Below are 111,885 nucleotides of genomic sequence, written 5' to 3' on the forward strand. Positions count from 1 at the left end.
AGGGCGTGGACGACAGTCCCACCTTGTCGGCAATCTGCTGCACCGTCTGCCGCGCGTCGCGCTGCAGTTCCAGCAGGATCTGCAGCGAGTAGTTATCCAGAAGAATGGAATCGTCATTCATGGGCATTTGCGAGAACAATATTCTCTGATCTAGGGTCTATTCGACCCAATTGCAGAGAATATTCCTCCTGCAAGCGAAGAACAATCCCCGGATGAATTCATTCGCGACCCCTTCTCCCGTCCAGCGCCCCACGTACCAGCTTTCCGACAGCCTTTGGGCGCGATCCGGCGCCGTTTTCCTGACCGGAACGCAAGCCCTGGTGCGCGTGCTTCTGATGCAGCGCCAGCGCGATGCGGACCGTGGGTTGGGCACCCAGGGCTTCGTCAGCGGCTACCGCGGCTCGCCGCTCGGGATGGTCGACCAGGCGATCTGGAAGGCCGGTGCGGGCTTCAAGGATGCGGGCATCCGCTTCGTGCCTGCGATCAACGAGGAGCTTGCGGCGACGCAGGTGCTGGGCACGCAACGCGTGGAGTCGGACCCCGAACGCAGCGTCGAGGGCGTGTTCGCGATGTGGTACGGCAAGGGCCCGGGCGTGGACCGCGCCGGCGATGCGCTCAAGCATGGCAATGCCTATGGCTCGTCGCCGCACGGCGGTGTGCTCGTGGTGGCGGGCGACGATCACGGCTGCGTCTCTTCGTCGATGCCGCATCAAAGCGACCATGCTTTCGTCGCCTGGAGCATGCCGGTCATGCAACCGGCTTGCGTGGCCGAGTACCTGGAATTCGGCCTGTACGGCTACGAACTCTCGCGCTTCTCGGGCGCGTGGGTCGGCATGGCGGCGCTGTCCGAAGTGGTCGAGAGCGCGGGCACGGTGGACCTCGACCTGATCGAATCGCACGTCGCCGCCTGGGCCGATGCCGACACGGTGCGCGCCGCCACCGGTCATCGCGCGCCCATCGACGGGTTGCACTACCGCTGGCCCGACCTGCCTTCGCTGCGCATCGAATCGCGCCTGGCCGACAAGCTGGAGGCCGTGGCTGCCTTCGCGCGCGTCAACAGCATCGACCGCCACGTGATCGAGAGCCCGCATGCGAAGGTGGGCATCGTGACCTGCGGCAAGGCGCACTACGACCTGATGGAAGTGCTGCGCCGTCTCGAAGTGACGCCGGAGAGTCTCGCGCGCGTCGGGGTCAGGCTCTACAAGGTGGGGCTGAGCTTTCCGATCGAGCAGACGCGCGTCAAGGCCTTCGCGCAGGGCCTCGACGAGATCCTGATCGTCGAGGAGAAGGGCGCGATCGTCGAGAGCCAGTTGCGCGACCTTTTCTACAACGCGCCTCCTGGTACGCGACCCGCGTTGGTCGGCAAGCACGACCGCGAAGGCCGGCCGCTGGTATCGGCGCTCGGCGAGTTGCGGCCATCGCGGCTGATCGAACTGGTAGCCCACTGGCTGTCGGTGCACTTTCCCGACAACGCCGACCTTGGCGACCACTTCCAGCACGTCCGCGATTTCACGCCGCCGGAACTGCTGAGCAATGACGGCGATTCGGTCAAGCGCCTGCCGTACTTCTGCGCCGGCTGCCCGCACAACACCAGCACCAAGGTGCCCGAGGGCTCGACCGCGCGCGCCGGCATCGGCTGCCACTTCATGGCCAACTGGATGGACCGCAGCACCGCAGGGCTGATCCAGATGGGCGGCGAGGGCGTCGACTGGGTCTCGCACTCGATGTTCACGCGCACCCCGCACGTCTTCCAGAACCTCGGCGACGGCACGTACTACCACTCGGGCTATCTCGCGATCCGCCAGGCGGTCGCGGCCAAGGCGACGCTGACCTACAAGATCCTGTTCAACGACGCTGTCGCGATGACCGGCGGACAGCCGGTCGACGGCATCATCAGCGTCGACGCCATCGCGCGACAGGTCGAATCGGAAGGCGTGAAGCAGGTGGTCGTCGTCAGTGACGCGATCGAGAAGTACGCGCAGATCAAGGGCAAGTTCCCGGCCGGCACCGAGTTCCATGACCGAAGCGAACTCGATGCGGTACAGCGCCGCCTGCGCGAGATCCCCGGCGTGACGGTGCTGATCTACGAGCAGACCTGCGCGGCCGAGAAGCGCCGGCGCCGCAAGAAGGGCGAGTTGGTCGATCCGCCCAAGCGCCTCTTCATCAACGAGGCGGTGTGCGAAGGCTGCGGCGATTGCAGCGTGCAGAGCAACTGCGTGGCGGTGCTGCCGCATGAAACCGATCTGGGTCGCAAGCGCAAGATCGACCAGACGAGTTGCAACAAGGACTACTCCTGCGCGAAGGGCTTCTGCCCCAGCTTCGTCGGCGTCACCGGCGGCGCGCTGCGCAAGAAGAGCGGCGCGCTGGCCGCGGGCCGCGATGCCTTCCTGCAGCATGTGGCGGCATTGCCGCTGCCGGCGCCACGCACATGGGACGCGCCCTATGACCTGCTCGTCACCGGCGTCGGCGGCACCGGCGTGGTGACTGTCGGGGCGGTGATCGCGATGGCCGCGCACCTCGAAGGCAAGTCGGCGAGCGTGCTGGACTTCATGGGCTTCGCGCAGAAGGGTGGGGCGGTGCTGAGCTTCGTGCGCCTGGCCGATACGCCGGAGCGACTGAACCAGGTGCGCATCGACACCCAGCAGGCCGATGCGATCCTGGCGTGCGACATCGTCGTGGGCGCTTCGCCCGATGCGCTGCAGACCGTGCGGCACGGACGCACCCGCATCCTCGCGAACACGCACGAGATCCCCGTGGCCGAGTCGCTGCGCAATCCGGACGCCGATCTCAAGGCCGAACTGCTGCTGGAGAAGATGCGCTTCGTCGCGGGCAGGAGCCAGGTCGAGACCTTCGATGCGCAGACGCTGGCGGAGGAATTCCTCGGCGACACGCTGGCGTCGAACATCCTCGCCACCGGCTATGCGTGGCAGCGCGGGCTGGTCCCGCTGAGCCTGGAGGCGGTGACGCGCGCGATCGAACTCAACGGCGTCGCAGTCGCTGCGAACCTCATGGCCTTCTCGCTCGGCCGGCTCGCTGCGGGCGCGCCGCAGGCCGTCGAGGGCTTGCGCAACGCCACGGCAAGCAGCGTGCAGGACGAATCGCTGGAAGCCCTGATCGCTCGCGGGCGCAAGCACCTTGCCGGCTACCAGAACGCAGCCTGGGCGCAGCGCTTCGAGGCGCGCGTACGCGTCTTGCAGCAGCGCGAAGCGGCACTCGGCGGCGGCGATCCGAGCTTTCCGGTCACGCGCAACGCGACGCTCAGCCTGCTCAAGCTCATGAGCTACAAGGACGAGTACGAGGTCGCGCGCCTCTACAGCGACGGCAGCTTCCGCGAGAGGCTCGCGGATCAGTTCGAAGGCGACATCAAGCTTGAATTCCACATGGCTCCGCCTTTCCTGTCGCGGCCGAAGAACGGACAGCCGCCCGTCAAGATCCGACTCGGCGCCTGGATGATGCCGGCCATGAAGTGGCTCGCCCATGGCAAGCGCTTGCGCGGCACGGCCTTCGACGTGTTCGGCCACACGGCGGAACGTCGGCTGGAGCGCTCGCTGATCGGGCAGTTCGATGCACGGCTGGACGAGTTGATGGCCGAACTGTCGCCCGACAACCAGAAGCTCGCGGCGCAGATCGCTGCAGTGCCGCTGACGATTCGCGGCTACGGCCATGTGAAGCTGGCCAATCTCGCACTGGCGCGTGGCCGCGAAGCGGAGTTGATGCATCGCTTCTCGCCCGGTCGCTACCCGAGGCCGGCGACGGAAGCGAAGGCCGGGCAGATTCGCGGGATCTCGGTTGTCGCGACGCACTGAGGACGGCGCCTCGGAAGTAGGATGGCTCCCGACCACCCGTTCTGAGGAGTCCCTTCAATGACCGACCGCCTCCGCTCGATCGCCGCAACCGTGGAAAGGATCACGGGGGCGTTTCTGCTGTGCCTCTTGGCCGGGTGCTCAACCACCGACACCCGTCCTCCTCGTCAATTCGGACCCTGCCAGACGGACCCGGGTTCGTTCGCGTGCCAAGTGGACCGATATTCGCGGGCCGGGATGTGACGCCTGCATCAAGAGGGCCTGCTTTATGGCCTCGGGTCGAGCGCAGAGAAGATGGCGATGGCCAGCAGGATGACGATTGCCGTGATGGCGATGATCTTGAGCTTGCTCACGGTGGCGTCTCCTCCTTTTTGGGATTCTTCGCCTTGTCCTTGTAGTCCATGACGGCCGCTGTGACATGCGGATTCTCCCTCTCCTCAAATTTGATGAGGGCTCCGTTTGGCGTCGACAGAGCGCAGCCCAGCGGAATTTCCGGGCGCATACAACGGCCAGCCCAGAGTGCGCGACAGTCTTCCACGCGCGCGAGAATTCTGTCGTGAGCCCGAGGCGGAGGACGCGTCTGCAGTAGTCTTCGAGAGCGCAGTGTTTTCATCGAAAGGAACTGCCATGGAAGAACGTCCCCCGCTCCCGCCGTTCACCCTCGAATCCGCCACGCAGAAAGTTCGGCTGGCGGAGGACGGATGGAACACGCGTGACCCCTCTCGCGTCGCCCTTGCTTACAGCCTGGACACCCGCTGGCGCAACCGCGCCGAGATCTTCCAGGGGCGCGCAGCGGCGCAGGCCATGCTGGAACGCAAGTGGGCGCGCGAACTCGAGTACCGCCTCATCAAGGAACTGTGGGCCTTTGGCGGAAACCGAATCGCCGTCCGATTCGCATACGAATGGCACGACGACTCGATGAACTGGTTTCGAAGCTACGGCAACGAGAACTGGGAGTTCAACGCGGACGGCCTGATGGCGTGGCGACATGCCAGCATCAACGACCTGCCCATCAAGGGGTCCGAACGGAAATTCCACTGGCCGCTCGGCCGACGCCCGGATGAACACCCTGGCTTGAGCGATCTGGGGCTTTGATGAATGGCCTGCCCGGAGGGGATCGAACCCCCGACAACCTGCTTAGAAGGCAGGTGCTCTATCCAACTGAGCTACGGGCAGCGAGTGTGCTGCGGGGATTTTACGGTGCTGTTCGGGTCCCGCTGAATCTCACACCACCATCGGCACGGCGGCCCCGTCCATCGACAGGATCGCGCCCGAGATATAGCTCGCGCTCGGCGATGCGAGAAAAACCACCGCGTTGGCAATGTCCTCCGGCTTGGCCAGCCGGCCGAGCGGCATGCGCGCCTCGGCGTCGCGAAGCACTTCGGCTTCGGTCAGCTTGCGCAGGCGCGCATCGGCTGCAATGCCTTCGGCCATGCGATCAGTCAGCGTCAGCGCGGGATTGACTGCGTTCACGCGAACGCCGCGCGGCCCGTAGGCGGCGGCGAGGCCGGCGGTGGCCAGCATCAGCGCGGCATTGGCAGCGCCGCCCGCAAGATGGGTGGGCGTGGCCACCTTGCCGCCCATGCCGATGACGTTGACGATCGCGCCGGAGCCGCGCTCGCCCATTCGCTTGATGACGGGGTCCATCACGTTCACATAGGTGAAGAACTTCGCCTGCATCGCGTCGTGCCAGGTCTGCGGCTGAAGTTCGTCGAAAGGTGTCCGGCGTGCGGCACCGGCGGAGTTCACCAGGATGTCGATCGGGCCCGATTCGGCCTGCACCGCGTCGATCATGTTCAAGGCCGCACGCGCGTCGCCGAGGTCCGCGCAATAGCCGCCGACCGCGTGCCCCGCCGAACGCATCTGCGCGGCTGCGGCGTCGAGGTGCGCCGGCGTTCGTCCTGCAAGACTGACGCGCGCACCTTCCTGCAGGAAGGCTCGCGCACACGCCAGGCCGATGCCGCGGCTGCCGCCGGTGATGAGCACATGCTTGCCGGTCAATTGAAGATCCATGTCGCCTCCGATGGTCAAGAAGGCGGAATTGTGAATGCGTCAGCGACGGCGTGCGCGAGGGCGGGAGTTTGGCCGATACTCCTTTCCGTTCCGTGGGCTAGTCTGGAAGCGGGTCTCCGGCTGCCGCGAGCGTTGATGTTTTGGAGTTTCGAATGAAGTTTGCCTTGGTTCTTGCCGCCGTCTTGTTGGCCGGATGCTCTCAATTCGGAAAGGTGTCGGGCACCGCGATGAACGATCCGCAGGTGGGCAGCTACTGCGAAGCACCCGTTGCCGGCGCCTGCCTCGGGTGCAACATTTCGTGCCCTGCCAATGCGCGGGCGAGCTGCAGGGCCGGCGCCACGACCGCCAGCGCCGGCAATGCGCTCGGCGCGTGCACGCGCGGTGCGGTCTGCGAGTGCCGCTAGCAGCGTACATGGGCCCTGATCATGGCGATCCTTGTCGGCACCGCTTCATGGACTGACAAGACGCTGATCGATTGCGGGCGCTTCTACCCGAAGGAAGCAAAGACGCCCGAGGCGCGGCTGCGCTTCTATTCGTCCATCTTTCCGCTCGTCGAGGTGGACAGCAGCTACTACGGCATCCCGGCGCCCACCACCGTGTTCAATTGGGCCGAGCGCACGCCGGAGAACTTCGTTTTCAACGTCAAGGCGTTCCGACTCTTCACGGGTCACCAGACAGATCCGAAGGTGCTGCACAAGGACATCAAGGAGGCACTCGGTTCGACCAAGACGCTGCACTACCGCAGCACGCCGCCGGAGATACGCACCGAGCTATGGAGACGGTTCATCGACGCGATCCTGCCGCTCAAGCACGCCGGCAAGCTCGGCCTGGTTCACTTCCAGTTCCCGCCCTGGCTGATGTGCAACCAGGAGGGGTTTGCGCACGTCGAGCATTGCGTCGAACAGATGGCGGGGCACACGGTCAGCGTCGAGTTCCGCCACGCGTCGTGGTTCGATGAGTCGCATCGCGTCGGCACCATCGACTTCCTGCGGGAACTGCGCGCCGTGCACACCGTGGTCGACGGACCTCAGGGCTTCGCGAACAGCGTTCCCTTGCTGGCCGAGACCACGAACCCGGACTACGCATTGGTGCGGCTGCACGGCCGCAACGTCGACACCTACAACGCCAAGGGCGCAAGCTCGGCGGCGGAGCGCTTCGACTACGACTACCCGGACCAGGAATTGCGCGAAATCATGGTGGAGGTCATCCGGCTGGCCTACAAGGTGCGCAACACGCACCTGATCTTCAACAATTGCGATGAAGACAAAGGCCAGCGCAATGGCATCACGTTCATGAAGATGCTGCTGGCGCATGGGTGAAGGCGCTTCGCCTCGGCGGACGTTGTGCGAGCTTGCCAATCGGTTCGCGCGGGCCTATAAGAATCAGCGGCGAACCGCAGCCAGGAGGCCACATGTCGGACGATCTGAGCAATTTCAAACCGCTGGACCCGGGTCGCATCAATACCCACGATCCGGTCGAACTCAAGTATTGGTGTGAACAGCTCCACTGCACTGAGTCAGAGCTCCAAGGCGCCTTGTCCAAGGTCGGAGATCACGTCACCGTGGTGCGTGAGCATCTGGGATCGCATGGGTGACTGAGGATGTCTGGGGCCGACCAGGACAAACCGGCCTCTGTAAACGAAAAGAAGACGACGGCTGAGTCGCTCATGCGCCTATAGACGCGCCTGGAGTGGCGCCTTGTGCTCGCGCACTTTTGCTATGAAGTACTCAGCTTTCAGGCCGTTGTCGCTGATGGTCTGAATGCGGCGAAGGTCCACGATCAACACGTCGCCCTTGCCGAACCGCTGCTCTCCTGATTCGATTTTCGCTAGAAAGTCGACATCGATGATTTCCGCGAAGAACGAGGTGCTTCCATCATTGAATCGCCACTTGTTGCCGTCCTTGAATACGGCCGACTCGATCTGAAGAACGGCGTGTTCCGAGAGGCTATCGGAAACGACATCGGTGTTGCTCGCAGCAATCTCGAAGTACGGAACTTCGACGTTAGTGATGACGGTCTCTGTTTGACCATCGCGGCCGCACGCAAAGAGGTCAACCCCTTCGCGCTCCAGCGGCTTCAAAACCTTTGCGAGCGATTGTCGGACGATTCTGCTTTGGTACAACCTGCCGGCGACAAGGTCGACTTCGAATGATTCCTTCACTTCGAATCCGACCACCTCGAAGATCGTTTTGTCACCATCAAACCGGATGGACGAAGGTTTGCGACCCCGAAGCCATTTGATCAGGCCGATCAGGCCACCTCCGCCCGCCGTGACAAGGCCGAGGCCTCCCAGGATTGCCAATAGATTCGCGGCCGCAGTCGCCGCTGGCCCGGACAGCATCGACACAAGTTGCTGGGCGATTGTCTGAACCGCGATCAGGTCTACCCCAAAGGATCCGCCCTTGAAATTGCCCTGGACATTGACACGTACCTCCGAGGCATCCGGAAAGGCCGCCTTGTTTGCCTCTTCCAGCAGATTCGAGAAAGCGATCAGAGCCGGCGCCAACTCGCGGACGTCCATCTGGTAGTTCTGCAGGGCCGGGCCGTCATACTTGATCGAGAAGTGCACTGATGCGGTCATATCGGTCATGAAGGTATCACCTTTTGTGGCGTGCAGACGTCTGCGCGGACGCTGCGACAAGAGAAGAGCCGGCTCAGGGCGGGCGCTTGGCTCCGACTGGCGCGGAGTAGATATCAGGTGGTCCGATATGGAAATGAGACGTGTCGGAAAGTCTCTGAAGCAACATGCGACCGAAGGCGCGCCCTATCGGCCGTCAGCGGGGTTTGGTCTCACGCTGGGTTCGAGCGATCGCCGCAACCACGGCGGGCTCCATGACAGGCGTTTGCAAATCTCGTTGATCCTCGGCGGTCACGAGCGCGGCCAGCATGGTGGCTGCTGTGGGACAACTGCGAACTTGCCCAGGGGTGCGCATGCAAACCAGGAGGGGGCGCATCAGGGCAGATCGGATTCGCTCGTTGCCCTTAAGAATCTCTCATCTGTTTGAAACAGTGCCTCGAAACGAGAAATGCCGGCAATGGGCTAACCCATTGCCGGCATTCACATTTCAATGGTCGGGGCGAAAGGATTCGAACCTTCGACCCTCTGGTCCCAAACCAGATGCGCTACCAGGCTGCGCTACACCCCGACGAGCCTGCGATTCTAACCCGGCGGAAGGCGCTCTTTGGTTTTTTGCGTTCAGCGACGTTGATATTGCGATTTGCCAAACAGGATTTCCCGTTCCTTGTCGCCCGTGATGGGTGTGCGCAGATCGGCGAGAACCTTGACGCCGCGCTGCACCGCGGGGCGGGCCGCGATGCCGTCGAACCATTGCTTGAGATGCGGATAGTCGGTGAGCACGATGCCCTGGTTCTCCCAGCTCCGAAGCCACGGAAAGATCGCGATGTCGGCAATCGAATAGGTGTCGCCCGCGATGAACTTGTTCGACGAGAGCTGCTTGTCGATGACGCCGTAGATGCGCTTGGCTTCGTTCGAATAGCGGTCGATCGCATAGGCGATCTTCTCGGGGGCGTAGTTGCGAAAGTGATGCGCCTGGCCGAGCATCGGACCGACGCTGCCCATCTGGAACATCAACCACTGGAGCACCGCATAGCGGCTACGGTCGTCAGTGGGAAGGAACTTGCCGGTCTTGCCCGCGAGGTAGACCAGGATCGCGCCGGATTCGAACAGCGAGATCGGCTTGCCGTCCGGCCCTTCAGGGTCGGTGATGGCGGGGATCTTGTTGTTGGGGCTGATCTTCAGGAAGGCCGGTTCGAACTGGTCGCCCTTGCCGATGTTGACCGGGTGTGCGCGATAGGGGAGGCCGCATTCCTCCAGCATGATGTGAACCTTGTGGCCGTTGGGCGTGGCCCAGGAATAGGCGTCGATGGGTGCTTGGGGCATGTCTCTGGATTCCGTGTGTGGTGACAAGGCCGGCCAGCATAGCCCTCGGCGGCACTTCGTGCAGGGCAGGGCTCTATCCGACCTGCTCGTCGTGCGCGTAGCACCACATCCAGTCTTCGCCGCGCTCGAGCGACGCCACGACCGGGTGTCCGGTTGCCCTGTAGTGCCGGGTTGCGTGCCGGTTCTTGGACGAGTCGCAGCAGCCTACATGGCCGCAATGCACGCACAGGCGCAGGTGGACCCACTCGTCGCCCATCGCGAGGCATTCCTCGCATCCCGCCGATTTGGGCGGAACGATGACGTTGGGAACGTGGGAGCAGGGGTAGATGCTCGACATCGGCGTTTCCTCGCGGTTCAGAGCTTCGAGTATTGGATGTGCGTCAGGCCACGGCCGCCGACGACGCCAGGTGTTGATGGATGAGTGCAACGACCGCCGCGCCTTCGCCGATGGCGCCGCCCACGCGCTTGACGGAGCCCGAACGCACATCGCCGATCGCGAAGACGCCCGGCACGCTGGATTCGAGCGGGGCCGCCACCTTCGCCGGAAAGCCGCCGCGCGCCGCAGAGCCGGTCAGCACGAAGCCGTGCTTGTCGAGCGCGACGCCGCAGCCTTCGAGCCAGTCCGTCTCCGGCACCGCGCCGATGAAAAGAAAGATGTTCCGCGCCGGGCAATCCTGCTGCTGGCCGCTGCGGCGGTCGCGCCACGTCGCACCGTTCAGGCCGGTCGATGGTTCACCGTGCAATTGCATCAGTTCTGTATGCGGACGCAGCGCGATGTTGGGCGTGGCCTCGATGCGGTCGATCAGGTAGCGCGACATGGTGGCCGCCAGCGAGGGGCCGCGCACCAGCACATTGACCTTGGCAGCGTGCTGCGAAAGAAAAACGGCGGCCTGGCCCGCCGAGTTGCCGCCGCCGACCAGGGCGACCTCTTGTTGACTGCAGAGCTTGGCCTCCAGCGCCGAGGCCCAGTACCAGATGCCTCGTCCCTCGAACTCGGACAGGCGCGGCACATCAGGACGGCGATAGCGCGCGCCGCTGGCGATCACCAGCGTCTTCGATCGGAGCTTTCGGCCGTCGACGAGTTGGACTGAGATTTCGCCATGTGACTCCGCGCGGGTGCAATCGAGGGAAGCAACCTCGGCCGGGATCAGCATCTCGACGCCGAATTTCTGCGCCTGCACGTAGGCGCGGCCGGCGAGGGCGCCGCCGGAGATGCCGGTCGGGAATCCGAGGTAATTCTCGATGCGCGCACTGGCGCCCGCCTGTCCGCCAAAGAAGCGACAGTCGACGACGATGACGCGCAAACCTTCCGATGCGGCGTAGACCGCGGTTGCCAGCCCTGCGGGCCCGGCACCGACCACCAGCACATCGAACAGATCCTCATGCTCGATGGTGTCGACCATGCCGAGGCAGCGAGCCAATGCGTTCTCCGTTGGATTGGCCATGACGGAGCCGTTGGGGCAGACAACCAGCAGGTCGACCTCGCCATATTGTTCGAGCAGCGCGGCCGCGTCGGCGTCTTGCGTGGCGTCGACCACATGGTAGGGATGGCCGTTGCGGCCGAGGAAGTTCTGGATCCGCAACACTTCGGCGGATTGCGGTGGTCCGATCAATACCGGGCCACTCGCGCCCGATTCGATCAGCGCGACGCGCCGCAGGATCATGGCCCGGACCAGCCGTTCGCCAAGGTCGGCCTCCGCAATGATCAGGGCGCGCAACTGGTCGGGCGGCACCAGCAGTGTCTCGACGTCGACTTCGGCATGTCCGTCGACCAGCGCCGGGCGGCCCGAAAGCTGCGCGACTTCGGCAAGAAACTGGCCCGGCCCCTGTCGTTCGATCGGCACGATACGGCCGAGACCGTCGCGCTGGCTGATCGCCACCACGCCGTCGAGCACGACGAACATGCCCGGGCCGGGCTCCCCGGCCTTGAACAGGCAGGTGCCGGCCGCATACCGCCTGACGCTGCCAAAGCGCCTGATGCGCCCGATCTCCTGGGCAGTCAGCACAGGAAACATCTGATGGCGTCGGGTTTCGACCTCGACCCTGGTTTCGTTGGCCATGAAATCTCCGTTGGGCGAATCTTCGGCATTAAACGATGAAGCGGCGGGATTCGCGCAAGTCATGCAATTGCCACCGGAATGACACGCTTGTTTCACCGCATGTCCCGAGACTTCGTCGGCAGAAAGGGACCCGCATGAAAGAACTGCCCACACCGACATTTCCGTTCTCTCAACTAGGCTTGCGTGCGGCCCTCTGGCCGACGCCCGGCGCGGCTCAGCGTCCTGCAGCAATCCCCGTGCCGAGTGCAGCGCCGAAGGCGAGCGAACCCTCGGCGGGCGGCATCAGCGTCAGTTGGGCCCGTCATCAGGATGACGTTCGCGCGGCACAGCGCCTGCGCCATGAGGTTTTTGCCGGCGAGATGGGCGCGCGCCTCGCGACGCCGCTGGAAGGTCACGATATCGATCTTTTTGACGACTTTTGCGAGCATCTTCTCGTGCGCGACGATGCCACGCGCCGGGTGATCGGCACTTATCGTGTGCTCACGCCCGCCCAGGCGCGGCGCGTCGGCAGCACTTACAGCGACACTGAATTCGACCTGACCCGCCTGCGCGATCTGCGCGAGCGCATGGTCGAACTCGGCCGCAGTTGCGTCCACGCGGATCATCGGCAGGGCGGCGTGATCCTGGCGCTCTGGGGTGCGCTGGCTGCTTTCATGAACCGCAACAAACTGGACACCATGATCGGCTGCGCCAGTATTCCGATGTGGCATAACGGCGTGACCAGCGGCGACGCGGCCGCCAGCATCTGGCGCCAGCTTTCGGCGACCCACATGGCGCCCATTCAGTATCACGTCCAGCCGCGCCTGCCGCTGCCGGTGCACCGGCTGGACGACGCCCTGGACATCGAGCCTCCAGCGCTCATCAAAGGCTACCTTCGGCTGGGCGCCAAGGTCCTGGGGCCGCCGGCCTGGGATCCTGACTTCAATACGGCCGATTTGCCGATGCTGATGCGCATCGACGACCTGCCGCCGCGCTATCGCAAGCACTTCCTGGGCAATTAAGACGGGCAAACGAGGCCGTCACGCCGTTGTCATGCAACTGTCACAAGCAGCGCGGAAACTGTCATGTTTTGGCTTATGGTTGATTCCGTGCCGGTTGTTCCAGAATTCCTCTCCATGCCGCCAGAAATCAGCGACAGCCTGACTGTTGCCGCCAAACCCGCGCTGACACTGCTCGACCGAGACCACAGCATCCTGGCGTTCAACGAGCGCGTGCTCGACTGGGCGTATCGACCCGAAGTGCCGCTGATCGAACGGCTTCGGTACTTGTGCATCGTCTCCTCCAACCTGGATGAGTTTTTCGAGGTCCGTGCCGCGCCGCACCTGGGCGCCAGCGTGGCGGGCGAGCACAAGGGCAACTACAGCGTCGAATCCTTCGAGCGCTTGGCCGAGGCGGCGCACGCGCTCGTAGGTCGGCAGTATTCGCTCTACAACGATGAGCTCATCCCGGCCTTCGCGAGCCTGGGCATGCAGATCATTTCGCATGGGGAGCGCAATCCGGCACAGCGCAAATGGGTGCATGACTACTTCGAGCGCGAGGTCCGGCCGCTGCTGATCCCCGTCGGGCTGGACCCGGCGCATCCGTTTCCGCAAGTTGCCAACAAGTCGCTCAACTTCATCGTGCGGCTCAGCGGCAAGGACGCCTTCGGCCGCGAGAACCCGATCGCCATCGTAAAGGTGCCGCGGGTGCTGCCGCGCGTGATCCGCATGCCGGCCAAGGTGTCGGGCGGCAAGACCTTGTTCATCGCGCTGTCGAGCATCGTGCGGGCGCATCTGTCGAGCATGTTCCCGGGGCGGGAAGTCGGCGAGTTTTCCCAGTTCCGGGTGACGCGCCATTCCGATCTCGCCGTGGACGAGGAAGACGTCAAGAACCTGCGTACCGCGTTGCGCCAGGGCTTGCAGCATCGTCACTACGGCCAGGCCGTGCGCCTGGAGGTGTCGTCGAGCTGCGCCGAGTCGCTCGCTAGCTTCTTGTTGGCGCAGTTCAACCTGCCGGCGCAGGCCCTGTACCGCGTGCACGGGCCGGTCAACCTGGCCCGGCTGACGCAGCTGATCGATCTGCTCGACGAGCCGCAACTGAAGTTTCCGCCCTATCAGGCGTCCTACCCGGTCACGCTGTCGCCGGGGCAGTCCTTCTTCGACAGGCTGCAGCGCGGCGATGCGCTCATCCACCAGCCCTTCGAGAGCTTCGAGGGCGTGCTGGCCTTCTTGCGCGAGGCGGTGCAGGACCCGCAGGTCCTGGCGATCAAGCAGACCATCTACCGCACCGGCACCGACTCCAAGCTGATGGACCTGCTGCGCGAAGCCGTGCGCCGCGGCAAGGAAGTGACCGTGATCGTGGAACTCAAGGCGCGTTTCGACGAAGAGGCCAACATCAACTGGGCGGAGATGCTCGAATCGATCGGCGCGCAGGTCGTGTACGGCGTCGTCGGCCTGAAGACGCACGCCAAGATGCTGCTGGTCACGCGCCGCGAAGGCAAGCAGATGCGCCGCTACGGGCATCTGTCGACCGGCAACTACAACCCGCGCACCGCGGCGCTCTACACCGACATCAGCCATCTGACGGCCGACCCGCTGCTGACGGCGGACATGGAAGCCGTCTTCGTCCACATGGCCAGCCAGAGCCGCCTGCCGAAGCTCCACCGCATGTGGGTGGCGCCGTTCGACATGCATCGCAACCTGATCGCACGCATCGACGCGCTGGGTGCGGCGTCGGCGGCCGGCGAACCCACGCGCATCGTCGCGAAGATGAACGCGCTGACCGACGAGGACCTGATCGCTGCGTTGGTCAGGGCGGGGCAGAAGGGCGTGAAGATCGATCTCATCGTTCGCGGCGCCTGCACGCTGCCGGCGCGGGTGCCGGGCCTGACCGACAACATCCGCGTGCGCTCGGTGATCGGCCGCTTCCTGGAGCATTCGCGCGTTTTCTATTTCCGGCAGTCGCACGACGAATCGCTCTATTTGTCGAGTGCCGACTGGATGAACCGCAACATGATGCGGCGCCTCGAGGTGGTCTGGCCGGTGACGGATCCGGTGCTGCGGCAGCGACTCATCGACGAATGCCTGGTGGCCTACCTGCACGATGGGCGCGATGCCTGGGACCTCGGTCCGGACGGCATCTACCGTCGCGTGGACAAGGACACCCACGGGGGCGAGGAGGGCGCGTCGCGCGCCATCGAAGCGCACGGTGCGCAAACGGCCTTGATGAACCGTTACGCGTCGCGCGGACTTCGGCGCGCCGCATCACGAGACTGATCCATGGACTTGATTTTCTGGCGCCACGCCGAGGCGGACGATTGGACAGAGGGCTGCGACGACATGCAGCGCTCCCTGACCCCGCGCGGTGAAAAGCAGGCGAAGCGGATGGCCGCCTGGCTCGACCGTCAGTTGCCGGAAGGCACACGCATTGTCTGCAGCCCCGCGCGCCGCTGCGAGCAGACCGCGCTCGCGCTCGGCCGCAAGTACAAATTGCGTGGCGAACTCGCGCCCGACACCACGCCCGACGCACTGCTCTCCGTGGCCGGATGGCCAAACGGCAAGTCCGTGGTGCTCATGATCGGCCACCAGCCTTCGCTCGGTCAGGCCATTTCGTTGCTGCTCGGACTGCAGCAGGACAGCTGTCCGGTGCGCAAGGGCGCCGTCTGGTGGATTCGCACCCGTGAGCGCGACGGCGACGTGCAGACCGTGGTCGTCACGGTGCAGGCGCCGGAACTGCTCTGAAGGCCCTTCAGACCTTGGCGAGTTCGACCCGCCAGTTGGTCTTCTGCCAGGCCAGAACCTCTTCGCGCAGCAGATGCGCGGATTGCGGGTAGAGGTCGGACCACTCCGAGCGACAGGTGATCGCGAAGAGCCTGCCGTCGGGCCGCGAGATTCGCAGTCCCGCCAGATCCGGATCCCGTCGCGCGTGACAGAGGATCACGGCCAGCCGAAGTGCCAGCAGCTGCGGGACGAAGGTCGCGTCGTCCAGCACCGATTCCAGCTTGCGCAGCTTGCCCCGGTGGCCGAGCACAAGTTGGCTGAGCCAATGCATCTCGTTGACGGCGAAGCCTGGCGCATCGGCGTTGTCGAGGATGTATGCGCCGTGCTTGTGATACTCGCTGTGGGAAATATGGGTGCCGATCTCGTGCAGTTGAGCCGCCCAACTCAGTTTGCGCAGCGAGCGGCCGGCGCGGCTGGTGGTGCTGCCGCCGCGCGCGCTCGGGTCGAGTTGCAGATACAGCGCCGCCGCCGTATCGCTGACCCGCTTGACCTGCGCCGCGTCGACGGCAAAACGGTTGGCAAGCCGGGCCACCGTGCTGGCGCGCAGGTCGGCCACCGTGTCATCGCGCTCCAGCAGCTCGTAAAGCACGCCGTGGCGCAGCGCGCCTTGGGCGACCCTCATTTCCTCGATCTCGAGGAGGTCGAACACGGCCCGCAGCACGCTCACGCCGCCGCCGATCACCGCCTTGCGATCCTCGCGCATGCCCTCGATGCGCAGGCGGTCTGCGCTGCCGGCCTTGAGCAGCCGGTCGACCAGCCAGTCCAGGCCCTCGCGGGTGATCAGGCCCGGCTCGACGCCGGCGAGCGCCAGCACGTCGCCCACCGCGCCGATCGTGCCGGATGCCCCATAGGCCACGTCCCAGCGATCGGGGACATAGGTGGAGAGCGCGTCGTCGAGCACGGCCTTGGCGGCGACTTCGGCAGCCTTGAAGGCCGAAGTCGTGAACAGACCCTGCGAAAAATGCTTCATCGACCACGCGACGCTGCCGACGCGGTACGACTCCATCACATCGGCTTCGAGCCCATGGCCGATGATCATTTCGGTGGAACGCCCGCCGATGTCGATCACCAGCCGGCGTTCGCGGTCCGTCGCATCGGTGTGGGGCAGCATGTGGGCGACCCCCTGGTAGATCAGGCGCGCTTCTTCGCGGCCCGTGATGACGTCGATGCCGAAGCCCAGAATGGTGCGCGCGCGCAACAGGAAATCGTCGCGGTTTCGGGCTTCGCGAAGGGTCTGGGTGGCGACCGCGCGGACTTCCGAGCGCTTGAACCCCGCCAGCCGCTCGCCGAAGCGGGCCAGCGCGTCCCAACCGCGTTGCATCGCCTCGGGCGTGAGGTTTCGGGAGGAATCGAGGCCGTTGCCCTGGCGAACGGTCTCCTTGATGTATTCGGCGCGGTGAATCTGGCCGTGATCGACGCGACCGATCTCGAGCCGATAGCTGTTCGAGCCCAGATCGACCGCTGCGAGGCGGGTTCCGTTTTGCATGTTGAGGTGGAAATGTCGGGGCCTGATCGTAGCGTGCAGATCGCGGGCGACTTGCGTCAACCGGTATCTGGTGGGTGCAGACAGGCTAGGCGCGGCCCATGACAGTTGTGTGACAGCGTCATGCGGCGCCGCGGGGCCCCGAGGGGCCTTTCCCTCTGTGAAGGCATGTCATATCACTGTCACACAAGCTTTCTAGAGTCCGTGCCAAGCCCCCTGAGGGGGTTCTTGTGCAGCTCAAAGGAAGCATCATGAAAACGACGTTCAAATTTGCAGCCGTCGGCCTCTTGGCCGCGGCTTTCTTCCATGTTTCCGCATTTGCGGACGAGGCCACCGGTGCCGGCGCCAGCTTCCCGGCGCCGCTGTATTCGAAGTGGGCTTCCGATTTCAACAAGGCCACCGGCGCCAAGATCAACTACCAATCCGTCGGTTCGGGCGCGGGCATCAAGCAGATCGATGCGAAGACGGTCGATTTCGGTGCATCCGACATGCCCCTGTCCGACGAGGAACTCAAGGCGAAGGGCCTGATGCAGTTTCCGACGGTCATCGGCGGCGTGGTCCCCGTGATCAACATCCAGGGCATCAAGCCCGGTGAACTGAAGCTCAGCGGCCAGGTTCTCGGCGACATCTATCTCGGCAAGATCACCAAGTGGAACGATCCGGCCATCAAGGCGCTCAACCCCAGCCTGGCACTGCCTGACGCCGCCATCGCCACGGTGCGCCGCGCCGACGGTTCGGGCACCACCTTCCTGTTCACGAACTATCTGAGCAAGGCCAATCCCGACTGGAAGGCCAAGGTCGGCGACGGCACGGCCGTCAACTGGCCCAACGGTGCGGGCGGCAAGGGCAACGAAGGTGTCGCGGCTTTCGTGAATCGCCTGCCCAACTCGATCGGCTATGTCGAGTACGCTTACGTCAAGCAGAACAAGATGAACTACGCGTTGATGCAGAACAAGGACGGCGCCTTCGTGTCGCCGGACGACTCGGCCTTCAAGGCTGCCGCTGCCGGCGCCGACTGGTCGAAGAGCTTCTACCAGGTGCTGACCGACCAGCCGGGCAAGGACTCTTGGCCCATCACCGGTGCGACTTTCATCCTGATGCACAAGACGCAGGAGAAGCCCGCGCAAGCCGCGACCACGCTCAAGTTCTTCGAGTGGGCCTACAAGACCGGCGACAAGACCGCCGCCGACCTCGACTACGTGCCGATGCCTGACAAGGTCAAGGGCGTGATCTCGACCGCCTGGGGCGACATCAAGGATGCGTCGGGCAAGCCCGTCGCTTTCAAGTAAGCAGGACATGACGGCGCGCGTATGAGCACTCCGCTTGATCGCGCGCCGCATTCGGAGCGACCCGTGTCATCCACTTTCCCCGCAAGCGCCACGCCGCTCGACCTTTCGGCCGAGCGCGCCCGCGTCACGGCGAGTCCGCCGCCGGCCAAGCGGCCGCGCAGCGGCGCAACCACCGATCGACTGTTCGGCCTTGCCGCCAAGGGCGCCGCGCTGTTGACGCTCGCGATGCTGATCGGCATTCTGCTTTCGCTGCTGGTCGGCGCCTGGCCCGCCATCTCGAAGTTCGGCCTCGGCTTCCTCACCAGCAGCGTGTGGGATCCGGTGCAGGACCAGTACGGCGGCCTGGTGATGATCTACGGGACGCTGGCGACCTCCGCCATCGCGTTGATCATCGCCGTGCCGGTGAGCTTCGGCATCGCGCTGTTCCTCACCGAGATGTCGCCGTCCTGGTTGAAGCGCCCGCTGGGCACGGCGATCGAGTTGCTGGCGGCGGTGCCTTCCATCGTCTACGGCATGTGGGGTCTGCTGGTCTTCGGGCCGATCCTTTCCACCTTCGTGCAGCAACCGCTGCAGAAACTCTTCGCGGGCGTTCCCTACCTGGGTGCCCTGGTGTCGGGGCCTCCGGTGGGCATCGGCATCCTGTCGGCGGGCATCATCCTCGCGATCATGATCATTCCGTTCATCGCTTCGGTGATGCGGGACGTGTTCGAGGTGACGCCGCCGCTGCTCAAGGAATCGGCCTACGGGCTCGGTTCGACCACCTGGGAAGTGGTGTCGAAAGTCGTGCTGCCTTACACCAAGGCCGGCGTCGTCGGCGGCATCATGCTCGGCCTCGGCCGGGCCCTGGGCGAGACCATGGCGGTCACTTTCGTCATCGGCAACACCAACCAGCTCAATTCGCTTTCGGTCTTCGAGGCGGCCAACAGCATCACCTCGGTGCTGGCCAACGAGTTTGCCGAGGCGGGGGCGGGCTTGCACCAGGCTTCGCTGATGTACCTCGGCCTTGTGCTGTTCTTCATCACCTTCGTCGTGCTGTCGCTGTCCAAGCTGCTTCTGATGCAGATGCGCAAGAGCGAAGGAACCAAGTCATGAGCACGGCTGAACGTCTGCTGAGCGCCAAGACGCTCCAGGAAACACGCGCGGCCAAGTTCGCCGTGCGCAAGCGCGTCAACTTCATTGCGCTGACCCTGTCATTGGCGGCGATGGCCTTCGGGGTCTTCTGGCTGATCTGGATCCTGTGGGAAACGCTGCGCCTCGGCATCGGCGGCCTGACGCTGAGCACCCTGACCGAAATGACGCCGCCGCCCAACGAGGACGGCGGCATCGCCAATGCGATCTTCGGCTCGCTCACCATGGTGCTGCTTGCCACCTTCATCGGCACGCCGATCGGGATCATGGCCGGCATCTACCTCGCCGAGTACAACCCCAAGGGATGGCTCTCCAGCATCGTGCGTTTCGTCAACGACATCCTGCTGTCGGCACCGTCGATCATCATCGGCCTGTTCGTCTATGCGATCGTGGTGGCGTACTTCAAGTCGTTCTCTGGCCTCGCCGGCTCGCTGGCGCTGGCGCTGATCGTGATTCCGGTCGTGATCCGCACGACCGAGAACATGCTGCAACTGGTGCCCCCAGGCCTGCGCGAAGCGGCTTACGCGCTCGGCACGCCGAAGTGGAAGGTCATCCTGAGCATTACCCTGCGCGCCGCCCGGGCCGGCGTCGTCACGGGCGTGCTGCTGGCGGTGGCCCGCATTGCCGGTGAAACTGCGCCGCTGCTCTTCACTGCGCTCAGCAACCAGTTCTGGACGGCGGACATGCGTCAACCGATGGCCAGCCTGCCAGTGACGATCTTCAAGTTCGCGATGAGCCCGTACGAAAACTGGCAGCATCTTGCCTGGGCCGGCGTGTTCCTGATCACCGTTGCCGTCCTGGCCCTCAACATCCTCGCGCGCGTTCTCACGCGAAACAAGCTCTGAACACCATGCCAACCACAATCGCTCAACCGACACGCGCGAAGATCTCGGTCAAGGATCTGAACTTCTACTACGGCAAGTTCCATGCGCTGAAGGGCATCAATCTCGAGATCCCCGAGAACAAGGTCACGGCCTTCATCGGCCCGTCGGGCTGCGGCAAGTCGACCTTGTTGCGCACCTTCAACCGCATGTTCGAGTTGTACCCGGAGCAGCGCGCCGAGGGCACCATTTCGCTGGACGGCGAAAACCTTCTGACGTCGAAGCAGGACGTGGCCCTGATCCGTGCCAAGGTCGGCATGGTGTTCCAGAAGCCGACGCCTTTCCCGATGTCGATCTACGACAACATCGCGTTCGGCGTGAAGCTGTTCGAGAACCTCAGTGCTTCCGAGATGGACGACCGCGTCGAGTGGGCGCTCAAGAAGGCCGCCCTGTGGACCGAGGTGCGCGACAAGCTTCAACAGAGCGGCTCGGGCCTCTCCGGTGGTCAGCAGCAGCGCCTGTGCATCGCGCGCGGTATCGCGATCAAGCCTGAAGTGCTTTTGCTCGACGAGCCGTGCTCGGCGCTGGACCCGATTTCCACGGCCAAGATTGAAGAGTTGATCGCCGAGCTGAAAAGCGAGTACACCGTGGTCATCGTGACCCACAACATGCAGCAGGCGGCGCGTTGCAGCGACTACACCGCCTACATGTACCTCGGCGACCTGATCGAATTCGGCGCGACCGAAGAACTGTTCTTCAAGCCGAAGCGCAAAGAGACCGAAGACTACATCACGGGCCGTTTCGGCTAAGGAGGCCGCATGACAGAAAAGCATCTTTCCAGTCAGTTCGACAGCGAACTCAACACGGTCTCCTCGCGGGTGATGGAGCTCGGCGGCATGGTCGAGGCCCAGATCAACCAGGCGGTGTACGCACTCCAGCAGTTCGACCCCGAGACGGCCGACCGCGTGATGGAGACCGAGCACCGCGTCAATGCGATGGAGATCGAGATCGACCGCGAGCTCTCGTCGATCATCGCCCGCCGCCAGCCGACCGCACGTGACCTGCGGCTGCTGATCGCCATCTCGAAGACCACCGCCAACCTGGAGCGTGTGGGCGACGAGGCCAACAAGATCGCGCGCATGGTCAAGTCGATCATCGAAAGCGGATCGGCGCGCGCGCTGCCTTCCACGGAACTGCGCATTGCCGCGGACCTGGCGTCGGGCCTGCTGCGCAAGGCGCTCGATGCCTTCGCCCGGCTGGACACCGCCGCCGCGCTGTCGATCCTGAAGGACGACGACCTGATCGACAAGGAATTCGACGGCTTCGTGCGCAAGCTGGTCACCTACATGATGGAAGACCCGCGCACCATCTCCGCGAGCCTCGACCTGCTGTTCCTGGCGAAGGCCATCGAGCGCATTGGCGATCACGCGAAGAACATCGCAGAGTTCATCATCTACATCGTCAAGGGAGCGGACGTGCGGCACACTTCGATGCAGGAAATCGAATCGGCGTTGCAGTGATCGCTCTCGAACGGAGAATTTGAGGATTCATGAAGAAACCCCGCATCCTGATCGTTGAAGACGAGTCTTCGATTGCCGAACTGATCGCCGTCAATTTGCGGCACAACGGCTTCGATCCGATCTGGGCCGAGGACGGCGCCGCGGCGCAGCGCGAGATCGATGCGTTCATGCCCGACCTGGTCCTGCTGGACTGGATGCTGCCGGGCCAGAGCGGCCTGCAGCTTGCCCGCCAGTGGCGCAGGGATTCGCGCACCAAGGCGATGCCGATTCTCATGCTGACCGCGCGTGGCGACGAGCCCGACAAGGTGGCGGGCCTCGATGCCGGCGCCGACGACTACATCACCAAGCCTTTTTCAACCCAGGAGATGCTGGCGCGCATCCGTGCGGTGCTGCGCCGCCGTGCGCCCGAGGTCGTGACCGAGCGTGTCGAAATCGGCGAACTCGCTCTCGACACGGCGACGCATCGCGTCACCTGGCAAGGCTCGCCTCTGAAAGTCGGGCCGACCGAATTCAAGCTGCTCGGCTTTCTCATGCAGCATGCCGAACGCGTGCACAGCCGCGCGCAATTGCTCGACAAGGTCTGGGGCGACCACGTCTACATCGAAGAGCGCACGGTCGACGTGCACGTCAAGCGCCTGCGCGAATCGCTCGGCCCGGCCGCGCCGATGGTCGAGACGGTGCGTGGCGCGGGTTACCGGCTCACGGCCCAGGCCACGGTGTGAGAAGGCTCGCCGGGCAAGACCGGGCGAGATAATGGACCTTCATGCCGTTTCGTATCGCGACTTTCCTGATCGCTTCGCTTGTCGGCGGCTGCGTTGCAGCGGCGTTCGGCTGGCGTTTCGTCTGGCTGGGTGCCTGGCTGGGCGTCGTCCTGTGGCTGCTGCTCGACGCCTGGCGCGCGCAGCGGCTTCTCGACGTTCTCCGGAAGGATGTTTCCGGGCTGCCGTCGCGCGGTCCCGGCGTCTGGGGCGAACTCGCTGAGCGCATCCGCAAGCTGCTGCGCGATCGCGAGAAGGAGACACAGCTAGCCGAGGAGCGCCTGCAGGAATTTCTGGCGGCCATCCAGGCCTCTCCCAACGGTGTGGTGCTGCTCGACCAGCAAGGACGCATCGAATGGTGCAACCAGACCGCGGCGGATCAGTTCGGCATCGATGCCGAGCGCGACCTGCTGCAGCATCTCGCCAACCTGGTCCGCGACCCGGCATTCGTCGCCTATCTGGCCTCGTGGAACTACAGCCGTGACGTCGTGATCGACGCGCCGTCGAAACTGCCGCACCGCAGCCATCCGGCGCGGCTTTCGGTGCAGGTCCATCCGTACGCCGGCAATCGCCGGATGCTGCTCACGCGCGACATCACTTCGCTCGAGCAGGCCGATGCCATGCGGCGCGATTTCGTCGCCAATGTCTCGCACGAGATCCGCACGCCGCTCACGGTGCTCGCCGGCTTCGTCGAGACCTTGCAGAACCTGCCCCTGGATGCCGAGGAGAGATCGCGCTATCTCGCACTCATGGGCCAGCAGTCCCATCGCATGGAAACGCTGGTCAACGACCTGCTGACCTTGTCGCGCCTCGAAGGAAGTGCGGCACCGCCGGCCAGCCGCTGGACCCGCATGCGGGCTCTCATGGCGCAATGCGAGGACGAGGGACGCGGGCTCTCGAGCCGTCTTTGCACGCAGGGCCATCAGTTGTCGTTCTCGATGGAGGCGGACACCGAGATCGCAGGCGCGCCGACCGAACTGCAGAGTGCGATGTCGAATCTGGTGACCAACGCAATCCGCTACACACCCGCCGGCGGCCAGGTGGCCGTCACCTGGCGCTTGCTTCCCGACGGGCGCGGCGAATACGCAGTGCGCGACAGCGGACCCGGCATCGCTGCCGAGCACATCCCGCGGCTGACCGAGCGCTTCTATCGCATCGATCGCAGCCGCTCGCGCGAGACCGGCGGCACCGGGCTCGGCCTTGCGATCGTGAAGCACATCGCGCAACGGCACGGGGCCGAATTGCGCATCGAGAGCACGGTCGGCAACGGTTCGCGCTTCGCGCTGGTGTTTCCGGTCACGCGGCTGCGACCGGCCGCGGCGGTCAGCGCGGTGGCCTGACGGTGCGAGCCAGCAGGATCAGAAAAAGCCCCGCGGTCAGGGACAGTGCCACGGCGCTCATGAGCCAGAAGGCCAGCGGCGAATGCATGGCCGTCCAGGGGCCGATGCCGCGATAGGCCAGCAGGTAGCTCCCGCCGAGTCCCATGCCCCAAAGCAGGGTGCAGTAGAGGATCAGCGGCATCACCGTGACGCGATAGCAACGCAGCACGAACACACACAGCGTCTGCACTGCATCGGCGAAGTGGTAGCCCGCGGTGACCAGCAGCAGCATTGCGCCGAGCGCGATCACGGCAGGGTTGCCAGAGTAGATGCCGGCGAGCTGCCATCGAAACAGGGCCATCGACGTTGCGAACAGCAGCGCGAGGCACACCGTCAATTCGAAGCCTTTGCGGCCCGCACGCCGCGCGAGCGCGTCATCGCCGGCGCCGAGCCAGAAACTGACGCGCGCACTCGTGGCGATGGAAAGCGACAGGGGCACCATGTACGCGACGGCCGTGAGGTTCGACGCGATCTGGTGTGCGGCCGAGGCCGTCGTGCCCAGGCGTGCGATGAAGAGCGCCATCAGCGTGAACGAAGTCACCTCGACCAGCACGGCCAGTCCGGCGGGGACGCCCAGCCGCGCGAACTGGCGCAACTGCGTCCAGTCCGGCGCCTCGATGTGCTGCCAGAAGCGGTATTCGCGATAGAACGGCTCGTTGTGAAGCAACCAGATCGCCGCGCCGAGCATCGTGTAGTTGACCACCAGCGTTGCCCATCCGCACCCGACCAGCCCCATGGCGGGCAGTCCGGCGCCGCCGAAGGTGAACCAGATCGACAAGGGGAGCTTGATGCCCAGTGACCCCAGTTGCAGCCACGTCACGAGCTGCGGTTTCCCAAGACCCTGGTTGAGCGTGCTGAACAGCCTGAACAGCAATGCGGGCGCCAATGCAAAGGCCAGCACACCCAGATAGGCCTCGACATCGCCTCGCATGCTCGCGGGCACTTCGGTCCAGCGAAGCATCGGCGCGGGAAAGAGCAGCACCGTCATCCCGAGGATGATCGCGGCGCCGCACAGGTAAAGCGACTGCCGGACCGACCGACCGACTTCCGACGTACGTTTCGCGCCGTGAAGCTCGGCCCATATGGGCAAGAGTGCCTGCAGCGCACCCATCAGGGAGACGAAAACGCTGATGAAGATCGCCGAGCCCACCGACAGGGCTGCAAGAGCGCCTTCGGCGTAGCGTCCGGCCACGATCGTGTCCGTGACACCGAAGGCCATGACGGCCAGTTGGCCGACCAGGACCGTCGCTGCATGGCGCGCGATCACACGCCGTTCGCTAGCCACCTGCGGGGGCAATCCGTTGATAGAGCAGCAAGTCGTCGGCCGGGCTGGTCGGGCGACGCAATGTGCCGATGAGGCGCCAGCCGTCGAGATTCACGACCTCGTGAAGGCGCGCGATCGCCACGGGGCCGACGAGCAGCCAGGGGCATGCCTGGCCGCCCAACAACGGTTGTACGTTGAAGTTGCCGTGATGGCGAAGTGCCGCGATATGGGGCCGGTCGAGTGCGAGCTCGGAGATGCAGTAGGGCTGTCCGACGCGCTCCGAGATCGCGCGGACCTGGGGCGCGTAGCTTCGGGCGTAGTCGAGCACTGGCAGCCACAGTGTCATCACGAGCGTCCAGCACAGGGCGGCGCCGCCGGCCGGCAGTACCAGTGTCTTCCATAGTGCCGCGCGATGGCGGCCGGTGCGCCATCTCACAAGCCACGCCCAGGCGAGCGTTGCAGTCACGGCGAAGATGAAGGCCACGACGGAAAGCTGCGGCACGAAGCCGGGCGCCAGCTTTGCAACGTTTGCCGCGGGCTTGGCCGGCACCCCGGTCTGCATCGCGATCCAGATCACCCAGATGGTGATGGCCGAACCGCTGAAGAACAGCAGCGTGAACCAGTCGATCAGCGCCGCCACGCTGCGTCTGAAAGTCGGGAGTGCGAACGCGGCCAATGTGGCAAATGCGGGCAAGCCCAGCAATAGCGAGCGCTCGGAAAAATTGGTGGTCCAAGTGGCGAGCAAGGGAACGACAACGAACCACAAGGGCAGGGCTACATGCCGCGCCGTAAGCTGACGACGCCAGCGCCACAGTGTCCAGATGGCAAGTGGCCATGCCGGCCAGGTGAACCAAAGCAGCAGCTTGGCTTGGTCGCGCACCTCTTGAATGATGCGGTGGCCGGGCAGATCGATCTTCCATTGCAGCAGGCCCAGCGCGGCGGCCAGTATCACTGCCAGCAGCGTGGCGCCGAACACGGCGACGATGGCTCCCGTTGTGTAGACGGGTTCGGAGTCCGTAGGCTGGTCTGCTGCGCCGCGCCTGCGCTCTTCGATGAGGATGACACCGCAGCCGATGCCCAGCGCAAGTCCGACAGTCGGGCCGCCGCTCAGGGTCATGCCAACGGTGCCGATGAGGAGGACCACGAAAGCGCCGACGCGCCGATATGGCAGCGCGGCAACGCCATAGAACAGCAGGGAGGCGAAAAAGAGTTGGGCGAGCGCCGGCGTGGTCTCGTGCCCCAGTTGGGCTAGCCCAAGGCAGGCGATCAGCGCCAGCAAGGCACCGTCGGCAATCGCGCGCGCGTAGTCGGTCGGCTGTGCCTCGCCTCCGAAGGCGAACGCCACTGGTTGTGCGCGCGAGGTGCGGGCCAGGTAGTAGGCCGCGTACCAGGTGGCGGCGAAGGTGCCTGCGAGGAGGAGTGCGAAGGCGATCCGCACGGCGAGATCGGGGTTGATCCATGCGGGCGCGAACTTGATGGCCCAGGCGCCGATCCAGTAGGGAATCAGCGCCGGCGTCTCGGGACGCAACCCGAGCAGCATGGGGTCGAACCATCGTGCGATGCCCTCCGTGGTGCGCGCCAATTCCGCCATGTACCCGAATGCGGTGATGTCGGCGCTCTTCCAGGGACCGCGGCCTAGCAGGCCGGGCATCAGGTAGGCCGCGCACAGCATCAGCAATGCAATGCGCGGCAGACGGCGCACAGCGCTCTGGGCAACGATTGCGGGCGTCGGCTGGTTCAACGGCGGAGGAGGGGGAAAGGGAAGTCGGTTGAAAAGAAAAAGGGCAGCGCGGTGACCCGGGCTGCCCTCGACACGGAAGCGCCTTCCTTACTTGGAGGCAGTCTTGCCGAAGCGGTTGCGGAATTTCTCGACGCGGCCGCCCATGTTGTCGACCGACTTTTGCGTGCCGGTATAGAAGGGGTGCGATTCGCTCGACGTATCGAGCTTGTAGAGAGGCAGTTCACGACCGTCGTCGGTCTTGCCCATTTCCTTGGTGTTCGCGCACGAACGGGTCACGAACTTGAAGCCGTTCGACAGGTCGACGAACAGAACTTCGCGGTAGTTCGGGTGAATGCCTTCTTTCATGATCTTTCCTTTGGTCGATGCGAGAGCCACAAATCCGCCATTCATGATTGACCCACGTTGACGGAAGACGCGGCACAACGCCGCGCTGCACTTTTCGCGAAGCCCGCAATTATCGCATACTGGTCCCTTTTAGCGCCAGAGGCCCATTTCACATGCCCCCACCCACCTTGCGCGCCGGCCTTGTCGGCTACGGATTTGCGGGTCAGACCTTCCATGCCCCGGTGATTTCTGCCGTTCCCGGTCTTGAACTGGGTGCTGTCGCGAGTTCGCAGCCCCACAAGGTTCATGCGGATTGGCCCGGCGTGGACGTGGTTCCAGACGTCGAAGCGCTGTTGAGCCGAGCCGATATCGATCTGGTCGTGGTCGCGACCCCCAATGCCCAGCACCATCCGGTAGCCAAGGCCGCGCTGGCTGCAGGCAAGCATGTGGTGGTGGACAAGCCCTTCACCCTGGACGCCACCCAGGCGCGCGAACTCGCCGCTCTGGCGGCGAGCAACAGCCGCGTGCTGTCGGTCTACCAGAATCGCCGTCTCGACTCGGATTTCCTGACCTTGCGAGAGGTCCTGGCAAGCGGTGAACTGGGCCGGCCGGTGTACTTCGAGTCGCACTTTGATCGCTACCGACCCGAAGTGCGCGCACGCTGGCGCGAGCAGCCCGTGCCGGGCGCAGGCCTTTGGGTGGATCTGGGCTCGCATCTGCTCGACCAGACAATCCAGTTGTTTGGACGGCCCGATACGCTGCAACTCGACAGCGCCGTCTTGCGTGACGGGGCGTTGGTCGAAGACTATTTCCATGCGGTGCTCCGCTACGAAACCGGCTCGCATGCGCCGCTGCGCGTGATTCTGCACGCGACCACGCTGGCCGCGCATGCGGCGCCGCGCTACATCCTGCACGGCGTGCGCGGAAGCTACGTCAAGCGCGGAGTCGATCCACAGGAAGATGCATTGCGTGCCGGCGGACGGCCGACGGATGCGGCTTGGGGTGCCGATCCGATCGACGGCGAACTCTCGATATCGGCAAGCGACGGCCGCGTACAGACGCGGAAGCTGCCCACGCGTGCGGGCAACTACGTCGACTACTACGTCGCAGTGCGCGATGCCATTCTCGGAAAGGGCCCGAATCCGGTCACGCCGGACCAGGCGGTCGAACTCATGGAGTTGCTCGACCTCGGTCGTCAGAGCGCAGCCGAAGGGCGCGCCTTGTCGGCTCGCTGATCAGCCGCCGCGACGCATCATGTCGAAGAACTCGACATTGGTCTTGGTGGCCTTCATGTTCTTGAGCATGAGTTCCATCGCCTCGATCTCGTCCATGTTGTACATGAGCTGGCGAAGGATCCGAGTCTTCTGAAGAATCTCGGGCGGCAACAGCAGTTCTTCGCGACGAGTGCCGCTGCGGTTGAGCTGGATCGAGGGGAACACGCGTTTCTCGTAGAGGCGGCGGTCCAGGTGGATTTCGGAGTTGCCCGTGCCCTTGAACTCTTCGAAGATCACTTCGTCCATGCGGCTACCGGTGTCGATCAGGGCCGTGCCGATGATCGTGAGCGAGCCGCCTTCTTCGACGTTGCGTGCGGCGCCGAGGAAGCGCTTGGGGCGCTGCAGGGCGTTCGAGTCCACACCACCGGTCAGCACCTTGCCCGATGAAGGCACCACATTGTTGTAGGCGCGGGCAAGGCGGGTGATCGAGTCGAGCAGGATCACTACGTCCTTCTTGAGTTCGACCAGCCGCTTGGCGCGCTCGATCACCATTTCGGCGACATGCACGTGGCGGGCCGCCGGTTCGTCGAAGGTCGACGCGATGACTTCGCCCTTCACGGTGCGCTGCATCTCCGTCACTTCTTCAGGCCGCTCGTCCACGAGCAGCACCATCATGTGCACCTCGGGGTAGTTGGCGCTGATCGCGTGGGCCATGTGCTGCATCATGACCGTCTTGCCGCTCTTGGGCGGGGCCACCAGCAGGGCGCGCTGGCCTTTGCCGATGGGCGCAATGATGTCGATGATGCGGCCGGTGATGTTCTCGTCGCCCTTGAAGTTGTCGCGTTCCAGGCGCATCAGCTGCTTGGGAAACAGCGGCGTCAGGTTCTCGAACATCACCTTGTGCTTGTTCGCTTCGGGGAGGCCGTCGTTGACCTTGTCGAGCTTGGTCAGCGCGAAATAGCGTTCGCCGTCCTTGGGCGTGCGCACCTCGCCTTCGATCATGTCGCCGGTGTGCAGATTGAATCGGCGCACCTGGCTGGGCGAGATGTAGATATCGTCCGTGCTGGCGGTGAAGCTGGTGTCGGGACTGCGCAGGAAGCCGAAGCCGTCCGGCAGGATCTCGAGTACACCGTCGGCAAAAACCTGCTCGCCGGCCTTTGCGCGCTTCTTGATGATCGCGAACATCAGCTCCTGCTTGCGCATTCGGCCGACGTTTTCGATCTCAAGGGCTTCGGCCTGCTTGAGGACTTCGGACACGTGGAGTGCCTTGAGTTCGTTTAAGTGCATGGAACGACCCCTTGCGGGGATAGCTGTCAAAACGAGGAGGGGGAGGTTTGATGTGAGGCGAGAAATGCCTCACAAACCGGGGAACTCGAACCGGGTACCTGAAAGGGCCGGTGATCTGTGGGGAATTATGACAGGAAAAAAGAAAGCTGCCGACGCATTGCGCGACGGCAGCAGGGAGACCGGTTAAGCGAGTTGCTGGTCGATGAAGGCGGTCAACTGCGCCTTGCTCATCGCACCGACCTTGGTGGCGGCCAATTGGCCGTCCTTGAACAGCATGAGCGTCGGGATGCCGCGGATGCCGAACTTGGCGGGGATGTCGCGGTTCTCGTCGACGTTCATCTTGGCGATCTGCAGCTTGCCTTCGTAGGTGCTCGAGACCTCGTCGAGGATAGGGGCGATCATCTTGCAAGGACCGCACCATTCGGCCCAGTAGTCCACCAGGACAGGCTTGCCGGACTTGAGCACGTCGGCTTCGAAAGAAGAGTCGGAGATGTGTTTGATGAGGTCGCTGGCCATGGATGTGTCCTTCTGCGCGGAGAGTTTCGGTGCAGCTAAAGTGCGGGTCATTGTGACAGAAACCAAGTATCGGCGTGGTCCGCGGGAAAGCTATGGCGCCGATAGCCCACGCCCTTTCAGAACACCCCATGCCTCCTGTTGAGCGCCACCCCGCGCATGCGCTCTGGTGCGACCCGGATCGCGGCCTCGTCTGCCGGATCTCGCGCGTGCTGGCCGAGCGCGGCCTGCATCCTTCGCGTACCGTGGTCCTCGTGCCGTACGCGCAACTCATGCAGGTCGCGCGCAGCATGTGGGTCGCGCACGGCGCTTCGGGATTCGCCCCCCGCTTCGAGACCACGCGCAACTGGGCACGGAGCGTGGGCGGCTTCGTGCCTGATGCCGATGACATTGCATTCGACATGGCGCGCGACCTGATCACGGCGCAGTCGCTGCTGGTTCGTGCCGGGTTTTCGGCGTCGCGCAACGCACTGGCGGGAAGGCTGGTCGACATCGCGCTTCAGTTGGCGCCGCTGGCAGCGGCCGAACTGCCGGAGGAGCGCACCGCATGGGCCGAACGGGTCCGCGGAGCGATCGACGCGGGCAGGGGGTCCGAATGGTTCAACATGGAAAGCGCGTTGAACGGCATCGCGCTCGCCTGGGCAGCGAGTTCGGGCTACGCAACTGATGTGCTGTTTTCGGACGCCGCACGGGCGCAGGTCGATCAGTTGATCGTGCTCGACGGCCTGCAAGCCGACCCGCTCAGCCGAAAGCTTGACAGTCTTTTCGGCGAGCGCTCCATGCGTTTGCCGCTCGCGACGGCGAATGCGCCGGGGTGCATCGCCAGCCTGCATGCGGCCGCCGATCCGGAAGACGAGGCAGAGCGCGCAGCGGCGTGTGTAGTGCGTCACCTGTCGGAAGACCACGCGCCGGTCGCGTTGGTGGCGACCGACCGCGCACTGACGCGCCGCATCAGTGCGCATCTCGTGTCGCGGGGGGTGATCCTTCGCGATGAAACCGGCTGGAAATTGTCGACCACGCGAGCCGCCGCCAACCTGATGAGCGCGCTGCGCGCCTGTGCCCACGATGCCGGCAGCGACCAGGTGCTGGATTGGCTCAAGCACGCCGGGGCCTTCGACTACCGCGAGGTCCTGTTGCTCGAATCGCGGCTGCGCGATCGCGGAATGCGCGAATGGCGCACTTGGCGGTCGTTCGTCGCAGCCAGCACGAAGCCGCAAGACCTCGAACTCCTGGTCTTCACTGACAAGGTTGAAGCGGCGCGCGGTGCGCTGGTCCGCGCGCGGCCGCTCGGGGAGTGGCTCGCGGCCACACGTGAGCTGCTGGAAACCAGTGGCCAGTGGCCTGTGCTGGTGGGCGATGTGGCCGGAATCGAAGTCATTGCCGCCCTGTACCTGGACGCCGAGGAAGGCGAAATTCGTGGTGCGCGCTGCACGCTGGCCGAGTTCACGGCCTGGGCCCGCGATGTGTTGGAAGCGGCGAGTTTCGTGCACGTGCCCGCTGACATCGACGCGCCGCAGGTGGTCATTCTGCCGCTGCATCAACTGCTCGGACGTGCATTTGCCGCCGTCGTGGTGCCCGGCTGTGATGACCAGCGCCTACCGGCCTCGCCGGAGCCGCCGGGCGACTGGAGCGCCTCGCAGCGCGCTGCGCTGTCATTGCCGTCGCGCGAGGCGCTGGAGGCGGCGCAGCGGTCGGCGTGGGCCATCGCGTTGGGTGCGCCGTACTGTGATGTCCTATGGCGTCAGTTCGACGCCAGCGGCGAACCCGTGCGGCCGAGCCCGCTCGTTCAGATGCTGCATCTGGGCCATGCGGGCGAGGGCGCCGCAGATCCACGCCGACCAGTGCAATTCCCGGCGCGGCCGACGCCGCATCCATTGCCTCGCGGCGATGCGCTCATGCCAGCGACGTTGTCCTCCACCGCCTACGAGGACCTGCGCCGATGCCCGTACAGATTCTTCGCCATGCGCCAGTTGGGTCTGCGCAGCAGCGACGAGTTGGACGCCGAGGTCGACAAGCGCGACTTCGGCAACTGGCTGCATGCCGTGCTGGGGCATTTCCATGAGGCGCTGAAGGCCGATCCGACATCCGACCTCCAGGTTCGGCGGGCAATGATGGCAGCCGCGGGAGCGCAGGCGACCAGCGAGTTCGGCCTGTCGGAAGCCGAGTTCCTGCCTTTTGCTGCCGCGTGGCCCGCGGTGCGCGACGGCTATCTGACCTGGCTCGCCGGGCACGAGGCGGCCGAGGGGGCGGTCTTCGTCGAATCCGAGCCATGGAAGGAAGTGCCCCTCGGCCGCGTGAGGTTGATTGGCCGTCTGGATCGTGTCGACTCCGTTCCCGACGGAAGGGCCTTCGTGATCGACTACAAGACCGAATCCGCCGACAAGACGCGCGATCGCATCAAGGACCCGTCCGAAGATACTCAACTCGCGTTCTACGCCGCGCTCTTTCCTGACGACAGCTTGCGCGCGGCCTATGTCAACGTCGGCGAAAAGGCCTCCGGCACGCGCACCTTCGAGCAAACGGACGTCGTGACGGCGCGCGACGCGCTGGTCGCCGGCGTGATGGACGATCTTGCCCGTATCGCCGACGGTGCGGCGCTGCCCGCGCTTGGTGAGGGGCCGGTCTGCGAGCACTGCGCCGCGCGCGGCCTGTGTCGGAAAGACTTCTGGGAGGAGCCGGCATGACCGCACCGGCCTACGAACACAACGGCGCGCACGTCACCCGCGAACGCTTCTATGCGATCGCGTGCGACCCGCGCCGCTCCGTCGCGGTGGAAGCCTGCGCCGGCGCAGGCAAGACCTGGATGCTGGTGTCGCGCATCCTGCGCGCGCTGTTGGACGAGGGCGAGGGCGCCTGCGCGCCGCACGAGATCCTGGCGATCACCTTCACGAAGAAGGCGGCCGGCGAAATGCGAGAGCGCCTCGACCAATGGCTGGAAAAGTTCGCTCAGCAGCCTGTGGCCGAACTGGTGCCCGAACTTGTGATGCGCGGCATGACGCGCGCCGCCGCCGAAGCCGCCGCCCCACGCCTGCAAGGCCTGTACCGAGAGCTTCTTGCGGGCGGCCGGCCGGTGCAGTTTCGTACCTTCCACGCGTGGTTCGCCGGCCTGCTGCGAAGCGCTCCCGTCGCCGTTCTCGAACGGCTGTGCTTGCCGGCCAACTATCAACTGTTGGAAGACGATGCTGAGGCGCGGATGCGCGTCTGGCGTCCGTTCCATTCGGCCGTCGCGGCGGATGAAGATGCCTCGGCCGACTACTGCGCCCTGGTCGCGACGCACGGCCGCTCGCAGACCGCCAAGGCACTGGACGAAGCGCTCACGCGCCGCGTCGAGTTCGTGCTCGCCGATGCGCACGATGCGGTGGATCCGGCCGTTACGCCGATGGCCAGGATGTATCCCGCCTTTGCGGGCGCCGAATCGCCGGAAGACGTGTTGCTGCACGACCCGGCATGGCGCGGCGCATTGCTGGCGGCAGCCCGCGCGTTGGGCCGGGCGAGCGCGCCAACGTTCTCGCGGCGAGGCGTCGAGCTCGAACAGTCGGTGACAGAAGGCCAGGCCGCGGGCGTGCTCGACGCGCTCCTTACGCAGAAGGGCGAGCCGCGCAAGTTCAGCGAAAAGCTCGCCGGCCTTGACGATGTGCGCGCTGCACAGGAGCGCGTTTTGCAGTACTGCGCCGCGCAGGCCCAGCACGATGCGTGGCTCTACCAGCAACGAATGACGAGGCTGACGCGCTTGCTGATCGCCTGCTTCGCGGAAGTGAAGGTCTCGAATGGCTGGGTCGACATGAACGATGTCGAACAGGCTGCGCATCTGCTCCTGGGCAACGCGGAACTCTGGGGCTGGATTCAGGAGCGGCTGGACGCGCGGGTGCGCCATCTGCTCATCGACGAGTTCCAGGACACCAACCCGCTGCAATGGCAGGCGCTCAACGGCTGGCTCGGCAGCTATGCCGGAGCGGGTGGGCGCAGGCCCGGCGTCTTCATCGTCGGCGATCCGAAGCAGAGCATCTATCGCTTCCGGCGCGCGGAGCCGCAGGTCTTCATCGCCGCCAAGCAGTTCGTCCAGCAAGGGTTGAACGGCGACCTGCTCAACTGCGATCACACGCACCGCAATGCGCAAGCGGTGATTGGGCTGGTCAACGCGACCATGCAGGATGCGCAGCGGGCCGGCGAGTTCAGTGGATTCCGCGATCACACGACAGAGTCGAGCGTGCCGGGTCACATCCGCAAGCTGCCGTTGATCGAACGCGACGCGATTGCAAGCGTTCCGGCGCCCGACGACGCAACGACGGACGGTGCGCTGCCCTGGCGCGACAGCCTCACCACGCCGCGTGTCCTGCCGGAAGAAAAGCTGCTGCAGAAGGAATGCGAACAGGCGGCTCGCTGGATCGCAGGGCGCATCGCAGGCGGGCTCGCGCCGAGCCGGATCATGGTGCTGGCGCGGCGCCGCAGCCGGCTGGCCGTGATGCAGGATGAGTTGCGCAAGCTGCACATCGCCGTCCAGCAGCCGGAAAAGAACGAACTGAACGACGCGCCGGAAGTGCAAGACGTGGTCGCGCTCATCGATGCGCTGGTGTCGACGGACCACGACCTGTCGCTCGCGCGGACGCTGAAATCGCCCTTGTTCGGGCTCGACGATGACGCGCTGGTGCAGATCGCGCTGAAGCAACGCGAATTGCGGAAGAACTGGTTCGACGTGCTGCAGATGCCGGAGCAACCCACACCGCTCGCCGGAATCGGCGCAAGACTGCGGAAGTGGCAGCGGTGGCTGGACACTTTGCCGCCACACGACGCGTTGAGCGCGATCTATCACGATGCCAACGTCCTCTCGACCTTCGCTGCGGCGGCGCCGACGGCCATGCGGGCCAGCGTGCTCGCCAATCTGCGTGGCCTGCTGGCGGCATCGCTCGAGCTCGACGGCGCGCGTTTCGCAACTCCCTACGGCCTGGTGCGTGCATTGCGCGCCGGAGGTGTCAGGGCGCCTTCGGTGGCTGTCACCGATGCTGTTCAATTGCTGACTGTCCATGGCGCCAAGGGCTTGGAGGCGGAATTGGTGCTGCTTCTGGATACCGACACCTCGGCGCAGCGCGCGCAAACCATGGGCGTCCTCGTGAAGTGGCCGGGCCATGCCGTCGCGCCCGAGCGCTTCGTGTTCATGGCGAGCGAAAAGAATCCGCCCGCATGCTCGACCGAAGATCTTGCGCAGGAGCAGGCCGCAAGACACCGCGAGGAAATCAATGCGCTCTACGTCGCGACGACCCGCGCGAGGACTGAACTGGTCGTCTCTGCTGTCGCCGCCGCGCGATCCAGCGGCCAAAGCTGGTGGGCGCGGCTGGAAGCACGCAGCGAGCCGGTGGACGATGTGGCACCCGTGGCAGCAGCCGTTTCCGCCGCATCTGCGCCGGTCGAATTCGAGATGCTGGAGATGCCCGCCTTGGCGACGGCCGATGAGCGGCACCCCGTCATACATCAGGTCCGTGATGCCGAGACACGCGCTTCGGCGCTCGGGCAGGCGATGCACCGGTTGCTCGAATGGGCCCAGCCGGGCGCTCCGCTGCCGACCGAACACGTGCGTGCAGCAGCGCGTGAATTCGCGCTTGACCTGCACGCCACGCGTGCCGCTGCCGCACTGGCGGAGCGTATACGTGCCGGTGCAGGCGCCTGGGCATGGGACGCCCAAGCGCTGGACTGGCACGGCAACGAAGTCACCTTGATCCATGAAGGCCAGACGCTGCGCATCGATCGCCTGGTGCGCCATCGCAAGAGCGGCGCGTGGTGGGTGCTCGACTACAAGTCCGCCGCGCGCCCCGAACGCGACGCAGCCTTGATGGCTCAACTGAGCCGCTATCGCGATGCGGTACAAGAGGCTTATCCCGGCGAGACTGTCCGCGCCGCATTCCTGACCGGGCAGGGCGAACTGGTGACACTCGAATGATTCAAGAAAAAAACGTTGCCGTGGTCGGCGGTGGTCCCGCCGGATTGATGGCGGCTGAAGTGCTCAGTGCGCGCGGTATGCAGGTGCATCTCTACGATGCCATGCCGTCCGTCGGGCGCAAGTTCCTGCTCGCGGGCCGTGGTGGCCTGAACCTCACGCATTCCGAGCCGTTCGACAAGTTCGTCGAGCGTTTTGGCGAACGCCGCACCCAGGTCGAGGCCTTGCTTCGTCGATTCGGTCCTGATGCACTGTGCGATTGGGCGCATGGACTGGGTATCGAGACCTTCGTCGGTACATCCGGCCGGGTGTTTCCGAAAGACATGAAGGCCGCACCGCTGCTGCGCGCGTGGTTGCACCGTCTGAGGCAGGCCGGCGTGCAGTTCCATATGCGCCATCGCTGGCTCGGATGGACCGACACCGCAGCGCCAGCGACTTCGTTGCGATTTGCGACGTCCGCTGGCGAGATCACTTCGCAGCATGACGCGGTGGTGCTCGCGCTCGGCGGTGCCAGTTGGTCGCGGCTCGGTTCCGATGGCGCGTGGGCGCCCTGGCTTGTGGATCGCGGCGTGGATGTTGCGCCGTTGCTACCGGCCAATTGCGGCTTCGATCTCGCTTGGACGCCTTACTTTGCCGAGCGCTTCGCTGGCGTGCCCTTCAAGTCGGTGGCCGTCTCGTTCGTCGACGCGCAAGGTCGCCGCTTCGCGCGAAAGGGCGAGTTCGTCGCGACTGCCACCGGGATCGAAGGCAGCCTCGTCTACGCCGCCTCGGCGATGTTGCGCGACGAGATCGCCCAGAACGGCAGTGCCACGCTGCTGCTCGACTTGTTGCCTGATCGCAGCCCGGAACAGGTGCGGGCGGCCGTATCGCATCCCCGCGGCTCGCGCTCGGTGGCGAGCCACCTGAAGAGTCGGCTGGGGCTGGAAGGCATCAAGATGGCCGTGCTGCACGAAGTGCTCACGCGCGACGACATGCATTCGCCCGAAAAGCTGACCGAGACGATCAAGGCCGTGCCGCTCCGGCTCGTTGCGCCGAGGCCCATCGACGAGGCCATCAGTACTGCCGGCGGCGTCCGCTTCGAGGCGCTCGACGGCCATCTGATGAGCAGCGTGCTACCGGGGGTGTTCTTTGCCGGCGAGATGCTCGACTGGGAGGCTCCCACCGGCGGCTATTTGCTGACCGCCAGCATGGCCAGCGGCGCGATGGCTGCGGACGGCGTGCTAAAGCGTTGCGCGTAGGGCCGCAACCTGATCGCGGCCTTCAATGGCGCGACGGCTGCCAGTGCTGGACAGTGGTCGCGATCACCCGGGCTGCCTGTTCCCTGATGCTCCGGACGCCCGAGCCCTCGCGCGCGACCGGAAAGGGCCAGGACGACCGGCCGACGAGCGGCCTGGGTGCAAAGGGAAGCACACGCGCAGTGGCTTGAGGGGGAGAAAAGGGGGTCATGACGTCGCCTCGATGTTGTTCTTGGGGACGGCGAATTCTACTTGAAACACTGTATTTGCGTACAGTGTTTGAGGGGCCTGAGGCGTCAGGGGCGCGAAGCCCTTGAGCATGCGCGAGTCAATTGAAACTCACGGCATTTCGATATGAGGTTGACGAGCCTTACCCCCGGCACTGACTACGCAGTTAGGGCTGCTTGGTTCCCCACCTGACCCGGTTGGCCACTTCACCATGCGGGGAGGCCCGTCAGCGGAGGATTGTAGGCGACGTTTCATCCCCCCAACATCGCATTGGTTGCAGGACGAGGGCGTCCGGGCGACGACCCCTAAAATGCGCCGATGGCCTATCTCGTGCTCGCTCGCAAACACCGTCCCAAAACCTTCAGCGAGATGGTGGGCCAGGAACATGTCGTTCAGGCGCTCGAAAACGCGCTGACCTCGCAGCGACTGCACCACGCCTATCTTTTCACTGGAACGCGGGGCGTCGGCAAGACCACTGTTTCGCGCATTCTTGCGAAGTCTCTCAACTGCCAGGGACCTGACGGGCAGGGCGGCATCACCGCGACACCGTGCGGCGTATGCCAGGCGTGCCGGGACATCGACGCGGGTCGGTTCGTCGACTACACCGAACTCGATGCGGCATCGAATCGCGGCGTCGACGAAGTGCAGGCGCTGCTTGAGCAAGCGGTCTACAAGCCGGTGCAGGGGCGCTTCAAGGTCTTCATGATCGACGAAGTGCACATGCTCACGGGCCATGCCTTCAACGCCATGTTGAAGACGCTGGAAGAGCCACCCGAATACCTCAAGTTCGTGCTGGCCACGACCGATCCGCAGAAAGTGCCGGTCACCGTGCTTTCACGTTGCCTGCAGTTCAACCTGAGGCCGATGGCGCCCGAGACCGTGCTTGAACATCTCACGCGCGTTCTGCAGACCGAAACGGTGCCGGCCGAGCCGCATGCATTGCGCCTCATCGCACGCGCCGCGCGCGGTTCGATGCGCGACGCCTTGTCGCTGACCGATCAGGCGATCGCCTTCGGCAATGGGGAGTTGCTCGAAGCCGGCGTCCGCCAGATGCTCGGCAGCGTCGACCGTGGCCACGTTTTCCAACTGATCGAAGCGCTGGCACAAGGCGACGGCAAGACGGTGGTCGAGACCTCGGAAGGATTGCGGCGCGATGGTCTTTCCGCCGCCTCCACGCTCGAAGAGATGACTGCCGTGCTACAGGGCATGGCCGTCTTGCAGGCGGTCCCCTCGCGCGCGGGCGTGGACAGCAGCGCAGACCCCGATGCCGCCGAAACGGCCCGCCTCGCCACGCTGATGCCGGCCGATGAAACGCAGTTGCTCTACAGCCTGTGCCTGCACGGACGTGGCGAACTGGGCCTTGCGCCAGACGAATATGCAGCTCTCACGATGGTGCTGCTGCGTTTGCTGGCGTTCAAGCCCGGCGGCGCGGCAACCGCGGAAAAAAAAACTCTGAATGAAGCACCGCGGCCCGAAGTCGTGGCGCCGCACGTGTCACCCGTCGAGACCGCCCGGCCGCCCATGCCTACTCCGGCGGCGCCTTCGACGGCACGCGTGCCTTCGGGCGCGCCCGTCGCGCCGCCGGGTCATCGCCTGCCGGTCGTGGACGCGCCGACGCTGAATACCTCCGCACCGCCACGGCACGCCGCCGAAGAGGCGGCACCGGCCGCCGCGAAGGTCATGGCCATGCCAGTCCGTGTTCAACCGCCGGCCGGTGCCCGCGAAGGCGAGTCGGTCGCTTCCTCGGCGCCGATCCCGCCAAGCGAGGAGGGCGACTTCTGGTACGCCATCGTCACGCAGATGGTCGCCGCCGAGTCGATCACCGCGCTGGCGCGCGAATTGGCCTTGCAGTCGCAACTGGTGGCCCGCGATGTCGACCAATGGCTGCTGCGCGTCGAGCGCGAATCGCTCAATCAGCCCGGCAGCCGCGACAAGGTTCAGGCTGCGCTCGCGGCGCTGGGTCATGGCGTGAAAATCGCCATCGAGATCGGTGCCGTCGTCGACAGCCCGGCGCGCCGCAACAAGCAGGCTGCCGAAGAGCGTCAGCGTGCTGCCGAAGAGGCGATACGCAACGATCCCGAGGTGCAGTCGATGATGCGAGACTGGGACGCGAGGATCGTCCCGGGTACGCTTCGACCCGCATGAACGCATGAACCGGCGGCCTGCCATAGGGCCGATGTGTTCTCATCCATCCATCTTTTTCCACTGACAGGACCAACGATGTTCAACAAAGGACAACTGGCCGGCCTCATGAAGCAGGCGCAGGCAATGCAGGACAACCTCAAGAAGGCGCAGGAAGAACTCGCCACGATCGAGGTCGAAGGCGAATCCGGCGCCGGCCTCGTGAAGGTCGTGATGACGTGCAAGCACGACGTCAAGCGCATCACCATCGACCCCAGCCTGCTGGCTGACGACAAGGACATGCTCGAAGACCTCGTGGCCGCCGCCTTCAATGCAGCGGTGCGCAAGGCCGAGGAAACCAGCGAGCAGAAGATGGGCAAGCTCACCGTCGGCATGCCGGGCCTGCCGCCCGGCATGAAGCTGCCGTTCTGACGACTCGTCAGACCTGAATGGCAGATTCCAGCTCGCTCGATGCGCTGGTCGAGGCGCTGCGCCGCCTGCCTGGCGTCGGCGCGAAGTCGGCTTCGCGCATGGCCTTTCACCTGCTGCAGCACGATCGCGAGGGCACCCAGATGCTCGCGCGCGCGTTGCAACAGGCGGCCAGCAATGTGCGGCATTGCGAGCGGTGCAACACCTTCACGGAAGCAGCGATCTGCAGTGTGTGCAGCGATACGCGCCGCGATGCCACCAAGCTCTGTGTGGTCGAGACCCCGGCAGACCATGCCGCGCTGGAGCGCACTGGCGCGTTCCGCGGCTACTATTTCGTGCTGATGGGCAAGCTCAGCCCGCTCGACGGCATCGGACCCAAGGACATCGGCCTCGCGAAGCTGTTCGATCGCGCACTCGATGGCACGGTGAGCGAAGTGATCCTCGCGACCAATTTCACCGCCGAGGGCGAGGCCACGGCCCATGTGATCGGCGAGGCGCTCAAGCAGCGCGGGCTTACGGTGACGCGTCTCGCGCGCGGCGTGCCGGCCGGCAGTGAACTCGAATACGTCGACCTCGGGACCATTGCGCACGCGTTGGTCGACCGTCGGTGAGCGCGCACCCTTCACGTCGTCTATATCGCGGGCCTCGGCACCATTCGAAGCACCGTCTGTTCGCGGGCCGATAGTGGTCTTCATGTTTACGTAAAAACCCGCACGGGATGTTCCCGATGCAGGCGCAGATGCGCGCCCCTAAGCTCGTTTCGAACTACACGAATACAGGGCCTTCAGGCGCCACTCATGCTCAATCGCCGTACCTTCACCGTCGCCGCAGCGCTGGGCGCCGCAGCCATCGGCGCACCGCTGGTCCATGGGCAGCCGAAGCTTGAAAAATCGAAGGTATCCATCTCGGTCGGCGGCAAGGCTGCTTTCTATTACCTTCCATTGACCATCTCCGAGCAACTCGGCTACTTCAAGGCCGAAGGTCTGGATGTGGAAATTTCGGATTTCGCGGGTGGCTCGCGCGCCTTGCAGGCGGTCGTAGGCGGCTCGGCCGATGTCTGCTCGGGTGCTTTCGAGCACACGATCAACCTGCAGGCGAAGAACCAGATCTTCCAGGCTTTCGTCCTGCAGGGGCGCGCACCGCAGATCGCGATCGGTGTCTCGACGAAGAACATGCCGAGCTACGCGGGCATTGCCGACTTGAAGGGCAAGAAGGTTGGTGTCTCGGCACCGGGCTCGTCGACCAACATGGTGGCCAACCTCGTGCTCTCGCGCGGCGGTCTCAAGGCCAGCGATGTGAGCTTCATTGGCGTCGGTGTCGCGGCCGGGGCACTCACCGCTTTGCGCTCGGGACAGATCGATGCGATCAGCAACACCGATCCGGTGATGACGATGCTCGAGCAGAAGGGCGACGTGAAGATCATCAGCGACACGCGCACGCTCAAGGGCACTCAGGAAGTGTTTGGCGGCTTGATGCCGGCCGCGTGCCTCTATGCGTCCGCAGAGTTCATCCAGAAGAATCCGAACACCTGCCAGGCGCTGGCGAATGCCATCGTGCACGGCCTCAAGTGGCTGCAGACGGCCGGTCCGGGCGACATCATCAAGACCGTGCCGGAGACCTATCTGCTCGGCGATCGCGCGCTGTACCTCGCATCGTTCGACAAGGTGCGCGAAGCCATCGCCACGGATGGCCTGGTGCCGGCCGAAGGTCCGAAAACGGCGCTGAACGCCATCGCGAGTTTCGATCCCACCGTCAAGGCCGACAAGATCGACCTGTCGAAGCTCTACACCAACGAGTTTGCGCGGCGCGCGAAGGACAGGTTCAAAGCCTGACCTCCACGTCCCGCAACCCGGCTTCGGCCGGGTTTTTTCTGGCCATCCATGGTTGACTACGCGCTCGAACTCCTCGACATCAGCTGCATTTTTCGATCGAAGGATGATCAGGGGCAGCGCTATACCGCCGTCTCTGGCACCACGCTGCGTATTCGCGAGGGTGAATTCGTGTCCGTGGTCGGGCCGACGGGTTGCGGCAAGTCGACCTTGCTCAACGTCGGCGCCGGGTTGCTGGAGCCGTCATCGGGCAGCGTGAAGGTGTTCGGGCAGCCGCTCGCCGGTGTCAATTCGCGGGCCGGCTACATGTTCCAGTCCGAGGCCCTGATGCCGTGGCGAAGCGCGCTGGACAACGTGATGCTGGGCCTGCAATACCGCGGCGTGCCTGACGCAAAGGCGAAAGCGCAGGCCGAGGATTGGCTCGCCCGTGTAGGCCTCGCCGGATTCGGTGACCGCTATCCGCATCAGCTCTCCGGCGGCATGCGCAAGCGCACGGCGCTGGCCCAGGTGCTGGCGCTGGACCCTGACATCATCCTCATGGACGAGCCTTTCAGCGCGCTCGACATCCAGACACGGCAGCTGATGGAAAACGAGGTTCTCGACCTGTGGGCGGCGAAGAAGAAGGCGGTGCTCTTCATCACGCATGACCTCGATGAGGCGATCGCCATGAGCGATCGCGTGGTGGTTCTTTCCGCCGGACCGGCGACGCACCCGATCGGCGAATTCGTCATCGACCTTCCGCGTCCGCGCGACGTGGCGGAAGTCCGGGCGCATCCGCGATTCGTCGAGCTGCACACGCAGATATGGGGCGTGCTGCGCGACGAAGTCCTCAAGGGCTATGCGCAACAACTGAAGAAGGCGGCCTGACATGCGCCTTCGTCCCAGCGAAAGCAACGCGCGCTTCTGGCAGATCACGGTGCTGATCGTGCTGCTGGTGGCGTGGCACATCGCGTCGCGCAATCAACAGTTCGCCTTCTTTCTCGGCGAGCCGATCCAGGTCGCAGGGCGCATCTGGAGCTGGTTCATGCCGGTCGCGATTCCGCCCAACGCGCTGTTTCCTGAAGGCCTTCCCGGCAATGCGGATGTCTACCTGCATCTCGGCGTGACGCTGCTGGAGACTGTTCTGGCCTTCATCATCGGCACCGTGCTCGGCCTGGCCTGCGGCCTCTGGCTCGCACTGGCGCGGACGGCGAGCCTGATCTTCGATCCCTACATCAAGGCGGCGAACTCGATGCCGCGGGTGATCCTCGCGCCGATCTTCGCGCTGTGGTTTGGCCTGGGCATCTGGAGCAAGGTGGCGCTCGCCGTCACGCTGGTGTTCTTCATCGTGTTCTTCAACGTCTACCAGGGGGTGCGCGAGGTGAGTCCCGTGGTGCTGGCCAACGCGCGCATGCTGGGCGCGAACCAACGTCAATTGCTGCGCACGGTGTATTTGCCGAGCGCGACCAGTTGGGTGTTCTCGAGCCTGCACACGTCGGTCGGGCTGGCGTTCGTGGGTGCGGTGGTGGGCGAATACCTGGGTTCGGCCCGCGGCGTCGGCTACCTCATCCTGCAAGCCGAAGGCACCTTCGACGTCAACACGGTGTTCGCCGGCATCGTGGTGCTGACGGCGTTCGCGCTGGTGCTTGACGGTATTGTCGGCGTCCTCGAAAAACGCCTGATGAAGTGGCAGCCCCGCAGCGGCGAAACCGAGAAGCTCTGAGCGCCTCAGCGCTTCTTCTTGGAGGGTGTTCCGCCGCGTGACTCGTGCGTGACCTGCGCAGTCTTCGAGGAAGTCTTGATCACGCTGCTCTTGGCGCCCTTTGAACCGGCAGCGACAGTGCTCTTCGGCACCATGCTCGTGGTCTTGAGCATATGGCCGCCATAGGAGCGCGCCGCGCCGCTGCCGACATGCGCCGCCGACGCCGCGCGAACAGGCAAGTAGACAACGACCTCATAGCCCTTCTGGAAGGCGTGGTTCGGTTTCACGTCGTTCCATTCGGCGACGCTGGCCGGATTGAGCCGGTACCGGTGGGCGATGCTCGCGACGCTGTCCTTCTTGCCGGCCCTGATGACGGTGCGGCGCGTGACGATCTCAGGCTGGAAGCTCAGCTGCCCGGTATCTGCGACGACCGCCGCGACGTCTTCCTGCACACGCGCGCCGCGCGGCACGATCAGCGTCGATCCCGCCTTGATGAGCATTCGCGGCGGCACGCTGTTGACGGCGCGCAGATCGGCATCGCTCATGCCCGTTCGCTGGGCAGCATCGGCCACTGTCATCGTGGATGGCACGGTCCAGGCGGTCCAGCTGGCGTACTGCCCCTGCGAATAGGCCTCGAAGTTGCGCTGGAACACGGCCGCGTTGTCCCACGGCAGCAGGATCTCGGGCGTTCCGGCCGCAAGCAGAACCGGCTTGTGCGCCGACGGATTGAGGGCTCGGAAGTCCTCGATCTTGACGTCGGCGAGTTTCGCGGCGAGGTCGACGTCAAGGTCGCGCTTGAGCGTGACGGTCTGGAAGTAGGGGTGGTTCGCGATCAACGGCAGGTCGGCGTTGAAGCGCTCCGGATTGGCGACGATGTTCTTGACCGCTTGCAGCTTGGGCACGTACATGCGGGTTTCGGCCGGCATGCTGAGGTCGGCGTAGCCGGTCGGCAAGCCGGCGCGCTGGTTCTTGGCAATCGCGCGGCTCACATTGCCTTCGCCCCAGTTGTAGGCCGCGAGCGCGAGCTGCCAGTCGCCGAACATGCCGTAGAGCTTTTGCAGGTAGTCGAGCGCGGCTCGGGTGGATGCGACCACATCGCGCCGGTCGTCTCGAAAGATGTTCTGCTTGAGGTCGTAGTCGGTGCCCGTGGCCGGCATGAACTGCCACATGCCGGCGGCGCGGGCGCTGGAGACGGCCTGCGGATTGAAGGCACTCTCGATGTAGGGCAGCAGAGCGATCTCGGTCGGCATGTCGCGGCGTTCGAGTTCCTCGACGATGTGGAAGATGTAGCGGCTCGACCGCTCGGTCATGCGCTGCATGTAGTCGGGCCGGCTGGCGTACCACTGCTCGCGGTCATGCACGAGGTCGTTATCGAGGTCGGGCATCTTGAAGCCGCGGCGGATGCGGTCCCACATGTCCGTGGGAGGCGCCAGGGTCACGACGGCACGTGACTTGGTTTCGCCCGAAGTGATCGGCGTGAGGGGGCCGCCCGGATAGACCGGGGTCGCAGAGCCCGATGCACCCGAGGACGAATTGCCCGTACCGGTGGCGCAGCCCGCGAGAAACAAGGAGCCCGCGAGGCAGGCGGCAACGATAAGTCTCATCAAAAGGTGTTCATCCATTGGTGCACAGCGAAAGCTGTTGCGCCGGGTACTGAGTGAGGCCTGCGACGCGGGGTTCCGCGATATGCGCGAATCTCGGGTTAGCAAGTGTGTATGCGATGTCGTTCGCGGCACCATTGCATGCATGGGCCGGGAGAAAATTCGCGATGCGCCCCACAGGAGCGGCATGATGATGGTGCGTGACTAGAATCGCGGCCAACTGCAGATCGCCACGCCCGAGTGCATCAGACACCGGCTTGGCATCTCCTGGGTCGACCACGATCGCGTCGCGCCCTTCCTGCAGCATCCAGATGTGGTTGTCGGCAAAGGCGGGCAGCGGAACGAGGGTCATGAGCGGTCAAATTATAGGTTTGCATGATTGGTTCGAGACCCCCCCCGGGCGCTATCTGCTGGCCTGGGAGCAGTCACAGTTCGACCAGGCCGTGGCCGACGTGTTCGGCTATCACGCGCTGCAGCTCGGTTTGCCCGAGCTGGAGGGCTTGCGGGCCAACCGCATGCCGCATCGCTGGCTGGCGGTATCGGAGCCGGCCATCGTGGCGCGGAGCGCACTCGTCACCGATTTTTCCGCGCTGCCTTTTTCGGCCAACAGCCTCGACCTGGTGGTGCTTCCGCACACGCTCGAACTCAGCCTCGACCCCCACGCGACGCTGCGCGAGGTGGAGCGGGTGCTGGTGCCGGAAGGTCGCGTCGTCATCTGCGGCCTCAATCCGGCGAGCCTGTGGGGCATGCGGCAACGCAGGGCGCGTCTTTACAGGCGATTGGGGTTCGGCGAGCTTTTTCTGCCCGAGGCCGGCGACTTCATCGGCTACCGGCGGATGCGCGACTGGCTGCGCCTGTTGAGTTTCGAGGTCGAATCGGGGCGCTTCGGCGTCTATCGGCCGGCCGTGCGCAGCGAGGCGTGGCTGGAGCGCTGTCACTGGTTTGATACGGCTGGCGAACGCTGGTGGCCGATCTTCGGCGCGGTCTATTTTCTGGTGGCGGTCAAACGGGTCCGCGGCCTTCGGCTCCTGAGCGCCGATTGGCGCAGGGCCGCGGCCCGCGCCAGCGCGCCGGTGCCGATCGCGGGCAGGATGCACCGCGATCACTCTCTCGACAGTCACAAGGAACGTTCTTGAACGAAGTACAGATCTATACCGACGGCGCCTGCAAGGGAAATCCCGGTCCGGGCGGCTGGGGCGCATGGCTCAAGTCGGGTGCCACCGAAAAGGAATTGTTCGGTGGCGAGCTCAACACCACCAACAATCGCATGGAACTGCAGGCGGTGATCGAGGGGCTCGGCGCGCTCAAGCGTCCATGCAAGGTCATCCTCTACCTGGACAGCCAGTACGTGCGCATGGGTATCACCGAATGGATTCACGGCTGGAAGGCCAAGGGCTGGCGTACGTCGACCAAGCAGCCCGTCAAGAACGTCGAACTCTGGCAGCAACTCGACAAGCTGGTGTCGGAGGGCGGTCACCAGATCGAATGGCGCTGGGTCAAGGGGCACTCAGGCGATCCTGGCAATGAGCGCGCCGATGCGCTGGCCAACAAGGGCGTGGACCGGGCGATGGGCAGGATCTGAGCGCAATCTGGCGCGGGTTCAGATGCGCTCGGGCATTTCCAGCGCTTCGCCCATCTGCGCCCTGAAGAGCAAGTCGTCGGTGATTCGCAGTCGCCGGCTCATCTCGCGTGCGATGTTCATCTGGATCACCGCGAACTGCTCGACGTCGCGCTCGAACAGTCGATAGAGATTGGCCGGCGAGAGTTGGATCGCGCTGCAATCCTCGTCGGCCCGCACCGAGGCGCTGCGTGGCGAAAGATCGAGAAGCGCCATTTCGCCGAAGCAATCGCCCGGGCCGAGCCGTCGAATGAGCAGTTCATGGCTTTGCCAGTTCTTCGACACGGTCACGTGCCCCGTCTCCAGCACGTACATGCAGTCGGGTTCGTCGTTCTCGTGGAAGAAGAAGTCGCCGTGCTGCACACGGACGACCGGCGCCGGCGCCAGCAGAAATTCGATGATCTCCGAGCCGATGGCTCCGAAGATGGGCATCTGCTGCATCAATTCGATTCGGTTTGCGCCCACGGGCCGCTCCTTGGAGGTTCGGGTCCGGCAGACCTTACACCACCCCGTCGAACATCATCACGTCGACCGCATCGCCCGCGGCCACATTGCCCTGACCATGGTGCAGCACCACAAGGCCGTTGGCCTCGACCATGGAGCTCAGGACGCCCGAGCCCTGATTGCCGGCAATTCGCACTTCCGGCAGCGATCCGGGGATCGCCTGCACCCGGCCGCGCTGGTATTCGGTGCGACCCGGCTTCTTGCGAATGGCGCTGACGCTCGTTGCGCGCAGCAATGGCGGCGGCGCGGCGCATGTCGCGTTGCAGCCCATCATGCGCAGCAGCGCGGGGCGCACGAAGGCCAGGAAGGTGACCATGACCGCGACCGGGTTGCCGGGCAGGCCGAAGAGCACCGCCGGGCCACGGCTTTCGGTCCCTGAAGGGATCAGGCCCACCGCCATCGGCCGCCCGGGCCGCATGGCGACGCGCCAGAAAGCCATGTCGCCGAGCTGCTGCATCACGGCCCGCGTATGGTCGGCCTCGCCGACGCTGACGCCGCCGCTGGTGATGATCGCGTCGGCCTCGGCGGCGGCGCGTCGCAACGCCGATTCGAGCGCCGCAGGGTCGTCGCGCACCAGGCCGAGGTCGATCACTTCGCAACCCAGGCGCGTGAGAAGGCCGAAGACCGTGTAGCGGTTGCTGTCGTACACCGCACCCTCGCGTGGCGATTCCCCCAGGCTCAGGATCTCGTCGCCGGTCGAGAAATAGGCGACCCGCAGGCGCCGGAGCACTGGCACAGTCGGCAATCCGAGGCTGGCCATCATGCCCAACGCAGCCGGCGAGATGATTTCGCCGCGTTGGAGTGCGGGTTTGCCCTGCGTCAGGTCCTCGCCCGCCAGGCGCCGGTTGTCTCCGCGGCGCAGCGCCTTGGCCGGGAAGCTGACGACGTCGGATTCGACGGTGCAGAACTCCTGGGGAATGACGGTGTCCAGGCCGGCCGGCATCACCGCGCCTGTCATGATCTTCACCGCGTCGCCGGCGGCCAGGGCGCCGCGCCAGGCGGCACCGGCCAGCGCCGTGCCCACCACCCGCAGGCGCACTGGGGCATCGTCGCCGTGGCCATCGAGCACACTGCCGTCCAATGCAAAGCCATCCATGGCCGAGTTGTCGTGTGGCGGCACGCTGACAGGCGAAATGATGTCCTCCGACAGCACCCGGCCGAGCGCGTCGCGCAGCGCGATGTGTTCGCCCTGCGTGACGATGGCTGGCTCGGCGAGCCGTGCCAGAAAGGACTGCACGGCGTCGACGCCGAGCGCCTTGGGGTCGTAGCCCGCCAGGGCGGCGGCGATGTCTGCAATTCGGCTCATGGAGGGAAAACGGAAGTCACGGACGCTGGGATTCGAGCGCGTGCAGTTCGGCCAGCGTATTGGCGTTGAAGAACGCGTCGGGCGCGTCGCCAGGCCGGTCGAAGGGCACCACCACCGTGCGGTGCTGCGCGGTCCAGCGGTCGATCTTGCGGCCGCCGGCTTGCGTGAAGCGCACCAGGCTTTCGAGCAGCGCGGCGCCGAGGAGGCAGAACACCGGTTGTGGCCGCATCACGGGCGCGCCATCGGGCTCTTCCGAGGCTTCGGGGGCCGCCGCCATCGCGATGTCCGCGCCGTCGGCCATGAGAGCTTCGGAAAGCCGGCTCGCCAGGTCGAGCGGGAACAGCGGCGTGTCGCAGGGCACGGTGAGAAGGTACGGTGTCTCGCAGCGCTCCAGCCCGGTGAGGAACCCCGCGAGCGGCCCCGCATAGTCCGCCAATCCGTCGGGCCAGACCGGCACGCCGAAGGATTCATACGCCGAGAGATTGCGGTTGGCGTTGACCATCATCTCGCCGACCTGCATGCCGAGACGCATCACCGCATGCATCGCGAGCGGCGTGCCGTTGAAGTTCTGCAGGCCCTTGTCGACGCCGCCCATGCGCGAGCCGCGCCCGCCGGCCAGCACGAGGCCGGTGATGTCAGCGCTGGGAATGGTCAAGGTGGTCATTTGAGTGGTGACCCACACCAGGAGCCCCGCGGAACCGGCTCGGCCAGGGGGTGTCCGAGCCACACGAAGTGGGCGAGGCTGGGGGTGAGCTTGTTCATCCGCCGATGTAGCTCATTTCGACGCGGCGCGGCGCGCCCGCATCGCTGTCCGGCCCGCGCAGGGCACGCAACTCGGAGTAGCGATCGCTTCGACCCTGCCAGATGTCGGCGATGGCGGACGTGATCTGTGCGTCGTCAGCACCGCCGCGCAACATCGGCCGCAGGTCGTGGCCTGCGTTGGCAAAGAGGCAGAGAAAGAGCTTGCCCTCGGTGGACAGGCGCACCCGGCTGCAGTCGTGGCAGAAGGCCTGGGTCACGCTGCTGATCACGCCGATCTCGCCGCCGCCGTCCTGATAGGCCCAGCGCTGGGCGGTTTCGCCGGGCGCGCTGGCTTCGAGCGGCACGAGCGGGAATTCCCCGGCGATGCGCCGCACCACCTCCGCGGACGGAAGCACTTCATCCATCCGCCAGCCGTTGGTGGCGCCGACGTCCATGTATTCGATGAAACGCAACACCACGCCGGTGCCGCGGAAATGCCGCGCCATCGGCAGGATTTCCTGCTCGTTGGTGCCGCGCTTGACCACCATGTTGACCTTGATCGGCCCTAGGCCCGCGGAGTGCGCGGCCTCGATGCCTTCGAGCACCTCGGCGACCGGGAAGTCCACGTCGTTCATGGCGCGGAAGACGGTGTCGTCAAGCCCGTCGAGGCTCACCGTCACGCGTTGGAGGCCGGCGGCCTTCAATGCCTTGGCCTTGCGGGCCAGCAGCGAGCCGTTGGTGGTGAGCGTGAGGTCCAGCGGCTTGCCGTCCGTCGTGCGCAGAGCGGCCAACTGCTCGACCAGCACTTCGAGGTTCTTGCGCAGCAGCGGTTCGCCGCCGGTGAGCCGGATCTTGTGCGCGCCGTGTGTCGCGAAAATCCGCGCGAGCCGCGTGATTTCCTCGAAGCTCAGCAGCGCGCTGTGGGGCAGGTATTGATAGTCCTTGTCGAAGATTTCCTTCGGCATGCAATAGCTGCAGCGAAAGTTGCACCGGTCGGTGACGCTGATGCGCAAGTCGGTCAGCGGCCGGGCCAGGCGGTCGAGCAGCACTCCAGTGGCCGGGACCGGACGCCCGGCCGAGACCGCGACGCGACGGCCGCGGCCGATCTCGGAGAGGGGGACGACATGTTGGCTCATGGGTAGAGCAATTTAACGCATCGCCCGCCCCCTCGGCGCTCCGATGCCGTTTGACCCTGCCGGGAGCCGACCGCCCAGCTACACGCAACGAGCGCCGTCGACCTCGATGCAGACGCCGCTGATGAACGACGCCTCGTCGCTCGCGAGATAAAGCGCTGCGTTCGCAACGTCGAGTGCCGTCGAGAAGCGGCCCAGTGGAATGGTTGCGCGGAACTTGGCCTTGCGCTCCTCGGTGACGGGACCGCCGGCGAATTCGGCGGCGAGGCCGGTGTCGGGGTTGAAGACCGGGTTGATGCAATTCACGCGGATGTTGTCGGGTCCGAGTTCGGCAGCCAGTGACTTGCTGGTGGTGATCACCGCGCCCTTCGATCCGTTGTACCAGGTGAGTCCGGGGCGCGGGCGCACGCCAGCGGTCGAGGCGATGTTGATGAACGAACCGCCGCCGTTGGCGCGGAAGGCGGGCACGGCGTGGATGGTCGAGAGATAGATGCTCTTCACATTGACCGAAAAGCAGCGGTCGAACTCTTCTTCGCTCACTTCCAGCGCAGGGCGGTTGCGATGCGTCCAGCCGGCGTTGTTGACCATCACGTCGAGCTTGCCGTGGCGCTGAATCGCGGCATCGACCAGCGCCTTCACTTCGGCCGACTTGGTGACGTCGGCAGCGAAGAAGGAGGCGCGGCCGCCCGCGCGCAGGATGGCCTCGACCACCTGTTCGCCGAACGCTGCGTTGATGTCGTTGACGATGACCTGGGCACCCTCGGCCGCCAGCCGTTTCGCGATGCCTTCGCCGATGCCGCCGCCGGCGCCGGTCACGATGATGGATTTGTCCTTGACGCGCATGTTGTTATCTCCGATTGCTGTGGTTCTTGTGATTCTCGTGAGTTGGGGGTCAGTCGTGCTTGATGGCAACCGTCTTGAGGGTCGTGAATCCGTAGAGGGCTTCGAAGCCTTTTTCGCGACCGTAGCCTGACGACTTGACGCCGCCGAAAGGCAACTCGACGCCACCGCCGGCTCCATAGTTGTTGATGAACACCTGGCCGCTCTGCACGCGCTTCGCCATCCGGAATTGACGTGCGCCGTTCTCGGTCCAGATGCCGGCGACGAGGCCGAATCGCGTCGCGTTGGCGAGCGCCACGGCTTCGTCTTCGTCGCGGAACGACATCGCCGCCAGCACCGGGCCGAAGACTTCTTCCTGGGCGAGACGATGGTCCACCGGCACGTCGCGAAGCAGCGTGGGCGCTTGGTAGAAGCCGCTCTCGGGCGCTTCGTCGACCACCACGCCTTGACCCACCATCGGGATGCCCGCGATATGCGCGTCCGACAGGAAATCCCACACGCGCTGCTGCTGCGACTGGCGGATCAGCGGGCCCACGTCCAGGTCCATGGCCGCTGGGCCGACGCGCAGCGCATCGAATGCATGGCCGAGGCGTTCGAGCAGCGGCTCGTAGATTTCGCGCTCGATGAGCACGCGCGAACCTGCCGAGCAGGTCTGGCCCGCGTTCTGCACGATGGCGTTGATCACCACGGGAATGACGGCGCGCAGATCGGCGTCCGCGAAGATGATCTGCGGGCTCTTGCCGCCGAGTTCGAGTGTGACCGGGCAATGGCGCTCTGCCGCCACCTGCTGGATGATCGTGCCGACCTTGGGGCTGCCGGTGAAGCTGATGTGGTCGATGCCCGGGTGGCGTGCCAGCGAATCGCCGACCTCATGGCCATAGCCGGTCACGATGTTGAGCGCGCCGGGCGGAAAGCCGACTTCCGCCGCCAGCTGCGCCACGCGGATCAGCGACAGGCAGGCGTCTTCCGACGGCTTGACCACGCACACGTTGCCCGCAGCCAACGCACCGCCGACGCTGCGCCCGAAGATCTGCATCGGGTAGTTCCACGGAATGATGTGGCCGGTCACACCGTGCGGTTCGCGCCAGGTGAGGACGCTGTAGCCGTCCTGGTAGGGCACGGTCTCGCCATGGAGCTTGTCGCAGGCGCCGGCATAGAACTCGAAGTAGCGCACCAGCGCCAGCGCATCGGCGCGCGCCTGCTTGACCGGCTTGCCGCAATCGCGCTGCTCGATCAGCGCCAACTCGTCAACGTGCTCGGCGACCTTCTGCGAAAGCTTGTAGAGCAGCCTGCCGCGATCGGCCGCGCTGACCTTGTGCCAGGTCGACTCGAAGCAGTGGCGCGCGGCGCGCACCGCAGCATCGATGTCCGCTGCATTGCTGCGCTGCAGCTCGTCGAAGGTCTGGCCGTCGGAGGGGTCGATCACCGGCAGCGTGCGGCCGGACGATGAGGCAACGCTTTCGTTGCCGATGTAGTTGAGTTGCATGGGCGAAATCTTAGCGGCCTCCCGCCATGCGCGCGGGGGAGCGCGTTCAGCGCGACGCGGTGGCCCTCGGCAAGGCGCGCACGGCGTTGAGCATCCGCTCCACGTGCTTGTCGGGGTTCAGGTTCTGGTAGTAGTAGGCGACGTTGCCATTGGGCGCGATCACGTACGACAGCCGGTTGGCGAAGTCCGGCCGGGTCTGCATCAGCGCGTCGAAGCCCTGGATGATGGTCTTGGACTGGTCCGAGGCCACCGGGAAGCGGTTCTGGCAGGACTTGACCGAGAACTTGGTCAGCGTGTCGATGTCGTCGGCCGAGACGCCGATCACGGTGGCGCCCAGCGCCGCGAACTGGTCGATGGCTTCGGCGAAGGCGTGTGCCTCGATCGAGCAGTCGTTGGAGTCCGCCGCCGGGAAGAAATACACCACCACCGGCCCCTTGGCGAGCTCTTCGGCGAGCGAATAGCGGAAGGTCTTCCCGCCCAGGGCCGCCGTGGCGGTGAACCTGGGCGCCGGATCGCCGATGTCCAGTGCCGCGAAAGCGGGTGAGGCCAGAACTGCGACAACTGCAAGCAAAGCTGCACGCACGGAGATCGTGAGCGTCATGATGTAACCCCCGGGGAAGGCCTGACGAATTCTAGGGCTGGAGGCCTCGCGGCGGGCGGCTGAAACCGGCAAGAGATTGCCTGCGTATTCGCTACAACAGACGAGGGGAACAGACGATGACTTTCGCAATGACACGCTGGCTGCGTGCCGCTTGCCTGTGTGCCGGGATTGCCGCGTTGAGCGCCTGCGGTTCGTTGCCGCAGATGCATGAGCGGCCGGAAGAGCACGCGGCGCGGCCGGACCCGTCCACCCGCCTCGCAAGGATCGTGGCCGATTCGACGCCACCCGGCGAGCATTCGGGCTTCCGCCTGATGCCGCTGGGCGTCTATTCGCTCGACGCCCGCATCCAGCTCGCGCATCGGGCACAGCAGTCGCTCGTGGTGCAGTACTACCAGCTTGAAAACGACGGTACTGGTCGCTTGCTGATGCGCGCCCTGCGCGAGGCGGCCGCGCGCGGCGTGAAGGTGAGGGTACTGGTCGACGATCTCTACACCGCGAAGAGCCAGCAGCCGCTGCTCGAGCTCGCGCAGACGCCGAACGTGGAGGTGCGCCTGTTCAATCCGTTCTGCTGCGGTCGCGACGGCTTCGTGTCGCGCTTCGCCGCATCGCCGCAGGACATCCCGCGTCTCAACCACCGCATGCACAACAAGCTCTTCATCGCCGATGGCGTCATGGCGGTGGTGGGCGGACGCAACATCGCGGACGAATATTTCGTGCTCAGCCAGTCGCAGAACTTCATCGACATGGATGCCGTCGTCGTGGGCAAGGTGGTCGCAGAACTCGAATCGGTCTTCGACGCCTTCTGGAATGCGGAGCAGGTCTGGCCGATCGAGGACATCGTGCGCGGCGCGCGGGGGCGCAAGCCGACGGCGGAGGATTTCGACAACTGGATCGGCATGTCGGCACCGGCGCCGAAGCTCGACCTTCCGCCCGTGGACATCCTTGGCTACGGCCCGATTGCAGAGGAACTGGACGGCGGCCGCATGGGCCTCCTGTGGGGCGAGGCGCACGCCGTTGCCGATCCACCGAGCAAACCCACATACATGAACGCTGACGAGGCGCTGGCAACCAGCGTGACCATGAAAGTCTGGGGCCTGCTGATGCAAGCGAAGATCGAGGTGGACCTGACCTCGCCTTACCTGGTGCCGGGTGAGAAGGGCATGGCGGCCTTCGAGGATCTGTCGCGGCGCAAGGTCAAGCTCACGCTGCTGACCAATTCGCTCGCCGCCAACGACGAGCCGCTCGTGCACACGGGCTATGCGCGCTATCGCGAACGCCTGCTCACCAGCGGCGCCGATCTCTATGAGCTGAGTCCTGAACGCACCATGGCCAACGAGCGCTTCGGCATGTTCGGCAATTCGCTCGGCCGGCTGCACGCCAAGACGGCGGCCATCGACAAGCAGCGCATCTTCATCGGCTCCATGAATCTCGACCCGCGATCGGCGACCCAGAACACCGAAATGGGCGTGGTGGCCGACAGCCCGCAACTTGCGCGGGAAATGCTGCGGGTCATCAACGTCAGCAAGCTCCAGAATTCCTATCGCCTGCGGCTGGACAAGGAAACCGGCGCGCTGCAATGGCTCACCACCGACGGCGAAAAGGAAATCATCCTGACCTCGGAACCGGAAGCGGGCTTTTTTCAGCGTTTCTATAACTCGCTGATCGCGCCAATCGTTCCTGAAATGCTGTTGTAATCCTCAGGATGGTCACTACGGCATCCTTTCCTTGCAATTCGGCGCCGCCGCCCCACATGCTCCGCATGAACGCTACACATACCCCTGCGCACAAGACCGACCTGGCTGTGACGCACGTGCTGGCCCAACTCCTGGAGCGGCTCGAGCACAGTCCTGAGCCCGTCGGCGCCGAGCAATACCGTTCCGTCGTGATGCATCTGGTCGATGAATTCCGCGATGTGGAACCGGGTGCTCAACTCGGTCAATTGCTTGACGCCTATCCCGCCGCCGCCGAGGTGTACGAAAACCTGAACTACCAGTACGCCGGCCTGTGCCGTACTGCGCTCGACGTGTCCCTGTCCGCCGAAATGGCCGCCAAGAGCGCCATCGAGCGCGCGATGAAGCGTGGCCCGGAAACCGCCCATGAGTAAGACTGAAGTCAAGACCACCGTCCTGGAAGACGGCCTGCGCTACAAGGCCAAGGCCTCCGGCTCGCCATTTCGCGCTTCGGCGTCGTTCAGCGGCGCAACGATGTCGTGTTTCATGTGCGGAAAGCACCGCGTGCGTTCCCAGATGCGAACGCGGCAATTGCTCGGCAAATCGCAGACGGTTTGCGCGCCTTCGTGCAAGGCGCTCGACGAACTAGTGGCAAACGGGGGCGGTTGAGCCCCCTTTTTTTGCCCTCTGGCAGCCTGCTCGGGCCGCCCGATTAGTACTTCGTACCGCCTACCAAATCGGAAGAATTCGAACTACAGTTGGAAACAATTGATGCGAATAATTGCATCAATGCCAAAGTTCTAACTAACGGTCGATTCAAATGATCCCGATGAATTCGATGACTCTCCAAGCCCCGGGCCTGCGTCGATTCAATGCGAAAGGACGGGCCCTGTGAGCCGCCAACGCCACGTCATCATGCAAGTCGTCAAGCGCTCCGGCGGTGCGACGCATCACGTCGAGTTCTGCATCGACGACAACTTCGCGGAGCGCCTGCGGCAACTGCGGTCGCTGGTGCCACCGTTGAATTCGCTGAACAAGCAGCGCGACCTCGTCATCGACAAGGTCCGCGTGCGCATGCCGACCGCCGTATGGCGATGCGGCGTCGACATCGACAGCTCGGTCGACGGTTCGTGCATCGTGATTGCTGCCGAAGGCTTTTTCAATTGCGGCGCCAAGGACCGCAAGACGAAGGAAAAGCTGGTCACCTACACCTTCCCGATCGCGCGGCTGATCGAACTCCACCTGGAGCGGCCTGCCGGCGAGACCTTCTACATCCGCGACGGCATCTTCACCAACGACGAGCCCGCGGATTCGGCGGCCGGCCGCTGGGTGGCATCGCTGCACGAACTCGAGGAAATGCGCGTTCCCGAGGCGCCGTCCGACTTCGACACCCTCCAGGGCGTGCCGTTGCGGGCCGAGCAGGGCGCGTTGCCAACGCGCTCGGTCAGCCTGAACTGACCGAGGCCGCTGCGCGCCGGGGCCAGGCCACGGCGCGCTATTGGCTACTGCACCTTCACTTCGACGCGCCGCGCTTCCGCCGCCGGGCCATCGCCCTGGGCTTGCGTGGGCTTCGCAAGTTCGACCTTGTCATCGGGCACGCCAGCCATCCTGAGCGCGGCGCCCACCGCCATCGCGCGTTGCTTGGCGAGTTCGGCGTTCTTCTCCGCATCGCCGGTGGCGTCGTGGAAGCCGCTCACCACCACATGGCCGCCGGCCTGCACGTTCTTGACGATGTCGGACAGGGCCTCGTTCGCGCCTGCTGGCACTTCGGCGCTGCTGGTGGCGAAGTAGAACTTGACCACGCCGCCTTCTGACTTGATCGACGCACCCGCGTCCGCAGCGGGCGCGGCGGCAGGGGCGGACGGCGCGGCGGGCGCGGTGATCGGAGCAGGTGTCTCGGCCGGCTTGGTCATGGCGCTCGCATCGCCGCCATGGAACTTCACCACCAGCGGCACGATGAGCAGCGCCACGATGTTGATGATCTTGATCAGCGGATTCACCGCCGGCCCGGCCGTGTCCTTGTAGGGGTCGCCCACGGTGTCGCCGGTGACGGCGGCCTTGTGCGCCTCCGAGCCCTTGCCGCCGTGGTGGCCGTCCTCGATGTACTTCTTGGCGTTGTCCCAGGCGCCTCCGCCCGTGCACATGGAGATCGCGACGAACAGGCCGGTGACGATGGTGCCCATCAGCAGACCGCCCAGCGCCTTCGGGCCGAGCACCAGGCCGACCAGGATCGGCACGACCACCGGCAGCAGCGACGGGATCATCATTTCCTTGATCGCCGCACCGGTCAGCATGCTCACCGCACGGCCGTACTCGGGCTTGGCGGTGCCTTCCATGATGCCCTTGATCTCGCGGAACTGGCGGCGGACTTCCTCCACCACCGAGCCGGCCGCGCGGCCGACGGCCTCCATCGCCATGGCGCCGAACAGGTAGGGGATCATGCCGCCGATGAACAGGCCGACGATCACCATCGGGTCGCTCAGGTTGAAGTCGATCGCAAGGCCGTAGCCTTCGAGCTTGTGCGTGTAGTCTGCAAAGAGCACCAGGGCCGCGAGCCCCGCGGAGCCGATCGCGTAGCCCTTGGTCACGGCCTTGGTGGTGTTGCCGACCGCATCGAGCGGGTCGGTGATGTCACGCACGCTGGCCGGCATTTCCGACATCTCGGCGATACCGCCGGCGTTGTCGGTGATGGGGCCGTAGGCATCGAGCGCGACCACGATGCCGGCCATGCTCAGCATCGCCGTCGCCGCCACGGCGATGCCGTAGAGACCCGCCATCGTGTAGGCAGCAAGGATTGCGATGCAGACGCAGATCACCGGCCAGGCCGTGGACCGCATCGACACGCCGAGGCCCGCGATGATGTTGGTGCCGTGGCCCGTCGTCGAAGCCTGCGCGATGTGGCGCACGGGCGAATACTGCGTGCCGGTGTAGAACTCCGTGATCCACACCAGCGCGGCAGTCAGCGCCAGCCCGACGAAGCAGGCGCCGAACAGCTTGAGCTGACTTCCGGTGGCCGCAATCGCGTTGTCGGGGATCAACCAGCTCGTCACGAACCAGAACGCGATCAGCGACAGGATGCCCGCGACCGCGAGACCCTTGTAGAGCGCCGGCATCACATTGACCATGCCCGGCGAGGCCTTCACGAAGAAGCAGCCGATGATCGACGCGATGATCGACACGCCGCCGAGGGCCAGCGGATACATCACCGCATTGACCGGCGCGGCCGTCACCATCAGCGCACCGAGCACCATGGTCGCGATCAGCGTCACGGCGTAGGTCTCGAAGAGGTCGGCTGCCATGCCGGCGCAGTCGCCGACGTTGTCGCCCACGTTGTCCGCGATCACGGCCGGGTTGCGCGGATCGTCCTCGGGGATGCCGGCTTCGACCTTGCCCACCAGGTCGGCGCCGACGTCGGCCCCCTTGGTGAAGATGCCGCCGCCGAGCCGCGCGAAGATCGAGATCAGCGAGGAGCCGAAGGCGAAGCCGATCAGTGGGTTGAGCAGGCTCGCAAGGCTCTTGTCCGGCGTCAGGGCGCCGTTACCCGCAAGAAACCAGTAGAAGGCCGAGACACCCAGCAAGCCCAGTCCCACGACCAGCATGCCGGTGATCGCGCCGCCGCGAAACGCCACGTCGAGCGCCGGGCCGATGCCCTTGGTGGCGGCCTGCGCGGTGCGCACGTTGGCGCGCACGGAGACGTTCATGCCGATGAAGCCGCAGGCGCCCGAGAGCACCGCGCCGATGATGAAGCCCACTGCCGTGGTCACGTCCAGGAAAACGGCGATCAGGATCGCAAGCACCACGCCGACAATGGCGATGGTGCGGTACTGCTTCGCGAGGTAGGCCGCCGCGCCGGTCTGGATCGCGGCTGCGATCTCCTGCATTCGTGCGTTGCCCGGGTCTTTCGAAAGAATCCAGCTGCGCGCCCAGAATCCATAGGCCACGGCCACGAGGCCGCAGACGATGGCGAGGACGAGAGGGGTGTTGCCAGTCATGCCTTTGCTTCTCCAGTAGTTCGTCGTAACTTGTGGAGACGAAAGCTCGACCTGTGCGCAACGCGTACGGGTCAGTGCTTCCGCCGCGTTGCTTCCTCGAAGCCCCGGTGCCGCGAAGGCAGGGGCCGATTGGCCAACGGGATCAATTTACAGGCAAATGCCGCTTTCTGTGCGACTGCGCCGTGACATGGAAAGTAAACTTCGGGTTTTTCCGCATCCTGCGAACAACACTTTCAACTACTCCAAAGACACGCACCATGTCCCTCGGCCAAGTTTCCCCCGGTAAAGACGCCCCCGAAGCCTTCAACGTCGTCATCGAGATCCCGATGAACGCCGATCCGATCAAGTACGAAGTCGACAAGGAGTCGGGCGCGATCTTCGTCGACCGCTTCATGACGACCGCGATGCACTACCCGACAAACTACGGCTACGTGCCGCAGACCTTGTCGGGCGACGGCGACCCGGTCGACGTGCTGGTCATCACGCCCTACGCGCTGGTGCCCGGCGTGGTGGTGCCGTGCAGGCCCATCGGCATCCTGATGATGGAAGACGAGGCCGGCGTCGACGGCAAGGTGCTCGCCGTGCCGACCGACAAGGTGCTGCCCATCTACAGCCACTGGAAGAAGGTCGAGGACGTGAACCCGATGCGCCTGAAGGCCATCACGCACTTCTTCGAGCACTACAAGGACCTCGAAGCCGGCAAGTGGGTCAAGGTGCTGGGCTGGGAAGGCATCGACGCCGCCAAGAAGGAAATCATGGACGGCATCGCGAACTACAAGAAGTAAGTTTCGCGGTCGGTCATTTTTGAGGCGCCTCGCGGCATGTGTCGCGAGGCGCTTTTTCATGTCTGCGCTGGCAATTGGCAAGGAGGATTGACGGCACGCACAGTTCGCGCAGATTGCAGTTGGAGCAGGCGACCTTGATGCAGGTCAAGCTTCAAGCATCGCTGGGAGTCGACTTGAACGGGAGGGCGTTGGGCGAGCGGATGTTCGACGCGGCACTTGCGGCACTGAAACCGATTCAGCGTATGCCGGCGATGGGCTCGCCGCGACTGGGGCAGTCGTGCGAGATCGCCGGTTTGCGGTCGTGGCGCGTCGCGGGGTTCCCCATGCAGTGGCTTTACTTCGAAACCGAGGACCATCTGGATGTGGTTCGCTTGCTTGGGGACCGGCAAGACATTGCAGCCATTCCGAGTGCCGGCGATTGAAATTGGACGGACCTCACCGCGTTGATGATCAACGGCTGCAAAGGGGAAGGTCAGCACTCCGAATTCAACTCGGGCAGGTGGTACAGCCGATCGCAAATCTTCTCCAATTCAGAGCTCAGGCGATCAATGCACTTCTCGCGCAGGCGCCGATAACCTTGAAGGCGTCGGGGCCCAGCAGCTCAGGAAGGTCACTTGGACGACTTCCCGGTGCGCGCGGAGTTGCCTTGGGACGGCACGGCCACAGGCAAGTTGATGGTGCGCGGTCACTGGATCGTTGAGCGCTACCTCGGCGCGGACAGTTCTCCATTGGTTGATGGGTGGTTCCCAACCGGGGACGTGGCAACCATCGACCGAGACGGTTTCATGCGCATCACTGAACGCGCGAAGGACGTGATCAAAAGTGGCGGCGGATGGATCAGCTCCATCGAATTGGAGAACATCGCGACGGAGCATCCCGCCGTCGCCTTGGCCGCCTGCATCGACAAACCGCGCTCCAGTCCAGTCGTCCGCCGCCAGGTTCACATGGTCCCCTTGGGCATCACTTCTTCCGCGAATCAGCCGCCCCGATGCAATGCCGCGTGCTCCACGATCGCCTCGATGATCTGCGGCCACATCGAGATCGGCAACGCATGACCCATGCGCGGAATGCGCAGCAGCCTGGAGCCTGGAATGGCCGCGGCGACATCGATGCCGCATTCGACCGGCACCAGCGGATCGGCGTCGCCGTGGATCACCAGCGTGGGCACCCGCACCTCGCGCAGCGCGGGCTTGCGGTTGCCCGAAGCGAAGATGGCAGCCAGCTGGCGCGCCACGCCGGGCGGATTCATGCCGCGCGCGAAGACGGCGCGGGCTCGCTCGGCGTCGCGGGCCTCGTCTTCCGGAAAGCCCGGGCCGCGCAGCACGCTCCAGGTCCTGGCGTAGTGCGGCAGGTAGGCTTCCAGCGTGTTGGGCGATGGCGTGAACAGCACGCCCATCGCTTCGGACGTGGGCGGCGGCAGGGCGGGGTCGCCGGTGCTTGACATGATGCTCGTGAACGAGAGCATCCGCTGCGGATGGTGCAGGGCCAGTTCCTGCCCGATGGCGCCGCCCATCGAGGCGCCGACGATGTGGGCGCGCGCGATTTTGAGCGCGTCGAGAAGGCCGGCCGTATCGTTCGCCATGTCGCGCAGCGTGTAGGGCACTGTCAGCGGCTTGCCCGCCAGGGCAAGCGCCATCAGCGCCATGACGTCCGGCACGCCCAGGTGCGCGAGGTGGCTGGAGCGGCCGATGTCGCGGTTGTCGAAACGGATCACGCGAAAGCCGCCGGCGTCCGCAAGCGCGGCACAGAACGCGTCGTCCCACGCGATCATCTGGGCGGCAAGACCCATGATCAGCAGCAATGGCGGGGCGGCGGAATCGCCGAAGCTGTCCCAGCACAGTTCGACGCCGTTGGCATGGGCGAATTGTTCCGGGCCATCAGGGGTAGGGGTCACGGGGAGGCCTCCTTGTTCGCCGCCACGATACGCCAGCTCGAGGCGGCTGGAGACGTATCCGAGGCCCATCGGCTTGGGGGATTTCCCTTGGATGGCGATCAGGCGATCAGGCGAACACGTCGGACACATAGCGGCCCGTCTCGCGCTCGATCTTGTCGATCCACGCCTCGGCTTGCTCGGCCGTCGCGCCGACCGCCTCCATGTAGATGCGCGTGAACGTCTCGCGCACCGCCGGCGCCATGTGGCGGCCGTCGCCGCAGACGTAGACGTGCGCACCCTTGCGAAACAGTTCGGCCACGTCGGCGCGGTCCTTCCAGACGCGATGCTGCACGAAAGTCACGTCGCCTTCGGGTGCCTTGTAGAACGCGGGACGAACGCTGACCACGCCGTCGGCTTCCCACGCGGCCAGCTCGTCGCGGTACAGGAAATCGACGTCGGGATGGTCGCAGCCAAAGAACAGCAGCGACGGCCCGACGCTGCGCCCGTTGCGCGCCTGCACGGCGCGCTCCTGGAGAAAGCCGCGAAACGGCGCGAGTCCGGTACCTGCGCAGACCATCACCATCGGCATCTCGGGTGAGGCGGGCGGATGGAAGTGGTCGTTCGACGAGCGCACGGCGATCGCGACGCGCGTGCCCGGCGTGCAGCTCGCCAGATGCGTCGACGCCATGCCTTGGTAGCGCCCCTGGCCCGACAGTGCCGGGGCATCGACGACGGCGACGGTGATCGTGCAGCGCTGCGCATTCCACAGTGGGGAAGACGAGATTGAATACTGGCGCGCTCGCGCCGCCGGCAGCATCTCGAGAAAGGCGGCCAGGCCCAACTCGCACGCGGCGTAGCGGTCGAGCAGATCGAGGACGCTGACGCGCTTGCCGAGCACGTCGCGTTGGTAGGCGTCTTCCTCGGTCAGCGCGCTCAGCTCGGCCTTCTCGGGCGCACAGCGCGTGGCCGCCGCCAGCGTCGCCACCTGGCCGCGCGTGGCCGGCTGCCCCAGCTCGACATAGTGGAACAGCACTTCGCTCGCATTGACGGGGTAGTCCACCGGCAGTGAGGTGAGGCTGCTCTCGGGCTTGCGGATCACGATCTGGCTGTCGGAGGCGAGGTTGAAGCGTTTCAGCGCCCGCATCACGTTCCCGATCGGGTTGTGCGGCAATACCGCCAGGTAGTCTCCCGCGCGGTAGCTCATCCCCTCGGGCAACGCGATGTCGATGTGGCGCTTGGAGCGGCCGAGCGGCGATGCCATGTCGACCAGTTCGCGGTTCTCGATCACCTCGCCGTGCTGCAGGTCGCCCAGGCGCAGGATCGCCGTGCGGCCGGCCTTGATGTGCTCGACCTGCAACTGGGTGCCTGTCGGCGCGGCCTGCACCTGTTTGCCCAGCGCGCTCCCGAAGTCGGACCACAGCCCGCCATACCATTCGTCGAAGGCGCCGAAGAAGTCGCCACCGGCGTCGGCCTCGCCCCGCGGCCTGATGCGCACGGCGCCGGCGGCTTCGAGCGCTGCATCGAAGCGCTTGGGCACCGCCTGGTAGGTGCGTGCCCATTGGCGATTGCCGCAGCCGAACACCGCGAAGCGCACGCCGTTCAACGCGCCCGGCGCGAGCGTGTCGAGCCAGGCAGCGAACTGGCGCGCATTGTCCGGCGGCTGGCCTTCGTACGAGGCAGCGATGATCGCGACGGCGCCCTCGGTCGGCAGCTTGCCGATGTGGTCATCGAGTGGCGCCACCTGAGGCGCATAGCCCTGCGACGCTGCGTCGCTGGCGATGCGCTCCGCAAACGCTTCGGCCGAGCCGGTGTTCGAGCCGAACAGCACCAGGAGCGGCGTGGCCTGCTCTCCGGGGGCGCGCGGGGCCGCCGCTGCCTGCACCGGACTGGCGGCCGTCTGCAACCCGACCGCGCTGCGCGGCTTGAACGACGCGCTGCCGCGGCGCTTGACGCGGATGCGGAAGCCGTGCGGCTTCAAGGTGAGCGTCTCGGCCACCGAGAGCTGGTAGGACGGGTCGTCCTCGATCAGGTCGAAGCGCTGAAGGATCATCGCGATCAGCAGCACCGCCTCCTGCATCGCGAACGGCCGGCCGATGCAGGCGCGCTGGCCGTTGCCGAACGGCTTCCACGCGTTCGGCGGCAGCTTCTCCATCGCCTCGGGCGCGAAGCGCTCGGGACGGAAAGCTTCGACATCGTCGCCCCAGACCTGGGTGTCGCGGTGCAGCATGGGCGTCAGCACCATCAGCGTGTCGCGCCGACCGATCGCGTAGCGCCCGCCGATCACGGTGTCTTCGCGCGCGCGCAACTGGAACGCCGGCGCGGTCGGCCAGATGCGCAGGCTCTCCATCAGCACCTGCTCGATGTAGCGCAGCCGGCCCATGTGCTCCAGCCGCGGCATCTCCTCGCCCAGTGCGGCATCGACCTCGGCGCGAGCCTTCAGCAGCACTTGCGGGTTCTTGATCAGGAAGTAGGTCGCGAACGACAGCATTCCGCTGGTCGTCTCGTGCCCGGCGATGAGGAAGGTGATGAGCTGGTAGCGGATGTTCTCGTCGGACAGGCCTTCACCGGTGACGGGGTCGCGCCCCTGGAGCATCAGCCCGAGCAGGTCCTTCTTCTGCGCCGCCTCGGGGTCGCGCTTGCGCTCGGCGATCAGCGCGTCGGCCACCTCGCGCATCAGCTCGAGGTCGTCTTCGTAGCCGCGGCGCTTGCGCAGCAGCAGCTTGCTGGCGAGCTCCGGGCGTCGCGTGCGCGCGCCGGCCTCGGCCAACGCATCGACCATCGCGCCGATGAAGGGGTGCATCTCGCGCTGGTAGAAGCTGTTGAAGCGGTAGTCGAACGCGCACAGCGCGATCGTGTCGAGGGTCATCCGTGTCATGTCCTCGGTGACCTCGATCACGCTCTCGGAGCCGAAGCGCTCCCAGCGCGTCAGCATCTGATCGGCGATGTCGAGCATGCGATCGAACATGCCGCGAATGCCGATCGGACCGAACGCCGGCATCAGCAGGCGGTGCGCCGTGGCCCAGTTGGGTTCGTCGGTCTTGGCGGTGAACAGGCCGTCGCCGGCGAAGTCGCGGATGTTCTTCAGCGCACCGGCGACCCGCTTGTCGAAGCGAGCCTCGTCGCACAACTCGTTCACCAGTTCCTGCGAGCTGACGATGATGATCGGGCTGCCAAAGACCTCGAGTTGGAAGATCGGGCCATGGATGCGCGCCAGGCGCATGAAGCCCTGGATCGGCGCGTCGCCGTCGATCGAGCGCAGGTTGCCGATGAAGGGATCGCCCTTGGGCTGCGGGATGGGTGCGGTACGAGGCATGTTGCTTCCTTGCCGTGTGATCAGGCGCGATGCCGAGGTCGACGAGCCGCCAGTTGGTGTGCGCAGTGTGCCCTTGTACAGGACGTTGCGCTACATCAGTTCCTTGGGCGTCTGTCGGAAGTGGCCGCCGGGCAGCGGCAGCGTCTCGTTGCCCCAGCGCTCTTCGTCATGCGGCGAAGTCCAGCATACCGCCGCCGCGGGGATGTGTTACCTGTGCTCGCGACAGCACGCGAGGCGCGGTCTAGGATGAGGTTTGGATTGAAAGCAAGCGCGCTCACGCTGCTGTTGTCGATGCCCGAGCGAGGAATCAGGACGGAGGATTGACCAGGCGTCGGAGCGAATCTGGATCGAGGATTCGCAGGTTGCGTTGTTGGACATCGACGATGCCGTCATCCATGAACTTCGAGAGCGTGCGGCTCACGGTTTCGAGCTTGAGGCCGAGGTAGCTGCCGATTTCCTCGCGCGTCATGCGCAGCACCAGTTCGAAGCCCGAGAAGCCGCGCGCATGAAGCCGCTGCGCGAGGTTCAACAGGAAGGCGGCGAGCCGCTCCTCGGCTCGCATGCTGCCGAGCAACAGCATCACGCCATGCTCGCGCACGATCTCGCGGCTCATGATCTGGTGCACGTGCCGCTGCAGCGCAGTGACTTCGCGCGAGAGTTCCTCGATGCGGTCGAAGGGCATCACGCAGACTTCTGCATCTTCGAGTGCGACCGCATCGCACGTGTGCTGGTTGTTGACGATGCCGTCGAGCCCGATGATCTCCCCCGCCATCTGGAAGCCGGTGACCTGGTCGCGCCCGTCCTCGCTCGTCACGCGGGTCTTGAAGACGCCCGTGCGAATCGCATAGAGCGAGGTGAATGGCTCGCCGTTGCGAAAGAGGGTCTCGCGCCGGCGGACCTTTCGCCGGGTCGCGACGATGTCGTCGATGCGTTGCAGGTCGCCCGGCTGCAGGCCGATGGGCATGCACAGCTCACGCAGGTTGCAGTTGGAGCAGGCGACCTTGATGTTTTCCGTTTTCATTGATTTGCGTCGAGTTCCGGGTGATTTTGCGCCGGGGTGCGGAGCGCGGGCTTGATGCAGGTCAAGGTTCGCGGAACGTCCGGACGGCATAGTGGTTCTCTGCCCGCCTTATAGCCTGCAATGAATTCATCCTCAGTCCTCCTGACCGCCGCCGCGTCCACCGTGCTGCCGTCGCCCGCCGTGCTGCGCCGCCTCGACATTGCCGGCCCGCGCTATACCTCCTACCCGACGGCAGACCGATTCGTCGAAGCCTTCACAGCCGACGACTACGCGCAGGCCCTGCGCCAGCGCAAGGCGGCCGGTGCGCATGGGCGTCCTCTTTCGCTCTACGTGCACATCCCGTTCTGCGAATCGCTGTGCTACTACTGCGCCTGCAACAAGATCGTCACTCGCCACAAGAGCCGTGGGGGCGAATATCTCGACTACCTCGCGCGCGAAGTGGCCCTCCATGTCGCGGAACTTGGCCGCGGCGCGCTCGTCAGCCAACTGCATCTCGGCGGCGGGACGCCGACTTTCCTGGACGACGACGGCCTCGAGAGGCTGCTCGCGATCCTTGGCGACGCATTCGTGCTGGGCCCGGAACGCGAGCAATCCATCGAGATCGATCCGCGGACCGTCGACAGCCGGCGCCTCGAACGGCTGGCCGGCATGGGGTTCAATCGCCTGAGCTTCGGCGTCCAGGACTTCGAGCCGGATGTCCAGAAGGCCATTCATCGCATCCAGCCAGCCGCTCGGGTGTTCGACCTGATGGCGAGTGCGCGCGCGCTGGGTTTCAAGTCGATCAACATCGATCTCATCTACGGATTGCCCAGGCAGAACAGGGCATCGTTCGACCGAACGCTGGCGCAGGTGTGCAAGCTTCGGCCCGATCGCATCGCGCTCTATGCCTATGCCCACCTGCCGGAGCGCTTCAAGCCGCAGCGGCGCATCGCCGCCGAAGAACTGCCCGATGCGAAGGCCAAGGTCGAGATGCTGTCGCGCTCGATCGCCGCGCTGACCGCGGCCGGCTACGTCTACATCGGCATGGATCACTTCGCATTGCCCGAAGATTCACTGGCGATCGCCAAGCGGCAAGGGCGGCTGCACCGCAACTTCCAGGGCTACAGCACGCAACCCGATTGCGACCTCGTCGCGCTCGGCGTCTCGGCCATCGGCCGCGTGGGCGCGACCTACAGCCAGAACGCCAAGACGCTGGCGGAGTACTACGACCACCTCGATCAGGGATGCATCCCGGTCGTTCGTGGATTGGCGCTGACGCGCGACGACGTCATGCGGCGAACCGTGATCATGGCCCTGATGTGCCAGGGGCACGTGGACTTCGAATCCATCGGGCTGGCGAACCTGATCGACTTCAAGCGTCATTTCGCGCTCGAGATCGCGGCACTCGGGCCTCTGGCCGCGCACGGACTGGTGTGCGTGAGCGACCACGACATCCAGGTGACGGCGGCAGGCTGGTTCTTCGTGCGGGCCATCGCGATGGTGTTCGACCGCTATTTGCAGGCGGATCGCAACCGGACGCGCTTTTCGCGGATCGTCTGAACATGCAGGCGGCGCTCGATGTCAGCCATCAGATCGACATCTGGTGTCGCTGAGAGGCCACCTCCCGGCCTCTTCGTTCATTCCATCGCCAGCGCACCCGACGGCAGACGCACGCGGGTCGTTGCCTGCGCAGGTTCGGGCTTCGATTCCGATTCCGGCGCGCGCACCAGCAGTACCGGCACGGGTGCGAAGCGCAGGATGTGTTCGGCGCTGCTGCCCAATACCAGTCGGCCCACGCCGCGGCGGCCATGCGTGCCGAGCACGATCAACTCCGCGGGCCACCTGGAGGCTTCGGCCGTGACCTGCTCGTGAACCGATCCGGCGAAGCTGTCGCACAGCACGGTCTCGGCGTCGACGCCCGCTGTCTCCGCGACTGCCTTCGCGTCGTCGAGCACCCGCTGGCCGGCCTCGCGCAGCACGTTCAGCCAGTCGCCGGAATAGCCGGAATAGGCGTCCATGGCGAGCGCGAACGAGAGTTCGTCGATCACGTGGATCAGCCGCAGGTGGCCCGTTGTGAGTCGGGCGAGACGGATGGCTTCGTCCAGTCCGCGCTGCGATGTCGGACTTCCATCGACCGGAACAAGAATTCGCTGATACATGACACGATCCTTTCGTTGGTGGGGTGCGATGCGTTCAGTATCGGGCTGCGGCGCCTTGGAGCCTTGATCTGGCGCAAGCCTTGCCACACTCACAGGTGCGCAAGGCGCCATTGCGGGCAAACTCGATTCATGGCGAAATGCCATCGACACCGAAAGGAGAAAGAAAGATGAATGCCGTGAACCTGAAGAGAACCTGCGCTGCGGCGCTCTTGGTGGCGCTGGCCGGCACCGCGTCGGCCGCCGCATGCGACGTGGAGATCGAAGGCAACGACGCCATGCAGTTCAACAAGAGCAGCATCGACGTGCCGCAAAGCTGCAAGCAGTTCACGGTCAAGCTCAAGCATGTGGGCAAGCTGCCGAAGGCGGTGATGGGGCACAACTGGGTGCTGACCACCTCGGCCGATGCCCAGGCGGTGGCTGCAGACGGTATCGGCGCCGGCTTGGACAAAAACTACCTCAAGGCGGGTGATGCCCGCGTGATCGCTCACACGGCAGTCGTCGGCGGTGGCGCTTCGGACTCCGTCACCTTCGACACCAGCAAGCTCAAGGCCGATCAGAGCTATGCCTTTTTCTGTTCGTTTCCCGGTCATTCCGCGCTCATGAAGGGCACGGTGAAGCTGACCAAGTGAGCTTGCGGCGCAAACCGATGCGGCCTTGATCTGCAGCAAGGTCGCGAAGCGTGAGGAATGAGAAGCTTGCGGCATCCAACGGAGAGCCGCATGACGCACATCACCACGCGAATCATTCGTGACGAGCACTCGGCCCTCTCGGCCATGCTTCGATCCATCCTCTTGCTCCTGGCGGAGCATCGGCGGCAGCGCTCGCTGCCTGATTTCGGCGCCCTGCGCGCGATGCTCTTCTATGTCGACGAGTTTCCGGAGAAGCGGCATCACCGCAAGGAATCGGAATTGCTGTTCCCCAAGCTGCGCGCGCGAACGCCGATTTCGCGCGAACTGCTCGATCGGCTGGACGACGATCACGCGCGGGGAGAGCGGAAGATCCGCGAAGTGGAGCACGCGCTCCTCGCCTTCGAGATGCTTGGGGAACCGCGCCGACGCGCCTTCGAAGAGGCGGTCGAGCGCTATGTCGACTTCTATCTGGGCCACATGGCGCTGGAGGAGCGTGAAATCCTTCCCCTCGCCGAGAAGGTGCTGACCAATGAAGACTGGGCGGACCTCGACGAGGCGTTCAGCGCCAATCGCGATCCATTGACGGGCTGCGAACCCGAGCCTGATTACGCCGCGCTTTTCACGCGCATCGTCAACGCCGTGCCGGCACCGATTGGGCTGGGTGCGCAGCGCTGAACCTCATTCGTGCTGGCGGAAGGGGCTGCGCTCTTCGAGGTGGTCCATGTAGTTCTCGATGCCCGCGCCTTCGCGTTCCAGGAAGCGCTCGACCGCATCGGCAAAGGATGGGTGCGCCAGCCAGTGGGCGCTGGTCGTCTTGACTGGCATCAGGGCGCGCGCCATCTTGTGCTCGCCTTGCGCGCCGCCTTCGAAGCGCAGGACGCCGTGCTCGATGCACCACTGGAGCGGCTGGTAGTAACACGCCTCGAAATGCAGGCAGTCCACGCGCTCGAGCGCGCCCCAGTAGCGGCCGTAGGCAATCAGCGGATGCTCCGACGCGCTGTGTCCGGACAGACCCGCCGACAACGCGATGAGGCTCGCCGCGATCGGTTTGCCGCCCCGTTCGGCGATGAAGAGCAGCCAGGCTTCAGGCATGGTCGCCGCCATGCGATGAAAGAAGTCGCGATTCAGATAGGGCGGGTTTCCGTGCTCGCGGTAGGTGCGCGCGTAGCAACGATAAAAGAAATCCCAATCCGCACTGCAGATGTCGGCGCCGCGCGACCAGCGAAAGCTCACGCCCGCATCGTGGACCTTGCGGCGTTCCTGGCGGATCTTCTTGCGCTTGTCGTGGGACAGGCTGGCGAGGAAAGCATCGAAGTCGCTCCAATGCGCGTTGGTCCAGTGGAACTGGACCGTATGCCGCAGCATGAGCCCGGCGTCTGCGCATGCCGCCATGTCTTCATCGGCGCCGAAGAGCAGATGCAGCGACGAGACCTTAGTCTGCTCGCACCAGGCAACCAGGGCGCGCACCAGGAGCGCGCGGCTCATGTCGTCGCGCGCCAGAAGACGGGTCCCGGGCACGGGGGTGAACGGCACCGCGATGACGGCCTTGGGGTAGTAGGCCAACCCGTGCTGCTGGTAGGCGTTGGCCCAGGCCCAATCGAAGACGTACTCCCCATAGGAGTGGTCCTTGACATAGAGCGGGCATGCGGCCATCAGCCGAGCGCCTTGCCACAGCGTCACGAAGTGCGGTGCCCAGCCCGTGTTCGCCGACGCGCTGCCGCTGGCGTCCAGAGAATTCAGGTAGGCGTGGCGCATGAAGGGGGAGGGTGCCGCCTGCATCGCGAGCAGGCCGTCCCAGGCGGCGGCGCCGATCTCGGAAGCCGAGCGATGGATGCGAATGGTGGGGTCGGTCAAGGGAGTCTCGTCAACGCCAGCGGGTCCCGAGCGACTCGGCCACATAGATACCCCCCAACACGAGGGCCAGCGCGACCGCGTGGTAGACCGACAGGGGTTCGCCCAGGATCAGGACGGCCAGCAACGGCCCGAAGATCGGAACCAGGTTGAGAAAGACACCGGCCCTCGCCGGCCCGATCAGCCCCACGGCGTGGATGAAGGTGATCTGCGAGATGAAGGACGGCAGCAGGCCGACGAAGATCACCAGCACGAGGCCCTTGCCGGTCGGCATGAAGAACTGGCCCATCGCGATCTCCGCCGCCACCAGCGGGAGCGAGACCACGCAGGCCACCGCTGCCGTGGCGGCAAAGAAGACGATGGCCGGCACCGCCGGGCGCTTGCGCAGCCCGAGGGCATAGCCGGTATACAGCAGGCAGGCGATCAAGATCCAGACGTCGCCGATGTTGAACGCCAGGCTCGCCAGCAACGCCAGTTCGCCGCGCGACGCAACGACGGCGATGCCCGCGAGGGTCATCACGACGCCCACGACCTGCAGGCGCGTGATGCGGGTCCCGAAGAAGAAAAAGCTGCCGACCAGCACCAGCACCGGAATGGTGCCCTGGATGATCGCGATGTTGATCGCCGTCGTGTGATGGGCGGCCGCATAGAAGAGCGCATTGAAGCCGGTGAAACCGAGCGCGCCCATCAACGCAATGGAGCGCCAGGACGGCAGCAGCGTGCGCCAGTGGGCAGCGATCTCCTTCCGCGCAGTGAGACCGAGCGCCAGGCAGCAGATGATCCAGCGCGAGAAGGTCAGCATCATCGGCGAGACCTCGCCCACCGCGAGCCGCGCGGCCACGGCATTGGCGCCCCAGATCAGCGTGGTGAAGACCAGGAGCAGGTAGGCCTGGCCCTGGGGGCTCGGAACGACGGAATCGAAGAAGGCGGTAAGGGAAGAGCCGGTGCGCATCGATTGACGAGGGTAACAGCCCCTGCGATCGCGCGTGGCCCAAGGGTTGCAAGGCATGGTGCCGACACGTGGATGACATAATCGTTCAGCCCTTTGCTAGCTCTGATATGACTCTGAAACTCGCCATCGCGCAGCTCAATTTCGTGGTGGGCGACCTCACCGGCAACGCGCGAAAGATCGTCGACGCGGCGCGGTCCGCCTACCAGCAAGGTGCGCGCCTGCTGCTCACGCCCGAACTGTCGATCTGCGGCTATGCGGCGGAAGACATGTTCCTGCGGCCGGCCTTCGTGGCGGCCTGCGACGATGCCGTACAGGCCGTGGCCACCGAACTGGCGGACCTCGACGGCATGGTGGTCGTAGTCGGCCATCCCACCGGCGGCAGCCTGCGCAGCAAGTCGGTTGCCGTGCAATTGCGTCACAACGCAGCCAGCGTTGTCAGCGAAGGGCGGGTCCTCGAGACCTACGCCAAGCGCGAATTGCCCAACTACCAGGTGTTCGACGAGCGCCGGTACTTCACGCCCGGCGAGGGCGTCTGCGTGTTCGAGGCGGGCGGCGTGTCCGTCGGCCTCCTGATCTGCGAGGACGCCTGGTTCGACGCCCCCGCGCGATTGGCCAAGGAGGCCGGTGCAGAAGTGCTGGCGGTGATCAACGCCTCGCCGTTCCATGTCGGCAAGGAAGGCGAGCGCGTGGCGCGCATGGCGGAGCGCGCACGGGCGGTGAATCTGCCGCTCGTCTACGCGCACCTCGTGGGCGGCCAGGACGAGGTGGTCTTCGACGGGGCGTCGTTCGCGTTGCAAGCCGAGGGCTCGCGGGCGTTGCAGGCGGAAAGCTTCAAGGAACAACTGGTCTTCGCGCAGATGGAGCGCACGGCCGCGGGCGTCCGCTTCGTGCAGGACGACACCGCCGCCGCGGCCCCGCGCGAACCGGAAGCCCAGCTCTGGGATGCCCTCGTGGTGGGCGTGCGCGACTACATCGGAAAGAACGGTTTCCCAGGCGCGATCCTCGGGCTCTCCGGCGGCATCGATTCGGCACTCGTGCTGGCGATCGCGGTCGATGCGCTCGGCAAGGACAAGGTGCGCGCGGTGATGATGCCGTCGCCTTACACGGCCGACATCAGCTGGATCGACGCGCGCGAAATGGCCCGGCGACTGGGCGTGCGCTACGACGAAATCTCCATCAAGCACACCTTCGAGTCGTACCTGAGCGTGCTGGCCGACGAGTTCAAGGGCCTGCGCGAGGACACGACCGAGGAAAACCTCCAGGCGCGCATCCGCGGCACCTTGCTGATGGCGCTGTCCAACAAGTTCGGCTCGATCGTGCTGACGACCGGCAACAAGAGCGAGATGGCGACCGGCTACTGCACGCTGTACGGCGACATGGCGGGCGGCTTCGCGGTCATCAAGGATCTGCTCAAGACGACGGTGTTCGCGCTGGCACGCTGGCGGAACGCGCACGATCCCTACGGCACGGGGCGGGCGCCGATCCCCGAGCGCATCATCACGCGCCCGCCCAGCGCCGAGTTGCGGCCGGACCAGACCGACCAGGACAGCCTGCCGCCCTACGACATCCTCGACGGCATCCTGGCGCGCTACATGGAAGACGACGAAGGCATCGACGAGATCATCGCGGCGGGCTACGACCGCGCCGTGGTCGAGCGGGTTGCCCGCCTGATCAAGATCAACGAGTACAAAAGGCGCCAGGCACCCGTGGGAATCCGGGTCACCCATCGGAGCTTTGGCAAGGATTGGCGCTACCCTATCACCAGCAAATTCAACGAAACCGCCGGAAGAAAGTCCCTATGAAGCAAATCACCGCCATCCTCAAACCGTTCAAGCTCGATGACGTGCGCGAGGCCTTGGCCGAAGTGGGCGTCACCGGGCTCACCGTGACCGAAGTGAAGGGTTTCGGTCGGCAAAAAGGGCACACGGAGCTCTACCGCGGCGCCGAATACGTGGTCGACTTTCTGCCGAAGATGAAGGTCGAGGTGGTGGTCAACGAGGCCGACGTCGAGCGCTGCGTGGATGCGATCGTCAGCGCCGCGCGCACCGGCAAGATCGGCGACGGCAAGATCTTCGTGACGAACGTAGAGCGGGTGGTGCGCATCCGCACGGGCGAAGAGGACGAAGCGGCTGTATAAGCTCGCCCCCAGGTTGGCTCACTTCGTGTAGCCGCCCACCCCCTGCCGGGGGCAACACTAGCGGCCCGGCGGAGCCGGTTCCGCGGTGTTTCGCGAATCGCGCTGGAGGCGGGATGGGGTTAGAGGACTTGGGCCAGCTTGTCGCCGCGGGGGTGGCGGCGGCACTCTTCGATGAGGGCTTCCAGCAGGGCGGGGGCGTCGTCGCCGGATCGGATCAGGTCCATTTGCCATTCGCCCATGAAGCCTTCGCGCACGCTGTGGGCCAGGAAGGCGAGCAGGGCGTCGTAGTAGCCCGCGACGTTGAGGATGCCGACCGGTTTGTCGTGGTAGCCGAGTTGGCGCCAGGTCCAGATCTCGAACAGTTCCTCGAAGGTGCCGATGCCGCCCGGGAGGGCCAGGAAGGCGTCGGCGCGCTCGCCCATCATCGCCTTGCGCTCGTGCATGGTGTCGACAACGTGCAGTTCGTCGCTCTGGCGGTTCGCGAGTTCCTTGTCAACCAACGCCTTCGGAATCACGCCGACCACGCGGCCGCCTGCGGCGCGGGTGGCGTTGGCGATGGTGCCCATCAGGCCGGTTCGACCGCCGCCGTAGACCAGTTGGCCACCCCGTTCGCCAATCCAGCGACCGACCGCCTGGGCCGTGGCCGTGAATTCAGGTCGCTCACCCGCTCGGGAGCCGCAATAAACGCAAATCGAAAATCTGGGAGTCATCCCCGTATCATGCCGCGCCCACGTGACGCTTCGGGCTCCGGGATGTAAGCCTTACCCTGCCAAGCGCTGCCACAGGGCCGCGATCCAGACGCCGGCGCACAGGAGGATGGAAAGCAAGACCGCGGCGCTGCCCAGGTCCTTGGCGGTCTTTGAAAAGGAATGCCACTCGGGGCCGACGCGGTCGATGGCGGCCTCGATGCCGGTGTTGAGCAATTCGACGATCAGCACCAGCGCCAGCACCGCGAGAAGCAGTGCGACCTCGACCCAGCTCCGGCCCACCCAGAATGCCGTTGGCACCATCACGATGGCGCAATAGATTTCCTGGCGGAATGCCGATTCTTGCCAGCCTGCGCGGAGTCCGTCCAGCGAAATCAGCGTTGCGTGCCAGATGCGGATCCATCCCCGCCGCGATTTCTGTGGGTTGACCGGATCGGCGCTGCTCATCGGCGGCTGAGGGGTTTGGAGGCGATCAGCCGGGTGCCGGCCCACGCGTCGTGCCAGAACTGCCGCTCGGGTTGAAAACGCGCGAGCAGCGCCCACACGACGACCCAGCCGAAAATCAGCACCGCCGATTCGCCGCCACCGAGCTTGAAGGGCGAAATGGCTGCCAGCGGCGGCAGAAACCAGACCCAGCTCAAAAGATACCGCAGCAGCGCGCGGCCCTGGGTCAGCGGACGGCCAGACCGGTCGACGATCCGGATGCCCCAGGTTTTCATCGCCAGGGTCTGCCCCTTCGACCAGAACCAGACGAAATAGACGCCGAAGACCACAAACAGGAAGGCCTGGAGCAGATGTCGGCGCGAGTCCATGCCGTCGCGCATCTGGCCGAGGGTGCTGAAAAGCCAACCTGCGACGAACACCACGGCGAAAAGGAGCATGCCCTCATAGAGCCAGCATGCCATGCGGCGCCAGAGGCCAGGGGCTGCCAGCGGGGAGGAAGTTTGGGCGGACACCTGTTCGGTGGCCGGGCGATCGGGACCGGGGCTACCGGAAGAAGTAGAAACCATCGACACCGATTCAGGGCGAGGAAGCGGGTTGGTCGGACACGCGCACCGGTGCTTCAGGCGCGGACGGCGCCGGCACTTGGGCCTCGGCACTCACCGGAGGAAAGGATGACGCAGGCGCAGGCGCGGGCGCAGGCGTCGCGACCGGCGCCGTTGCCGCCGTTGCCGGGGGCGGTGCCAGCAGGATCCGGGGCGTGTGCTGGTTGCCCGCGTTCAGGGCCGGGACGGGCGCAAGTTTCTGGAGCGGCACAGGGCGGATTGTCGAGGCCGCGCCGGGCGGCTTTGCCGTCGTGGCGCGTGCCGCCAGCTTGCTCTTTTCTTCGTCGCTCAAGGCCTGGTAGGCCTCCCACTTCGCCTTGCGCTCGTCGGCGGGAACTTGCTTGACGTCGGCGAAATTGAGGCGTGCCTGCTCGCGCTGCTGATTGCTCAGCCTCGCCCATTCGGTCATGCGGCTATGAAGCACTTCCTGGTCCGCGGCAGGCAACTTGGCGTAGTCGCGCGAAATCGCGAGCCATTTGCGCTTGTGAGGCTCGGTCATCTCATCCCAGTACGACGCGAGAGGTTCCAGGGCCTTTTGCTGGCGGGTCGTCAGCTCGCGCCATAGGGGCTTTGCGACGGTTGGCTTGGCCGCAGCCGTCGCTGCGGTAGTCGCCGGCGTCGTCGTCTTGCCTGGCTGAGCCTTGGCCGAGGTCGCAGCTACGCCACAGGCGCCGAGCACGAGGCCCGCGCTCAGCCAAGCGGCCGCCCACGGGTGCGGTCGCGCGAGGCCTAGCGCTTTGGCGCGAGAAAGGTGGCGTAGCGGCATTCGGTGCAGGACGATCAGTTTTCGGGCGTGGTGTCCGACGTCTTCAGGAACTGGGCAAATCCGGGATCTGTATAGGCTGCCGGCGGGAGGTCGTCAGTCAGCAGGGCGGAGTCGATCGCGGCCAATTCGTTGGTGCGACTGTCTTCCTGCATCACGCTGATCGCCACGAGACCCGCGACCAGGGCCACCAGGGGAACGACGGATCCGATGCGGGTCCACCAGCGGGCGCCCAGGCCCAATGACGCAGTGCCGCCGCGCGAAACGACCAAGGGCGACGTGTGAATCTGCGCAACGACTTTCCGGCGGGCAACCGCCTGCACCCGCGCGGCGCGCAACCGCTCGCTGACTTCGTGCGTCAGTTCTGCATTGCCGGCGGAGAGCCGCTCGGCCACCCGGCGGCCAAACTGCTCCTCCAGCGCGGCGGAAGAGGCGGAAAGCGTTGTGTTCATAGCGAAATTCCCTTGGCTTTGAGCGCCTTGCTCAAGGCGTGAACGGCCCGCGAGCAGTGAGTCTTGACGCTGCCTTCGGAGCAACCCATTGCAGCAGCCGTCTCTGCGACGTCCATTTCCTCCCAGTAACGCATCAGAAAGGCCTCGCGTTGACGACCTGGCAGCGCGGCGATTTGTTCCTCGATCTCGCGGAAAACCTGGGCGCGTCGCGTCGTGTCTTCGGCGCTCTCGGTTTCCTGCCCGTCCGTCGAAAGCTGGAAGTGCTCGAGCAGGTCGAAATCACCGTCGTCGTCCAGACTCTCGAAGTCGCTGAGGTTGGAGAACAGCGCCTTGCGGGTCTTCTGCCGCCGGAACCAGTCGAGCGTGCAGTTGGAGAGGATGCGCTGGAAAAGCAGCGGCAGTTCGTTGGCGGGCTTGTCGCCGTAGTGCTCGGCCAGCTTCATCATGCTGTCCTGGACGATGTCCAACGCCGCTTCTTCGTCCCGAACGTGATAGACGGACCTCTTGAAAGCGCGTCGCTCGACGCTCTTCAGGAAGTCGGAAAGTTCTTTTTCAGTGGCCAAGCGAGTCCGGCGCCGGGGACGCGCCGCGTGGGAAGGTGTCTCTGGGACGCCGAGTGTTCTTGTCGCCGCGGATTATGCCTCCGCGGTCATGTCGGCCGGGAGAAGGTCAGCAGGACGTCTTCCGGTGTCATAATCCCCGCTGCAAGTCAAAAGGCAAACGGGTCACGGTCCGGCGGTATGACAAATCCGCCCATGGTTGTGGCCTCAAGTCCTGACGCGGCTTCAAAAGAGCTGGCGAAGGGGCACCCAAGGTTTTTCGTTCCCGAAAATCGCAAAAGGTTGATCATGGAAATCTCGAAGGCGGAACTCACTTCCGCAGCAGCCGTCACCGGCAGTCAAACGCAAGAACTCATGGGCGCCGAAGTGCTGGTCAAGGCACTGCAGGCCGAAGGCGTCCAGTACGTCTGGGGCTACCCCGGCGGCGCGGTTCTCTACATTTACGACGCTTTTTACAAGCAGGACACCATCCAGCACGTGCTGGTGCGGCACGAGCAGGCCGCCGTGCATGCTGCCGACGGCTATGCGCGCGCCACCGGCGAGGTCGGCGTGGCACTGGTGACGTCGGGTCCCGGGCTGACCAACGCCGTCACCGGCATTGCGACCGCCTACATGGACAGCATCCCGATGGTGATCATCTCGGGCCAAGTCCCGACGGCGGCGATCGGGCTCGATGCCTTCCAGGAATGCGACACCGTCGGCATCACCCGACCCATCGTCAAGCACAACTTCCTCGTCAAGGATCCCAAGGATCTGGCCCTGACGATGAAGAAGGCCTTCCACATCGCACGCACCGGCCGCCCGGGCCCCGTGGTCGTGGACGTGCCGAAGGATGTTTCGTTCAAGAAGGTGACGTACAGCGGCTATCCCGAGAAAGTCGAGATGCGCTCGTACAACCCGGTGCGAAAAGGCCACGGCGGACAGATCCGCAAGGCCCTGCAACTCCTGCTGACCGCCAAGCGCCCGTACATCTACACCGGCGGCGGCGTGCTCCTCGGCAACGCCACGAACGAGTTGCGCACCCTGGTCGACATGCTCGGCTACCCGGTGACCAACACCCTGATGGGTCTCGGCGCCTACCCGGCCAGCGACCGCAAGTTCCTCGGCATGCTGGGCATGCACGGCACCATCGAAGCCAACAACGCCATGCAGAACTGCGACGTGCTGCTGGCGGTGGGCGCGCGTTTCGATGACCGCGTGATCGGGAATCCCAAGCACTTCGCGCAAAACGAACGCAAGATCATCCACATCGACATCGATCCGTCGAGCATCTCGAAGCGCGTGAAGGTCGACATCCCGATCGTCGGCGACGTGAAGGACGTGCTGACCGAACTGATCTCGATGATTCGCGAGAACTCCACCCGCACCGATCCGGCGGCGCTCGCAAGCTGGTGGGAGACCATCGAGAGCTGGCGCAGCAAGGACTGCCTCAAGTACGACCGCGGCAACAAGGACGTGATCAAGCCGCAGTACGTTGTCGAAACCCTCTGGAACATGACCAAGGACTCCGACACGTACATCACGTCGGACGTCGGTCAGCACCAGATGTGGGCCGCCCAGTACTACCGATTCGACGAGCCTCGTCGCTGGATCAATTCCGGCGGCCTGGGCACGATGGGCGTCGGTATTCCCTATGCGATGGGCATCAAGCTCGCCAAGCCCGAATCGGAAGTTTTCTGCATCACAGGCGAAGGCTCTGTGCAGATGTGCATCCAGGAGCTTTCGACGTGCCTGCAATACAACACGCCGATCAAGATCTGCTCGCTCAACAATCGCTATCTCGGCATGGTGCGGCAGTGGCAGGAGATCGAGTATTCGGGCCGCTACAGCCACAGCTACATGGACGCGCTGCCCAACTTCGTGAAGCTCGCCGAGGCCTACGGCCACGTCGGCCTGCTGATCGAGCGCCCGCAGGACGTGGAGCCGGCATTGCGCGAAGCACGCAAGCTCAAGGACCGCACGGTGTTCATGGATTTCCGTACCGATCCGACCGAAAACGTGTTCCCGATGGTCAAGGCCGGCATGGGCATCACCGAAATGCTGCTCGGCTCCGAAGACCTCTGATACGCCAGTCACAAGTCCCCGTGTCCGAAGGACCGGGTTATCGTCCAATTCATTGACAAATCTATTGCCCGCCAAGCCCGCGCATTACCGTGCGCGGGGGAGGGCGGCGAAAAGAGGAGTCCTCTCGCCATGAAACACATCATTGCCGTGCTGCTCGAAAACGAGCCCGGTGCACTCTCCCGCGTGGTCGCCCTGTTCTCGGCCCGCGGCTACAACATCGAATCCCTGACCGTCGCGCCGACCGAGGACCCGAGCCTCTCGCGCATGACCATCGTCACGGCGGGCTCCGATGACGTGATCGAACAGATCACCAAGCATCTCAACCGCCTGATCGAGGTCGTCAAGGTCGTCGACCTGACCGAAGGCGCCTACACCGAGCGCGAACTCATGATGGTGAAGGTGCGTGCGGTCGGCAAGGAGCGTGAGGAGATGATGCGGATGACCGAAATCTTCCGCGGGCGCATCATCGACGTGACCGACAAGAGCTACACCATCGAGCTCACCGGCGACCACGGCAAGAACGACGCGTTTCTCGAAGCCATCGATCGCGGCGCGATCCTCGAGACCGTCCGTACCGGCGCCAGCGGCATTGGCCGCGGCGAGCGCATCCTGCGCGTCTGATCCACTGTTCCACATCCACCGAATCTACGAAGGAGAAATCTCATGAAGGTCTACTACGACAAGGACGCTGATCTCAGCCTGATCAAGGGCAAGACGGTTGCAATCATCGGTTACGGCAGCCAAGGTCACGCGCACGCGCAGAACCTGAACGACAGCGGCGTGAAGGTCGTCGTCGGCTTGCGCAAGGGCGGCGCATCGTGGCCCAAGGTCGAGAAGGCCGGCCTCAAGGTGGCCGAGGTGGCCGATGCGGTGAAGTCGGCCGACGTGGTCATGATCCTGCTGCCCGACGAGCAGATCGCCAGCGTCTACAAGAACGACGTCGCGCCGCACATCAAGGAAGGCGCATCGCTCGTCTTCGCGCACGGCTTCAACGTGCACTACGGCTTCGTGCAGCCGCGTGCCGACCTCGACGTGTGGATGGTCGCTCCCAAGGCGCCCGGCCACACCGTGCGCAACACTTACACCCAAGGTGGCGGCGTGCCGCACCTGATCGCTGTGCATGCCGACAAGAGTGGCAAGGCGCGTGATCTCGCGCTGTCTTACGCCACGGCCAACGGCGGCGGCAAGGCCGGCATCATCGAGACCAACTTCCGCGAAGAAACCGAAACCGACCTGTTCGGCGAACAGGCCGTGCTGTGCGGCGGTACCGTCGAGCTGATCAAGGCCGGCTTCGAGACGCTGGTGGAAGCGGGCTACGCGCCCGAAATGGCGTACTTCGAATGCCTGCACGAACTGAAGCTGATCGTTGATCTGATCTATGAAGGCGGCATCGCCAACATGAACTACTCGATCTCGAACAACGCCGAGTACGGCGAGTACGTGACGGGCCCGCGCATCGTGACCGAAGAAACCAAGAAGGTCATGAAGCAGGTCCTGAAGGACATCCAGACCGGCGAATATGCCAAGAGCTTCGTGCTGGAAAACGCGGGCGGCGCGCCCACGCTGATCAGCCGCCGTCGCCTCAATGCCGAGCACCAGATCGAGGTGGTTGGCGAGAAGCTGCGCGCGATGATGCCCTGGATCAAGAAGAACAAGCTGGTCGACCAGACCCGCAACTGATCGAGCCTCTCTCCGACCCTCTGAGGGCCACCGATCGGTGGCCCTTTTCTTTCAGGGCGCCGCGGCGCCTGAACTACACTGCCACCGATGCGATCGTCCCCCTCATCTGCCATGAATCCGATAGCCCATTGCACCCTGAAGACGTGCGTTGGAGGCCGGTTGCATGCATGACGACACGGTCCCCGACGATGCCGCGCCGCGCAAGCGTCGAAAGGGCATCTATATCCTCCCGAACTTGTTCACTCTGGCAGCGCTGTTCGGAGGCTTCTATTCGATCGTGATGGCGATGAACGCGCGCTTCGACCTGGCGGCGCTCGGCGTATTCGCGGCGATGATTCTCGACAGCCTGGACGGCCGGGTAGCGCGCATGACCAACACGCAGAGCGCGTTCGGCGAGCAGATGGATTCGTTGTCCGACATGGTGTCGTTCGGCGCTGCGCCGGCGTTGATCGCCTACGAATGGTCGCTCAAGGGCCTGGGGCGCTGGGGCTGGATTGCCGCCTTCGTCTACTGTGCTTGCGCTGCGCTGCGTCTCGCACGCTTCAACGTCAATACCGGCGTCGTCGACAAGCGTTGGTTCCAGGGCCTGCCATCTCCGGCGGCGGCGGCACTGGTGGCAGGCTTCATCTGGCTCATGACTGAATGGGGCAAGCGCGGCGGCGAGGTGCTGTACCTGTCGTGGCAGCAGATCACATGGATCACTTTCGGCTTCACGTTGTATGCGGGACTCTCGATGGTGACCAACGCGCCGTTCTACAGTTTCAAGGATGTACAGGTGAAGCGGAGCGTGCCGTTCGCGGTGATCGTGCTGATCGCCCTCGGCATCGCCATCATCAACATTCATCCGCCGACGGTGCTGTTCAGCCTGTTCGTTGCCTACGGCCTCAGCGGCTATGTCGTGTACGGATGGCGCAAGGCCAAGGGGCAGCCGGTGAGCGTGATCAGCATTTCGACCGACGAACCCGACGAGCGCGGGCTGCACAATTAGCTCGCCCCCAGGTTGCCCGCACTTCGTGTCGGGCGCCCACCCCCTACCGGGGGCAACACCAGCGGCCCGGCGAAGCCGGTTCCGCGGTGTTTCACCAACGGGCCGGGCTTCGCCGGCCGGTAAATACCGGCGTTCTGCTTTGTCTTCGGCTGCGCGTAACGCGCCTGTTCGTGGGCAGCCGTGGAACCGGCTCCGCCGGGCCACGGGCTGCGCCCCCGGTAGGGGGTGGGCGGCTACACGCAGTGAGCCAACCTGGGGGCGTGCTATATTCCAGCCTCCCATGAACAAGATTTCGCTGGCCCTACTACTGATCCCCCACGGGCGGAGAAGGTAGCGCGCGCGCAAATCCCTCACCACGGCCCGTTCGCACCAGCAACGGGCCGTTTGTTTTGGGGTTGCTGGTTGATCCAACCACAGCGAGAAATATCAGATGTTGAAGCAACCCAACCTCAAGTACCGTGCCTTCGCGCCGGTCGGCCTCAAGGACCGCACCTGGCCTGACGCCGTGCTGACCCAGGCTCCGATCTGGCTGTCGACCGACCTGCGTGATGGCAACCAGGCGCTGGTGGAACCGATGGACATCGCCCGCAAGATGCGGATGTTCGAGATGCTGGTTGCGATCGGCTTCAAGGAAATCGAAGTAGGGTTTCCTTCCGCGTCGCAGGTCGAGTTCGACTTCGTGCGCAAGCTCATCGAGGAAGACCGCATTCCCGATGACGTGACGATCCAGGTGCTCACGCAGGCACGCGACCATCTGATCGAGCGCACGTTCGAGGCCCTGCAGGGCGCTCCGCGCGCGATCGTTCACCTGTACAACGCCGTGGCCCCGATCATGCGTCGCGTGGTCCTCGGCATGGACGAGGATCAGATCGTCGAACTCGCTACTTCGCATGCGCGCATGTTCAACGTGCTTGCGGCCAGGCAGCCGAACACCCAATGGACCTTCCAGTACTCGCCGGAAATGTTCTCGGGTACGGACCTCGCGTTTTCGAAGCGCGTGGTCGATGCGGTGACCGCGGTCTGGGCCCCGACGCCGACGAACAAGTGCATCGTCAATCTGCCGTCGACGGTCGAGCATTCGACGCCCAACATCTTTGCGGACATGATCGAGTGGATGCACCGCAATCTCTCACGCCGCGATGCGATCGTGCTGTCCGTGCATCCCCACAACGACCGGGGCACAGGCACTGCAGCCGGCGAGTTTGCATTGATGGCCGGCGCGGACCGGATCGAGGGCTGTCTTTTCGGCAACGGTGAACGAACCGGCAATCTCGATCTCGTGAATGTGGCGCTCAACCTGTACACCCAAGGCGTGCCGCCCGAACTCGACTTCTCGAACATCGACGAAATCCGCGCGACCGTGGAGCATTGCAACCAATTGCCGGTGCATCCTCGCCATCCGTATGTGGGCGATCTGGTCTACACGTCGTTCTCCGGTTCACACCAGGATGCCATCAAGAAGGCCTTCGGCGCCCGCAAGGACGGGGACATCTGGGACATGCCCTATCTGCCGATCGATCCGAAGGATGTCGGTCGGAGCTATGAGGCCGTGATTCGCGTCAACAGCCAGTCGGGCAAGGGCGGCATCTCCTACCTGCTCGAAAGCGAGTACGGCCTGGAGTTGCCGCGTCGCCTGCAGATGGAGTTCAGCCAGACCGTGCAGCGCGTGATGGACGTCGCCGGCAAGGAACTCACCGCGGCCGACCTCTGGGCTTTGTTCGAGCGCGAATACCGCATCCGGGACGAGGTCGGTCCTCAGCATCGCGTGCTCGAAGAACAGGGGGAGGGCGCGGACGCGTCGGTCTTGCTGCGCGCCGACTTGCCGTGGGACGGCGAAATCCGCCGAATCGAGGGTCGCGGCAATGGACCCATCGACGCCTTCATCCATGCGATTGCGGGTGCCACCGGGCACGCGATCCGCGTGATCGACTATCACCAGCACGCGATCGGCGCCGGCGCCGATGCGCAAGCGGTGGCCTACCTCGAACTGCGCGTCGACGAGGCGATCACGCTGTTCGGCGTCGGGATGGATGCGAACATCATCTCGGCTTCGCTCAAGGCGATCGTTTCCGGCCTGACAAGGGCGCGGATGCAGACCGCAGTCAGCGCACAATCGGTGCCTGAATCCGTCTGACGAGCCGGAGAGGAGAGGCGCCGCGGCGCGCCCTCCCGTCTCGCGCCGAACAAAGGAGATCCACGATGGCTGACAAACTGATCATTTTCGACACGACATTGCGCGACGGCGAGCAGTCGCCCGGCGCATCCATGACCAAGGACGAAAAGCTGCGCATCGCACGCCAGCTCGAGCGCCTTCGGGTTGATGTCATCGAGGCCGGGTTTCCCGCGAGTTCCAATGGGGACTTCGACGCCGTGGTGGCCATTGCGAACGCGATCAAGGACGCCACCGTTTGCGGCCTTTCGCGCGCCAACGACCGCGATATTTCGCGTGCCGCCGAAGCGCTCAAGGGTGCCGCCAACGGCCGGATCCACACCTTCATTGCCACGTCGCCGCTCCACATGGAGAAGAAGCTGCGAATGACGCCGGACGAGGTCTTCGAGCAGGCCAAGCTTTCGGTGCGCTTTGCGCGCAACCTGATCGCCGATGTCGAGTTCAGTCCGGAAGACGGCTACCGCAGCGACCCCGACTTTCTGTGCAGGGTGCTGGAAGCGGTGATCAACGAAGGCGCGACCACGATCAACGTGCCGGACACCGTCGGCTATGCCATCCCGGAGCTCTACGGCAACTTCCTCAAGACGCTCCGCGAGCGGATCCCGAACAGCGACAAGGCCGTCTGGTCTGTGCATTGCCACAACGACCTGGGCATGGCGGTTGCCAACTCGCTGGCGGGGGTGAAGATCGGCGGCGCCCGCCAGGTCGAATGCACCATCAACGGGTTGGGTGAACGCGCCGGCAACTGCTCACTCGAGGAAATCGTGATGGCAGTGAAGACCCGCAAGGACTACTTCGGTCTTGAACTGGGCATCGACACTCGCCACATCGTCGCGGCAAGCCGCATGGTGAGCCAGACTACGGGCTTCGTGGTGCAGCCCAACAAGGCGGTCGTGGGCGCCAACGCCTTCGCTCACGCGTCGGGTATCCATCAGGACGGGGTGCTCAAGGCGCGCGATACCTACGAAATCATGCGAGCCGAGGACGTGGGCTGGGCCGCCAACAAGATCGTTCTCGGCAAGCTGAGCGGCCGTAACGCTTTCAAACAGCGATTGCAGGAACTGGGCGTGTCGATGGAGAGCGAAGCGGACATCAACGCCGCTTTCGCCCGGTTCAAGGAGCTTGCCGATCGAAAGAGTGAAATATTTGACGAAGATATCCTCGCTTTGGTCAGCGATGAAGAACTCTCGCACGTTAGGGAGCAGTTTGGCTTCGTATCCTTGTCGCAACATAGTGAAACAGGTGAGCGTCCGCAGGCGCGCGTCGTGTTCACGGTGAACGGCAAGGAGGTCACCGGAGAGTCCGACGGCAACGGTCCGGTGGACGCTTCGCTGAAGGCGATCGAGGCCCATGTGAAAAGCGGTGCCGAGATGGTGCTCTATTCGGTCAATGCGATCAGCGGATCGACCGAGAGCCAGGGAGAGGTGACAGTGCGGCTGCAGAATGCGGGCCGGGTCGTCAACGGCGTCGGAGCGGATCCCGATATCGTGGTCGCATCGGCCAAGGCTTATTTGAGTGCGCTCAACAAGTTACAGAGCCAAGCTGAGAGAGTGGCGGCACAAGGTTAGGTTTCGCGGGGATCCTTGTATTCGATTGAAGAAGAGGATGCAAGTAACTGATATTGCGTGTCTTTTTTGATTTCGATACACTGCGGTTTTTATTTGTTAGCCGCTGGAGATATATATGACTGAAGCCCGTTCTTATCGAGTTTCCAGCCAGCGGTTCCTTCCCGCGTTTCGCCTACTCGCCGTCGCGCTTTGCGCCACGGCGTTTTTGTTGCCCGCCGCGAACGCGACCAAGAAAGAGCCCGCCGCCAAGAAAACGGTGAGCGCCGACAGCAAGCACAAGACTGCATCGACGACCAAGCGCACTGCAGCTTCCAAGCGCAACGCGAGTGCTGACAAGAGCGAGAGGGTCGTCAGTGGCGGACGCAACGTGGTTGCCTCCATCCGCAAGAAAAATGGGCGGACTGAAGTGGCCGTGCAACGCCGTTCGGTGGTGCGGGTCGCCGAACCCGCCCGCCAATCCTTCGGTCAACTGGCTGGTTTGCACAGCACCGAGGATGCGCTCGACCTGAAATCCAGCGTGGCGCTCGTGATCGACCAGGACACGCACGAAGTCCTGCTGAGCAAGAACGACCATGCGGTTCTGCCGATCGCTTCCTTGACCAAGCTCATGACCGGCCTGCTCATCAGCGAAGCCCAGCTTCCGCCGGATGAACTGATCACGATCACGCAAGACGACGTCGACACCGAGAAGAGAAGCAGTTCGCGCCTGACTGTCGGATCCACCCTGCCACGCGGTGAACTTCTGCATCTGGCGTTGATGTCGAGCGAAAACCGGGCGGCGCATGCACTCGGTCGTACCTATCCCGGCGGCATGGCGACCTTCGTCAGCGTCATGAATGCCAAGGCAAAGATGCTCGGCATGAAGGACACCAGCTACGTCGAACCGACCGGCCTGTCGAGCCGCAACCAGTCCAGCGCCCAGGATCTCGCGCTGCTCGTGAACGCGGCCTACGCGGATCCGACGGTGCGCCAGCTCTCGACTTCGCCGGAGTACCAGGTGGAAGTCGGCAATCGCGTGCTGCAGTTCAACACCACGAACCGACTGGTCAAGAATCCTGATTGGGATATCGGGGTTCAGAAGACGGGCTACATCTCGGAAGCAGGCCAGTGCCTCGTGATGCAGGCGAAGATCGCGGGTCGCAAGCTCATCATGGTGTTCCTCGATTCAGCCGGCAAATTCAGCCGCATCGCCGACGCTGAACGCGTGAGGCGTTGGGTCGAGGCGAATCACACGGTGAGCAAGGCGGCGCAGCAGCGTGTCGCGGCGAACATTGCTGGTTGATTCAAAGTTCAAAGGGCCCGTTCAGGGCCCTTTTGCCTAGGTGGCGCTTGCCGCATTGGCCTTGAAGCCCAGAGCGCTCGATATCTCGTTGGCGGTCGCCTGCAGCTTGGGCAGCCACCCGTCGTCCAGCCGGTCCGCCGGCGCGGAGATTGAGAGACCTGCCACCAGTTTTCCCTGGTCATCGTAAATGCCGGCGGCCATGCAGCGCACGCCGAGTTCAAGCTCTTCGTTGTCGCGCGCGATGCCGTACTGGCGAGCCTTGGAGAGCTCTCGCTCCAGTATCGGGAGTTGGGTAATGCTGTTGCGCGTGTGGCCGGCCAATCCGGTTCGCGTGGCGTAACTGCGGACGCGCTGAGGTTCGTCCACCGCGAGAAACAGCTTTCCGGTCGAGGTCAGGTGCAATGGCGCCCGCCCGCCGATAGCACGGACCACCTGCATTCCCGAACGCTCGCTGTAGGCGCGCTCGATATAGACGATCTCGTCTCCTTGGCGCATGCTCAGATTCACCGGTTGCTGGGTGAGCTTGTGCAGCTCCCGCATCGGCGCCATGGCGGCGTCGCGCACGTTGAGTCGCCCCTTGACCAGATTGCCGAGTTCCAGGAGCCGCATGCCGAGGCGATAGCTTCCGGCCTCGGGGCGATCCACGAAGCGGCCTACGGCCAGATCGTTCAGGATGCGGTGCGTGGTTGACGGGTGAAGCCCCGTCTTCTCGCTGATCTCCTTGAGCGATATCGCCTCCTCGCGGGAAGCGAGGACGTCGATCAGGGAGAACATCCGCTCGATGACCTGGATCACGGGAGCGGCTGGAACGTCGGATTGGATTTTTCTCATGTGCAACACGGTTTGACCGGTCGCGATTTTACTTGGTGAAATGAGTTGGTGCCTGCCATCGGCCGTCGATCAGCACTTCATGAGGTGTGTAGCGCGCCTTGTAGTTCATCTTGGCGCTTCCCTCGATCCAGTAGCCCAGGTACACGTGAGGAAGGCCCAGCTTGCGGGCCTGCTGGATCTGCCAGAGCACGCTGTAGTTGCCGTAGCCCGCGCCCGGTTCGGGTTCGTAGAAGGTGTAGACGGCCGAAAGTCCATCATTTAACACGTCGAGGATGGACACCATCTTCAGGGCGCCGGGGCTGCCATCCGGCTGGGTTTCGCGGAACTCCACCAGGCGTGAATTGACCCTGCTTTGCAGCAGGAACTGGGTGTATTGGTCGATGCTGTCGTGGTCCATGCCGCCGCCTGCATGACGGCCATTCTGGTAGCGCAAGTACAGCTGATAGTGCTCGGGTACGAAGCACAGTTTCAGGACCCGAGCCTGGAGATCGGCATGTCGCGTTTGCGCCCGGCGCTGGCTTCGACTCGGCTGGAAGTCATTGACCAGCACGCGTAACGGGACGCACGCATTGCAACCGTCGCAGTAGGGCCGGTAGGTGAACATGCCGCTGCGACGGAACCCGCTCAGCACGAGATCCGAATAAGCGTCGTTGTTGATGAGGTGGCTGGGCGTGGCGACCTGCGAACGTGCCTGCCGGTCCGGCAGATAGCTGCACGGATAGGGGGCCGTCGCGTAGAACTGCAGCGTGTGGAGCGGGAGATCCTTGAGGTGCGTCACGTCTTTGGGAAAGGTCGCGCGGACAGGAGTTCGTTCCAGTATACGGGCTCGAAGCGCCACGCAGGGGGCCCCATTCGATGGGCGTGGGCGACGTGCGACACGAAGCGTTCGCGCGGTATTTCGTGCGCTCCGAGACTTGCAAGATGGGCCGTGTTCTGCTGGCAGTCGATCATGGCGATGCCGTGCCGCAAGCAGAAGCAGACGAGCGCGGCCAATGCGATCTTGGACGCGTCGGGTCTGCGCGCGAACATGGATTCGCCGAAGACCGCTCGCCCGATCGCGACGCAATAGAGCCCGCCCACGAGGTGGCCGTCAATCCATGTTTCGACGCTATGGGCATGGCCGGCACGGTGAAGCGCCGCATAGGCTTGCACCATTTCAGGGAGGATCCAGGTGCCGGTCTGGCCGTTGCGCGGCGCCTGCGAGCAGTTCGAAATCACCGTGACGAAATCGTGGTCTATCCGAATCTCGCAGCCTTCGGTGGCGATGAATCGGAGGAGCGTCTTGCGAAGTGAGCGGTGAAGCTTGAACCGATCGGTTTCGAGCACCATGCGCGGATCGGGGCTCCACCAGAGGATCGGCTGTCCATCGCTGAACCAGGGGAAGATTCCACTCCCATAGGCCTGCAGGAGGCTGGTGACGTCCAGGGAGCCGCCGGCAGCCAGCAGGCCAGGTACGGGGTCGGCATCACCCCACGCCGTGGCGGCGGCGGGCAGAGGGTCACCAGGGTCGAGCCAAGGCAGTTGCATGGTGGAATGGTTACACGCTTCGGGTCGAGCGAAGTCGGCGCATGCCGAAAGTACCCGAAGCCCATATAGTCGTTGTCTGTTCCGAGAATTTCCTCCAGACAAAAGGACTACGGTGACATCTGAAACGAATCCCACGCGCTTCGGGAGCGGCCAGGCCGTCAGGCGGCTCGAAGACGAAGACTTGCTGGCCGGTGCCGGCCGTTATACCGACGATGTCTCTCTGCCGGGGCAGACCTGGCTGAGCTTCGTGCGTTCCCCGTATCCCCACGCCAAGCTTGTGTCGATCGATACCGGATCGGCCGCAGCCATGCCGGGGGTGCTCGGCGTCTTTACCGGCGCCGATCTGGCTCAGGCTGGCGTCAAGCCCATGCCCGGCGCCTCCGGTTTCAAACGCGCCGACGGCTCGGACTGCGCCACGCCGCCGCGACGCGCGTTGGCACTCGATCGAGTTCGATTTGTCGGCGAACCGGTGGCCGTCGTGGTCGCCGAAACGGCGCGGCAGGCGCGCGACGCTGCGGAAGCGGTGATGGTTGACTATGAAGAATTGCCGATGGTGGTGGACCTGCCCGGAGCAACGGCAGCCGATGCGCCGCTGGTCTGCGACGAAGCCACGGGCAACATCGCCGCCGAGATGCGTCACGGCAGCAGCGAGGCCACGGCCGCAGCGTTCGCAAAGGCCAGCCATGTCGTGGCGCTCGACGTCGTCAACCAGCGGGTTGTCGCGCTCACGATCGAACCGAGATCGGTGCTGGTGGATTTCGACCCCACGTCAGAGCGTCTGACCGTACGCATGAGCACCCAGATGCCCTCCGGTGTTCGCGATTCCATCTGCGACGCGATCGGTTTGCCCAAGGAAAAGGTGCGCGTCATCGTCGGTGACGTTGGCGGCGGCTTCGGCATGAAGACCGGCGCCTATCCGGAAGACATCGCGGTCGCGTTTGCCGCGCGTGCCGTCCGGCGCCCGGTCAAATGGATCGCCGACCGGAGCGAGGAATTTCTCTCGACAGCGCACGGCCGCGATATCGAGGCGCGCGCCGAGCTTGCGCTCGACGCCCAAGGCAAGATCCTCGGCTTGCGCATCAAGACCCACGCCAACGTCGGTGCCTACGCGACCGGAACCGGCGTCGCCATCCAACTGCTGATCGGGCCGTGGGTGCAAACCAGCGTCTACGACATCCAGACCATCGATTTCCATTTCAAGGCGGTTTTGACCAACACGGCGCCTACCGGCGCCTATCGTGGAGCCGGACGCCCCGAGGCCATCTACACGATCGAACGCCTGATGGACGAAGCTGCGCGCCAGACCGGCATCGACCGGATCGAGTTGCGCCGGCGCAATTTCATCCGGCCCGAGCAGATGCCGTACACGAACCCGATGCACCAGACCTACGACACCGGCCAGTTCGAATCGGTCATGAACCAGGCGCTGGCGCTCGCCGACTGGCAGGGCTTCGACGCGCGGGCGGCCGAGTCGAAGCGCGCGGGCCGTGTGCGTGGACTGGGCATCGCTACCTTCCTGGAATGGACCGGCGGCAATGTCTTCGAAGAGAGGGTGACCGTTTCGGTCCAGGCTGACGGCGTCATCGAAGTGTTTTCCGCCGTCAATGCGATGGGGCAGGGCATCGCCACCACACTGGCGCAATTGGTGGTCGATGCCTTCGGCGTGCCCATCGAAAAAGTGAAGATCGTTCTCGGCGATACCGACCGCGGCGACGGATTCGGCAGTGCCGGCTCTCGCTCGCTCTTCACGGGGGGCTCCGCGGTGCGCGTGGGTTCCGAGCGGACCATCGACAAGGCCAAGGAACTCGCAGCCCAGGAACTCGAAGTGTCTCCGGCGGACGTCGAGTACGCGGCGGGCGTATTCAAGGTCGCAGGCACCGATCTGTCACTCGACCTCTTCACGCTGGCCGGCCATCAGCCTGATCGGCAGATCTTCGTGGATTCGACCAGCACTGTGTCGGGTCCGACATGGCCGAACGGATGCCACATCACGGAGGTGGAGATCGATCCGCCAACGGGCGACATCGTTGTGGTCCGCTACGCCTCGGTCAACGATGTGGGCCGGGTGGTCAACCCGTTGATCGTCCGCGGACAGCTCGAAGGTGGCGCGGTGCAGGGCATCGGACAGGCGCTTTGCGAACAGGTGGTGTACGACCCTGAAACCGGCCAACCATTGACAGGCAGCCTGATGGATTACGCCGCCCCGCGCGCGGAGACCCTCGCGTCGATGTTCCGCATGGAGATGGATGAATCGACGCCCTGCAAGAACAACCCGTTGGGGGTGAAGGGCGTCGGCGAACTCGGCACCATCGGCGCGACGCCCGCCGTGGTCAATGCGGTCGCGGATGCGTTGGCGCGGAACGGCATGGCTGACCGCACGCCGCACCTGGACATGCCGTTGACGCCGGGCCGCGTCTGGCAGTTGATGGCCTCGGCGGCTTGAGCCGCCGGCGGTCAGAAATCCTCGAGCGGCAATCCGACGTAGTTTTCGGCCAGCGACGTCGAGGCCGCGCGTGAATGAACCAGGTAGTCGAGTTCGGCTTCCTGGATCTTCTGGCCGAACTCACCGCTCTCGGGGAATCGGTGCATCAATGACGTGAACCACCAAGAGAAGCGTTCTGCCTTCCACACGCGACGCAGGCAGAGGTCGGAGTAGCGGTCCAGCGCCGAAGCTGATTTTTCGCCGTAGAAGATCTCGAACGCGCGTGAGAGGTAGCCCACGTCCGCGGTCGCCAGGTTCAGGCCCTTGGCGCCCGTCGGCGGCACGATGTGCGCGGCGTCACCAGCCAGGAAGAGGCTGCCGAAGCGCATCGGCTCGGCCACGAAGCTGCGCAGCGGCGCGATGCTCTTTTCGAGCGAAGGGCCGGTCACGAGACGATCGCGCGCTTCCGGGTCCAGCCGCGATCGCAGTTCATTCCAGAATGCCTCGTCGCTCCAGTTCTCGACCCGCTCCTCGGTCGGCACCTGGACGTAATAGCGGCTGCGCGTCGCGCTGCGCATACTGCAAAGTGCGAAGCCTCGCGATGTGTTGGCGTAGATCAGTTCATGGGAAACCGGCGGTACGTCGGCGAGCACGCCGAGCCAGCCGAAGGGATAGACCTTCTCATACGTATGCAGCGACTGGGCAGGAACACTGGCACGGCTGACACCGTGGTAGCCGTCGCATCCGGCGATGAAGTCGCACTCGATCTCGTGCGTCGCGCCGTCCTTCTCGTAGCGAACGCGCGGGGTGCGCGTGTCGAAGTCGTGCAGGCTGACCGACGATGCGCTGTAGATGGTCTTGAGGCCTTCGGCGTCCCTGGCGGCCATCAGGTCGCGCGTCACTTCGGTCTGGCCGTACACCGTGACCTGCTTTCCGCCGGTCAGGCCGTGCAAGTCGATGCGGTGGCGGGCGCCCTTGAACAGCAGTTCGATACCCTCGTGCGGCAGTCCTTCTTCCTTGGCCCGGACGTCGACACCGGCCCGGGAAAGAAGGTCCATCGTGACCTGTTCCAGCACGCCGGCCCGGATGCGCCCCAGGACGTATTCGCTCTTCTGGCGTTCGATGATGATGTTGTCGATGCCGGCCTTGTGCAGCAACTGTCCGAGCAGGAGCCCGGCGGGACCGGCTCCGATGATGGCGACTTGGGTTCGCATGTTTATGTCTCCTGGTGGCGTTCCCGCAAGCGTAGGTCTGCGATGCCGATTCGTGGGGGCGCGATTGCAGCCTCTGTGCGATCATGAGGCAACGTGCGCGATGATCGCGCAACTCTTCAACCATGACCATCGCAAAACCAGACTTCATCGAAGGCATCGCCAAAGGAATGGCTGTGCTCGAAAGCTTCGACACCGAGCGCCAGCGGCTCAACGCAACCTTGGCCGCGGAGCGGGCCGGGCTGACGCGGGCAGCGGCACGGCGGCATCTGCTGACGCTTGCGCACCTGGGTTATCTCGAAACCGACGGCAGTTACTTCTGGATGGCGCCCAAGGTACTGCGCTTCTCGGGCAGCTATCTCGCCTCCTCGAGGTTGCCGCGCGCCCTGCAGCCTACGCTGAACCGCCTCGCGGCGCAGACGCAGGAATCGTTTTCCGCAGTCGTGCTCGATGGGGAGGAGGTCGTCATCGTCGCGCGCAGCGGGAGCTATGGGGCACCGACGCGCGTGCTGGCCTACGGCCTTCACCTCGGCGCGCGTCTCCCGGCCCATGCCACTTCGACCGGCCGTGTGCTGCTGGCAGCCCTCAGCGCCGGCCAACTCACGCACTGGCTGAAAGGGCGCAGCCTGCCGCGCCTCACACCGCACACCATCACTCAGGCGCGCGTGCTTCGCCAGCGCATCGCGCAGGCTCGAAAGGACGATTTTTGCTTCGCCAGCGAGGAGCATGAACTCGGTGTGCAGGCCCTGGCGGTGCCGTTGCGCGACATGCAGGGTCACACCGTGGCGGCACTCAACGTCGTGCTGTCAGGTGGGAATCACAAGGAAGACGCATTGCGGCGCGACATGCTGCCGCTTCTGTTCGAGGCGGCGCGCGAGGTGAGGGCGCTTCTGTGAACGTCCTTTGAGCGGTGAACCCGATCACCGCTACGATCTCCAACCAGCCCCAGATGGACGAATGAACCATGCGACTCCTGTTGCTTGAAGACGACGTGATGATCGGCGAGACCGTGCTCGATCTGCTGCGCGCGGAGCAGTACGCCGTCGACTGGGTCAAGGACGGCGAGACGGCGGACAACGCGCTTCGATCCCAGCAATACGACCTGGTCCTGCTCGATCTCGGCGTTCCGCGCCGCGATGGGCTGGAAGTGCTGCGCGCACTGCGTGCTCGCAAGCAGCGAATGCCGGTTCTGATCGCTACGGCGCGCGATTCCGTTCGGCAGCGGATCGAAGGCCTGGATGCCGGAGCCGACGACTACGTCCTGAAGCCTTACGACCTCGATGAACTCCTGGCGCGCATTCGCGCTCTTTTGCGCCGCGCATCCGGCCGGGCGGAGCCGGTCTACGAGCACATGGGCGTGACCGTCAACCCGGCAACACGCGAGGTCACCGTGGCCGGCCAGGCGGTGACGCTTTCTGCACGCGAATGGGCAGTCCTGGAGCCCTTGCTCGCGCGCCCCGGCATGGTGCTCTCCCGCGCTCAGCTCGAAGAGAAGCTGTACAGCTGGAAGGACGAGATCAGCAGCAATGCCGTGGAGGTCTACGTGCATGGATTGCGCAAGAAGCTCGGCGCCGATCTGATCCGAAACGTGCGCGGCGTCGGCTACATGGTGCCAAAGGAATGACGAGCGCATGAAATCACTTCGTGCGCGTCTCCTGTGGTTTCTCCTGGCCGCCATCCTGGTGGCCGCCGGCATCCAGGCCTTCGTGGCCTACCGGACGGTGCTTCAGGAAGCCGACGACATCTTCGATCACCACATGCAGCAGATGGCTCTTTCGCTGCGTGCGGGACTGCCGCCCAGCGCGACGGTGGGTGGACTCAGCGGTCTCGGCGCCGGCGAAGACAACTTCGAATTCATCGTCCAGGTCTGGACGGCTGACGGCATCCGCATCTTCGAATCCGCCGCGCAGGCTGCATTGCCCCAGCGCGCCGTGCTCGGGTTTTCGAACGTCCAGGCGCGGCGCACGACCTATCGCGTGTTTTCTATGCAAGCCGGTCCGTTGGTCATCCAGGTTGCGCAGGATATGGCTGCGCGCCGTCGCATGGCCGGCTCCCTTGCATTGCGCACCGTCGGACCGATCGCACTCGCCGCGCCGTTGCTGATGCTGGTCGTATGGTGGGTCGTCAGCCTTTCACTTGCGCCGGTGGCGCGCGTGCGCGGCCAGGTTGCCGCGCGGCAGGCCGATGATTTGTCACCCTTGAGCGAGGAGGACCTTCCTGAAGAAGTCCGGCCACTCGTGCACGAACTCAATCTGCTGTTCGATCGCGTTCAAAAAGCCTTCGACGCGCAGAAGCACTTCGTGGCCGATGCGGCACACGAACTCCGTTCGCCGCTGACTGCGCTCAAGCTGCAGGTGCAGGGATTGCAGCGCGCATCGGACGAACCTACGCGCGAACTCGCTGTTGCCCGCCTGGCTGCGGGCATTGACCGCGCCGCAAGACTGGTCGAGCAGATGCTGGCCCTCGCGCGCCACGAGGCCAGCGCCGCAGCGGGCGCTGAGCGCGAATCCGTCAGCCTGCCCGAGGTGGTTCGACTGGCAATTTCCGACGCGGTCGCCGCAGCGCAGGCGCAAGGCATCGATATCGGTGTCGTGCGATCCGATCCGGCGAAGGTCACCGGACAAGCCGAGGCGTTGCGAATGCTGGTGCGAAACCTGCTCGACAACGCCGTCAAGTACACGCCGAACGGCGGGCGCGTAGACATCGCTGTGATCCAGAGCGCCGATGGCGTCGAACTCAGCGTCGATGACAGCGGCCCTGGCATCGCGGCCGACGAGCGCGAGCGGGTGCTTGATCGTTTCTATCGTTCCGGCGAGCCACAGGCGCCGGGCAGCGGGCTCGGCCTCGCCATCGTGAAGTCGATTGCTGAACTGCATGGCGCCACAGTGTCGCTGGACCGTTCCGAGAGTCTTGGCGGCCTTCGCGTGGTGTTGCGGTTTACGGCCACCGGCTGAATGGCGCCGAGGCGCAATCAGAAGCGCCTGAATTTAAGGCGGGCTTAAGCGGGCGGCACGACATTCCTTTCGTTGATTTCCATAACCTCGAAAGGATCACAGATGAAGAACCGTTTGACCTCCCCCCGGGCGCTTGTCCTTTCGCTGGCCGCAGCCGGCGTGATCGGCGCGGCGGCCACCGGCGCCTACACCAGCGCGAACGCTTTGGGTTCCACTCCGACGGCTGCATCGCTTGCTGCCGCGCCCCAAGTTTCGATGCCTGACTTCTCCAGCATCACCGCCGAGACCGGTCCCGCAGTTGTCAATATCAGCGTGGTGGGCACGGCCAAGGCTGCCCCGGAAGGCATGCAGGGGATGCAGGGCATGGACCCGGATGATCCGATGTTCGAGTTCTTCCGCCGCTTCCAGGGCCAAGCCGGCCCGCGCGGTCAACAGCAGCAGCAGCGCGAAGTGCCGGTGCGTGGCCAGGGCTCGGGCTTCATCGTGAGCGCCGACGGCGTGATCCTGACCAACGCCCACGTTGTGAAGGACGCCAAGGAAGTCACCGTGAAGCTGACGGATCGTCGCGAGTTCCGCGCCAAGGTGCTGGGCTCCGATCCGAAGACCGACGTTGCCGTTCTCAAGATCGATGCGAAGAACCTGCCGACCCTGGCCGTGGGCAAGACCAAGGATCTGAAGGTTGGCGAATGGGTGCTCGCGATTGGTTCCCCGTTTGGCTTCGAGAACACCGTGACCGCTGGCGTCGTGAGCGCCAAGGGCCGCTCGCTGCCTGACGACGGCTACGTTCCCTTCATTCAGACCGACGTGGCAGTGAACCCCGGCAATTCCGGCGGTCCGCTGATCAACACGCACGGCGAAGTGGTCGGCATCAACTCGCAGATCTACAGCCGCAGCGGTGGCTACCAAGGCGTGTCGTTCGCGATCCCGATCGATGTTGCCATCCAGATCAAGGACCAGATCGTCGCCACCGGCAAGGCCAGCCATGCACGCCTTGGCGTCGCGGTGCAAGAAGTGAATCAGACCTTTGCCGATTCCTTCAAGCTCGACAAGCCTGAGGGTGCGTTGGTATCGAACGTCGAGAAGGGCGGTCCTGCGGACCAGGCCGGACTGCGTTCGGGCGATGTCATCCGCAAGGTCGACAGCGACGTGATCGTGTCTTCGGGTGATCTTCCGGCCGTGATCGGCCAGAAGAAGCCAGGGAGCAAGATCACGCTCGAAGTGTGGCGTCAGGGCTCCCGCGAGGAAATCACCGCGAAGCTCGGTGATGCCGCCGAGAAGTCCACCACCGTCGCGAAGAACGACGATGGCGCGAACCAGGGCAAGCTCGGTCTCGCACTGCGCCCGCTGCAACCTGAAGAACAACGCGAGGCATCGGTCGACGGCGGCCTGCTGATCGTGAACGCCGTCGGTCCCGCCGCGTTGGCCGGTGTCCAGACGGGCGACGTGCTGCTGGCCATCAATGGCACGCCGGCGAAAAACATCGAGCAGGTGCGCGAAGTCGTGGCCAAGGCGGACAAGTCGGTTGCGTTGCTCATCCAGCGCGATGGCGACAAGATCTTCGTGCCTGTCCGCCTGAGCTGATCGACGCGGTCCGCGACGCCGGTCTTTGAGACTTAGTACCGGATCGCGGACGCGCCTGGGTCGCGATGTGCAAAAGTGCCTTTGCGGATATTTCTTGCAGCTGTAACAATTCTTTAAATAGCTGAATAAGAGATTTCCCTATGGCACTTCGCGATATTGCACTCACCGTTCTGGAGTTGGAGCCCAATGAATTTCACTGGGTGCTGATGGAGCCGGTGCAGGCCGAGTCCGAGGAATGCCTGGGATACCGGCCCATCGACTCCTCCACGCAGGGGCTGCCGGACTATTCGGAGGCCCTCATTCAGGGCGCATCCGCCCTTCGTGTGCTGCAGGGGCTCGCGCCGTTTGGCAAGCCGATGAATCCAGTGGGCATCGGGGAGAGCGTCGCCGCCGACCTGACGGAGGAAAATTCATCGGAAGATTCGTCATCATCCAACGGTCCCGACTCGTGTATGTTTACAACCGGTCACCCGGTGTTGTAGTCGAGCGTTATTGCTGTGCGACCCGGTGCCAATCGGGAATCTCTTCGCACCAAGGAATTGAAGGATGCCAAGACTTATCGTGTTGCAGAAGAATGGATCGGCCAAGCAGGTCAACATCCTGGGGACGCCATTTGTCATCGGTCGCGCGGATACCTGCGATCTGGTTCTGGACAATCAATTGGTGAGCAGGTCCCATGCCGTGTTCGAGACGGTCGGCGACGCAATGACGATCCGCGACCTCCAAAGTCACAACGGAACCTATGTCAACGGCGAGCGGCGTGAAGTGAGCACATTGAACAGCGGTGACGAGATCAAGATCGGCAGCTATCAGATTCGCTTTCTGGCAAACAACGGGCCCATCGCCGAGGCGGAGGCGCTTCGGCTCGTGACCATTCCGGGCAAACTCGCCGACATCGATTTGCTCAAGCTCGGCATCAAGTCTTGAGCGGATCGGCTTGCCTATCCGCCGTGCACCCTCTTGGAGGTGTCGCGCGCGGAATCCATGGCTGCGTGATCCCCGAAAGCGAATGCGATACTTCGCCGCTCGCAGGCAAACGACGGCATCCATGCAGCAAAAGCGAAACGACAGTGGCGAACTGAACTTCTATCTATTGAAGTGCCTTGTAGCGCTGATCGATCACTCGCATGTCTCGCGTGCAGCGGATGCGCTTTCGATCAGCCAACCCGCAATGAGCCGCGCAATGAGCCAGTTGCGCGCGGTCACTGCAGACCCGATCCTTGTCAGAGGTGGAGGCGGGCTCATTCCGACGGCCAAGGCACTTCAGCTACGCGACTTTGCCGATCGAATCCTTCAGGAGATGGATGGACTGCTCGGCGACGCGGTGGCCTTCGATCCCAAGTCCACTCAATATGAATTCCGGATGGTCGTCACGGATTATCTGGAATGCGTGTTCATGGAGGGTCTGCAGAAACGGCTTGGAACGGCCTTCCCCCGAATTAGCGTGTCGACACGCCATCCGGTACATCCTTCCCACTTCAGCAAGGTGCTCGAGGCTGGCGAAGTGGATTTTGCGGCCGGGATCCTGCCTGCAAGTCTTCGTGACTTACGTCACCGGTTGTTGTTTCGCGATCATGTCGTCTGTGCTGCACGCAAGGACCACGAGGCCGTCGGCCGGACGATCGGGGTCCACGAGTTTGCGTCACTCGAGCACCTGGTGATCATGCCCAATACGGTGAACTGTTTTGGCGAATCCGTCGATCAGGCGCTCGCCGCCCAGGGCCACCGACGCAACCGCCGGTTCGTGACGCCGAACTACCTAACCGCACCTTTTCTCCTCGCAAACTCCGACATGGTTGCGCTTCTGCCTTCATTGTTGCTGAATCGTTTCCGCGATCACTTGGGTCTTGCCGAGGTCGCGCTGCCGGTGCAAGTGCCTGCACTTGACATCTATCTGTCATGGCACGACCGCACGCATCGCCACGCTGCGCATACGTGGTTTCGTGACCAAGTCGTGCAAAGCATCGAGCCCGCACCGCACGGCTCTTGAGGCTCAGGCCGAGTGCGCGACCAGCACTCAAATTCAATTGGCGCATAGCTTTCATCCGCGCGCGTCATGGACAACGACTCGCCGCCTCCCAATACTTTGCTTGTCGCCGTCCACACGGCACGCTGGTGAAAGGAAAGCATGCAGTTGGAAGCTCTGTACGAATTGCACGGGCATGGCGAAGTACGCAAGGTCCGCCTGTTGAAGGTACCCCGATCGATCGTGAAGCGCAGGATTCCAAGTGGGACTGCGAAACGCAAGAGAAGGGCCGTTGCGACTTCTTCGTCCTGGAGCGAATCGCCGCCAAGTGGCGCTCGCTCCCGCTTCCCCGCGACCGAGGGTTGTCGCGCCTCCTGCCCCTGACGGCGCATGTGGCGCGTGATTTTGAAGAGATCTCAGGTATGTCCCCTCGAACCATTCGATCCGTTGACGACTTGGCACAGTTGCCTGATGAAGAATTGTTGGCATGTCTTGGCGCCCTGCGGGCGGCCATTGTCGAAGCGAAGCGCCAGCACGCAGTCGCGCTTCGCGAGCACATGATCCCGTGGGGATCACCGTTCATCTTTCCCTCATTCAATTGGCGGCCGAAGGGACCTCAGCGGTTAGATGCCCCAGGGCAGTTGAAGCCCGACACGCCGATCGATGAAATTGCGGTGCGTGCAAGTGCGCGGGAAGCGCTGAGGGAACTCAGCATCTTCTGCATCGAAGATCTGTCAGCGATCAGCGAGCAGGAGCTTTTGAAAGAAGAGGCCATCGGCGCTAAGACCGTTGGCCGACTCCGCGAGATGTTGGAGCGTGTGGGGCTCGACTTTCTTCCGAACCCGAACATCGAAGAGCGGGCGCATGAGCAAAGCAAGGCGGTGCTTGCGTTGCCGTCCGAGGCTCGCGCGATTGCGCTGCGCGGTCTCGCGGACTCAGCGCTCGTGTCGGCGCTTGGGCTGAGATCTTCCACCTTGAGTCGGGCTCTGGCGAATGGCCTCGAAACAGTGGGTCAGGTGCGCCGGCTCACTCTTCCCTTGTTGTGCGAGAACTTCGGGAAACGGGAGGCACGGGAGATCTACGACCTCTTGATGGCGACGGATCGTCCTTTCGCCAGTTCGGCCCCTGCGATCGAGCTCTGGCGCCATGGTCTGGTCACGACGAAGGAACTCCCCGTACCCACGGCATCAGAGACGCCGATTCACGAGTTGCGACCCTGGCTCGGCACATCGGTGGATTCGCTGAGCGCTTGCGGTATTCATACGCTCGGCGCATTGCGAGGCGTGGCTTCTCGAGGGGACGTGGCCTCGTTCCGAGGGATGGGGCGCGTCACTTCCGATCGTGTTCTTGGCTTCCTGGGAGCCTACGTCACGCCTCAGCCTTACCGTCGCGGCATGTCGACTGGAGGCGGCTTGCCTGCTTGATCGAGCGCGCGGTCCGTCTGCAACTTTCTTGGCAGACGGACTTGGTGCAAGATGTCGCGACCCTTGATTCGATTCGACCTCATGAACTTGCACCTTTGTATTAGCGCCCTGGCGATTGGAGTGCTGTTTTCAGCGCAAGCCAACGCGCAATCCGAGCCCTCCAAGAAGACCGAGGCCGATTGCTATGCGCAACAAGCCGCGCTCGAAAAAGATATGCGCGCGGCACGTTCCAGAGGGCAGATGTTGCGTCGGCGCCAACTCCAGGAATCGCTGGATGCCTTGCGAAGCCACTGCGATGAGATTGCTTCGAAGGACAGTCACGAGGCGCGTGTCATGCGGCAAAAAAATGTCGTCCTGCAACTGAGGATTGACCTCGATCGTGCCGAAGAGGATCTGCGGAATCTCGTGGCGGAGAAGAAGTAGGCTCACGCCTGATTGAATGGGGTGGCTTCGACTGCGACCGTTCTGTCCGTGTCGAAAAACGCGCCACAAAAGAAAAAGCCCGCTACCTGAAAGATAGCGGGCTTTCCAGAGGCCTTGCGGCTTGTAGTGGCTCCTCGACCTGGGCTCGAACCAGGGACCTACGGATTAACAGTCCGGCGCTCTACCGACTGAGCTATCGAGGAACAAGCCTCAAATTATAGCGTCGTTTTTTTGGCTTTCCTGACGCGGTGTCAAAACCTGCAAATTTTTCATCACTGGTTTGATGCAGCTTCGATGATGGCCATCAGTCGGACTGCCGCGGCCTCGGGATCCGGGTGCGCCACGAGTGCGCGCACCACTGCCACCGACCCGACGCCGGTCGCCAGCACTTCGGGCATGCGTGTCGCATCGACGCCTCCGATGCCGACTTGCGGGTAGCCGCGCAGCAGTCGTGCATAGGCGCCGAGTCGCGAGACGCCTTGTGGCGCCGTGGCCATCTGCTTCAACGTGGTCGGATACACCGCACCCATCGCGATGTAGCTTGGGCTGACGGCATCTGCGCGCACCATCTCTGCATAGCCGTGCGTGCTGACACCAAGGCGAAGACCTGAGGATCGAATCAACTTCAGATCCTGCGGTGTCAGTGCGTCGAGGTCTTCCTGGCCGAGATGGAGGCCATAGGCTCCGGCCTCGATGGCCGCACGCCAGTGATCGTTGATGAAGAGCAGGCTATCCGTGCCACGCACTGCCTCCACGGCAGCATGCACTTCTTGTGTGATGGCTTTTGTGTCTTTGGATTTGAAGCGCAATTGGACCGTCGGAACGCCAGCGCGGGCCATACGGCCTACCCATTGCGAATCAGGCAGGACAGCATAGAGGCCGAGCTTCTCCGGGCACCGGGGGAACGCGTCGTCGCGGGCGGTGGGCGGAAAGCTCCGCATGCCGAAGTCGACCGGGTTGTCGGGCCACGCACGAGCATCGAATGTGCCGGTGCGTTTCGTTTGTGCATCCCAGGCACTTGCGAGGCATTCGGCATCGACCTCGATGAAACCGAGCGCGCTGCACGCTTGCTTGGCGCCTTGATAGACGGTTCCCTTCGAAGAGAAAGTACTTGACGCGTTGGTGGTTTCGCCGAAACGTCCGGCGTGCGCCGCGACGATGGCTCGTGCAATGTCGTTCGGGTCGTTGAATGCAGTCATGACGTTCATTGCGTGGACGCGTGATGCCAGAACGGCGTTCCCAGCACGGGCGTGCTCGGTTGCGCGGAGTCCTGCGCTGTCATGGCGCCGGCACGATGCGCATTTCGACCGGCCTGTACGGCGTCCGCAAACGCGCCGGCCATGGCGACCGGGTCTTGCGCAAGCGCGACGGCGGTGTTCAGCAAGACGCCGTCGTAACCCCACTCCATGACCTGGCACGCGTGCGATGGCAAGCCGAGGCCGGCATCGACGAGCATTGGCACCGTCAAGCGCTCACGCAGCATCTGGAGTGCATACGGATTGACGGGCCCGCGGCCGGTGCCGATCGGTGCGGCCCAGGGCATGACGGCCTGACAACCCACATCGACAAGCCTTTGGCATAGCACGAGGTCTTCGGTGCAGTAGGGCAAGACCTGGAAGCCGTCGCGAATCAACTGCGATGCGGCTTCGACGAGATTCAGCGTGTCAGGCTGGAGCGTGTAATCGTCACCGATCAGCTCGAGCTTGATCCAGGGCGTGTCGAAAAGCTCGCGTGCCATCTGGGCCGTGGCGATCACTTCCTGCACGCTGTGGCAGCCCGCAGTATTGGGCAGCACCGGCACGTCGAGGCGGCGCAGGAGTTCCCAGAAACCGTTGTCGCTGCCGGATGCGCCCGGTGTCGCGGTCTGTCGGCGCAGCGAGGCCGTCAGCATCGCAGGCCGGGCCCTGCGGACTGCCGCTTCGAGGACGTCGGGCGACGGATAGCGCGCCGTGCCAAGCAGCAGGCGGCTCTGGAAGCTCTGGCCGTAGAGGACCAGCGGGTCGTTGGCGGGGGAAGATGTGGTCATAGGTGTTCTCAGCCGCCCGTCACGGGACGGATCACTTCGATGCGGTCTTCTGCCTGCAGCGTGTGCAACGCGTAGTTCGAACGCGGCACGAACTGACGATTCACCGCTGCAGCGAAAGGCGGCGTGGCGTTGATGAGGTGCAGCGCGTCGGCGAGTTTCGATTCCGGCGGCAGCGTGTGAGGAACGTCGTTGATCAGGATGTTCATGAGATTGCCTCTTCCAGGCCGGAGGGCAGGTCGAATCGGCCGGCAAGCAATGAGTGGCCGGTGGCAAGCAGTTCCATGGCGACGTCGAGTATGGCGGGTGCGATCATGAACCCGTGCCTGTAGAGGCCGTTGATCTGCATCACGCCGGGTCGCGGCTGTCGCACGGCAGGTAGATTGTCGGGAAGGGTGGGGCGGCATTGCGTCGCTATCTCGATGATGCGTGCCTCCGCGAAGCCGCTATGCACCGAATAGGCTGCGCTCAGCAATTCGAGCGTCGAGCGCACGCTGGCGGGCGACATGTCGTCGGACTCGATCTCCGTCGCGCCGATCACGAACACGCTGCCGGGCTTGGGCGCAATGTAGAGCGGGTAGCGCGGATGCACGAGGCGCGTCGGACGTTGGAGCGTGACATCGGGCGCATGCACGCGGATGACTTCGCCACGCACGCCGCGCAGTGCGGTCCACTGGGGACGTGCCCCAAGCCCGCGGCAGTCGATCACGCGTCCGGGCTGGCCCGACGCCCCGGGCGCAAAGTCGTCGAGCGTGCGCGATGCATGCCAGTGCAGGCGAACTTGGGGCAGCGCTTGCAGCGTGGCGAGCAGTGCAGTGAGCAACGCGCGATTGTCGAGCTGGCCTTCGCCTGGCAACAGCAGGCCCTGTGAGAATCGCCGCGCCAACGAAGGCTCCAGCGCCGCGATGCGTTCGTCGTCGAGCGTCTGCATGGCGGGCAATTCGGGCACTGCTTTCCTGGTGCCTGCGAGCACACGCGCCAGCCGTGCAGCCTCGGCTCCATCCTGTCGATGCCAAAGCACCAGCGTGCCTTCGCGTTGGAAGAAGACGGGGGCGTTGAGTGATGCGATCAGTTCCGGCCACCGTTCGAGTCCGTAGTGCCCCATTCGGACCACCGAGGGTGGCGCTACCGCCGATTCGGCCAACGGCGCCAGCATGGCGGCGGCGACGCGGGCGGCCGCGCCATCGGCCTCCGGGCCGCCTGCATCGAACAAATCGACCTTGCAGCCCGCATGCGCCAGCGTCACTGCGAGCAGGCGCCCCATGAGGCCGGCTCCCAGGATGGCGACGGACCGAAACGGAAGATCGGCGCGAAGACCCATGTCAGCTTTCACGGCCCCTCCGGCGCAGTCGTTGATGGTGTGGCCGATAATTTTCGACATGACCAATGCATTTTCCCGCTATGCGCGTGTGCTTTCGATCGCTGGCTCCGACAGCGGTGGCGGCGCAGGCATCCAGGCCGATCTCAAGACTTTCTCGGCGCTGGGTTGCTACGGCATGACGGCCATCACCGCGTTGACCGCGCAGAACACGCTCGGCGTTTCGGGCATCCATGGCGTGCCGCCGGCCTTCCTGAAAGCGCAGATCCAGGCGGTGGTCGAGGACATCGGCGTCGATGCAGTCAAGCTCGGCATGCTGCATGCGCCCGAGATCGTCGAAGTCGTGGCATGGGCCATCGATCACTACAAGCTGCCCAACGTCGTGCTTGATCCGGTGATGGTAGCCACCAGCGGAGACCGATTGATCGCGGCTGAAACAGTCCAGATACTGGTCCGCGAACTCTTCCCGCGTGCAGTGGTGGTGACGCCCAATCTCGACGAAGCAGCGCTGCTGATCGGCCATCCGATCGACGGCGTCGATGCGCTGGACGATGCGGCGAGCGAACTGTTGGCGCTCGGAACGAGTGCCGTCCTGCTGAAGGGCGGGCATCTCCCGGGCGTCGATGTGGTCGATCTGCTGGCGCAGGCCAACGGCGACCGGTTGCGCCTCGCCTCGACGCGCATCGTCAGCCGCAATCTTCATGGCACGGGCTGCACACTGTCTTCGGCCATCGCGTCGCACCTGGCGCTCGGCTATGCGCTGCCGCAGGCTGTCGAGCGCGCGCGCGAGTATGTTGTCGCCGCCATGGCGGCCGGTGCAGACGTCCAGGTCGGCGCTGGTCATGGACCGCTCAACCACGGCTTTGCGCCAGTGCCGACGTTCCGCCTTCCGGCGCGGGCCGCGTGATCCACGCAAGCACGAAAGTGATCGCCAAGGTCGGCAGCGCAGATCCCCATTGCGGCGCCCAGGCGGCGCAGGCGTGATAGACCACGATGCCGGCGATCCAGATCGCGGCTGCGGCCCAGTCCACGCGTCGCGTTCCCACTGACTCCAAGACCGTGCCCATGCCGAGCCGCCCGAGAATCACGCCGTAGAGCGGCACGAACACCGAGCTCAGCAGCAACAGGAACGGTTCGAGCGAGTGCATTGGCAAGACCAGGGCGAAGGCGATGCAGACTGCGGCGAGCAGCAATCCCCAGCGACGAATGCTCCAGCGCGGCATCAGGCTGTGGGCCGAGACGGAGCCCGAGTAGACGTCGCCATAGGCGTTGTCGAGCTCGTCGACCAGGATCAGGCCCAGCGCAACCAGCCCGCCCTGCGCCAGCAGCAATGCGGCGAGCATGTCCGTGCCGGGCTCTGCCACGCTCACGACCATCACGCCCAGCGCATAGCACCAGATGTTGGCGACCGCGTAGCCGAACCAGGTGCCGCCGAATGCGCCGCCCAGGCCGCCCGTGCTGCGCTTGCCGTGACGCGCATAGTCGGCCACCAGCGGGAGCCACGAGACCGGCATGGCAATGACGAGGTCGAGCGCGCCGAACATGCTCATGCTGCCGTCACCCGGACGCGTCCAGAACGATTCCAGTCCCTTCGCATGAATGCGCGTGGCGAACTGCCAGCTCAGCCACACCAGCGACAGCACGACCAGCGGCAACCCGAAGCGACTCACGAAGCGCCGCACGAGCTTGACCATCGAACCCGACAGCAGTGCCAGCAGCACGGCGCCCCAGACCAGCGTCGTGACCACAGAGCCGAACTGGCCGTCGAGCGACCAGCCGAACGCCTGCCTGCCGATGGCTTGCGTGCCTTCACGCATGATCACGACTTCGAAGGTGGTCCAACCGATCAGCTGCACGATGTTCAACACGACGGGCAGGCGGGCAAACGCGCTGCCGTAGGTCGCGTGCATCAGGCCCGCGCTGGCGAGCCCGCTTTCGCAGCCGACGCGTGCGGTCCATGCCAGCAGTCCCGCGCCAATGCAAGAGCCCAGCACGATCGCGATGGCCGCATCCTTCGTGCCGACCGCAGGCACCAGGTAGGCCCCGATCTGCATGACCAGCAGACCGACGCCGAGGCTGAACCACAGCGCCATATGGTCGTGCCACCGGAAGACGCGTCCGGATTCGCGCAGCGGCGTCAGCGCCTCATTGGCGCCAGCCGGCGTCTGCTCGTTGCTTGTGTTTGCCATCCATTTGCTCCAATGCAAATTGTTTGGCAGGTGGGCGAGGCCACGGCGGCAAGACCGTCACGCGAGAAAACGTGGCGGCCGCCGGACCAGCTTCCCTGCGCGAGGATTACCTCAGTCAGGTTCAAAGGGACTCTCTCAGCCGGCACACCGAAACGGCGAACCGGCACCCCTAGCGTTGCTTCAATCTGGCGAAGCAGGTCGGATTGTAGAACTGTGTGACGGATCGGTGAAACGATGGGACAGCTTCACCAGCGCCCAGAACACCGCGGCGATCGCCATGGCCAAAACGAATCCCCCGAGGATGTCCAACGGAAAATGCACACCCACATAAATGCGCGCCCAGCCCGTGACAAACCCGATCAGGAGGATGGCAAGCCCTACGATGCGCAGTCCCGGCCGCAGACAGAGGATCAACCCGACAGTAAACATGACCGTCGCATGCGTACTCGGCATCGAGCCACGGGCGCCGTGCTCGATGTAGGCCGGGCTCAAGCCCGCAATGAAAGGCCGGGGCATGTTGATGGCGCTGGCCACGGCATGCGCCAGCATCGAGGCCGCGAGGGCCGCAACCAGAGTTGCAACGAGGTATTTCCACTGCGACGGTTGCCGCCACGCGGCCCAGGCGATCAGGGCCACACACAACCAGACCGTGCCGGTGGCCAGCAGCGATGCAATCCACAGGATCTGCGGATGAGGCGTGTTGCCGGCCGCCAGCCAGTGAAAAAGCGCGACGTTCAACTCCTGCATGCCGGGCATGGTAGCTGTACGGACCAGGCTCCGTTCAATGCTTGACGCCGAGCAGCGTGTGCAACCGCGTGCTGGTCGTCGTGTATTGCAGCGGGATCGACTTGTCCGGGAAGACGATGGCCGTCGCGCCCCAGGCAGCCAGCGTCGCTTCGTGAAAGCCGCACACGATCAGCTTCTTCTTGCCCGGATAGGTGTTGATGTCGCCAACCGCAAAGATGCCTCGTTCGCGCGTTTCGTACTTTTCGGTGTCGACAGGCAACTGCTTGCGAACCAGTTCCAGGCCCCAGTCCGCGATGGCGCCGAGGCGTGGCGAGATGCCGAGGCAGCCGATGAGGGCATCGAAAGGGAGGGATTGAGCCTGCGCGTCCGGCGTGATGATCCGCAGGCCGGCATCGTCGAACGCGGAAGGCTGGCCGATGGCGAGGCGTATCGCACCTGCCGCGACGCGTTCACGCAAGGCCGCGACGGTGGCATCTTCGCCCTGGAACACGTCTCGCCGATGAAGCAGCGTGACCTGCCTGGCGATCGACGTGAGCGCCAGCGCGGCCTCGAGCGCGGCACCGTCGCCGCCGTTGACCACCACGGTCTGGCCGGTAAAGCGGTCGAAATCATCGGGGTGGTAGAAAAGCCTCGTGCCTTCCAGCTGTTCGATGCCTTCGACGGCGATGCGTTTGGGCACGAAGGCGCCGACGCCGGCGGCAATGAAGACCGTCCTGGCGAGAAATGCCGTATGTCGGGACGTGGTCAGCAGAAACCGACCGTCATCCTGACGCGCGAGGGTCGAAACCTGCTCGCCAAAATGGAATTGCGGCTTGAAAGGTGCGATCTGCTGCAACAGCGACTCCGAAAGGCCCCGCCCGGTGGTGACCGGCGTGCCCGGAATGTCGTAGATCGGCTTGTCGCCATAGAGCTCGACGCACTGGCCGCCGGCTCGGGGCAGTGCGTCGACGATGTGGCAGGAGATTTCGAGCAGGCCGAGTTGGAAGGCCTGGAACAGCCCGACCGGGCCGGCGCCGATGATCAGCGCGTCTGTTTCGATGGGGGCTTGTTGAGTGCTCAGCGCACCAGCTCCGAGATCTTGCCGGTCTTGTCTTTCCACTCTTCGGCGTCAGGCAGGGCAGGTTTGCGCTTGGTGATGCTTTTCCAGCCATCGGCCAGGGCCAGCTCGGCATTGAGCTTGATGAAGGCGAGCTGGTCGCCGGGGAGATCTTCCTCGGCATAGATCGCATTGACCGGGCATTCGGGGATGCAGACCGCGCAATCGATGCACTCGTCGGGGTCGATCACCAGCATGTTCGGCCCTTCACGGAAGCAATCGACCGGACACACGTCAACGCAATCGGTGTATTTGCAGCGGATGCAGGATTCGGAGACGACGTGGGTCATGGTTGTTGCAAAGCGGGAAGGTAAGCGGAAAAACCGGGAATTTTAGGCCTTTGTGGGGGCAGGGCGCACGAGTACCGCCGCGGAGGTCCGGTGCGACGCGGTATCGACCAGGATCAGCGAGCCGAGCGCACGCGATTGCGTGAAGGGCAGCACCGCCAGCGGCTGCTGCAGGCTGAGCACCACGTCGCCGATCGCGTTGGCTTCAAGATGGTCGGTCGGCTCGGAATCCAGCGTCGTGATGTTGACGCGATCCACGATGCGCGCGACCTTCGCCTTGACCCAGCGATGGCCCTGGAGCGCCCAGTAGACGCGGCCCGCCACGAGCGGTTCGTCGTCGAGCCAGGCAATGGTGGCCGTGATCTCGCGCGTCGGTTCGAAGGCGCCGGGTTCCAGCAGCCAGTCGCCGCGCGAGACGTCGAGTTCGCGGTCCAGCACGATGCCGGCGCTGTGACCCGCGTGCACCGTCTTCGGCTGGCGCGTGTGGCTCAGCACTTGCGCAACGGTAGCGCTCTGGTTGCTTGGCAGGACGGTGATCCGCTGGCCCGGCTCGACATGGCCGCTGGCAACGCGGCCCCAGAACACGCGGCGACCGCGCGAGGTGTCCGCCGACGCCGAGAACTTCTCGACCCATTGCACCGGGAAGGCGAAGGGAACGGATTCATCCTGCGCCGTAACCGGCAGCTTCTCCAGCAATTCGAGCAGGCTCGGGCCTTCGTAGCCCGCCCAATCGGCATGGCGCGAAGCCACGTTCCAGCCCTTGAGCGCCGAGATCGGCACAGTGGCGGCGACTTGCACGCCAGCGGCTTCCGCAAAGTTCGACAGCGCGGCCGAGATGCGCTCGAAGGCCAACTCGGCGTCGTCGATGGCATCGAGTTTGTTGACCGCGAACACGATCGACTGCACGCGCAGCAGATGGCAAAGCAGCGTATGGCGGCGCGTCTGCGGCAGAAGCTCGCGCTTCACCACTTCGCCATCGCCGCATTCGGCAGCCCAGGCCAGCTTGGTCGCATCGACCAGCACTACAGCCGCGTCCGCGCTCGATGCCGCGGTGACCATGTTGCGCGTGTACTGCTCATGTCCGGGCGCGTCACCGATGACGAACTTGCGCTGCGCCGTCGAGAAATAGCGATAGGCCACATCGATCGTGATGCCCTGTTCACGCTCGGCCGAGAGACCGTCGGTCAACAGCGCCAGGTCTGTCTCGCCGCCGCGCTGAACCCCGGCCAACTGATCTTGCAGCACCGTCTTGCTGTCGACCAGCAACCGTCCGATCAGCGTGCTCTTGCCGTCATCCACGCTTCCGCAGGTGATGAAGCGCAGCGCCGCGCCAGTCTCGGCGGCATGGGTTCCAGAGGAAGCAGCAATCGAAGTAGTCATGTTCATTTCAATTCATCAACGGCGCATCGGCCTTCATTCCAGAAACACCGCGGAACCGGCTCCGCCGGGCCGCCGGTGTTGCCCCCGGCAGGGGGTGGGCGGCTACACGAAGTGAGCCAACCTGGGGGCGAGTCAAAAATATCCGTCTTTCTTGCGCTTTTCCATCGACGCTTCGGACGTCTTGTCGTCCATGCGGGTGGCGCCGCGTTCGCTCACGTCGGCCGCCAGCGTTTCGATCACCACATCGGCGGCGTCGGCGGCGAGGCTGTCAACGGGGCAGGTGCAGGTGATGTCGCCCACGGTGCGGAAACGCACGTCGCGCACTTCCACTTGTTCGCCGTCGCGCGGCGGGGTGAGTGGGGTCACCGGCACCAGCAGCCCGCGGCGCTCGACCACTTCGCGCTTGTGCGTGTAGTAGATCGAGGGCAGGGCGATGTTTTCGCGCTCGATGTACTGCCACACGTCAAGCTCGGTCCAGTTCGAGATCGGGAACACGCGGAAGTGTTCGCCGTGCGCGAGGCGCGTGTTGAACAGCGTCCACAGCTCCGGGCGCTGGTCCTTCGGCTGCCATTGGCCGAAACTGTCGCGGTGCGAAAAGATGCGTTCCTTGGCGCGCGCCTTTTCTTCGTCGCGGCGGGCACCGCCGATCAGCGCGTCGAAGCGGAACTCCTCGATGGCTTCGAGCAGCGTGACCGACTGATGCACGTTGCGCGATTCGTCCGGATGAGCGAGGCGCACGGTGCCGCGCTTCATCGAATCCTCGACGTTGCGCACGATCAGTTCCGCACCCAGTTCCTTGGCGCGTGCATCACGGAAGTCGGTCACTTCGGGGAAGTTGTGGCCGGTGTCGATCATCAGCAGCGGATAGGGAATGCGGCCGACGCCGAAAGCCTTTTCCGCGCACTTGAGCAGCACCAGTGAATCCTTGCCGCCCGAAAACAGCAGCGTCGGCCGTTCGAAGGAGGCTGCGACTTCGCGCAGGATGAAGATGGTTTCTTCTTCCAGTGCGTCGAGTTGCGTGTTGGACAGGCGCGCGAGCGACTGCGAGGTTTGCAGCAGCAGGTCGTGTTCGGTGCGGGCGTTCATGAAGCGGGGTTCAGTTCGGGATGACACGGATAGGGATGGCGCGGTTGGGCAATGGCGAAACGGCGGACAGCGGTTCGAAAGCCGCTGGCTCCTCAGCCTCATGGCTGCCGTCGGCGGTCACGTGCAGGCCGCATTCCTTGGCGCTTTCCTGCTCCCACCACCAGCGGCCGGAGCGGAAGTCTTCGCCCAACGTCACGGCGCGAGTGCACGGCGCGCAGCCGATGCTCGGGTAGAACTGGTC

The 111,885-nt window shown here is 64.6% G+C and carries 105 protein-coding genes, 3 tRNA genes, 1 other RNA gene, 1 pseudogene and 1 riboswitch (2 of these 111 running past the window's edge); of the genes and pseudogenes, 57 read left to right on the top strand and 53 right to left on the bottom strand.

Going from position 1 to position 111,885, the window contains the following annotated elements:
• Window positions 1-121, bottom strand: partial view of an Lrp/AsnC family transcriptional regulator gene (locus AC1DHL_RS08765; RefSeq protein WP_478161746.1) — the start only. It extends 383 nt beyond the left edge of the window; only the first 121 of its 504 coding nucleotides appear in the window; it begins with the start codon at window positions 119-121; its stop codon lies beyond the left edge, outside the window.
• A 91-nt stretch (window positions 122-212) separates the two neighbouring features.
• Between AC1DHL_RS08765 and AC1DHL_RS08770 the strand changes: the two genes are divergently transcribed.
• Both AC1DHL_RS08770 and AC1DHL_RS08775 read left to right on the top strand, forming a co-directional pair.
• Window positions 213-3,806 carry an indolepyruvate ferredoxin oxidoreductase family protein gene (locus tag AC1DHL_RS08770; RefSeq protein WP_478161747.1) on the top strand — a complete coding sequence of 1,198 codons (3,594 nt, stop codon included), beginning with the start codon at window positions 213-215 and terminating at the stop codon, window positions 3,804-3,806.
• Window positions 3,807-4,430: 624 nt separating this feature from the next.
• A complete protein-coding gene (locus AC1DHL_RS08775; protein ID WP_478104049.1) occupies window positions 4,431-4,898 on the top strand; it encodes a nuclear transport factor 2 family protein in 468 nt (155 codons plus the stop codon).
• A 4-nt stretch (window positions 4,899-4,902) separates the two neighbouring features.
• Here AC1DHL_RS08775 and AC1DHL_RS08780 read toward each other — a convergent pair.
• Window positions 4,903-4,979: transfer RNA gene (locus tag AC1DHL_RS08780), tRNA-Arg, on the bottom strand.
• A 48-nt stretch (window positions 4,980-5,027) separates the two neighbouring features.
• Window positions 5,028-5,816 carry an SDR family NAD(P)-dependent oxidoreductase gene (locus tag AC1DHL_RS08785; protein ID WP_478104050.1) on the bottom strand — a complete coding sequence of 263 codons (789 nt, stop codon included), beginning with the start codon at window positions 5,814-5,816 and terminating at the stop codon, window positions 5,028-5,030.
• Window positions 5,817-5,968: 152 nt separating this feature from the next.
• Here AC1DHL_RS08785 and AC1DHL_RS08790 point away from each other — a divergent pair, with 152 nt between their 5' ends.
• The 3 genes from AC1DHL_RS08790 (at window position 5,969) to AC1DHL_RS08800 (ending at window position 7,410) form a co-directional block, all read left to right on the top strand.
• A complete protein-coding gene (locus AC1DHL_RS08790; protein ID WP_478104052.1) occupies window positions 5,969-6,220 on the top strand; it encodes a hypothetical protein in 252 nt (83 codons plus the stop codon).
• 21 nt (window positions 6,221-6,241) lie between these two features.
• Complete coding sequence (locus AC1DHL_RS08795) at window positions 6,242-7,135, top strand: DUF72 domain-containing protein (RefSeq protein WP_478161748.1); 894 nt, start codon at window positions 6,242-6,244, stop codon at window positions 7,133-7,135.
• Window positions 7,136-7,227: 92 nt separating this feature from the next.
• A complete protein-coding gene (locus tag AC1DHL_RS08800) occupies window positions 7,228-7,410 on the top strand; it encodes a DUF3606 domain-containing protein (protein WP_478104054.1) in 183 nt (60 codons plus the stop codon).
• Between the two features lie 78 nt (window positions 7,411-7,488).
• Here AC1DHL_RS08800 and AC1DHL_RS08805 read toward each other — a convergent pair whose 3' ends face one another.
• The 5 genes from AC1DHL_RS08805 to AC1DHL_RS08825 form a co-directional block, all read right to left on the bottom strand.
• On the bottom strand, window positions 7,489-8,406 hold the full coding sequence (locus tag AC1DHL_RS08805) for an LAPAL motif-containing putative phage structural protein (protein WP_478104056.1): 918 nt from the start codon (window positions 8,404-8,406) through the stop codon (window positions 7,489-7,491).
• Window positions 8,407-8,885: 479 nt separating this feature from the next.
• A tRNA-Pro gene (locus AC1DHL_RS08810) sits at window positions 8,886-8,962 on the bottom strand.
• 50 nt (window positions 8,963-9,012) lie between these two features.
• Window positions 9,013-9,717 carry a glutathione binding-like protein gene (locus AC1DHL_RS08815; RefSeq protein ID WP_478161749.1) on the bottom strand — a complete coding sequence of 235 codons (705 nt, stop codon included), beginning with the start codon at window positions 9,715-9,717 and terminating at the stop codon, window positions 9,013-9,015.
• A gap of 73 nt (window positions 9,718-9,790) precedes the next feature.
• Window positions 9,791-10,054 carry a UBP-type zinc finger domain-containing protein gene (locus AC1DHL_RS08820; protein ID WP_478104058.1) on the bottom strand — a complete coding sequence of 88 codons (264 nt, stop codon included), beginning with the start codon at window positions 10,052-10,054 and terminating at the stop codon, window positions 9,791-9,793.
• A 43-nt stretch (window positions 10,055-10,097) separates the two neighbouring features.
• Window positions 10,098-11,777, bottom strand: a complete 1,680-nt coding sequence (locus AC1DHL_RS08825; RefSeq protein WP_478161750.1) for an FAD-dependent oxidoreductase — start codon at window positions 11,775-11,777, stop codon at window positions 10,098-10,100.
• 134 nt (window positions 11,778-11,911) lie between these two features.
• On the opposite strand from AC1DHL_RS08825, the gene AC1DHL_RS08830 reads away from it, so the two are divergent.
• The 3 genes from AC1DHL_RS08830 to AC1DHL_RS08840 all read left to right on the top strand — a co-directional run bounded on the left by AC1DHL_RS08830 (window position 11,912) and on the right by AC1DHL_RS08840 (window position 15,496).
• The gene (locus AC1DHL_RS08830; protein ID WP_478161751.1) at window positions 11,912-12,778 is read left to right on the top strand and encodes a GNAT family N-acetyltransferase; all 867 of its coding nucleotides are present in this window, start codon (window positions 11,912-11,914) and stop codon (window positions 12,776-12,778) included.
• Between the two features lie 114 nt (window positions 12,779-12,892).
• Window positions 12,893-15,031, top strand: a complete 2,139-nt coding sequence (gene ppk1 / locus AC1DHL_RS08835; RefSeq protein WP_478104062.1) for a polyphosphate kinase 1 — start codon at window positions 12,893-12,895, stop codon at window positions 15,029-15,031.
• Between the two features lie 3 nt (window positions 15,032-15,034).
• Complete coding sequence (locus AC1DHL_RS08840; RefSeq protein ID WP_478104064.1) at window positions 15,035-15,496, top strand: SixA phosphatase family protein; 462 nt, start codon at window positions 15,035-15,037, stop codon at window positions 15,494-15,496.
• Between the two features lie 7 nt (window positions 15,497-15,503).
• Here AC1DHL_RS08840 and AC1DHL_RS08845 read toward each other — a convergent pair whose 3' ends face one another.
• Complete coding sequence (locus AC1DHL_RS08845; RefSeq protein WP_478161752.1) at window positions 15,504-17,021, bottom strand: Ppx/GppA phosphatase family protein; 1,518 nt, start codon at window positions 17,019-17,021, stop codon at window positions 15,504-15,506.
• A 248-nt stretch (window positions 17,022-17,269) separates the two neighbouring features.
• Here AC1DHL_RS08845 and pstS point away from each other — a divergent pair, with 248 nt between their 5' ends.
• From pstS to phoR, 7 genes are read left to right on the top strand one after another with little or no spacing between them, the layout of a single operon-like run.
• Window positions 17,270-18,307: a phosphate ABC transporter substrate-binding protein PstS gene (gene pstS / locus AC1DHL_RS08850; RefSeq protein ID WP_478161753.1), complete on the top strand. Its 1,038-nt coding sequence runs from the start codon at window positions 17,270-17,272 to the stop codon at window positions 18,305-18,307.
• Window positions 18,308-18,328: 21 nt separating this feature from the next.
• Window positions 18,329-19,399: a phosphate ABC transporter permease subunit PstC gene (pstC, locus tag AC1DHL_RS08855; protein WP_478161754.1), complete on the top strand. Its 1,071-nt coding sequence runs from the start codon at window positions 18,329-18,331 to the stop codon at window positions 19,397-19,399.
• Window positions 19,396-20,280, top strand: a complete 885-nt coding sequence (gene pstA, locus AC1DHL_RS08860; protein ID WP_478104070.1) for a phosphate ABC transporter permease PstA — start codon at window positions 19,396-19,398, stop codon at window positions 20,278-20,280. The genes pstC and pstA overlap by 4 nt, the downstream gene beginning before the upstream one ends.
• A 5-nt stretch (window positions 20,281-20,285) precedes the next feature.
• On the top strand, window positions 20,286-21,065 hold the full coding sequence (gene pstB, locus AC1DHL_RS08865) for a phosphate ABC transporter ATP-binding protein PstB (protein WP_478104071.1): 780 nt from the start codon (window positions 20,286-20,288) through the stop codon (window positions 21,063-21,065).
• A 9-nt stretch (window positions 21,066-21,074) separates the two neighbouring features.
• Window positions 21,075-21,776, top strand: a complete 702-nt coding sequence (gene phoU, locus AC1DHL_RS08870) for a phosphate signaling complex protein PhoU (protein ID WP_478104072.1) — start codon at window positions 21,075-21,077, stop codon at window positions 21,774-21,776.
• Window positions 21,777-21,805: 29 nt separating this feature from the next.
• Complete coding sequence (gene phoB, locus AC1DHL_RS08875; RefSeq protein ID WP_478104074.1) at window positions 21,806-22,498, top strand: phosphate regulon transcriptional regulator PhoB; 693 nt, start codon at window positions 21,806-21,808, stop codon at window positions 22,496-22,498.
• Window positions 22,499-22,539: 41 nt separating this feature from the next.
• On the top strand, window positions 22,540-23,874 hold the full coding sequence (gene phoR / locus AC1DHL_RS08880) for a phosphate regulon sensor histidine kinase PhoR (protein WP_478161755.1): 1,335 nt from the start codon (window positions 22,540-22,542) through the stop codon (window positions 23,872-23,874).
• Here phoR and AC1DHL_RS08885 read toward each other — a convergent pair.
• The 3 genes from AC1DHL_RS08885 to AC1DHL_RS08895 form a co-directional block, all read right to left on the bottom strand.
• Window positions 23,858-25,198, bottom strand: a complete 1,341-nt coding sequence (locus AC1DHL_RS08885; protein ID WP_478161756.1) for an MATE family efflux transporter — start codon at window positions 25,196-25,198, stop codon at window positions 23,858-23,860. The two genes, phoR and AC1DHL_RS08885, sit on opposite strands and share 17 nt — an antisense overlap.
• Entirely contained in the window at window positions 25,191-26,918 is a 1,728-nt protein-coding gene (locus tag AC1DHL_RS08890) for a hypothetical protein (RefSeq protein WP_478161757.1), read from the bottom strand. The genes AC1DHL_RS08885 and AC1DHL_RS08890 overlap by 8 nt, the downstream gene beginning before the upstream one ends.
• Before the next feature lie 87 nt (window positions 26,919-27,005).
• Window positions 27,006-27,263: a type B 50S ribosomal protein L31 gene (locus AC1DHL_RS08895; protein ID WP_478104079.1), complete on the bottom strand. Its 258-nt coding sequence runs from the start codon at window positions 27,261-27,263 to the stop codon at window positions 27,006-27,008.
• A gap of 152 nt (window positions 27,264-27,415) precedes the next feature.
• On the opposite strand from AC1DHL_RS08895, the gene AC1DHL_RS08900 reads away from it, so the two are divergent.
• Complete coding sequence (locus AC1DHL_RS08900; RefSeq protein ID WP_478161758.1) at window positions 27,416-28,477, top strand: oxidoreductase; 1,062 nt, start codon at window positions 27,416-27,418, stop codon at window positions 28,475-28,477.
• On the opposite strand, the gene rho is transcribed toward AC1DHL_RS08900, so the two are convergent.
• Both rho and trxA read right to left on the bottom strand, forming a co-directional pair.
• Window positions 28,478-29,743, bottom strand: coding sequence for a transcription termination factor Rho (gene rho / locus AC1DHL_RS08905; protein WP_478104081.1), 1,266 nt, complete (start codon window positions 29,741-29,743; stop codon window positions 28,478-28,480).
• A gap of 183 nt (window positions 29,744-29,926) precedes the next feature.
• Complete coding sequence (gene trxA / locus AC1DHL_RS08910) at window positions 29,927-30,259, bottom strand: thioredoxin TrxA (RefSeq protein WP_183023723.1); 333 nt, start codon at window positions 30,257-30,259, stop codon at window positions 29,927-29,929.
• A 128-nt stretch (window positions 30,260-30,387) separates the two neighbouring features.
• On the opposite strand from trxA, the gene AC1DHL_RS08915 reads away from it, so the two are divergent.
• The 3 genes from AC1DHL_RS08915 to AC1DHL_RS08925 are packed head-to-tail and all read left to right on the top strand — an operon-like array spanning window position 30,388 to window position 37,423.
• Window positions 30,388-32,940: a PD-(D/E)XK nuclease family protein gene (locus tag AC1DHL_RS08915; protein ID WP_478161759.1), complete on the top strand. Its 2,553-nt coding sequence runs from the start codon at window positions 30,388-30,390 to the stop codon at window positions 32,938-32,940.
• The gene (locus AC1DHL_RS08920; RefSeq protein WP_478161760.1) at window positions 32,937-36,188 is read left to right on the top strand and encodes a UvrD-helicase domain-containing protein; all 3,252 of its coding nucleotides are present in this window, start codon (window positions 32,937-32,939) and stop codon (window positions 36,186-36,188) included. Before AC1DHL_RS08915 ends, AC1DHL_RS08920 begins: the two co-directional genes overlap by 4 nt.
• Window positions 36,185-37,423 (top strand): TIGR03862 family flavoprotein, encoded by a 1,239-nt coding sequence (locus tag AC1DHL_RS08925; RefSeq protein WP_478161761.1) that lies wholly within the window; start codon window positions 36,185-36,187, stop codon window positions 37,421-37,423. The genes AC1DHL_RS08920 and AC1DHL_RS08925 overlap by 4 nt, the downstream gene beginning before the upstream one ends.
• 356 nt (window positions 37,424-37,779) lie before the next feature.
• Here the strand turns inward: AC1DHL_RS08925 and ffs are convergent.
• Window positions 37,780-37,876: signal recognition particle sRNA small type (ffs, locus tag AC1DHL_RS08930), an RNA gene on the bottom strand.
• Between the two features lie 90 nt (window positions 37,877-37,966).
• Between ffs and dnaX the strand changes: the two genes are divergently transcribed.
• The 6 genes from dnaX (at window position 37,967) to AC1DHL_RS08960 (ending at window position 43,729) form a co-directional block, all read left to right on the top strand.
• Window positions 37,967-39,793 (top strand): DNA polymerase III subunit gamma/tau, encoded by a 1,827-nt coding sequence (dnaX, locus tag AC1DHL_RS08935; RefSeq protein ID WP_478161762.1) that lies wholly within the window; start codon window positions 37,967-37,969, stop codon window positions 39,791-39,793.
• Window positions 39,794-39,868: 75 nt separating this feature from the next.
• On the top strand, window positions 39,869-40,201 hold the full coding sequence (locus AC1DHL_RS08940; protein WP_478161763.1) for a YbaB/EbfC family nucleoid-associated protein: 333 nt from the start codon (window positions 39,869-39,871) through the stop codon (window positions 40,199-40,201).
• Between the two features lie 17 nt (window positions 40,202-40,218).
• On the top strand, window positions 40,219-40,809 hold the full coding sequence (recR, locus tag AC1DHL_RS08945) for a recombination mediator RecR (RefSeq protein ID WP_478161764.1): 591 nt from the start codon (window positions 40,219-40,221) through the stop codon (window positions 40,807-40,809).
• Between the two features lie 186 nt (window positions 40,810-40,995).
• Complete coding sequence (locus AC1DHL_RS08950) at window positions 40,996-42,030, top strand: ABC transporter substrate-binding protein (RefSeq protein WP_478102389.1); 1,035 nt, start codon at window positions 40,996-40,998, stop codon at window positions 42,028-42,030.
• Between the two features lie 48 nt (window positions 42,031-42,078).
• Window positions 42,079-42,894: an ABC transporter ATP-binding protein gene (locus tag AC1DHL_RS08955; RefSeq protein ID WP_478161765.1), complete on the top strand. Its 816-nt coding sequence runs from the start codon at window positions 42,079-42,081 to the stop codon at window positions 42,892-42,894.
• Window position 42,895: 1 nt separating this feature from the next.
• A complete protein-coding gene (locus AC1DHL_RS08960) occupies window positions 42,896-43,729 on the top strand; it encodes an ABC transporter permease (protein ID WP_478102393.1) in 834 nt (277 codons plus the stop codon).
• Window positions 43,730-43,734: 5 nt separating this feature from the next.
• Here AC1DHL_RS08960 and AC1DHL_RS08965 read toward each other — a convergent pair whose 3' ends face one another.
• Both AC1DHL_RS08965 and AC1DHL_RS08970 read right to left on the bottom strand, forming a co-directional pair.
• On the bottom strand, window positions 43,735-45,312 hold the full coding sequence (locus tag AC1DHL_RS08965) for a transglycosylase SLT domain-containing protein (RefSeq protein WP_478161766.1): 1,578 nt from the start codon (window positions 45,310-45,312) through the stop codon (window positions 43,735-43,737).
• Window positions 45,313-45,322: 10 nt separating this feature from the next.
• Window positions 45,323-45,661 carry an MBL fold metallo-hydrolase gene (locus tag AC1DHL_RS08970; RefSeq protein WP_478102397.1) on the bottom strand — a complete coding sequence of 113 codons (339 nt, stop codon included), beginning with the start codon at window positions 45,659-45,661 and terminating at the stop codon, window positions 45,323-45,325.
• Between AC1DHL_RS08970 and AC1DHL_RS08975 the strand changes: the two genes are divergently transcribed.
• Window positions 45,660-46,445 carry a class I SAM-dependent methyltransferase gene (locus AC1DHL_RS08975; RefSeq protein WP_478161767.1) on the top strand — a complete coding sequence of 262 codons (786 nt, stop codon included), beginning with the start codon at window positions 45,660-45,662 and terminating at the stop codon, window positions 46,443-46,445. The two genes, AC1DHL_RS08970 and AC1DHL_RS08975, sit on opposite strands and share 2 nt — an antisense overlap.
• Window positions 46,442-46,891, top strand: coding sequence for a ribonuclease HI (gene rnhA, locus AC1DHL_RS08980; RefSeq protein WP_478102400.1), 450 nt, complete (start codon window positions 46,442-46,444; stop codon window positions 46,889-46,891). Before AC1DHL_RS08975 ends, rnhA begins: the two co-directional genes overlap by 4 nt.
• 18 nt (window positions 46,892-46,909) lie before the next feature.
• Here the strand turns inward: rnhA and AC1DHL_RS08985 are convergent, their stop codons facing one another.
• The 7 genes from AC1DHL_RS08985 to AC1DHL_RS09015 form a co-directional block, all read right to left on the bottom strand.
• A complete protein-coding gene (locus AC1DHL_RS08985) occupies window positions 46,910-47,392 on the bottom strand; it encodes a Crp/Fnr family transcriptional regulator (RefSeq protein WP_478102401.1) in 483 nt (160 codons plus the stop codon).
• A gap of 34 nt (window positions 47,393-47,426) precedes the next feature.
• Window positions 47,427-48,737 carry a molybdopterin molybdotransferase MoeA gene (moeA, locus tag AC1DHL_RS08990; RefSeq protein ID WP_478161768.1) on the bottom strand — a complete coding sequence of 437 codons (1,311 nt, stop codon included), beginning with the start codon at window positions 48,735-48,737 and terminating at the stop codon, window positions 47,427-47,429.
• 16 nt (window positions 48,738-48,753) lie between these two features.
• The gene (gene mobA, locus AC1DHL_RS08995) at window positions 48,754-49,401 is read right to left on the bottom strand and encodes a molybdenum cofactor guanylyltransferase MobA (RefSeq protein WP_478161769.1); all 648 of its coding nucleotides are present in this window, start codon (window positions 49,399-49,401) and stop codon (window positions 48,754-48,756) included.
• A 94-nt stretch (window positions 49,402-49,495) separates the two neighbouring features.
• Window positions 49,496-50,614 (bottom strand): GTP 3',8-cyclase MoaA, encoded by a 1,119-nt coding sequence (gene moaA, locus AC1DHL_RS09000; protein ID WP_478161770.1) that lies wholly within the window; start codon window positions 50,612-50,614, stop codon window positions 49,496-49,498.
• A gap of 78 nt (window positions 50,615-50,692) precedes the next feature.
• A complete protein-coding gene (locus AC1DHL_RS09005) occupies window positions 50,693-51,454 on the bottom strand; it encodes an SDR family oxidoreductase (protein WP_478161771.1) in 762 nt (253 codons plus the stop codon).
• Window positions 51,455-51,503: 49 nt separating this feature from the next.
• The gene (locus tag AC1DHL_RS09010) at window positions 51,504-52,937 is read right to left on the bottom strand and encodes an aldehyde dehydrogenase family protein (protein WP_478161772.1); all 1,434 of its coding nucleotides are present in this window, start codon (window positions 52,935-52,937) and stop codon (window positions 51,504-51,506) included.
• A 46-nt stretch (window positions 52,938-52,983) separates the two neighbouring features.
• Window positions 52,984-53,538: a peroxiredoxin gene (locus tag AC1DHL_RS09015; protein ID WP_478102411.1), complete on the bottom strand. Its 555-nt coding sequence runs from the start codon at window positions 53,536-53,538 to the stop codon at window positions 52,984-52,986.
• Window positions 53,539-53,654: 116 nt separating this feature from the next.
• Here AC1DHL_RS09015 and AC1DHL_RS09020 point away from each other — a divergent pair, with 116 nt between their 5' ends.
• The 4 genes from AC1DHL_RS09020 (at window position 53,655) to AC1DHL_RS09035 (ending at window position 56,666) form a co-directional block, all read left to right on the top strand.
• Window positions 53,655-55,232 carry a phospholipase D-like domain-containing protein gene (locus AC1DHL_RS09020; RefSeq protein ID WP_478102414.1) on the top strand — a complete coding sequence of 526 codons (1,578 nt, stop codon included), beginning with the start codon at window positions 53,655-53,657 and terminating at the stop codon, window positions 55,230-55,232.
• A 65-nt stretch (window positions 55,233-55,297) separates the two neighbouring features.
• Window positions 55,298-55,642 (top strand): hypothetical protein, encoded by a 345-nt coding sequence (locus tag AC1DHL_RS09025; protein WP_478102416.1) that lies wholly within the window; start codon window positions 55,298-55,300, stop codon window positions 55,640-55,642.
• Window positions 55,635-55,877: a hypothetical protein gene (locus AC1DHL_RS09030; protein ID WP_478102418.1), complete on the top strand. Its 243-nt coding sequence runs from the start codon at window positions 55,635-55,637 to the stop codon at window positions 55,875-55,877. Before AC1DHL_RS09025 ends, AC1DHL_RS09030 begins: the two co-directional genes overlap by 8 nt.
• A gap of 222 nt (window positions 55,878-56,099) precedes the next feature.
• Window positions 56,100-56,666, top strand: coding sequence for a hypothetical protein (locus AC1DHL_RS09035; protein WP_478102420.1), 567 nt, complete (start codon window positions 56,100-56,102; stop codon window positions 56,664-56,666).
• Window positions 56,667-56,710: 44 nt separating this feature from the next.
• On the opposite strand, the gene AC1DHL_RS09040 is transcribed toward AC1DHL_RS09035, so the two are convergent.
• Window positions 56,711-59,200, bottom strand: a complete 2,490-nt coding sequence (locus tag AC1DHL_RS09040; protein WP_478161773.1) for a sodium-translocating pyrophosphatase — start codon at window positions 59,198-59,200, stop codon at window positions 56,711-56,713.
• Window positions 59,201-59,457: 257 nt separating this feature from the next.
• Here AC1DHL_RS09040 and ppa point away from each other — a divergent pair, with 257 nt between their 5' ends.
• From ppa to AC1DHL_RS09055, 3 genes and pseudogenes are all read left to right on the top strand, one after another.
• The gene (gene ppa / locus AC1DHL_RS09045) at window positions 59,458-59,985 is read left to right on the top strand and encodes an inorganic diphosphatase (RefSeq protein WP_478102424.1); all 528 of its coding nucleotides are present in this window, start codon (window positions 59,458-59,460) and stop codon (window positions 59,983-59,985) included.
• A gap of 137 nt (window positions 59,986-60,122) precedes the next feature.
• Complete coding sequence (locus AC1DHL_RS09050) at window positions 60,123-60,407, top strand: type II toxin-antitoxin system RelE/ParE family toxin (protein ID WP_478102426.1); 285 nt, start codon at window positions 60,123-60,125, stop codon at window positions 60,405-60,407.
• 216 nt (window positions 60,408-60,623) lie between these two features.
• Window positions 60,624-60,887: pseudogene (locus tag AC1DHL_RS09055) on the top strand (long-chain fatty acid--CoA ligase); the annotation flags it as partial.
• Between the two features lie 74 nt (window positions 60,888-60,961).
• Here AC1DHL_RS09055 and AC1DHL_RS09060 read toward each other — a convergent pair.
• The 3 genes from AC1DHL_RS09060 to fnr all read right to left on the bottom strand — a co-directional run bounded on the left by AC1DHL_RS09060 (window position 60,962) and on the right by fnr (window position 66,192).
• A complete protein-coding gene (locus AC1DHL_RS09060) occupies window positions 60,962-61,879 on the bottom strand; it encodes an alpha/beta fold hydrolase (RefSeq protein ID WP_478161774.1) in 918 nt (305 codons plus the stop codon).
• 106 nt (window positions 61,880-61,985) lie between these two features.
• Window positions 61,986-65,171, bottom strand: coding sequence for a bifunctional cytochrome P450/NADPH--P450 reductase (locus AC1DHL_RS09065; RefSeq protein ID WP_478161775.1), 3,186 nt, complete (start codon window positions 65,169-65,171; stop codon window positions 61,986-61,988).
• A gap of 307 nt (window positions 65,172-65,478) precedes the next feature.
• Entirely contained in the window at window positions 65,479-66,192 is a 714-nt protein-coding gene (fnr, locus tag AC1DHL_RS09070) for a fumarate/nitrate reduction transcriptional regulator Fnr (protein WP_478161776.1), read from the bottom strand.
• A gap of 120 nt (window positions 66,193-66,312) precedes the next feature.
• On the opposite strand from fnr, the gene hemN reads away from it, so the two are divergent.
• Complete coding sequence (gene hemN / locus AC1DHL_RS09075) at window positions 66,313-67,731, top strand: oxygen-independent coproporphyrinogen III oxidase (RefSeq protein ID WP_478161777.1); 1,419 nt, start codon at window positions 66,313-66,315, stop codon at window positions 67,729-67,731.
• A gap of 77 nt (window positions 67,732-67,808) precedes the next feature.
• Here the strand turns inward: hemN and AC1DHL_RS09080 are convergent, their stop codons facing one another.
• A complete protein-coding gene (locus AC1DHL_RS09080) occupies window positions 67,809-68,330 on the bottom strand; it encodes a universal stress protein (protein ID WP_478161778.1) in 522 nt (173 codons plus the stop codon).
• Between the two features lie 167 nt (window positions 68,331-68,497).
• Here AC1DHL_RS09080 and azu point away from each other — a divergent pair, with 167 nt between their 5' ends.
• Both azu and AC1DHL_RS09090 read left to right on the top strand, forming a co-directional pair.
• Window positions 68,498-68,959 carry an azurin gene (azu, locus tag AC1DHL_RS09085; RefSeq protein WP_478161779.1) on the top strand — a complete coding sequence of 154 codons (462 nt, stop codon included), beginning with the start codon at window positions 68,498-68,500 and terminating at the stop codon, window positions 68,957-68,959.
• A 90-nt stretch (window positions 68,960-69,049) separates the two neighbouring features.
• The gene (locus AC1DHL_RS09090) at window positions 69,050-69,634 is read left to right on the top strand and encodes a hemerythrin domain-containing protein (protein WP_478161780.1); all 585 of its coding nucleotides are present in this window, start codon (window positions 69,050-69,052) and stop codon (window positions 69,632-69,634) included.
• A 3-nt stretch (window positions 69,635-69,637) separates the two neighbouring features.
• Here AC1DHL_RS09090 and AC1DHL_RS09095 read toward each other — a convergent pair whose 3' ends face one another.
• Window positions 69,638-70,813, bottom strand: a complete 1,176-nt coding sequence (locus AC1DHL_RS09095; protein WP_478161781.1) for a GNAT family N-acetyltransferase — start codon at window positions 70,811-70,813, stop codon at window positions 69,638-69,640.
• Window positions 70,814-70,823: 10 nt separating this feature from the next.
• On the bottom strand, window positions 70,824-71,762 hold the full coding sequence (locus tag AC1DHL_RS09100; protein ID WP_478161782.1) for a DMT family transporter: 939 nt from the start codon (window positions 71,760-71,762) through the stop codon (window positions 70,824-70,826).
• 107 nt (window positions 71,763-71,869) lie between these two features.
• On the opposite strand from AC1DHL_RS09100, the gene AC1DHL_RS09105 reads away from it, so the two are divergent.
• Window positions 71,870-73,564: an NAD+ synthase gene (locus AC1DHL_RS09105; RefSeq protein ID WP_478102441.1), complete on the top strand. Its 1,695-nt coding sequence runs from the start codon at window positions 71,870-71,872 to the stop codon at window positions 73,562-73,564.
• The gene (locus AC1DHL_RS09110; RefSeq protein WP_028253903.1) at window positions 73,561-73,899 is read left to right on the top strand and encodes a P-II family nitrogen regulator; all 339 of its coding nucleotides are present in this window, start codon (window positions 73,561-73,563) and stop codon (window positions 73,897-73,899) included. The genes AC1DHL_RS09105 and AC1DHL_RS09110 overlap by 4 nt, the downstream gene beginning before the upstream one ends.
• A gap of 119 nt (window positions 73,900-74,018) precedes the next feature.
• Here AC1DHL_RS09110 and AC1DHL_RS09115 read toward each other — a convergent pair whose 3' ends face one another.
• From AC1DHL_RS09115 to AC1DHL_RS09140, 6 genes are read right to left on the bottom strand one after another with little or no spacing between them, the layout of a single operon-like run.
• Window positions 74,019-74,609 carry an LOG family protein gene (locus tag AC1DHL_RS09115; protein ID WP_478161783.1) on the bottom strand — a complete coding sequence of 197 codons (591 nt, stop codon included), beginning with the start codon at window positions 74,607-74,609 and terminating at the stop codon, window positions 74,019-74,021.
• Window positions 74,610-74,660: 51 nt separating this feature from the next.
• Complete coding sequence (locus tag AC1DHL_RS09120; RefSeq protein ID WP_478161784.1) at window positions 74,661-75,053, bottom strand: diacylglycerol kinase; 393 nt, start codon at window positions 75,051-75,053, stop codon at window positions 74,661-74,663.
• Window positions 75,050-75,616, bottom strand: coding sequence for an RDD family protein (locus AC1DHL_RS09125; RefSeq protein WP_478102447.1), 567 nt, complete (start codon window positions 75,614-75,616; stop codon window positions 75,050-75,052). The genes AC1DHL_RS09120 and AC1DHL_RS09125 overlap by 4 nt, the downstream gene beginning before the upstream one ends.
• A 10-nt stretch (window positions 75,617-75,626) precedes the next feature.
• Complete coding sequence (locus AC1DHL_RS09130) at window positions 75,627-76,418, bottom strand: DUF3106 domain-containing protein (RefSeq protein ID WP_478102449.1); 792 nt, start codon at window positions 76,416-76,418, stop codon at window positions 75,627-75,629.
• Window positions 76,419-76,432: 14 nt separating this feature from the next.
• Window positions 76,433-76,867 carry a DUF3619 family protein gene (locus AC1DHL_RS09135; protein WP_478102451.1) on the bottom strand — a complete coding sequence of 145 codons (435 nt, stop codon included), beginning with the start codon at window positions 76,865-76,867 and terminating at the stop codon, window positions 76,433-76,435.
• Window positions 76,864-77,430 (bottom strand): RNA polymerase sigma factor, encoded by a 567-nt coding sequence (locus AC1DHL_RS09140; protein WP_478102452.1) that lies wholly within the window; start codon window positions 77,428-77,430, stop codon window positions 76,864-76,866. The genes AC1DHL_RS09135 and AC1DHL_RS09140 overlap by 4 nt, the downstream gene beginning before the upstream one ends.
• A 285-nt stretch (window positions 77,431-77,715) precedes the next feature.
• Between AC1DHL_RS09140 and AC1DHL_RS09145 the strand changes: the two genes are divergently transcribed.
• The 7 genes from AC1DHL_RS09145 to AC1DHL_RS09175 all read left to right on the top strand — a co-directional run bounded on the left by AC1DHL_RS09145 (window position 77,716) and on the right by AC1DHL_RS09175 (window position 87,179).
• Complete coding sequence (locus tag AC1DHL_RS09145) at window positions 77,716-79,491, top strand: acetolactate synthase 3 catalytic subunit (protein WP_478102453.1); 1,776 nt, start codon at window positions 77,716-77,718, stop codon at window positions 79,489-79,491.
• A gap of 129 nt (window positions 79,492-79,620) precedes the next feature.
• Window positions 79,621-80,112 carry an acetolactate synthase small subunit gene (gene ilvN / locus AC1DHL_RS09150; protein ID WP_478102454.1) on the top strand — a complete coding sequence of 164 codons (492 nt, stop codon included), beginning with the start codon at window positions 79,621-79,623 and terminating at the stop codon, window positions 80,110-80,112.
• Window positions 80,113-80,154: 42 nt separating this feature from the next.
• A complete protein-coding gene (ilvC, locus tag AC1DHL_RS09155) occupies window positions 80,155-81,171 on the top strand; it encodes a ketol-acid reductoisomerase (protein WP_478102456.1) in 1,017 nt (338 codons plus the stop codon).
• A gap of 163 nt (window positions 81,172-81,334) precedes the next feature.
• Window positions 81,335-82,159 (top strand): CDP-diacylglycerol--serine O-phosphatidyltransferase, encoded by an 825-nt coding sequence (pssA, locus tag AC1DHL_RS09160; protein WP_478102458.1) that lies wholly within the window; start codon window positions 81,335-81,337, stop codon window positions 82,157-82,159.
• A 430-nt stretch (window positions 82,160-82,589) separates the two neighbouring features.
• Window positions 82,590-84,293, top strand: a complete 1,704-nt coding sequence (gene leuA / locus AC1DHL_RS09165; protein WP_478161785.1) for a 2-isopropylmalate synthase — start codon at window positions 82,590-82,592, stop codon at window positions 84,291-84,293.
• Window positions 84,294-84,358: 65 nt separating this feature from the next.
• Window positions 84,359-85,897: a 2-isopropylmalate synthase gene (locus tag AC1DHL_RS09170; protein ID WP_478161786.1), complete on the top strand. Its 1,539-nt coding sequence runs from the start codon at window positions 84,359-84,361 to the stop codon at window positions 85,895-85,897.
• A gap of 115 nt (window positions 85,898-86,012) precedes the next feature.
• Window positions 86,013-87,179, top strand: a complete 1,167-nt coding sequence (locus AC1DHL_RS09175; RefSeq protein WP_478102463.1) for a serine hydrolase — start codon at window positions 86,013-86,015, stop codon at window positions 87,177-87,179.
• Between the two features lie 36 nt (window positions 87,180-87,215).
• Here the strand turns inward: AC1DHL_RS09175 and AC1DHL_RS09180 are convergent, their stop codons facing one another.
• The 3 genes from AC1DHL_RS09180 to aat are packed head-to-tail and all read right to left on the bottom strand — an operon-like array spanning window position 87,216 to window position 89,537.
• Window positions 87,216-88,010 carry an IclR family transcriptional regulator gene (locus AC1DHL_RS09180; RefSeq protein ID WP_478102465.1) on the bottom strand — a complete coding sequence of 265 codons (795 nt, stop codon included), beginning with the start codon at window positions 88,008-88,010 and terminating at the stop codon, window positions 87,216-87,218.
• A 28-nt stretch (window positions 88,011-88,038) separates the two neighbouring features.
• The gene (locus AC1DHL_RS09185; RefSeq protein ID WP_478102466.1) at window positions 88,039-88,788 is read right to left on the bottom strand and encodes an arginyltransferase; all 750 of its coding nucleotides are present in this window, start codon (window positions 88,786-88,788) and stop codon (window positions 88,039-88,041) included.
• Window positions 88,785-89,537 (bottom strand): leucyl/phenylalanyl-tRNA--protein transferase, encoded by a 753-nt coding sequence (gene aat / locus AC1DHL_RS09190; RefSeq protein ID WP_478161787.1) that lies wholly within the window; start codon window positions 89,535-89,537, stop codon window positions 88,785-88,787. The genes AC1DHL_RS09185 and aat overlap by 4 nt, the downstream gene beginning before the upstream one ends.
• A gap of 112 nt (window positions 89,538-89,649) precedes the next feature.
• Here aat and AC1DHL_RS09195 point away from each other — a divergent pair, with 112 nt between their 5' ends.
• A complete protein-coding gene (locus AC1DHL_RS09195) occupies window positions 89,650-91,980 on the top strand; it encodes a xanthine dehydrogenase family protein molybdopterin-binding subunit (protein ID WP_478161788.1) in 2,331 nt (776 codons plus the stop codon).
• 11 nt (window positions 91,981-91,991) lie between these two features.
• Here AC1DHL_RS09195 and pobA read toward each other — a convergent pair whose 3' ends face one another.
• Entirely contained in the window at window positions 91,992-93,173 is a 1,182-nt protein-coding gene (pobA, locus tag AC1DHL_RS09200; protein WP_478161789.1) for a 4-hydroxybenzoate 3-monooxygenase, read from the bottom strand.
• A 122-nt stretch (window positions 93,174-93,295) separates the two neighbouring features.
• Between pobA and AC1DHL_RS09205 the strand changes: the two genes are divergently transcribed.
• The 9 genes from AC1DHL_RS09205 to AC1DHL_RS09245 all read left to right on the top strand — a co-directional run bounded on the left by AC1DHL_RS09205 (window position 93,296) and on the right by AC1DHL_RS09245 (window position 101,518).
• Window positions 93,296-94,066, top strand: coding sequence for an IclR family transcriptional regulator domain-containing protein (locus AC1DHL_RS09205; RefSeq protein WP_478161790.1), 771 nt, complete (start codon window positions 93,296-93,298; stop codon window positions 94,064-94,066).
• A gap of 68 nt (window positions 94,067-94,134) precedes the next feature.
• Window positions 94,135-94,794 (top strand): response regulator, encoded by a 660-nt coding sequence (locus AC1DHL_RS09210; protein WP_478102476.1) that lies wholly within the window; start codon window positions 94,135-94,137, stop codon window positions 94,792-94,794.
• Between the two features lie 7 nt (window positions 94,795-94,801).
• Window positions 94,802-96,124, top strand: a complete 1,323-nt coding sequence (locus AC1DHL_RS09215; protein ID WP_478102478.1) for an ATP-binding protein — start codon at window positions 94,802-94,804, stop codon at window positions 96,122-96,124.
• A 102-nt stretch (window positions 96,125-96,226) separates the two neighbouring features.
• Window positions 96,227-97,705 carry a DegQ family serine endoprotease gene (locus AC1DHL_RS09220; RefSeq protein WP_478161791.1) on the top strand — a complete coding sequence of 493 codons (1,479 nt, stop codon included), beginning with the start codon at window positions 96,227-96,229 and terminating at the stop codon, window positions 97,703-97,705.
• A 140-nt stretch (window positions 97,706-97,845) separates the two neighbouring features.
• Window positions 97,846-98,187, top strand: a complete 342-nt coding sequence (locus AC1DHL_RS09225; protein WP_478102481.1) for a hypothetical protein — start codon at window positions 97,846-97,848, stop codon at window positions 98,185-98,187.
• A 64-nt stretch (window positions 98,188-98,251) separates the two neighbouring features.
• Window positions 98,252-98,632: an FHA domain-containing protein gene (locus AC1DHL_RS09230; protein ID WP_478102483.1), complete on the top strand. Its 381-nt coding sequence runs from the start codon at window positions 98,252-98,254 to the stop codon at window positions 98,630-98,632.
• Window positions 98,633-98,753: 121 nt separating this feature from the next.
• Window positions 98,754-99,695, top strand: a complete 942-nt coding sequence (locus AC1DHL_RS09235) for a LysR family transcriptional regulator (protein WP_478102485.1) — start codon at window positions 98,754-98,756, stop codon at window positions 99,693-99,695.
• 398 nt (window positions 99,696-100,093) lie between these two features.
• On the top strand, window positions 100,094-101,095 hold the full coding sequence (locus tag AC1DHL_RS09240) for a helix-hairpin-helix domain-containing protein (RefSeq protein ID WP_478161792.1): 1,002 nt from the start codon (window positions 100,094-100,096) through the stop codon (window positions 101,093-101,095).
• A gap of 81 nt (window positions 101,096-101,176) precedes the next feature.
• Window positions 101,177-101,518, top strand: a complete 342-nt coding sequence (locus AC1DHL_RS09245; RefSeq protein WP_478161793.1) for a DUF1090 family protein — start codon at window positions 101,177-101,179, stop codon at window positions 101,516-101,518.
• A 127-nt stretch (window positions 101,519-101,645) separates the two neighbouring features.
• Here AC1DHL_RS09245 and AC1DHL_RS09250 read toward each other — a convergent pair.
• The 5 genes from AC1DHL_RS09250 to AC1DHL_RS09270 all read right to left on the bottom strand — a co-directional run bounded on the left by AC1DHL_RS09250 (window position 101,646) and on the right by AC1DHL_RS09270 (window position 104,862).
• Window positions 101,646-101,721 (bottom strand) — tRNA-Asn (locus AC1DHL_RS09250).
• Between the two features lie 69 nt (window positions 101,722-101,790).
• A complete protein-coding gene (locus AC1DHL_RS09255; RefSeq protein WP_478161794.1) occupies window positions 101,791-102,717 on the bottom strand; it encodes a thiamine phosphate synthase in 927 nt (308 codons plus the stop codon).
• 5 nt (window positions 102,718-102,722) lie between these two features.
• Window positions 102,723-103,544 (bottom strand): thiazole synthase, encoded by an 822-nt coding sequence (locus AC1DHL_RS09260; protein WP_478161795.1) that lies wholly within the window; start codon window positions 103,542-103,544, stop codon window positions 102,723-102,725.
• 8 nt (window positions 103,545-103,552) lie between these two features.
• Window positions 103,553-103,750, bottom strand: a complete 198-nt coding sequence (gene thiS, locus AC1DHL_RS09265; protein ID WP_478102493.1) for a sulfur carrier protein ThiS — start codon at window positions 103,748-103,750, stop codon at window positions 103,553-103,555.
• The gene (locus AC1DHL_RS09270) at window positions 103,747-104,862 is read right to left on the bottom strand and encodes an FAD-dependent oxidoreductase (RefSeq protein ID WP_478161934.1); all 1,116 of its coding nucleotides are present in this window, start codon (window positions 104,860-104,862) and stop codon (window positions 103,747-103,749) included. Before AC1DHL_RS09270 ends, thiS begins: the two co-directional genes overlap by 4 nt.
• A gap of 58 nt (window positions 104,863-104,920) precedes the next feature.
• Here AC1DHL_RS09270 and thiD point away from each other — a divergent pair, with 58 nt between their 5' ends.
• Complete coding sequence (gene thiD, locus AC1DHL_RS09275; RefSeq protein WP_478161796.1) at window positions 104,921-105,766, top strand: bifunctional hydroxymethylpyrimidine kinase/phosphomethylpyrimidine kinase; 846 nt, start codon at window positions 104,921-104,923, stop codon at window positions 105,764-105,766.
• Here thiD and AC1DHL_RS09280 read toward each other — a convergent pair.
• The 7 genes from AC1DHL_RS09280 to AC1DHL_RS09310 all read right to left on the bottom strand — a co-directional run.
• A complete protein-coding gene (locus tag AC1DHL_RS09280) occupies window positions 105,711-107,048 on the bottom strand; it encodes a purine-cytosine permease family protein (protein ID WP_478102497.1) in 1,338 nt (445 codons plus the stop codon). The two genes, thiD and AC1DHL_RS09280, sit on opposite strands and share 56 nt — an antisense overlap.
• A gap of 75 nt (window positions 107,049-107,123) precedes the next feature.
• Window positions 107,124-107,229: riboswitch (TPP riboswitch) on the bottom strand.
• On the bottom strand, window positions 107,229-107,795 hold the full coding sequence (locus AC1DHL_RS09285) for a phosphatase PAP2 family protein (protein WP_478102498.1): 567 nt from the start codon (window positions 107,793-107,795) through the stop codon (window positions 107,229-107,231). It overlaps the preceding riboswitch by 1 nt.
• A 34-nt stretch (window positions 107,796-107,829) precedes the next feature.
• Window positions 107,830-108,894: an NAD(P)/FAD-dependent oxidoreductase gene (locus tag AC1DHL_RS09290; protein ID WP_478161797.1), complete on the bottom strand. Its 1,065-nt coding sequence runs from the start codon at window positions 108,892-108,894 to the stop codon at window positions 107,830-107,832.
• Window positions 108,852-109,181 carry a ferredoxin FdxA gene (fdxA, locus tag AC1DHL_RS09295; protein ID WP_478102502.1) on the bottom strand — a complete coding sequence of 110 codons (330 nt, stop codon included), beginning with the start codon at window positions 109,179-109,181 and terminating at the stop codon, window positions 108,852-108,854. The genes AC1DHL_RS09290 and fdxA overlap by 43 nt, the downstream gene beginning before the upstream one ends.
• Before the next feature lie 42 nt (window positions 109,182-109,223).
• Complete coding sequence (locus AC1DHL_RS09300) at window positions 109,224-110,564, bottom strand: sulfate adenylyltransferase subunit 1 (RefSeq protein ID WP_478161798.1); 1,341 nt, start codon at window positions 110,562-110,564, stop codon at window positions 109,224-109,226.
• A 126-nt stretch (window positions 110,565-110,690) separates the two neighbouring features.
• Window positions 110,691-111,644: a sulfate adenylyltransferase subunit CysD gene (gene cysD, locus AC1DHL_RS09305; RefSeq protein ID WP_478102506.1), complete on the bottom strand. Its 954-nt coding sequence runs from the start codon at window positions 111,642-111,644 to the stop codon at window positions 110,691-110,693.
• A gap of 10 nt (window positions 111,645-111,654) precedes the next feature.
• Window positions 111,655-111,885, bottom strand: the 3' portion of a protein-coding gene (locus AC1DHL_RS09310; RefSeq protein ID WP_478102508.1) for a phosphoadenylyl-sulfate reductase. 576 nt of this gene lie beyond the right edge of the window; the window shows 231 of its 807 coding nt (coding positions 577-807); its start codon lies beyond the right edge, outside the window; its stop codon occupies window positions 111,655-111,657.

Source organism: Variovorax sp. 10L426 (genome assembly GCF_056395305.1).

Bases quoted from the DNA above. Each gene is read 5' to 3' on its own strand.
- AC1DHL_RS08920 (WP_478161760.1), top strand. From the start codon at position 32,937: ATGACCGCACCGGCCTACGAACACAACGGCGCGCACGTCACCCGCGAA.
- AC1DHL_RS09235 (WP_478102485.1), top strand. From the start codon at position 98,754: ATGCAGCAAAAGCGAAACGACAGTGGCGAACTGAACTTCTATCTATTG.
- AC1DHL_RS09040 (WP_478161773.1), bottom strand. From the start codon at position 59,200: ATGACTGGCAACACCCCTCTCGTCCTCGCCATCGTCTGCGGCCTCGTG.
- AC1DHL_RS09220 (WP_478161791.1), top strand. From the start codon at position 96,227: ATGAAGAACCGTTTGACCTCCCCCCGGGCGCTTGTCCTTTCGCTGGCC.
- AC1DHL_RS09020 (WP_478102414.1), top strand. From the start codon at position 53,655: ATGACTTTCGCAATGACACGCTGGCTGCGTGCCGCTTGCCTGTGTGCC.
- AC1DHL_RS09050 (WP_478102426.1), top strand. From the start codon at position 60,123: ATGCAGGTCAAGCTTCAAGCATCGCTGGGAGTCGACTTGAACGGGAGG.
- AC1DHL_RS09110 (WP_028253903.1), top strand. From the start codon at position 73,561: ATGAAGCAAATCACCGCCATCCTCAAACCGTTCAAGCTCGATGACGTG.
- AC1DHL_RS08830 (WP_478161751.1), top strand. From the start codon at position 11,912: ATGAAAGAACTGCCCACACCGACATTTCCGTTCTCTCAACTAGGCTTG.
- AC1DHL_RS09170 (WP_478161786.1), top strand. From the start codon at position 84,359: ATGGCTGACAAACTGATCATTTTCGACACGACATTGCGCGACGGCGAG.
- ilvN (WP_478102454.1), top strand. From the start codon at position 79,621: ATGAAACACATCATTGCCGTGCTGCTCGAAAACGAGCCCGGTGCACTC.
- AC1DHL_RS09015 (WP_478102411.1), bottom strand. From the start codon at position 53,538: ATGACGCTCACGATCTCCGTGCGTGCAGCTTTGCTTGCAGTTGTCGCA.
- AC1DHL_RS08955 (WP_478161765.1), top strand. From the start codon at position 42,079: ATGGTTGACTACGCGCTCGAACTCCTCGACATCAGCTGCATTTTTCGA.
- AC1DHL_RS08915 (WP_478161759.1), top strand. From the start codon at position 30,388: ATGCCTCCTGTTGAGCGCCACCCCGCGCATGCGCTCTGGTGCGACCCG.
- mobA (WP_478161769.1), bottom strand. From the start codon at position 49,401: ATGACCACCTTGACCATTCCCAGCGCTGACATCACCGGCCTCGTGCTG.
- phoR (WP_478161755.1), top strand. From the start codon at position 22,540: ATGCCGTTTCGTATCGCGACTTTCCTGATCGCTTCGCTTGTCGGCGGC.
- AC1DHL_RS09285 (WP_478102498.1), bottom strand. From the start codon at position 107,795: ATGCAGGAGTTGAACGTCGCGCTTTTTCACTGGCTGGCGGCCGGCAAC.
- AC1DHL_RS09120 (WP_478161784.1), bottom strand. From the start codon at position 75,053: ATGAGCAGCGCCGATCCGGTCAACCCACAGAAATCGCGGCGGGGATGG.
- AC1DHL_RS08975 (WP_478161767.1), top strand. From the start codon at position 45,660: ATGAGCGGTCAAATTATAGGTTTGCATGATTGGTTCGAGACCCCCCCC.
- AC1DHL_RS09205 (WP_478161790.1), top strand. From the start codon at position 93,296: ATGACCATCGCAAAACCAGACTTCATCGAAGGCATCGCCAAAGGAATG.
- AC1DHL_RS09105 (WP_478102441.1), top strand. From the start codon at position 71,870: ATGACTCTGAAACTCGCCATCGCGCAGCTCAATTTCGTGGTGGGCGAC.
- AC1DHL_RS08790 (WP_478104052.1), top strand. From the start codon at position 5,969: ATGAAGTTTGCCTTGGTTCTTGCCGCCGTCTTGTTGGCCGGATGCTCT.
- AC1DHL_RS09145 (WP_478102453.1), top strand. From the start codon at position 77,716: ATGGAAATCTCGAAGGCGGAACTCACTTCCGCAGCAGCCGTCACCGGC.
- AC1DHL_RS09280 (WP_478102497.1), bottom strand. From the start codon at position 107,048: ATGGCAAACACAAGCAACGAGCAGACGCCGGCTGGCGCCAATGAGGCG.
- leuA (WP_478161785.1), top strand. From the start codon at position 82,590: ATGTTGAAGCAACCCAACCTCAAGTACCGTGCCTTCGCGCCGGTCGGC.
- AC1DHL_RS08970 (WP_478102397.1), bottom strand. From the start codon at position 45,661: ATGACCCTCGTTCCGCTGCCCGCCTTTGCCGACAACCACATCTGGATG.
- AC1DHL_RS08800 (WP_478104054.1), top strand. From the start codon at position 7,228: ATGTCGGACGATCTGAGCAATTTCAAACCGCTGGACCCGGGTCGCATC.
- AC1DHL_RS08820 (WP_478104058.1), bottom strand. From the start codon at position 10,054: ATGTCGAGCATCTACCCCTGCTCCCACGTTCCCAACGTCATCGTTCCG.
- AC1DHL_RS08840 (WP_478104064.1), top strand. From the start codon at position 15,035: ATGGACTTGATTTTCTGGCGCCACGCCGAGGCGGACGATTGGACAGAG.
- AC1DHL_RS08785 (WP_478104050.1), bottom strand. From the start codon at position 5,816: ATGGATCTTCAATTGACCGGCAAGCATGTGCTCATCACCGGCGGCAGC.
- AC1DHL_RS08770 (WP_478161747.1), top strand. From the start codon at position 213: ATGAATTCATTCGCGACCCCTTCTCCCGTCCAGCGCCCCACGTACCAG.
- pstS (WP_478161753.1), top strand. From the start codon at position 17,270: ATGAAAACGACGTTCAAATTTGCAGCCGTCGGCCTCTTGGCCGCGGCT.
- AC1DHL_RS08960 (WP_478102393.1), top strand. From the start codon at position 42,896: ATGCGCCTTCGTCCCAGCGAAAGCAACGCGCGCTTCTGGCAGATCACG.
- rho (WP_478104081.1), bottom strand. From the start codon at position 29,743: ATGCACTTAAACGAACTCAAGGCACTCCACGTGTCCGAAGTCCTCAAG.
- thiS (WP_478102493.1), bottom strand. From the start codon at position 103,750: ATGAACATCCTGATCAACGACGTTCCTCACACGCTGCCGCCGGAATCG.
- AC1DHL_RS09080 (WP_478161778.1), bottom strand. From the start codon at position 68,330: ATGTATCAGCGAATTCTTGTTCCGGTCGATGGAAGTCCGACATCGCAG.
- AC1DHL_RS09005 (WP_478161771.1), bottom strand. From the start codon at position 51,454: ATGCGCGTCAAGGACAAATCCATCATCGTGACCGGCGCCGGCGGCGGC.
- AC1DHL_RS08940 (WP_478161763.1), top strand. From the start codon at position 39,869: ATGTTCAACAAAGGACAACTGGCCGGCCTCATGAAGCAGGCGCAGGCA.
- moeA (WP_478161768.1), bottom strand. From the start codon at position 48,737: ATGAGCCGAATTGCAGACATCGCCGCCGCCCTGGCGGGCTACGACCCC.
- AC1DHL_RS09030 (WP_478102418.1), top strand. From the start codon at position 55,635: ATGAGTAAGACTGAAGTCAAGACCACCGTCCTGGAAGACGGCCTGCGC.
- AC1DHL_RS09215 (WP_478102478.1), top strand. From the start codon at position 94,802: ATGAAATCACTTCGTGCGCGTCTCCTGTGGTTTCTCCTGGCCGCCATC.
- AC1DHL_RS09130 (WP_478102449.1), bottom strand. From the start codon at position 76,418: ATGCCGCTACGCCACCTTTCTCGCGCCAAAGCGCTAGGCCTCGCGCGA.
- AC1DHL_RS09210 (WP_478102476.1), top strand. From the start codon at position 94,135: ATGCGACTCCTGTTGCTTGAAGACGACGTGATGATCGGCGAGACCGTG.
- aat (WP_478161787.1), bottom strand. From the start codon at position 89,537: ATGCAACTGCCTTGGCTCGACCCTGGTGACCCTCTGCCCGCCGCCGCC.
- AC1DHL_RS09135 (WP_478102451.1), bottom strand. From the start codon at position 76,867: ATGAACACAACGCTTTCCGCCTCTTCCGCCGCGCTGGAGGAGCAGTTT.
- pssA (WP_478102458.1), top strand. From the start codon at position 81,335: ATGCATGACGACACGGTCCCCGACGATGCCGCGCCGCGCAAGCGTCGA.
- AC1DHL_RS08965 (WP_478161766.1), bottom strand. From the start codon at position 45,312: ATGAGACTTATCGTTGCCGCCTGCCTCGCGGGCTCCTTGTTTCTCGCG.
- fnr (WP_478161776.1), bottom strand. From the start codon at position 66,192: ATGAAAACGGAAAACATCAAGGTCGCCTGCTCCAACTGCAACCTGCGT.
- AC1DHL_RS09230 (WP_478102483.1), top strand. From the start codon at position 98,252: ATGCCAAGACTTATCGTGTTGCAGAAGAATGGATCGGCCAAGCAGGTC.
- ppk1 (WP_478104062.1), top strand. From the start codon at position 12,893: ATGCCGCCAGAAATCAGCGACAGCCTGACTGTTGCCGCCAAACCCGCG.
- AC1DHL_RS08775 (WP_478104049.1), top strand. From the start codon at position 4,431: ATGGAAGAACGTCCCCCGCTCCCGCCGTTCACCCTCGAATCCGCCACG.
- AC1DHL_RS08815 (WP_478161749.1), bottom strand. From the start codon at position 9,717: ATGCCCCAAGCACCCATCGACGCCTATTCCTGGGCCACGCCCAACGGC.
- hemN (WP_478161777.1), top strand. From the start codon at position 66,313: ATGAATTCATCCTCAGTCCTCCTGACCGCCGCCGCGTCCACCGTGCTG.
- AC1DHL_RS08900 (WP_478161758.1), top strand. From the start codon at position 27,416: ATGCCCCCACCCACCTTGCGCGCCGGCCTTGTCGGCTACGGATTTGCG.
- pstA (WP_478104070.1), top strand. From the start codon at position 19,396: ATGAGCACGGCTGAACGTCTGCTGAGCGCCAAGACGCTCCAGGAAACA.
- AC1DHL_RS09245 (WP_478161793.1), top strand. From the start codon at position 101,177: ATGAACTTGCACCTTTGTATTAGCGCCCTGGCGATTGGAGTGCTGTTT.
- AC1DHL_RS09255 (WP_478161794.1), bottom strand. From the start codon at position 102,717: ATGACTGCATTCAACGACCCGAACGACATTGCACGAGCCATCGTCGCG.
- AC1DHL_RS09125 (WP_478102447.1), bottom strand. From the start codon at position 75,616: ATGGTTTCTACTTCTTCCGGTAGCCCCGGTCCCGATCGCCCGGCCACC.
- phoB (WP_478104074.1), top strand. From the start codon at position 21,806: ATGAAGAAACCCCGCATCCTGATCGTTGAAGACGAGTCTTCGATTGCC.
- AC1DHL_RS09225 (WP_478102481.1), top strand. From the start codon at position 97,846: ATGGCACTTCGCGATATTGCACTCACCGTTCTGGAGTTGGAGCCCAAT.
- thiD (WP_478161796.1), top strand. From the start codon at position 104,921: ATGACCAATGCATTTTCCCGCTATGCGCGTGTGCTTTCGATCGCTGGC.
- trxA (WP_183023723.1), bottom strand. From the start codon at position 30,259: ATGGCCAGCGACCTCATCAAACACATCTCCGACTCTTCTTTCGAAGCC.
- AC1DHL_RS08895 (WP_478104079.1), bottom strand. From the start codon at position 27,263: ATGAAAGAAGGCATTCACCCGAACTACCGCGAAGTTCTGTTCGTCGAC.
- AC1DHL_RS09100 (WP_478161782.1), bottom strand. From the start codon at position 71,762: ATGCGCACCGGCTCTTCCCTTACCGCCTTCTTCGATTCCGTCGTTCCG.
- AC1DHL_RS09115 (WP_478161783.1), bottom strand. From the start codon at position 74,609: ATGACTCCCAGATTTTCGATTTGCGTTTATTGCGGCTCCCGAGCGGGT.
- pobA (WP_478161789.1), bottom strand. From the start codon at position 93,173: ATGCGAACCCAAGTCGCCATCATCGGAGCCGGTCCCGCCGGGCTCCTG.
- AC1DHL_RS09260 (WP_478161795.1), bottom strand. From the start codon at position 103,544: ATGACCACATCTTCCCCCGCCAACGACCCGCTGGTCCTCTACGGCCAG.
- recR (WP_478161764.1), top strand. From the start codon at position 40,219: ATGGCAGATTCCAGCTCGCTCGATGCGCTGGTCGAGGCGCTGCGCCGC.
- pstB (WP_478104071.1), top strand. From the start codon at position 20,286: ATGCCAACCACAATCGCTCAACCGACACGCGCGAAGATCTCGGTCAAG.
- AC1DHL_RS08950 (WP_478102389.1), top strand. From the start codon at position 40,996: ATGCTCAATCGCCGTACCTTCACCGTCGCCGCAGCGCTGGGCGCCGCA.
- AC1DHL_RS08845 (WP_478161752.1), bottom strand. From the start codon at position 17,021: ATGCAAAACGGAACCCGCCTCGCAGCGGTCGATCTGGGCTCGAACAGC.
- AC1DHL_RS08805 (WP_478104056.1), bottom strand. From the start codon at position 8,406: ATGACCGATATGACCGCATCAGTGCACTTCTCGATCAAGTATGACGGC.
- AC1DHL_RS09010 (WP_478161772.1), bottom strand. From the start codon at position 52,937: ATGCAACTCAACTACATCGGCAACGAAAGCGTTGCCTCATCGTCCGGC.
- AC1DHL_RS08825 (WP_478161750.1), bottom strand. From the start codon at position 11,777: ATGGCCAACGAAACCAGGGTCGAGGTCGAAACCCGACGCCATCAGATG.
- AC1DHL_RS09065 (WP_478161775.1), bottom strand. From the start codon at position 65,171: ATGCCTCGTACCGCACCCATCCCGCAGCCCAAGGGCGATCCCTTCATC.
- AC1DHL_RS09175 (WP_478102463.1), top strand. From the start codon at position 86,013: ATGACTGAAGCCCGTTCTTATCGAGTTTCCAGCCAGCGGTTCCTTCCC.
- AC1DHL_RS09300 (WP_478161798.1), bottom strand. From the start codon at position 110,564: ATGAACATGACTACTTCGATTGCTGCTTCCTCTGGAACCCATGCCGCC.
- AC1DHL_RS08795 (WP_478161748.1), top strand. From the start codon at position 6,242: ATGGCGATCCTTGTCGGCACCGCTTCATGGACTGACAAGACGCTGATC.
- moaA (WP_478161770.1), bottom strand. From the start codon at position 50,614: ATGAGCCAACATGTCGTCCCCCTCTCCGAGATCGGCCGCGGCCGTCGC.
- phoU (WP_478104072.1), top strand. From the start codon at position 21,075: ATGACAGAAAAGCATCTTTCCAGTCAGTTCGACAGCGAACTCAACACG.
- AC1DHL_RS08925 (WP_478161761.1), top strand. From the start codon at position 36,185: ATGATTCAAGAAAAAAACGTTGCCGTGGTCGGCGGTGGTCCCGCCGGA.
- AC1DHL_RS09270 (WP_478161934.1), bottom strand. From the start codon at position 104,862: ATGGGTCTTCGCGCCGATCTTCCGTTTCGGTCCGTCGCCATCCTGGGA.
- AC1DHL_RS09240 (WP_478161792.1), top strand. From the start codon at position 100,094: ATGTCCCCTCGAACCATTCGATCCGTTGACGACTTGGCACAGTTGCCT.
- AC1DHL_RS09180 (WP_478102465.1), bottom strand. From the start codon at position 88,010: ATGAGAAAAATCCAATCCGACGTTCCAGCCGCTCCCGTGATCCAGGTC.
- AC1DHL_RS09025 (WP_478102416.1), top strand. From the start codon at position 55,298: ATGAACGCTACACATACCCCTGCGCACAAGACCGACCTGGCTGTGACG.
- cysD (WP_478102506.1), bottom strand. From the start codon at position 111,644: ATGAACGCCCGCACCGAACACGACCTGCTGCTGCAAACCTCGCAGTCG.
- pstC (WP_478161754.1), top strand. From the start codon at position 18,329: ATGAGCACTCCGCTTGATCGCGCGCCGCATTCGGAGCGACCCGTGTCA.
- ilvC (WP_478102456.1), top strand. From the start codon at position 80,155: ATGAAGGTCTACTACGACAAGGACGCTGATCTCAGCCTGATCAAGGGC.
- AC1DHL_RS09090 (WP_478161780.1), top strand. From the start codon at position 69,050: ATGACGCACATCACCACGCGAATCATTCGTGACGAGCACTCGGCCCTC.
- azu (WP_478161779.1), top strand. From the start codon at position 68,498: ATGAATGCCGTGAACCTGAAGAGAACCTGCGCTGCGGCGCTCTTGGTG.
- fdxA (WP_478102502.1), bottom strand. From the start codon at position 109,181: ATGACCCACGTCGTCTCCGAATCCTGCATCCGCTGCAAATACACCGAT.
- dnaX (WP_478161762.1), top strand. From the start codon at position 37,967: ATGGCCTATCTCGTGCTCGCTCGCAAACACCGTCCCAAAACCTTCAGC.
- ppa (WP_478102424.1), top strand. From the start codon at position 59,458: ATGTCCCTCGGCCAAGTTTCCCCCGGTAAAGACGCCCCCGAAGCCTTC.